We start from the raw sequence: 115,343 nt of genomic DNA on the forward strand, positions 1-115,343 counted from the left end.
TCCGCTAAAATTTAGATTATTCAGATTGTTTGCTTCGCCAATATCAGTTGTAAAATCATTTGTACTAACAAATACATCATTATTATTTAATATTAATGAGCTAAACCCTGCAACTACATGAACACCAAACTTGCCATTGGTTATACGATATTTGACCTCTAAAGGGATTTCTACATAACCGAATTCTTGATTTAAATCTCCCGTAGCACCTAATGATTTCGAGGTTTCTGCAAATGAAGAAGCAATTTCTGGTCGTGAATTTACATTCAATAAGGCAGCTTCATTGTTGTAAGAAACATTGCTCAAAATAGATGAGGTGACCCCAGAAGTTTGTACAACAACATCTTGTACACTATATCCTACATTTAATATTGAAACCCCGGATTGTATACTCCATTTATTATTTAAAGCAAAATTAACTTTAACTCCATAGCTAACGGTAGAGCTTCCGTTTTTGGCATTGCTTTCAAATTGATTGTCAATAGGTGATCCTGCATTATTGAATGAATCGAAAAATATTGGTGCAATAACAGGTGCAACAGACCATCCTCTTTGAGAGGGATTAACTTCGGTAATTAGGTCTAATTCTTTTTCTTCTTCGGTTGTTGATGCAACTAAAACAATAGTTTCTTTTGTTGTATCTGATTTAATAGAATTATCCTCTAGTTCATTTAAGGAGTTAGTTGTTCTAGGTTGTGTTTTAGATTCAATTGAATTTTCTATTTTTACCTTATTGGCTGATTTTGCAATGGTAGTTTCATATTTTTTGTCATCAGTCGAGAATTTGTCATTAGATTTTGAGCCGTTATTGTTTGATTTGTTTATTTGAGCAATAATAGTAGATGTTGTTTCATCATCGGTATTTGAATTATTTAATGATGTTGAAACAATGACAGTAGAATCTAACTCTTTTTTATAAATGGTGATAGATTCCGGATTAGTTTCAGGACTCGTTTCATTCGATTTAATTGTTTTACTATCTGTTAATACTGGTCCCTGCGGAATTTCGGTTTGATTAGATTTAAGATAATTTATACTCAATAACCCTAGAAGCCCAATAATAACTGCTGCACCCGTTAACTGTAACCAAATAGGGATGAATCTTCGCTTTTTCTTATGTAAACGAGCTTCAATATTTTGCCAAGCGTCTGCAGGTGGCTGAACTTCATGTCCTTTTAATTTTTCCTTAAAAAGCCCATCAATATTTTTAATTGGTTTCTTCATGATTGTGCTTTAGAATTGGTTAGGTGTTTTTTTTCTTCAATCTTTGTTTTCAATATATCTCTTGCCCTGGATAAATTAGACTTAGAGGTTCCAATACTAATAGTTAATATTTCAGCAATTTCTTTATGAGTATATCCGTCTAATACGTAGAGATTAAATACCAAACGATATCTTTCTGGTAAATCTTGAATGAGACACAACAATTCGTCAATACTCCATTCATTTTCTTCAAAATTAATAGCAATTTCAGGAGCTTGCTGCACTTCATGCACCAAACTAAGCATTGGCTTATTTCGATATTTTTGAAGTGCGGTATTAATTATAATACGCTTAAGCCAACCTTCAAAAGATCCTTTATTTTTATACAAATGTATTTTTTGAAAGGCGGTTACAAAACCGTCTTGAAGGTTGTCTTGAGCTTCTTGATAATTTTTTGAGTATTTAAGGCATAGCGCAAATAATTTACTAGCAAATAACTGGTAAATTTCTGCTTGTGCATCTCTGTTGTTTTCTGCACATTTTTTAATGAGTTTTTCTAAACCCATGCCTTAGTCTTCTGTAAAAGTTTAAATCACAGGCACTTCAATTTCTAAATAAATTGGTTCTCCTTGATCATCTTCACCTTGCCAAAATTTAAATAAATAATTTTCAGATTGAAGAGCTTCTACACGCACTGTAAAAGTGCCTTCTGTAGTTATCTCTGCACAACCATCAACACTGTCATCTACAATAGCAATTGGAGCAATAATTCTTGAAGTGCCTTCGTATATATAATCATATGAATATATATCATAACAAGCATTAGGCAATTCATAAGTTACTATTAACTCATAAAGTCTTCCGAATTCAAATTCATCAGGCACCTCGGCTTCTAATACTGGCACATACTCAAAGTGATATGCAACATCATCATCATCATCACAACTTACAAAAAACACAACTGCCAACAAGGCCAATAAAAATTGTTTCATTTTAATTAAATTTAAGGGTTTTACCGTTTTCTTTAAGATGTTTGCGAAGTTAAAAGGTTGCGTAAAATTATAGTATTTTTGTGGGGTAGCATGTTAGAAGAACGAATATTTAACATATCAAACTCCAACGATTTTAGCAGAATAGCACTTGAAGTGTTTGAATATCAATCTGTTAACTGTTCGGTTTATGCAGAATTTTTGCGGTATTTAGAGTGTAATATTTCTAAAATAAATTCTGTAGAAAAAATACCATTCTTACCTATTCAATTTTTTAAATCGCATAAGGTATTGAGTAGTTCAAGTGAGATTGAGCAGGTTTTTTTAAGTAGTGGAACTGGTGGTGTGCAAAGTCAACATTTTGTTTCAAATCTAGAATTGTATAGAAAGAGTTTTACAAAGGGATTTGAATTCTTTTACGGTCCTATTGAAGACTATTTAGTTTTGGCGCTCCTACCTGGCTATCTTGAAAGAGAAGGGTCTTCTTTAATTTATATGGCACGAGACTTTATTAACAAAAGTTATTATGACCAAAGCGGATTTTTTTTGAATAACACCCATGAATTGTTCGAAATTTTAGAAAAGCATCAAGACAAGAAAGTAGTGTTACTCGGTGTTTCTTATGCACTGCTAGATTTTGCTGAGAAATATGTAGTTAATATTCCCAACTTAATAGTAATGGAAACTGGAGGTATGAAAGGTAGAAGAAAGGAAATGATTCGGCTAGAATTGCACGATCATTTGAAAAGAGGATTTGGTACTTCGAAAATTCATTCAGAATACGGCATGACTGAATTATTGAGTCAAGCATATTCCGCAGGTGAAGGTTTTTTTAAATGCCCACCATGGATGCAAATTAGAATCAGAGACACAGAAGATGCGTTGAGTTTATTGCCTAGTCAAAAATCTGGAGGCGTAAATATTATTGATTTAGCGAATTTAAATTCATGCTCATTTATTGCAACACAAGATCTAGGAAAATCTTATGACGATGGATCTTTTGAAATTTTAGGCCGTTTTGATAATTCAGATATAAGGGGGTGCAACTTGCTTATCAGCTAAGTTTCTTTGAAATTTATACCCATATCACCCTCAACAAGTCTAGTTTTTACTATTTTTGAACCCATAATACCCTAAAATAGAACTATATTTTCTCGTATCGCGTAAAATTTGAGTCTATATTTACCACTAACAAAAACTAATGAACGGGTCTAATATAAAGGCGTTTTTTTCAACATTTTTTATTTGTTTAGTTGCAATTGTAAATGCTCAAATCAGTGGTAAAATAACAGATGATCAAAACCATCCACTAGAGTTTGTTGCAGTTGCAGCTATTCACCCAACGGATTCTACACTCATAAGCTATTCTAGTACTAATAAAGAAGGGTTTTTCAAATTAACTCAAATTCCAGAACAGCAAGTAATTTTTCAGGTACACCTTATAGGTTTTACCACATACCAACAACTCATAGATTATCATGATAAGTCGGTTGATATTGGTGTTATTGCTTTAACTCCTGATAATATGTTGGACGAGGTAGTTGTACAATCTGTTGCTCCTATTTCTATTAAAAAAGACACCGTAGCCTACAATGCAAGTTCTTTTAATGTGCGCGTAGATGATAATGTTGAAGACCTTATTAAAAAATTACCAGGTCTAGAGGTAGATGCCAATGGAAAAGTTGAGGCTCAAGGAGAACAGGTAACTAAAATTTATGTAGATGGGAAAGAATTTTTTAGTAGAGACCCTGCCGTTGTTATAAAGAATTTATCTGCAGACGCTATTAAGAGTATAGAGGTAATTGATGAAGGTAGTGAGCAAGCTCGAATAACCGGAGTAAATAATGCACAACGCACAAAAGTGTTAAATCTGACTCTTAAAGAAGATAGAAAAGAAAATGATTTTGGAACTTTTCAAGGAGGTTACGGAACCAATAATCGCTTTTTAAATAGTGGAAATTTCAATCGATTCGGACCGAAGTTTCAAGCAACAGTAATTGGTAAATACAATAATGTAAATAGTGCGGGGTCGGATATCTCAGAATTATTGACTTTTAATACTGATGGTAGTTCAAATGGTAATTCTTGGCGAGGTAACAATGCATATGACAACAATAGCGTAGGATATTTAACTACGGGTGTTTTAGGAACGAATTTGGGGTATGACTTTGAGAAAAATCATTATTTGAATGTAGATTACTTTTTTAATCATACTGATAAAACTTCTGGTGATATTTTAACTACTAGAATTGAATATGTAGATAATGGCCAAATTACAACCGAATCTAAAAGTGAAAACAGACAGATAGTTAACAACCACAAAGCCAACTTTATTTATAGAGATCGTTCTAAAAAAGGTCGAAGTTTATCTATTACAGGTTCCATTAATTCAAATAGCAGAAATAGAGATAACGATTTTGGTTCTGAACGATTTAATGTAAACGATGAATTGTTCTTTAGAAATAGAGGGTTTTCTGTTAACGAAAGCGATACAAGAAGCGGAAATGTCAATTTGAGTGTCGTTAAAAGACTAAAAGATTCATCAAGAAGAAGTATAAATTTTAGAGTTAATACAAATTTTTCTAGAAATGAAGATTTAAACTACCAAGAGCAATTATCGAGTTTTAGATTGAATCGCCCAAATAGTTTTGATCGATTTCAAGAAACAACGAAAGAGCAATGGAATGATTATGTTAGATTGGGATATTTTTTTAGATATACCGAGAGTTTAGGTGGCCCTAATATTTTATACTTAGAAACTGAAGGAAGTTTTTCAACTAGAGATATTAAGGTAGATCAAACAAAATATATTGATAGTGAATTGCAAAACCCATTACAATATAATTTAGATTATAACCTAAATAATGGCAGCGGAAATATCTTCTATAAATACGACACCAACACTTTTGTGTTAACTGCTGGAGGTAAGTTAGTATTGCAGGATTTACGATTTGGATTGACTGGAAACCCTCAAGAGCAATACCAAACGAAATACAGCTACTTTAATCCTGAAATTAGAATGCGCTATAGGCCTGAAAGAGGGAAACAAATCTTTTTTACAGCCAGAAGAGATGTTACATTACCCAATTCTAGTCAAGTAAACCCAGCGATTAATGACTTTAACTCATTGCATATTCGAGTAGGTAATCCAGACTTAACACCGATTGAAAAATACCGCTTGATAACCGTTTTCAATCGCTATAACTTTTCTTCTGGTTTTGGTTTTACTGGCCGCCTAACATATGATTATGCAACCAACAATATTATTAGAAATGAGTTGCTGACGGATTTGGGAGTAAAGTTTTATAGCTATGAGAATTATGGCGATAGTAATAAACTAGCGGCTAGACTTTCTTTTGGTAGCCGTATTAAATCTTTAAACCTGCGTTATCAATTTATTACGAGTGGAGGGTTGAACAATTATGCATCTCGAATTAACGATGAGATAAACGAGACAGATACCAAAAACTTTGTTGCTGGATTTTCACTACAAAACAATAAAAAGAAAAGAATTGATGCTACCGTAGGGATGAACTTTAGTAGAAACTTTACAACCTTTTCAAACCAAGATGTTGAACGCATTTTTACCACACAGTCTTATTACGCAAAGGCAGATTGGAATATAACCGATAGATTTAATGTAAACAGCCAGTTCAAGTATGAAATTTATGAAGATAGCAGTTTTGGCGAAGGTTCTCAAGGTGTGCCAGTTTTGAATGCGTCTGTTTCTTATTTCTTATTAAACTCTAAAACACTTAATATTAAATTAAGCGCTTTAGATATTCTAGATAAAAATATTGGTTTGATTAGAACCAGTAACGGCAATTCTTTTCAAGAGGTAAATCGTGAAGTTTTAGGCCAATATTTTATGTTTAGTTTGACCTACACTATGAATGGTCAAAACGCTCCAAAGAAAAAAAGAAGAGGTTAAATAGCTAATATTCAGCTACATAAATTATTCTACCCTGTTTTTTTTATTATTTGTACTCAATGGTTGATTTTGTTTAATTTTAACAAACAGAAATTGCTATATGAAATCAAATCCTTTTTTAAATGTATTTGTTGTTGTTGTTTTTTTAATATTAAGTACAAATATTAATTCACAAACAGAGATTGATTCGCTTGATTTACAATCTATTGTTTACAAGGCAATTGTAAATAGTAATACTCTTAAGAATGTAAATCTAGAAATTGAAAAATCGAAAGAAACCAAAAAAAGTATTCTAAACACCTATATACCTACTTTAGAAATCGGAGGAAAGTATGCCTATACGAAAGGAGAATTAAATTTAGAGACAAATCCAATTCCAATTAATGTTCCAGGATTTACTGCTCCACCAATAATTCCTGGTTTTCCTCCAATTCAAGTACCAAGTACAGGTATTGAAATTCCATCTATAGATCAGAGTATAGATTTTGATGGTAACTTTTGGATGGGAGGATTGACCGCTAAGTGGACTTTATTTACTGGTTTAAAAGCACCCTACCTATCGAAGGCTATGGACCATAAAATTAAAGCGCAGGAACTGCAGTACAGTTTAGAGGAAGCAGAATTAATTACAGAAGTTTCACAATTATATGATAAAATAGCCTTACTGGAACAGACTAAATTAGTTTTGTACATTCAGCAAGAGAGACTCACAAAAGAAACGTTGGTTGCTAAAAAAGCTTTTGAACAGGGACTTATTACCAAACACGAACTTCAAAAAACGGAGATTTTTCAATTAGAAATAGATTCGAAACAATTAGAATTCGATGGTTCCAAAGAATTACTATTGCTAAAACTTCAGCAGTTAACCGGAATCCCGATGGAAGAATTAGCAACCATAAAAGTCGATCTTGCACCCAGGTTGAACAATTCAGTTGATAAAACATTTCTCGATAGAGCAGAGTTATCAGCCTTAGATGAATCCATTCAAGCAACAGAATACAAATACAAATCTGAAGCGAGTGGATACCTGCCTAAAGTTCAGGCTTTTTATTCGTATCAATATTTAGGTATTACAAATGGAGAGCTGGGTGTTTTAGGTTTTGAAGAAATAAGTGCCTACCCATTAAACGCATTAGGAGTTGGAATGAAATGGGAAATATTTGATGGATTTCATTCGAGAGGCGAACGGTTAAAGGTAAAAATAGAATTAGAACAATTAAGAAATAAAAAATCAGAAGCGCAAGAGCTTTTAGAATTGAATTACAAGAATTGTGTGTCGCGCTATAGAACTTTAACTGCTCAAGTTGCATTAAAACAAAAACAAAAAGAATCTGCAGAAAAGTCATTATTGATAAGTCATAAAGAATATCAAAATGGGTTGATTAAACTATCTGAATATCTTGAAGCTCAAGCAGATTTAACAACTACAATTTTAAACTACTATTCAACAGTTTGCGATCAGAGAGATAGTGCTTTAAATTTATTAAAAGCTACGGGTAGTTTAGACATTCAAAAATTATAAAGACATGAAAAGATTAACATATACAATACTCGTTTTAATAGGTGCAATAGCTATTGGATGTTCTAAGTCAGAAATCTCTAATGGTTTAAAAGGCAAGGTTAAAAGAGAAGTATTAACCTTGTCAAGTAAGTATCCGGGTAAGGTTTTAGAACAATATGTAGAAGAAGGAGATGTGGTGACAATGGGAGATACGTTAATGGAACTTGATTTTCCTGAGGTTGAAGCAAAACTAGCGCAAGCACAAGGAGCTGTGAGCGCAGCTAAAGCGCAATATGAAATGGCACTAAAAGGAGCTACTTCTGATGAATTAGCACAAGTATCAGCAAAACTAGATGCCGTAACTGAGCAATATAAATTTGCTGAAAAATCATTTAACAGAATAGATGCAATGCATAAAGATAGTTTGGTGTCTGACCAACAGTATGATGAGGTTTTTGTAAAATATCAAGGAGCAAAATCGCAGTACGAAGGTGTATTAGCCAAATACAACCAAGTTAAAACAGGTGTTCGTAATGAGAAGATTAGAATGGCCTTAGGTACTTATGAGCAAGCAAAGGGTGCTCTTCAAGAGGCCAATGTTGCCTATGATGCGAGGTTTATTGTTGCTCCTCAGAAAATGACTATAGAAACAATGACATTAAAAGAAGGGGAGTTAGCTCTACCTGGTTATGGTTTGTTTACGGGGTACGATATGAATAGCACTTATTTTAGATTTACGGTATCAGAAAAAGACATTAGTTCTTATAAGAAAGGAAACACCTACTCTATTTCCTCGCCATTTACAAATGCATCATATGAGGGCACATTGGTGGCAATAAAACAGCTATCACATTATGCAGATGTTACAACAGCTTTTCCTGAGTACGAGCTGGGTGAGGCTATTTACGAATTGAAATTGATTCCAAATGATGTTCAAAAGTCGAACGAATTGTATGCAAACCTATCTGTAATTTTAGAGTAACGAAATGAAGAATTGGCTTGGTCTTTTAAAAAGGGAGTTTTTACTTTTTTCGAGTAACTCGGTAATCTTAGCTATATTTATTGGCGCCCCATTGCTCTATGGATTGTTATTAGGTGCGGTTTACAAGAAAGGAAAGGTAAATCACCTACCCGTTTTAGTGATTGATTTAGATGATTCACCTATGAGTCAAACAGTCATAGAAATGATTGAAGACAACGAAGTAATTGATGGCATTATTTTACATTCACAAGAAGGCTTAAAATCTCAAATAATGCATAATGATATTAGTGCAATTGTTACAATTCCAGAGCGGTTTGAAGCCAATATATTACAAAAGAGACATCCTGAAATTCAAGTAGAAATAAATACAGCAAATATTCTTACGGCAAACTACGCTGCAAAGGCTTTACAAATTGTATTAGGAACCTTAAATGCAGGAATGGAAATAGAAGGGATTAAAAAACAAGGAATCCCAGAGGCTACAGCTAAAGAGCAATATGAAATGTTTGGTGTTAATTATGCTAGGTTCTATAATTCCTCGGCAAACTACATGACTTTTTTATGGCCCGGTGTTTTAGGAACTATTATCCAGCAAGTTTTTATGTTAGCCTTAGCGCTGAGTTTTGCTCGCGAATTTGAGGAGAAAACATTTTATTCAGAATTTATGCCTAGAGCCAAAAATGTTTGGAACGCAATGTTGTTAAAATCGCTTCCATTTTGGATTATGGGCGTTGGTATTGTTTCTTTATTAGGATTAATGTTTCCAATGCTTAGAGTCCCTCTTGAGGTAGATGCACCTACAATGTTAGTGTTGTTGACTGTATTCATAGTATCAGTCACATTTTTAGGTATAGTATTTAGCATCGCAATACCCAGCCAATTAAAAGCTACAGAGTTTTTGATGGTTGTAGCTACCCCTAGTTTTATATTGAGTGGTTTTACTTGGCCATTAAGTCAAATGCCATCGTTTATAGTGGTTCTTTCAGATATTATTCCGCTTACACATTTTTTAGAAGCGCTGAGAAAAGTAATGTTGTACCAAGCAGAACTAGGTGACATTCAAGAGGAAATAAGAGCACTTGTAATACTCTCGTTAGCATTCATTTTATTGAGTTTTATACTCTTAAAAATTAAAGGCTACAAACATCGAAAAAGAATTAGTAATGCAGCTTCTTAAACAAATCCCATAAAACAACGCCAGCACTAACAGAGATATTCAAAGAATGTTTCGTGCCAAATTGTGGAATTTCTATGCAATAGTCAGAAGCACTTACAACACTTTGTTGCACTCCTTTAACTTCGTTACCAAATACAATAGCATAGGTTTGATTTGAAGTTGTTTGAAAGTCTTGTAACATAGTTGAGTTATCAGCTTGTTCAATACTTGCAACTTTTACACCTTCAGATTGCAACTTTTTTACGAGTTCTACGGTGTCTTCCACATACTCCCAATTCACACTTTCTGTTGCTCCCAAGGCCGTTTTGTGAATTTCTTTATGCGGAGGTTGCGCAGTAATTCCACACAAATAAATTTTTTCAATAACAAACGCATCAGAGGTTCTAAAGACGGATCCTATATTATTTAAACTTCTGATATTATCTAAAATTACAATCAACGAAGTCTTTTCCGTCTGTTTAAAACCTTCGATATCTAATCTGTTGAGTTCGCTATTTTTAAGTTTGCGCATTGCTCTAATTTAGTTGGGGCAAAAATACATTTTTTAGCGGTTCTTTATGCAGTGTTTTCTTTTTATAAACCGTGAAAAACTTCCTTATTATTCCTTAAAAATAAACCGTAAATTCGTCGTTCATTCTTAAACACAAAATACCTTGGCAAAAGCTAAAAAAGTCACACCATTAATGAAACAATACAATAGTATTAAGGTTAAATATCCTGATGCTATGTTGCTTTTTAGAGTGGGCGATTTTTATGAGACTTTTGGTGAAGATGCTATTAAAGCATCTAAAATATTAGGCATTGTTCTTACTAAAAGAGGTAATGGAAGTGAAAGCGAAACGGCCTTAGCTGGATTTCCGCACCACTCACTAAATACCTACTTACCAAAACTGGTTAAAGCAGGCTGCAGAGTGGCTATTTGCGATCAATTAGAAGATCCAAAAAAAACTAAGACAATTGTAAAAAGAGGGGTGACAGAATTGGTAACACCAGGGGTTGCGTTAAATGATGAAGTACTCAATGCTAAAACCAATAATTTCTTAGCAGCAGTTCATATAACAAAAAAAGATTGGGGCGTTTCATTTTTAGATGTTTCTACGGGTGAGTTTTTAACTGCTCAAGGTCCCGCTTCTTATATAGATAAGTTGTTACAGAATTTCTTGCCAAGTGAAGTATTGGTGGAGAAAAAACACAAGACTAACTTTATTGAAACTTTTGGTGAACAATACAACCAATTTTATCTAGATGATTGGGTGTTTCAATACGATTATGCAATTGAGAGTTTGACCAATCACTTTAAGGTAAGCACCTTAAAAGGTTTTGGTGTAGATGAATTAAATCAAGGCGTCATTGCCTCGGGAGCGGTATTATTTTATTTATCAGAAACACAGCATCACAAATTAGAACATATAAATACCATACATAGAATTGCTACAGATGCGTATATCTGGATGGATCGTTTTACTGTTCGTAACCTGGAGTTATATCAGCGTAATTCTCCCGATGCCGTAACTTTATTAGATATTATTGATGCCACTATTTCTCCAATGGGAGGGCGTTTGCTTAAACGTTGGTTGGCGTTGCCTTTAAAGGATAAAACAAATATTGAAGAGCGACAAGAAGTCGTTAAAGAGTTAATTAATCAAGATGTCACTTTTGATTTAGTAACAGAACAAATCAAACAAGTTAGCGACATTGAACGACTGATTTCCAAAGTTGCTACAGGTAAGATAAGTCCGAAGGAAGTGGTGCTTCTTAAAAACTCTTTAAAAGCCATTTTACCAATTAAGGCAGAAGCCTTAAAAAGTAAAAATGCTTCATTGGTGAGTTTAGGGCAACGTTTACACGACTGCAAAGATGTTATTGAAAAAATAGAAAGTAGTTTATTTGAGGATGCTCCAGTAGCTATCTCCAAAGGAAATGCAATATCCCAAGGAGTTTCTGAAGAATTGGATGAATTGCGCATGTTGGCTAGTTCTGGAAAATCGTATCTAGATGAAATGCTTTCAAGAGAGACTGAGCGCACCGGTATCACGTCTTTAAAAATTGCCTTTAACAATGTATTTGGGTATTATATAGAAGTTAGAAATACACATAAAGACAAAGTTCCTGAAACATGGATTCGCAAACAAACACTGGTTAGTGCAGAGCGGTATATAACAGAAGAACTAAAAGAATACGAAGCAAAGATTCTTAGTGCTGAGGAAAAAATTGTTCAATTAGAACTGCAGTTGTTTCAAGATGTAATTGAGTATTTGATAGCGTATATAACACCAATTCAAAACAATGCTCAATTAATAGCTCAATTAGATTGTTTGTGTTCTTTTACCACCATCGCAAAGAGAAATAATTATGTATGTCCGACTATTACTGAAGATACAGATATCCGTATTAAAAATGGAAGACACCCTGTTATAGAAAAGCAATTACCAATAGGCGAAGAGTATATTGCAAATGATGTTGTGCTCAACAGAAATCAGCAACAAATAATCATGATTACTGGGCCAAATATGAGTGGTAAATCGGCTATATTACGCCAAACAGCATTAATAGTGTTGTTAGCACAAATGGGGAGTTATGTTCCAGCTCAAAATGCAACAATTGGTATTGTAGATAAGATCTTTACAAGAGTTGGTGCAAGTGATAACATTTCTATGGGTGAGTCAACTTTTATGGTTGAGATGAACGAAACCTCAAGTATTTTGAACAACCTCTCTGAACGTAGTTTAATTCTTTTAGATGAAATTGGCCGAGGTACTAGTACGTATGATGGTATTTCAATTGCATGGGCCATTGCAGAGTATTTACACGAACACCCAACAAAAGCCAAAACACTTTTTGCAACACATTACCATGAGCTAAATGATATGACTGAAACATTTGAACGCATTAAGAATTTTAATGTCTCAGTTAAAGAGTTAAAAGACAAAGTAATATTCTTAAGAAAGTTGGTTGCCGGAGGAAGCGAGCATAGCTTTGGTATTCATGTAGCTAAATTAGCTGGTATGCCAACACCTGTGATACATAGAGCAAATAAAATGCTAAAGAAATTAGAGCAGAGCCACCAGAGTGATGAAATTAAAGCGAAGCTTAATGACGCACAAAGGGAAGAAGAAATGCAATTGAGCTTTTTTAAGTTAGACGATCCACTTTTAGATGATATAAAAGACGAAATCCTCTCTACCAATATAGATACGCTTACACCAATTGAGGCTCTTATGAAACTCAATGAAATAAAACGGATGCTAACAAAAAAATAAAGATGTCTACAGTAAACAATTTAGAGCAAGGCTTTTTTGGAATAGGGATTCAAAACGGTAAGACACCTGAAAATTTAGGAGTGTTATGGCGCTCTGCCCAAAACATGGGTGCTAGTTTTATTTTCACTATAGGCAATCGATATGCAAAACAAGCATGTGATACGCATAAAGCCACAGGCGCAATGCCCTATTTTCATTACGATACCTTTGATGAATTTTATAATAACCTACCTAAAGGGGCTATGCTAGTTGGAGTTGAGTTAGATGATAGAGCAGAGCTCTTAGAAACATTTAAACATCCGAGAAGATGTGTGTATTTATTAGGAGCAGAAGATCATGGAATGTCTAAAGCAGCTAAAGAAAAATCACACTATTTGGTAAAATTTAAATCTACATTAAGTTTAAATGTGGCCGTTGCAGGTAGTATTGTGATGTACGATAGACAGTCTAAATTGATTTAATTGTTTTATATTTGTTACCTAAGTTTTACCTATGTTTTTATTCATTAGCGGTCCCGAAATTTTTGTCATACTCATATTGGTTGTGATGTTATTTGGCGCAGATAAAATTCCTGAAATTGCAAGAGGTTTAGGAAAAACGATGCGACAAGTAAAAGACGCCACAAATGATATTAAGCGTGAAATTAATGAGAGCGCCAAAGATCAAGGTATAGATACTGAATTTACGCGTGATATTCAACAAGGGATTAAAAATGTTAAGGATGATATTGACGACTTAACAGGGCCAATTAAAAGAATGTAGATTCTTTTCTAATCTATTACATACATTTATTTAACTCTACTTATTGTTAAACCATCTCGAATAGGTAGCAATACTGTTTCTAATCTGGCATCCTCTTTCAACAACTTATTGTAAACCAACAAGACTTCTGTGCTTACATCGTTTTTTTGAAGCTTTTCAATTACCTTGCCACTCCATAGCACATTGTCAGACAAAATAACTCCACCAGGTTGCATTTTATCGATAATTGTATGGAAGTAGTTTACATAATTTGGTTTATCTGCATCAATAAAAACTAAATCAAAGGTGGTGTCTATTTCAGGAATGATTTCTAGTGCATTGCCTACGTATTGTTTGATTTGAGATCCAAAACCAGATTTATCAAAATACTTACGCTGTAAATCAAATAACTCTTCGTTAATATCAATGGTGTGAATTGTTCCATTCTTCTGCAACCCTTCAGCAATTGAAAGAGCAGAATAACCAGTGTAGGTGCCAATTTCCAGTACAGACTTAGGTTGCAGTATCTTAGAAAGAATAGATAAAACCCTACCCTGAAAATGACCACTCAGCATTCGCGGATTTAGTACTTTTTGCCAAGTTTCTCGAGTTAATTCTCGTAGGATTTGAGGCTCGTCTTCAGAGTGTGAAACAACGTAATCTTCTAGTTTTTCAGGTAGAAAGTCCATAATTAAAAGTAAAATGCAAAAATAAAAAACGGAGTTTAATTTAAACTCCGTTTTATCTAACTCATTTTTTCTCTTAAAGCTTGCTCTAAAGCCAGCTTGTCATGATCTGACAACCCTTTCAGAGATGTTTTTTGATTATGACTAATTTTTTCATAAATCTTAGACATAACCAAATTCTGTTTCGTGTAACATCTGCAATCACCACAAAATATGGTATGCAATGTTAATTTTAACTTGTCTGCGACCTTAGCTTCACCGTATTGATTTTTGTCACAAATCATGGTAGCTTGATCACAGCTGATCAAAAAATTTTTCATCCTCTATCTAATTATTGAACCAATTGTCTTCCATACACCGCCTTAATTGTGTACGAGCTCTATGGATTATTACCCATAAATTTGACGCCGTTATATTTAACTCCTTACAAATTTCTTCAGTTTCAAAGTTTTGTATGGTTTTCATTCTAAAGACCATACCGTATTTTTCAGGTAACTTATCAATACATTTTTCTAATGTAGATTTTAGCTCATCATTTTCAATATGCTTGTCTGCATCGCTAGCCCAAGTATTTGGAGCTCTTTCTTCAATCCATTCACCTTCATTATCGCCATCTTTATAAAAGTTCATGCGCACTTCGGCTTTTCCTTTTTTAGAATTAATTTTTCGATAATGATCAATTATTTTTCTTTTTAGAATAGAAACCAACCATGTGCGTTCACTTGCTTTACCCTGAAAATTCTTCATTGATTTTAACCCAGAAAAGAACGTTTCTTGCACCAAATCTTTGGCCACATTTTCATTGTTAACACGTGTAATAGTGTAATTGAAGAGGTAATCAGAGTACTCTGTGACCCATTTATTTGGATTGAGTGTATGCTTGGTTGATTTTGACATGTATGAAAGCTACGCTTTTAGGAGTACGAATATATGAAAATTAGTTTGAACTTGATTTTTGGATTTCGTTGGTGCCATTCCTTGTTTACAATGTTGAACATTGTTTTAGTAGGCTTTCTCCAGTGAAAATTTGATTATTTTTGTACTGTAAAAAAGAGAACAATGTCAGCAATCAAAAAAGAATATAAAAGAGTTACGGTAAAGTCTTTGGTAGATATGAAATCTAATAATGAAAAGATTTCTATGCTAACTGCTTACGATTTCACCATGGCTAAAATTGTAGATAGTGCGGGAGTAGATGTGATATTAGTTGGAGACTCAGCATCCAACGTTATGGCAGGTCATGAAACTACAGTGCCAATCACATTAGATCAAATGATATATCATGCCAGCAGTGTTGTTAGAGCTGCTCATAGAAGTTTGGTTGTAGTTGATTTACCTTTTGGTAGTTATCAATCAGACCCAAAAGAAGCTTTGAGATCTGCTATTAGAATAATGAAAGAAAGCGGAGGCCATTCTGTTAAACTTGAGGGAGGTAAAGAGGTAAAGGAATCAATTAAAAAAATTCTAAATGCAGGTATTCCTGTAATGGGGCACTTAGGATTGACCCCTCAATCTATATATAAATTTGGTACGTATACTGTTAGGGCTAAAGAAGAAGAAGAGGCAAATAAACTAAAGTCAGATGCTAAATTATTGGAAAGGTTAGGCTGTTTCGCTATAGTTTTAGAGAAGGTGCCAGCTGCTTTAGCCAAAGAAGTTGCTGAAAGTTTGACTATACCGGTAATTGGAATTGGAGCGGGTAACGGTGTAGATGGGCAAGTGCTTGTAACGCATGATATGGTTGGTATGACTCATGAGTTTCATCCAAGATTTTTACGTCGCTATTTAAATCTATTTGATGAAATGACGGGAGCATTTAAACAATATGTTACTGATGTAAAGTCTGTGGACTTCCCTAATGACAAGGAACAGTACTAAATGAAAATTATACATTTAGATACCAATCACGAACTTCTTTGGAATCAATTAGAAGCTGCAGGTCATGAAAACACTTCAGATTATACTTCGTCAAAAGAAGTAATTCTATCTAAAATTCACCTTTTTGAAGGAATCGTTATCCGCAGCCGATTTAAAATTGATCGTGAATTTATAGATGCTGCAACCAATCTAAAATTTATAGCGCGGGTTGGAGCAGGATTAGAAAGTATAGATTGCGATTACGCAGAGCATAAAGGGGTTACATTAATTGCAGCCCCAGAGGGGAATAGAAACGCCGTTGGAGAGCATGCCCTTGGTTTGTTACTTTCTTTGTTTAACAAATTAAATAAGGCAGATAGAGAAATTCGAAAAGGAAAGTGGTTGCGCGAAGCCAATAGAGGAATTGAATTAGATGGTTTAACCGTTGGTTTGATTGGGTATGGTAATATGGGGAAATCTTTTGCTAAAAAGTTAAGAGGTTTTGACGTTGAGGTTATTTGTTACGATATAAAAAATGGTGTTGGAGATACCAATTGTAAGCAAGTTTCGCTTCAAGAGCTACAAAAAAAGGCCGATGTGTTGAGTTTACATACGCCACATAATAAGCAATCTTACCATATGGTAAATAACCAACTGATAGAAGGTTTTAACAAGCCGTTTTGGTTAATAAATACCGCAAGAGGAACTGCTGTAAAAACTGAAGACTTAGTGGAGGCTTTAAAATCAAAAAAAATTCTTGGTGCAGGATTAGATGTCTTAGAATATGAGAAAACATCTTTTGAAAATCTATTTGAAAATAAAACGCTCCCTCCAGCATTTGAATATTTAATATCAACTGAAAATGTGCTTTTGTCTCCACACGTCGCAGGTTGGACTGTGGAATCTAAAATTAAATTAGCTCAAACTATAGTAGATAAAATACTTCAAAAATTTTCGTAAATTTAAAGAGTGAAGTCACTTGTTACTTTTTATTGTTGCACTGCTTTTAATGATACTTTTCTTTATCAGTAAAGGAAATCAACTAGTTTCTTTTATGTCTAATGAAGTATTGGTGACCATCTTCGCAGCAGTATTATTGCTGAGCACATTATTTCTGAAAAATAAAAAACGATAGATATGAAAAGGGTTACTGGAATTGGGGGATTATTTTTTAAAACAGAAGACCCAAAAGCAACTAAAGTTTGGCACAAAAAACATTTAGGGTTTAATACAGACGATTGGGGTTGTACTTTTTGGTGGAAAGATAAAGACGGGAAAGACGCTTCTACTCAATGGAGTCCTTTTGCTGCTAATACCGATTATTTTAAACCTTCAGAAAAACCTTTTATGTTTAATTACAGGTTGCTGATCTAGAGGGACTTTTAAAGGAGTTGGAGAAAAAGGGGTAACTGTAGTTGGTGAATTGCAAACTTATGATTACGGAAAGTTCGATGGATTTTAGATAATGAAAGAAATAAAATTGAATTGTGGGAGCCTATAGACGCTGCCTTTAAATAAAAGAAATAACAATGGAAGTAATAGACGAAAAAGGAAATTCTAAAAGATATTATAGCGCTGATGAAAGTAAGCGAATAATAAGTGGAGTATTAGGGATTTTATTTGGATCTTTAGGAATACATAAATTTGTATTAGGCTATACCAAACAAGGCCTACTTATGTTAATACTTTCAGTGGTTAGTTTTGGAATTCTTGCTGGATTAACAGGTTTAATTGGGTTGATTGAAGGTATTATATACTTGACCAAATCAGATCAAGAATTTGTTGATATTTATCAGAACAACAGAAAGAATTGGTTTTAATATATTGTTAAACTTTTCAAAAAACTGGCAATTTATTTTTTCAGGTAATTTTAATATCGTAATATTGCGATGTTAAAATCAATCATGGGAGTTACTAAAAATCAAATATTTACAGCAACGCAAAACGAAATTGCACTATATGCGAAGGTGTTAGGCCATCCTGCTAGAATTTCAATTTTAGAGCATATTGGTAAAATAGATGGCTGTATTTGCAATGATTTGGTAGACGAAATTGGTTTGGCGCAAGCAACCATTTCGCAGCATTTAAAAGAATTAAAAAATGTTGGTATCATTAAAGGCTCAATTAGTGGTAAAAAAGTATGCTATTGTCTAGATGAAACCCAGTTAGCTTCTATAAAGAATCAGTTAAATCAATTTTTTTCAAAATTAGACGCTTGTTGTAATACGAGCTGCTAAAAAAATTTAAATATTAACATCGTAAAATTACGATTATAAAAATAGTATAAGATGAAAACAGCAGAATTTTTAAACATTTTAGAGAGTAACTTAGATAAGAGTTTATTATTCGAATTTCAACCAGGTAAATATGTTGGAGCAAACTATCATATTACTGAAGTAAAACACATATCTGTAGATTCGGTAGACTGTGGAGCAGGAACAGATGCTTGGAAAGAAACCGTTGTTCAATTATGGGAGAGTCCTTCGGAGATTGGTAAACGAGAGTTTATGACTGTTTATAAAGCACTATCCATATTAAAAAAAGTTGGTAGAATGAAGGCATACAATATGGATGCTGAACTGAAAATTGAATATAGTAATGCTACATTTCATACTGCTCAATTATTTGTTGCAGATATAGTACCTAAAGAGAATCAACTGGTTGTTAAGTTATCTGTAGAAAATACAAAATGTAAGGCTCCAGGCACATGTGGAGTTCCAGAACCTGCAATGGCAGAAGAAGCTGCATGTTGCGACCCTAGTGGCGGATGTTGTTAAAAATACAAAGGAGAGCAATGCTCTCCTTTTTTATTCGTCTCTTCCTTCCAATTCCGCTTGAAATTCTTCCATAACTGGTTTTACGGTACTTTCTGGTAGGTCAGAAATACGCATATAAATCAAACCATCTATCGCATTGTTAAATTTTGGATCTACATTAAATGCCACCAATTTTGCATTTTGCTTGATGTACTTTTTAATAAGTACGGGTAATCTTAAATTACCTGGTTCTAATTCATCAATAACCTTATCAAATTTATTTAAGTCTGCTTGAGTGGCATCAAAAACAAAATCTCTATCAGCATCTTTTAGTTTCACCTTATATTCTTTCTTAGGGTGAATGTATTGGGCGATATATGGATCGTAGTAATGCGATTTCATAAACTCAATCATCAAAGATTTAGAGAAGTTTGAAAATTGATTGGAAATACTAACACCTCCAGTTAAATATTTATGATCTGGATACCTCAATGTAACATGAACGATTCCTTTCCATAAAAAGAACAACGGCATTGGCTTTTGTTGGTATTCTTTCACAATAAATGCTCTACCTATATCTATGGTTTCCCGCATCATTGCATTCATTTCTGGTTCAAACTTAAATAAGGTTTGCACGTAAAAACCAGCCATTCCGAATTTTTCGAAGATTTCAATACCTAAGCCCATTCTATAGGCCCCAACTAATTTCTTTTCTTTGTTATCCCATAAGAATAAATGGTGATAATGATTGTCAAATTCATCTAAATCAATAGCGTTATTAGTACCTTCTCCAACTTCTCTAAAGGTAATTTCTCTTAACCTACCAATTTCATACAATAAGTTTGGTATTTGATCTGCAGCAGCAAAAAACACTTCATAACTTCTACTTTCCATCATTCGGGCCCCTGAATCTCTAAGATTTGTTACCTCTTTTATAATTTCTGCTACATTGCGTTGAGATACAACTTCTTTTGGACCAGATGAAAATTTTAAAGTAGGAGTAGGAATTGTTATGGGTTGCTTTTCAAACGGATTGGCAAGCATGTAGGTTTTTTTACGAATGAATTCGTAAAACTCATTGTGATTTGTGTACTGATCTTGGTCTTTTACAGATATAGGTTTACCAATTCTAACTTTAATAACACGCTGTTTTTGAGACAATAACTCTGAGGGTAATTTGGCTGTTCTTAGAGTATCACTAATCTTAGAAAGCATATAGAATAACCTACTATTTTTTGCGTGAAAATAAATAGGAATTACAGGTACACCAGCTTTTTTAATTAAGCGAACAGCGCCTTCTTCCCAAGGTTTATCAACCATTAATTTTCCATCTTTATAGGTAGAAACTTCACCAGCTGGAAAAATTCCTAAAGGCCTATTTTCTCTTAGATGCATTAAAGCTTCTTTTACCCCTGCAACGCTAGACCTCACATCTTTTCTGTCTTCAAAAGGATTTACAGGCATGATGTACGGTTTCATAGGAGCAATTCTGTGAAGCAAGAAATTTGCAATAATGCGGTAATCAGGTCTTTTATCAACTAATAGTTTTAGTAGTAAAATACCATCAATTCCTCCTAAAGGGTGATTAGAAATTGTAATAAAAGCCCCATCTTTTGGTATACGCTTTAAATCTTCTTCGGGTATTTCAAATTGAATTTGGAGATCATCTAGAAGCGCATCAAAAAATTCGCTATCAGACAAATGCTTATGCCTGTTGTAAATTTTGTTGAGAGTAGAGATACGAAGCACCTTCATTAAAACCCATCCAAAAAAAGTGCCAACAAATCCGTATTTGTCTATGTGTATTGCTTGAGCAACTTCTTTGGCGGTAACAAGACTCATGGGCTAGATAAATTAAGGCGAAAGCAAATATAAAAATTATTCAATTACAATTTGAACAGTCTCTCTGCTTGCTTGTTTTAAAAGAACTGTGCCTTTTTGTTCTATTTCTGCAATCGCTTCTTTGGTATAATGACGAATGGTGTACAAAGTTGTGTCAGTATTGTAGTATACTTTATAGTCTTTTTTTACACTTTCAAAAAACGCCTGAAAATTGCCAAATTTATCTTCAATACAAACAGAAAAACTCAAGGCAGAGTTTTGCACTAGATTTACCTTTAATCTATTTTCATGTAATTTATTAAATACATCACTTAAATGATGCTCTACCATAAATGAAAAATCAGCAGTAGAAATTGAGACCAGAATTTGATTTTGCTTCAATATAAAACATGGAACTTTAGGAATTACATCTTCTCCTTTGCTCACCAATGTCCCTTGGTTTTCCAAATTATAAAAAGAACGAACTCTTAAAGGGATTAACTTATTTTCTAATGGTTTGAGCGTTTTAGGGTGGATTACAGAAGCTCCGTAATAAGCCATTTCTATAGCCTCCTTGTATGAAATGTTTTCAAGTAAAGTGGTATCATCAAAATGTTTTGGATGTGCGTTTAAAACGCCATTTACATCTTTCCAGATTGTTACAGTATCAGCGTCTAAACAATAGGCAAATATGCCAGCAGTAAAATCAGAACCTTCTCTACCAAGTGTAGTTGTATCGGAGCCACAGCCACCTAAAAACCCCTGCGTAATGGTTAGGTTTTCAAATGAGTGTTGTTCAATATTTTTAAGAGTTGTATCCCAATTTACCTTAGCATCTCTATAAGAATCGTCTGTTTTTATAAGGGTTCTAACATCTATCCAATTATTTAGGCATCCTATAGATTCTAAATAGGCACTAACAATAGAGGTTGATATGAGCTCGCCATAACCAACAATTTGGTCGTACACATAATTGTAATCTTCAATGCTATTATCGTTTAAAAACACTTGAAGTTGATCAATAAAATTAGTGGCAATCTCCGTTTTAGTTGTGTCTTTAAAAAGCTCTTGTATAATGTCTAAATGAAAATTATAGACATAATCAATCGTATCTTTTAACGTTTCGGTTTGATTAAAATAGGCATGCACAATGTTTTCGAAAGCATTGGTCATTTTACCCATAGCAGAAATTACAACCACGGTTTTTCCATTTGCCTCCTTGCTTAAAACATTGGCAACATTTTTAACGCTTTCTGCATCTTTTACTGAGGCACCACCAAACTTAAATACTTTCATAGCAACATAATTTATTTAAGTTTAGAAATAAATGTTTTTAGTCCTTCCTCATCCATTTGAACTGTTTCCCAACCTTGTAATATTTGAGCGCCAGAAGCAATATAGAAATCACGTGCAGGCGTGTTCCAATCTAAGACCACCCATTCTACTCGTCTAACACCCTCTTTGTGGGCTTGTTGCATAACAGCTTCATATAAAGCCCTGCCAATTCCTTTTTTGCGCATTTCAGCACGAACGATTAAATCTTCAAGGTGAATCGTTTTTCCTTTCCAAGTCGAATATCTATAATAGTATAAGGCCATACCAACAACAGCTCCATCAACTTCTGCAATAAAAACTTTGTATAACGGATTTTCTCCAAAACCATCTTGAAGCAACTCTTCTTCTGTTACCTCTACCGCATTAGGTTCGTTTTCAAAATCTGCTAGGTGTTGAATCAATCCTAGTATGTCTGAAACATCTTGATTGGTTCCTTTTCGAATGATTAAATTCATGATTTATTTATAGGGCTGGGTCAAAAATAATTCGATATTTGTGTCAAAATAAAAATAAAAAGAAATGTCGCAAAAACACCAAACCTTAGGAGAGTTTATTCTCGATAACCAAAAGCATTTCCAATACTCTACTGGAGAGTTGTCTCGACTCATCAATTCTATTCGACTCGCAGCAAAAGTAGTAAATCATGAGGTAAATAAAGCCGGATTGGTTGATATTTTAGGAAATGTTGGCGACACGAATATTCAGGGAGAAGATCAACAAAAGTTAGATGTTTATGCCAATACCATTTTTATGGAAACACTTTCCAACCGTCATATTGTTTGCGGGGTTGCAAGTGAAGAGGAAGATGATTTTGTAGCGATTAAAAGCAATGGAGGTGAAAATAATAAATACGTTGTTCTAATTGACCCTCTTGATGGTTCTTCTAATATAGATGTGAATGTATCAGTAGGAACGATATTTTCAATTTATCACAGAGTAACACCGGTTGGCACACCAGTTCAATTGGAAGACTTCTTACAACCCGGTCACAAACAAGTTGCGGCAGGTTATATAGTGTATGGTACTTCTACAATGTTGGTTTATACAACGGGTCATGGAGTAAACGGATTTACATTAAATCCTGCCATTGGAACTTTTTATTTATCACACCCCAAAATGTCGTACCCTATTAATGGAAAAATATACTCTATAAACGAAGGTAATTATGTCCATTTTCCTCAAGGTGTAAAAGACTATTTAAAATTTTGTCAAGAAGAAGTAGAAGACAGACCATATACTTCTAGATATATTGGTTCATTAGTTTCTGATTTTCATAGAAATATGATTAAAGGAGGTATTTATATGTACCCAACAAGCTCGAAGGCTCCAAAGGGAAAATTACGTTTGCTCTACGAATGTAACCCTATGGCATTTTTAGCAGAACAAGCTAATGGCGAAGCTTCTGATGGGTATAAACGTATTTTGGATATTCAGCCAACAGAATTGCACCAACGCGTTCCTTTCTTTTGTGGTAGCAAAAAAATGATGAAAGAAGCTGAAGGTTTTATGGGTAAATTTCCCGAAGGGGCTAATTATTAATTAGATAACTTTTAACAAGAAATAACTCTTTTTACCGCGTTGTAATAGTACATATTTATTGGCTACTAAGTCTTGAGTAGTGATAATATAATCGTCTTTTACTTTTGTTTTATTTACAGAAATAGAGTTTTCTTTTAAAGCTCTTCGTACCTCGCCATTTGATTTTAAGAAACCAGTATCAGCAAATGCTGGAACGATTTCAAAACCATTTTCAATTTGATCTCTAGTTACTTCTGCTTGAGGGACTCCACTAAATACATCTAAAAAGGTTTGTTCGTCTAAACTTTTTAAGTCATCTGCAGTAGATTTACCAAACAAAATGTTTGAAGCCTTAATAGCATTTTCGTAAGCTGCTTCGCCATGGGTCATAATTGTTACTTCTTTACCAATAGTTTTTTGCAACAAACGCATGTGTGGCGCTTCTTTATGATTCTCAATTAATTTTTCTATGGTTTCTTTATCTAAGAACGTGAAGATTTTAATGAATTTCTCAGCATCCTCATCAGAACAGTTTAACCAGTATTGGTAAAACTTATAAGGCGATGTTCTTCCGGCATCTAACCAAACGTTACCCCCTTCAGTTTTCCCAAATTTAGTTCCGTCAGCCTTTGTAACTAAAGGAACAGTAATAGCATACGCTTTTCCTTGAGCTTTACGACGAATCAATTCCGTACCAGTAGTGATATTACCCCACTGATCTGAACCACCCATTTGCAGTTTACAGTTTTTCTCTTTGTATAAATGATAGAAATCGTATCCTTGAAATAATTGGTACGTAAATTCTGTAAAACTCATTCCCTCCGCAAACTCCCCGTTAATACGTTTTTTTACAGAGTCTTTAGCCATCATATAATTTACGGTAATATGCTTGCCAGTATCTCTTACAAAATCGATTAATGAAATGTCCTTCATCCAATCGTAATTGTTTACTAGTTCAGCGCCATTCTCACTATCAGAAAAATCGATATAACGTTCTAATTGAGATTTTACACCTGCAATGTTTTTAGCCAATGTTTCTTCATCTAATAAATTACGTTCAGCAGATTTACCAGAAGGATCTCCTACCATACCTGTTGCTCCACCAACCAATGCAATTGGTTTGTGCCCACATAATTGAAAGTGCTTTAGAATAAAAATTTGTACCAAGCTTCCAATGTGCAATGAATCAGCAGTTGGATCAAAACCTATGTAGGCTGAAGTCTTCTCTTTCTCAAGCTGCTCTTCTGTCCCGGGCATCATGTCGTTTAACAAACCTCTCCAACGTAACTCTTCTACAAAATTCTTCATACTTTCAATTAATAATGAGTGCCTTTAGTACAGGCATTAAAATAAATTTTGGCAAAGATAAATAATCGGTAAGAAGTTAAAAGTGAAAAACAGAAAGTTTTAGGTATTTTATTGAATTCGAAGTTAGCGCTTGTTGAGAGGATTTTAATTATTTTCGTTGAATGATTTTAGTTACAGGAGGAACAGGATTGGTAGGTGCACATTTATTGGCAAAATTGGTTGTTGATAATGATCTTGTTAGAGCGATTAAAAGAGCAAGCAGTAATCTTGATGCGATTAAAAACGTATTTTCTTATTACCATAAGGATGTGGATTCTTTTTTTAATAAAATTGAATGGATAGATGCAGATGTAGTTGATGTTCCTAGTTTAGTACCTGTTTTTGTTGATGTTACGTATGTTTATCATTGTGCTGCGGTTATATCTTTCAACCCAAAGGCATACAGAAAAATGCGAAAGGTAAACATTGAAGGAACTGCGAATATTGTGAATTTAAGTTTAGAACAAGGGGTTAAAAAATTCTGTTTTGTTAGTTCTATTGCTGCTGTTGGAAGATCGATGACCGGTAAACCTATTAAAGAAGAGAGCGAATGGCAGATTGAAAATAGTAATTATGGATATGCTATAACTAAGTATGGAGCTGAATTAGAAGTATGGCGGGGTACGCAAGAAGGGTTAGACGCTGTAATTGTGAATCCAGGAATAATTTTAGGAGCTGGATTTTGGGATAGCGGTTCTGGAAGTTTATTTGAAAAAGCTTCAAAAGGAATCCCGTTTTATACAGAAGGAGTAACAGGGTATGTTGGAGTAGAAGATGTAATACAGTGTATGTTGCAATTGATGGATAGCAATGTAGTTAATGAGCGTTTTATTTTAGTTGCTGAGAATAGATCTTATAAACAAATATTTTTTGAATTAGCGGATGCATTAAATGCTAAAACACCAACTTTTAAACTCAAAAAATGGCAAACGGAGATATTTTGGAGATTTTCTTTAATTGTTGCAGCTATCTCGAGGACTAAGCCTATATTGACCAAGCATAGTGCTGCCTCTATACATAAACGAAACAATTTTGATTCTAGTAAAATTAGAAGAACTCTAAATTACAAATTTGAAGATATTGAAGACACGATTAAAAGGGTCTCTAAATTTTATTTAGAAGAATGCTAATTTTTTGTGTTAGCTTTTTCTAAGGATTTGTTCTTGATTTTATTGAAGTTTAGAGGCATTTTTCTAATTGAATCACGATTTCCAATTTTTCTACTATTTGATGGGTCTGCTTTCGCGTCTCTTATAGAATCTAATTCACGAACTTGGTCTTCTATTTCTCTTTCTTTAATTTCAAGTCGCTCTTTAACGTTGCGCATAAGTTTGCTATACAAGTCTGGTCTCGTAGAATAATAAAAGCTTGAACTTGCAAATCGCGCTGAATCAATTTGGTATTTTTCATACACTAGAGGCATATAATTTACCCCGTAATCTCCATTTATGTTTCTTGAAGACTTTGCCCCAAATGCAATTTGAATGTCATATAATAAATCAACCATCTCATTCTGAGGAATTAAATCATCTGGCTTTTCATAGATTGTATTACTTGTACAAGAGACAATTAAAACAACAATAAGTAAAGTTTGAAAAAGAGTTTTCATTATCTATTAAACGTTATTCTTTTACCCTTAATTGTATCATTAAAAGAGCCATTATTATAAATTAAATGACCATTTACAAAAGTATGTGTAATTGTTGAATTGAACGTGGTTCCTTCAAAAGGAGACCAACCACATTTGTAAAGCACGTTGTTCTTTTCAACTTTCCAAGACTTGTTGGTGTCTACTAAAACCAAATCAGCATAGTAGCCTTCTTTTATATAACCACGTTTTTCAATCTCAAATAATATTGCTGGGTTATGACTCATTTTTTCAACCGCTTTTTCAATGCTTAAAACACCCTCTGAAACTTTTTGAAGAATCGCAACCAAAGCATGTTGTACAAGGGGACCACCACTAGGAGCTTTTGTATAAGGATTGTTTTTTTCTTCTATAGTGTGAGGTGCATGATCTGTAGCAATAACGTCAATTCGGTCATCTAGCAAAGCTTCCCATAAACCTGCTCTATCTGCCGCTTTTTTAACAGCAGGATTCCACTTAATCAGTGTTCCCTTTTCTTTGTAATCATTACTTTCAAACCAAAGGTGATGCACGCATACCTCAGCAGTAATTTTTTTATCTTTTAAAGGAATAGAATTATCAAAAAGAGCGGTTTCTTTGGCTGTAGATAAATGAAAAACATGCAATCTAGCTCCTGTTTGTTTCGCTAATGCGATTGCTTTTGAAGACGATAGATAGCAGGCATCTTCACTTCTAATATGTGGGTGTAATTCAATAGGAATATCGTCGCCATATTTTTCTTTTGCTTTAGACATATTGGCTTTAATCGTACTTTCATCTTCACAATGCACAGATATTATCATGTCTGTAGAAGAGAATATTTTCTTTAAGACCTCTTCATTGTCAACCAACATGTTGCCAGTAGACGAACCTAGAAATAATTTGATGCCTGCTACTTTTTTTGGATCAGTCTTTAATAATTCTTCCAAATTATCATTCGTGCCGCCAAACATAAAAGAGTAGTTGGCATAAGAAAACTTGGAAGCTGTTTCGAATTTTTGTTCTAATAATTCTTGAGTTGTAGCTTGAGGAACCGTGTTTGGCATTTCGATAAAAGTGGTAATTCCACCTGCTACTGCGGCTCTGCTTTCAGTTTCAATAGTTGCTTTATGCGTAAGACCAGGCTCTCTAAAATGAACTTGATCATCGATTACTCCTGGCAATAAGAATTTGCCTTTTGCATCTATGGTTACATCTGAGGTGTAGTTTATATTTGAGCCTATTTTTTTAATGAATTCACCTTCAATTAAAACATCAGTTTCAATCACCGAGTCTTCATTTACAACCTTAGCATTTTTAATTAATGTAGTATTCATATAAATCTATTTAGATGCGTTTATTCGCATTTTTAAAACCCCAAAAATAGCTTCAGAAATAATAGAGCCATTCATCTTGGATTTACCTCTAATCCTGTCGGTAAAAATAATAGAAACCTCTTTTATATTGAACCCTTTTTTCCATGCTTTAAATTTTAATTCAATTTGAAAAGCATATCCTGTAAATTGAATTTCATCAAGGTTTATCTTTTCTAGAACTTTTCGTTTATAACAAACAAAACCGGCAGTAGTATCTTTTAAAGGAATTCCCGTTAAAATGCGAACATATTTTGAAGCAAAATAGGATAAGAGAATACGCTTTATATCCCAGTTTACAACGTTGATCTGGCCTTTTAAATAGCGAGATCCAACAGACATATCTGCATTGTTGTTCGCACATTCAGCATAGAGTTTCATTAAATCATCTGGATTATGAGAGAAATCGGCATCCATCTCAATAATAAATTGATAATTGTGATTTAAAGCCCATTTAAACCCGTGTATATAGGCCGCGCCTAAACCATCTTTTTTATCACGTACTTCTAAGTGGAGTTTTCCTGAGTACTTATGTATTAAATCTCTTACAATAATAGCGGTGCCATCAGGTGAATTATCATCAACAACCAATATATGAAAATCTTTTGGTTGATTAAAAACGGCTTCAATAATAAGGGCTATGTTTTCCTTTTCGTTATAGGTAGGAATAATAACTAAGGTGTCGGACATAAAAAACGCTTAATAGCACAAAGGTACAGTTTTTTATTGCTAATTTTGTGTTAACTTTTATTTCTAAGAGTTTCCTGCTAAATGAATGAATTACTTACTATTCCTATGCTTGCTCCTGATTGGGTGGTAGCTGTTTTTATAGCTATTTTGATTTTATTAGTTATTGTAAAACTTCTGTTTCAAGAGCGTCTAATTGGGCTGATGTTGTTGCCTTTTTCTAGAAGTTATATGATGAAGTTTAGTAAGGAGTCTTCAATGCTATTCAATGGATTTAATGCGCTAACTTTTTTGATAGCATCCTTAATTTTTGGATTGATACTTCATGCCGCGGCAGTGTTTTATTTGCCGGAGCTTGAAGATTTAGGAAGTTTGTTGTTGTTTTTTGAATTTTGCTTGGTTCTTCCGGTTTATCTCTTTTTAAGATTTACTCTTGGTGTATTATTGGCCATGCTATTTGATGTAAAAACACAGCAAATGTTTTTAGCTTTTGTCAAAACATCGTACTTATTTGCTTCATTATTGGCAATGGCACCATTTTTATTGTTGACATATTTATTAAGAAACAACAATATTATTGTATTTAATTTATTGGTGTTGCTTTTTGGTGGATTATTAATTGTGAGATATGTGAATGTTGTAAATTACAATAAAAATGCGCTTGATAATCAATGGTCTAATTTTTTTTTATATCTTTGCGCCCTAGAAATAGCGCCGATATTGCTGTTTCTTAAAACTATTTTGTAATGTGGGATTTTGGAAACGAAAAATAGTTTTTAAGCCCTTAAAAAATTCAAAAAAGCTACCATATGAAAGTGAAAACAATTCTGGTTTCTCAACCAGCCCCTAAATCAGAAAGTTCACCTTACTTCGAATTAGCAGATAAGCAAAAAGTAAAGATTGATTTTAGGCCTTTTATACATGTAGAAGGAGCAACAGCTAAAGAAGTTAGAGGTCAAAAAATTGACTTAAAAGGCTACACTGCGATTATTTTTACAAGTAGAAACGCAGTTGATCATTTCTTTAGAATTGCTGAAGAAATGCGTTACAAGGTGCCAGATGATTTAAAGTATTTTTGCGAATCTGAGGCCATTGCGTATTATTTACAGAAGTATGTTGTGTATAGAAAACGTAAGATTTATGTTGGTCAAAAGACTTTTCCTGAATTAGTGAAAGTGATTAAAAAACATAAAGATGAGAAGTTTTTATTGCCATGTTCAGATAAATTGAAGCCATTGATTCCTCAGGAATTAAATGCATTAAAAGTAGATTGGACAAAAGCAGTGTTTTATAAGACTGTAGTAAGTGATTTGTCGGACTTAGAGAATGTATTTTATGACATTTTAGTTTTCTTTAGTCCTTCAGGTATTGATTCATTATTTAAGAATTTCCCTGAATTTAAGCAAAACAAAACACGTATTGCAGTATTTGGAAATTCAACTGTAAGAGCTGCTGAAAAAGCTGGATTAAACTGTAATATTAAAGTGCCTACTCCAGAAACACCATCTATGACAATGGCATTAGAAAAATATATAGTAGATGTAAATAAAAGGTAACTCTTTTTGTAAGAATAATAAAATGGTAAGCCGGTTGATTTTCAATCGGCTTTTTATATGATAAATAGGGTATGAAAAACTTGCTCGATCTTAGAAACAAGTAATACTTTAATGGAGTATTTATCTGGATTAATTTTGTTAAATTTAGAAACATAAATTTTCTTATACCCTAACTTTTCTGCTTCAAGAATACGCTGTTCAATTCTACTTACGGGTCGCACTTCTCCTGATAATCCTATCTCTGCAGCAAAACAAACATCTTGCGCAATCGCTAAATCTTGGTTGGAAGATAAAATTGCAGCAATTACGCTTAGGTCTATTGCTGGGTCATCAACCTGTATTCCTCCAGTAATGTTTAAAAAGACGTCTTTTGCTCCTAGTTTAAATCCTGCTCTTTTTTCTAATACGGCCAATAACATATTCAGACGTTTAATATTATAACCTGTAGAAGAGCGCTGAGGAGTGCCATAAACAGCCGAACTCACCAATGCTTGTACTTCAATCATAAGGGGTCTTACACCTTCTAATGTGACCACTAAAGCAGTGCCACTTAATGCTTCATCTTTTTGAGAAATAAGAATTTCTGATGGATTGCTAACTTCACGCAAACCATTATTTAGCATTTCGTAAATGCCTAATTCTGCTGTAGAACCAAATCGGTTTTTTTGTGCTCTTAAAATACGGTATGTATGGTTTCTATCACCTTCAAATTGCAGAACAACATCTACCATATGTTCCAGAATTTTTGGCCCCGCAATCTGACCTTCTTTGGTTATATGACCAATTAATATTACAGGCGTGCCGGTCTCTTTGGCAAAATTAATAAGCTCTGCAGTGGTTTCTCTAATTTGAGAAATACTACCCGGAGAAGCATCAATAGAATTAGAGTGTAAAGTTTGTATCGAATCAATAACAACAACTTCTGGCAGGATTTCCGGAAGTTGTTGAAATATTTGTTGCGTATTTGTTTCGGTTAAAATAAAACAATGTTCATTACTTTCAGAAATTCGTTCTGCTCTCATTTTAAGCTGATGAGCACTTTCTTCACCTGAAACATAAAGTACCTTTTTGTTTAGCGCAAGCGCCATTTGAAGAGACAGTGTTGATTTTCCAATTCCCGGTTCGCCTCCTAACAAAATAACGGACCCTCCAACAAGTCCGCCACCTAAAACTCTGTTTAATTCTTGATTTTCTGTATTTATTCGATTTTCTCGAGCAATAGCAATATCAGAGATTTTTACAATTTTGGCAGAACTTTTTGATGTAGATTTTGGAGTCCAACTTCGAGGCTTTTCTTTTTGAATGACTTCTTCTACTATAGTGTTCCATTCATTACAAGCCGTGCATTTACCAACCCATTTGGCATATTGTGTTCCGCAGTTTTGACAAAAAAATGATATTCTGGTTTTGGTCATAGCACAAAGAAAAGAAATTATTTTTCTTTGTTGTAAAGCGGTAGAAATAAAAATGAAAGTCCCCCAAAAGTAAGCACCATTAAGGTTTGTGCAGTCCACATAATCCATCCAAATGCATTCGCTGCATTTTCATCAATATTATATAGAACTAATGCTCCAGCTACCGCAACAGGATACGCTCCTAACCCTCCGTTTGTTATAGCCATACTAATTCCACCCACCACAAATCCAACTATTATGGCTCCAAATGGTAAATATGTCGTTTCTGGTAATGCAAATGTAACAGCATAAAACATTAACATATACATAGCCCAAATAAATAAAGTATGAAAGATAAAAGCCCATTTACGCTTCATTGTAAATATGCTCTTGGCGCCATCAATAAGTCCAATAATAAAATCTTTAATCTTTTTGGCAATTGGGTGCTGGGACTTTATGACAAATAAAAGGCTTATTAAACCAAAAACAGCAAGACCAACTAAAATGTAAATCCCATGATCACTTGCCTCATCTTTATTAAAAAGATAGCTTGTAATCAGGGGTCCTTGGAACAGAAAGGCAATCGACAAAATAATGGCTAACATAATAGCGTCGGCAATACGTTCTGCAACAATAGTTCCGAACGCTTTTTCGAAGGGTACTTTCTCATATTTTGTTAGTGCAGTAGCTCTTGCGACCTCTCCAGCTCTCGGAATACCTAAGTTAACGATATAAGTAAGCAAAACGCTCATGATTAAATTGGGGAATTTAGGTACATAGCCTAAAGGTTCTAACATAAACTTCCATCTATACGCTCTTGATAAATGGCTCAAGGATCCAAAAAGCAATGATAGACCTACCCACCAATAGTTGGCATTTTTGAATGAAGAAACAATTTCCTTTTTATCCTCAAAAGATAATTCTTTAAGAAATAGCCATATAATAAAAATACCCAAACCAACAGGAAGGGCAGTAAAAAGTAGTTTTTTAAGCGATTTATTCAAGATTAATCTAATCTATTTGTAGCTTCATTAGGGAATACCAAAGCAGGTTTAAAAGATTTAGCTGCTTCAAAATCCATCATAGCATAAGCTATAAGAATTAGTACATCTCCCACAGCAACTTTTCTAGCTGCAGCGCCATTTAAGGTAATTTCACCACTATTTCTTTGGCCTGGGATTACATATGTTTCAAGGCGTTCGCCATTATTGTTATTTACAATTTGCACTTTCTCTCCTTCAATTATATTGGCAGCATCCATTAGATCTTCATCTATGGTTATACTTCCAATGTAATTTAAATCTGCACCTGTTACTTTAACTCGGTGAATTTTAGATTTTACTACTGTTACTTGCATGCGGCAAAATTAGTTAAAATATTAAATTTTTAAGGCTATAATTGAATATTGTCTATTAGACGTATATCTCCTGCAAATACAGCAATAAATGCTCTTAAGTTATCTTGTGGAGTTATTGATTTTGCTGGTAATAGTGTGCTTTCTTTGGCTATTTCGAAATATTCTAATTTTAGAAGATTATGTGTTTCGAATTTATTTTTAACAAATTGTTGTGATTTAGCAACACCCAATTCAGTAAAATTAGATTGAATTTCTTTTAAAACGTGATAAATAAAAGGTGCAGCTAAACGATGTTTTTTAGAAAGCAAAGCATTTCTTGAACTCATTGCTAAACCATCTGATTCTCTGTAAATATTACATGGCACAATTTGAACTTTCAGTTTTTGTTTTTCAACCATTTTTCGAATGATTTGCAATTGCTGAAAATCTTTCTCTCCAAAATAAGCTCTCGTCGGTTTTATAATTTGAAAAAATCGTTTTACAATGGTCCCAACTCCGTCAAAATGACCCAATCTAAACGCACCCTCCATGGGAAGTTCTAATCCGTCAAAATCAAACTTTTCAGAAGTTAAATTATCCTTATACATTTCCGCAGCAGTTGGTATAAAAACAATGTCGCACCCTACCTCTTTTAATAAAGCAAGGTCATTGCTAATTGTTCTAGGATAATTCTTTAAATCATTACTGTTATTAAACTGAGTTGGATTAACGAAAATACTAGCAACTGTATAATCATTATGTGAGATTGAAGTATTTATTAAAGAAAGGTGCCCTTTGTGCAATGCGCCCATAGTTGGCACAAAACCAATGCTTTTTTTTTGACAATAGCCAGCTAAATGAGATTGCAAAGATTTTATATCTTCAAAAACTAGCATTTCTTTCTGTTAATTACTGTTAAATGGGGTGCAAACTTACTCTTTTACATCTAAAAACTGTATAAAATTTCGTAATTTTGCGCAAATTAATCATCAAGAGAATATATGAAAGATAAGCGAGTGTTGTGCGTGTCGTCAGAAGTGGTTCCATATTTACCGGAAAATGAAATGTCTAAAACCGCTTTTGATGCCGCAAGAATGGTGCATGGTAAAGGAGGGCAAACGAGAATATTTATGCCAAGATTTGGTGTAATTAACGAAAGAAGACACCAACTACACGAAGTAATTCGATTGAGTGGAATGAACTTGATTATCAATGATATTGATATGCCTTTAATTATTAAAGTAGCTTCAATACCAAAAGAGCGTATGCAAGTTTATTTTATTGATAATGATGAATACTTTAAAAGAAAGGCAACAATAACTGATGCTGATGGAGAATTATTTGATGACAATGATGAACGGATGATTTTCTTTGTTAAGGGTGTTGTTGAAACGGTAAAGAAATTAAATTGGGCTCCAGATATAATTCATGTTCATGGATGGATGGCTGCATTATTACCGATATACTTAAAAGAATATTATAAAGACGATGCACTATTTGAGAATAGTAAAATCGTTACTTCTCTATATAATAACGGATTTTCTGGTTCGTTGAATAATGGATTAAAAGAAAAGGTTGCATTTGACAATGTTGAGAATATTAACACTATTGATGATGCTACACATGATAATCTATTAAAAATTGCAATAGAAAACTCTGATGCGATTATTGCAGGCAGTGTAGATCTGAATGAAGAATTGATTGCTTATGCAGAATCGTTAAATCTTCCGGTGTTACCTTATTATCCAGAAGAAGAATTTGCTGAGGCATACACAGAGTTTTACGAAACAAAAGTTTTATAATAAATAACCCTGAAGAATGAACACAAAATTGGCGAGTGTTTTAAAACAAGGAGGAATCTCCTTGTTGTTAGTTTTAGCACTATATGCTTGTGAAGGTAGTATAGAAGATGTAGGAGTTAATATTGTTGATACTGATTTATTTGATACAAATGGGTATGATTCTGAAGTTATTTCGTACAACGAAAATATAGAAAGAAGACAATCCAATGCTCAATCTCAATATTTATTAGGCGCTTATTCTAATCAAGACTTTGGCAAGATAGATGCTTCTATAGTTTCGCAGTTGTCATATATTGGAGATATTGACTTTGGTCTTGATCCGGCTATTGACACTATAATTGTAGACTTACCATTATATGTTTCAAATCAAGAGACTAATGATGATGGACTTGTAGAGTTTGAGTTAGACTCTGTATTTGGCAACTCAGAGGTTCCATTTAAAATCACAGTTTCTGAACTTCAAACATATCTGAACACACTAGATCCTGAAGACCCAACAATGACGAAGGAGTATTTTTCTGATGATGTCTACGATTTTAATCCAATTCCTTTTTACAGTGATACTATAAGTGCAAAGGCAAATGATACTATTCTTTTGGTGAAAAGACCTGAAATTATTGAAATTCCGGAAGAAGGAATATACAATGTAGATACTATCAGAGGATTAAATAATGGTCCAAGTATTAAAATTCCACTGGAAGAAGATTTCTTTACAAATAATTTCTTAGATAATTCATCTATTTTTGAATCACAAGCTGCATTTTTAGAATTCTTTAATGGTCTTTATTTATTCGCAGAGGTAGACCCTATGGCGATTGGAGATTCTCATATTATAACTTTGCCTCTTAATCAAGGGTCAATGGTAATTTATTACACAAATTCAATATTAACAGACGAAACGATTACAACCACAGATTCTGATGGCAATACCACTGTAGTTTCAGAAACAGACTTAAATGGTGACGGTGATTTTGATGATGTAGATATACCCGTTAGAACCAAGCAATCTGCAAGATTTGCTTTGAGTGGTGTTTCAAACAATAAGTACATTAGAGACTATTCTGGATCAAATGCGGAAAATCCAATAAACAATCCAGATGTAATTAATGGAGATGAATTACTGTATGTTCAAGGTGCTGCTGGATCAATTGGAGTGGTTGAGCTTTTTGTGAATGAGGATTTAGATGATTTGCGTAGTCAGAATTTATTAGTAAACAATGCAGAGTTAATTATTTATGTGGACGAGAATGCTAATATGGATATTATACCTGACAGGTTATTTTTATATAATTACGAAACCGACGAACAAATTATAGATTACTTTACAGAAGGTTTTATTTCTGTTGGAGGCACTCCTAATTTAGATGAAGATGGAAATGCGACTAGTTATTCCTTAAATATTACAGACTATGTATCACGAGTATTGGCAAACGAGGATTATATAGAACCTAGTAAATTAGGATTAAAAGTATTAAACCCTTCAGATGTTCCTTCGGATGCTTCAATTGTGGATATACCAAATTACAGTTGGAACCCTAAAGGAATAATTTTATATGGTAATCAGGCGATGGATTCTGAGAAACGTATGAAATTAAATATTACTTTTACACAGTTAAACCAATAATAATCAAATAAATACTACTTACTTTAAATTATGTGTGGAATTGCTGGCTATATTGGGTTTAGGGATGCCTACCCAATTGTAATAAAAGGTCTGCAAAGACTTGAGTACCGTGGATACGATAGTGCAGGAATGTTGCTGTACAATGAGAACATCCATGTGTCAAAAACAAAAGGTAAAGTATCAGATTTAGAAGAAATTATGGAAACCAGCAACAAGGCTGGTTTTCTTGGCTTTGGGCACACACGTTGGGCAACTCATGGAGTGCCTAGCGATGTAAATTCACATCCACACACCTCTAATTCTGGTAACTTGGTGATCATTCATAATGGAATTATTGAGAATTATGATTCTATTAAAAAGGAGTTAATCCAAAGAGGATATACCTTTTCAAGCGAAACCGATACGGAAGTTTTGGTTAACTTAATTGAAGAGGTTCAAAAATCTAACAAATGCAAATTAGGAAAAGCGGTTCAATTGGCTTTAAATAATGTTGTAGGCGCCTATGCCATTGCTGTTTTTGACAAGAAAAAGCCAAATGAAATTGTTGTTGCTAAACTAGGGAGTCCAATTGCTATAGGAATTGGTGAAAACAATTCGGAATTTTTTGTTGCCTCAGACGCTTCTCCATTTGTAGAATACACTAAAGATGTAGTGTATTTAGAAGACGAAGAAATGGCAATTCTTAGAAAGGGAAAAGAAATTAAAATCAGAAAGATTGCTGATGACTCTTTAATTACACCAGAGGTTCAAGAATTACAACTGAATCTTGAGCAAATTGAAAAAGGGGGATATGACCATTTCATGCTGAAAGAGATTCATGAACAACCTCACGCAATTACGGATACTTATCGAGGTCGTTTATTGCCAAATGAAGGTATCATTCGCATGGCAGGAGTTGATGATCATTTAGAGAAGTTTACCAATGCTAACAGAATTATTATTGTTGCTTGCGGTACTTCTTGGCATGCAGGTTTGGTGGCAGAATACTTATTTGAAGATTTAGCGAGAATCCCTGTTGAGGTTGAATATGCCTCAGAATTTAGATACAGAAACCCTATTATAAACGATAAAGATGTTGTGATTGCGATTTCTCAATCTGGAGAAACAGCGGATACCTTAGCAGCTATAAAATTAGCAAAAGCTAATGGTGCATTTGTTTTTGGTGTTTGTAACGTTGTAGGCTCTTCGATAGCAAGAGAAACACATGCCGGTGCATATACGCATGCTGGACCAGAAATTGGTGTTGCTTCAACTAAAGCATTTACCACTCAAATTACATTGCTAGCGCTAATTGCCTTAAAGCTTGGTAAAGAAAAAGGGAACATTTCAAATAGTAATTACCACTCTTATTTACACGAATTACAGTTGGTGCCAAATAAGGTAAAGGAGCTATTAAAAACAGACACTTTAGTTCAAGAGATTGCAGCTATTTATAAGGATAGCCCAAATTGTTTGTATTTAGGAAGAGGGTATAATTTCCCTGTGGCCTTAGAAGGAGCTTTAAAATTAAAAGAGATTTCATATATCCATGCTGAAGGTTACCCTGCAGCAGAAATGAAGCACGGGCCAATCGCTCTGATTGATGAAAATATGCCAGTAGTTGTTATTGCAACTAATAAAGGTCATTACGAAAAAGTTGTTAGTAACATTCAAGAAATTAAATCTCGAAAAGGTCAAATTATTGCAATTGTGACTGAAGGTGATATTCAAGTAAAAGAAATTGCGAATCATGTTATAGAAATTCCTCAAACAGAGGAGGCCTTCACTCCTCTGATTACAACAATTCCTTTACAATTATTGTCTTATCATATTGCAGTTATGCGAGATTGTAATGTAGATCAGCCAAGAAATCTAGCAAAATCTGTTACTGTGGAGTAATCTTATCGTGAATCTTTACAGGTTTACCATTATTCCATTCAGCTAATATATCCATTGCAACGGTGGCTCCGCTTCCTGTTGCAATGGCAAATTGGCTTCTTAATCCTGCTAGTACTCCTGCCACATAAATATGTTCTGTTACTTTGTGATTTTCATTTTTCAATTGAGTACGTTGTTTCGCTGGATCAATTTTGGAATGTAATTCCATATAATCTTCCATCCCACGAATACTAAAATTTTTAGGCCCAATCGCTAGAACTACATTTTTGCACGCATAAGAATTACCTTTATTGGTTATTACTTCAACGCTATTATTTAACTGTTTAATTTCTACAACCTTTTCACCTTTTATCAATTTAACATGCGGATAGTGATTTTTAAGTTGCTCAACTCCTTGAGTTAAAATGTCACTACCGAGAGTACCTGCATTTAAGCCTAACACATTGTAAAATTTTGCATTTTGTAAAGAAGAACTCCTTTGATTCGCAATTATGCCTATAGATTTCCCTAGAACATATGGTTCATTTTTAGCGCTTCCTAAAAGTAGTGCACAACTTAAACCAGCTGCTCCTCCACCTATAACTAAAACATCAAAATTCATTTAAAATAGTTGTTGAATATTGGCTGCAAATAATTTAACAGCAATCGCTAAAAGAATTACACCAAATATTTTTCGAATAATTTTAATTCCGTTGGGCCCTATTAATCGCTCAATTCTAGCAGATGTTTTTAATACTACATAAATAAGAAGTACATTTAGTAAAACGGCAATTATAATATTTTCTACAGCAAATTCAGCCCTTAGAGATAAAAGAGTAGTTAAACTACCAGGTCCCGCAATTAATGGAAATGCCAGTGGAAATACAGATGCTGTAATTGCATCTCCATCATCGTCTTTGTAAAGTGTAATTCCCAAGATCATTTCAAGGGCAATAAAGAACAAAATAAAAGCACCGGCAACAGCAAAAGAATTAACATCTACACCAATTAATGATAGTAAGCTCTTTCCTAAAAACAAAAACAAAATCATAATTGCTCCAGCAATAATTGAAGCTTTTTCAGATTGGATGTGTCCTGCCTTTTTTCGTAAGTCTATAATAATAGGAATATTCCCAATAATATCAATTACGGCAAATAATACCATAAATGCGGTAAAGATTTCTTTAAAGTTAAAGTTCATGCTGTTAAAATTTTAATGCAAAATTAGCAAACTAATACGAGGCTTTGACTGCTAGGGTGCAAAAAGTTGTATTTTTGCCACATGATTCAAATTGGCAAAACAATCGTTTCAGAAGATATTATAGACAAAGAGTTTGTTTGTAATTTAAGTGCATGTAAAGGTGCTTGTTGTGTAGATGGTGATGCGGGCGCTCCCTTGGAAGAAGATGAATTGAAAACGTTAATGGATGTTTATCCAAAAGTAAAGCCTTATATGCGTCAAGAAGGAATTGATGCTATTGAGGACCAAGGATTGTTTATTAGCAAAGACGGAGAATACGAAACAACATTAATCAATAATGCTGATTGCGCCTTTGTAATTTTTGATAAAAAAAACACAGCACTTTGTGCAATAGAGGAGGCCTATAACCAAGGAGATATAACTTGGAAAAAGCCAATTTCTTGCCATCTATATCCAGTTCGCGTGCAGCAGTATAGTCAGTTTGCAGCAGTTAACTATCACAAATGGCAAATTTGTGACGATGCATGTTCTTTAGGAAAAGAACTGCAAGTACCGGTGTATAAATTTGTAAAACAAGCGTTGATAAGAAAGTTTGGAGAAGACTGGTACAAAGAACTTGAATTAACAGCTACAGAATATAAGAAGCAGTTTTAGGTTATTCTTTATACTTTAACCCATTTTCTAAGTCAATTAAAGTACTATCGTATACATCATAGTTTGTTTGAAGAAACTTTTTGTTTAAAATGCCTTCATCAAAATAATCAAAAATTAGAGTGTCATTCCTTTTAATGAAACTACCTTCATAACTATTAGTTAAAATCCCTTTTTGACCATAAATGTCTTCTTGAAAAAGATTGTTAGTTAATGTGATTTGAAGCATACCATTTTCTTTATGATGAAAGAAAGATTTTACAGTCTCTCCGTTAAAATCATTATAAACCCCAATTAATTTTGTTTTATTTGGGTTGTTTAATTTGTATTTAATTAAAACTCGATTGCCTTTAAATTGGTAGCCGAAATTATTTCCAATTTTTTTAGAATCAGAATACCTCACTCCATCAACATAATAGAAATATGTGATTTTCTGAAGTAGTCTTGAGGAGCCATTACCCGGGACCATTTTAGTATCAACTATTGTTGCATTAATTTCTTTAGTTTTTGTAAATGGAGAAAAAGGTATTTCAAAATCATTCCAAATTAAATAGAAGGCTACAAAAAAGAATATTATTGCAAATGCTGAGGGGTTAAAGTTTTTCATAATTCGATAGAATATTGACCTTTATTTAAAGGTATAAAATAGTTAGTTATTGTAAACCGCTTAAATCCAATTGCGTTGTATGTTTTCCTTTTTTTATGGCGATATAACTATGGACATTTCCTAATTCTGAAATTAATGAAAGTTTTGTTTGAACAAAACGCTCATAGGCCTCCATATCTTCTAAAACTATTTTTAGCAAATAATCAAAGTTTCCTGAAACTTGATAGCATTCTAATACTTCAGGAAATTCATTCACTTGTTTTAAAAACTTCTCTAGGTAACTGCGTGTATGTCCTTTTAATGTTACCCCGATAAAAATGGTTTGTTTCAGCCCTATTTTTCGTTCGTTTAATAAAGCTACATAATTGTTAATGTATCCTTCGCTTTCCAGTTTTTTTACCCGTTCAAAAACTGGAGTTGTTGATAGGTTTAATTTTTCAGCTAAATTTTTGGTGGTAATCCTGCAATTTTCTTGAAGCAATTCTAAGATTTTAAAGTCAGTTTTATCAAGCTTATATCCCATAGTATAAATTTTGTTAAATACCTTATAAATGATAAATATAAAGAATAAAAAGCATCGACAGATAAATAATATAGAATTATATTCTAAAATAAGGTTATTAGTTAGGCTATTTTAATTGGGTTGATTTTAGAAAAATTAACTTTAGGCTATGAGTATGATACAGCAAATATTTAAAAAATATATAGGAAAAAATGCCTATGATGGAGGCATTACTAGAGGTGAATTAGAAAGCCAAGTACAAGTAGATGAATTGTTTAAATTGTCTTCTAACGAGAATATATTAGGGCCGTCTCCTATGGCTACTAAAGCTATGGTTGAGAGTATGCACCAGCTGCATGAATATAGTTTTCGCGATGATTTTCCGATTTTACAGGCAATTTCAACATCTGATTCAAGACTTAAAACTAACATGCTTTTTGCGGCAAATGGTGGCAGCGAGGTAATTCAAATGATCTGTAAGGCTTTTCTAAACCCTAATGATGAGTGTATCATTAGCACACCTACTTTTATTGCCTATAAGAATTATATAAAAAATGAAGGGGCTTTGGTAAAGGATGTTCCTTTAGATACTTCTAATTATACAATCGATATCAAAGCTATTTTGGGTGCAATTACTCCAGCTACTCGATTAATTTTTGTGACTAACCCTAACAATCCAACTGGTACCTACACAAATAAAGAACAGATTGATTATTTAGTTGATAATTTGCCTGAACACGTAATTATGGTCTATGATGAGGTATACTATCATTTTTCTGAGGCGCATGATTTTCCTCGAGCTATCGACTACATATTAGAGGGGAAAAATGTTATTGGAATCCATAGTTTCTCCAAATCATATGGTCTCGCCGGAATTAGATTGGGCTATGGTTTTTCTACCCCAGAAATTTCGGAGTATATCGCGAATTTTAAAAGGCCATTTGTTTTAAATACCTTAACAATGCTTGCTGGTATAGCCGCTCTAAAAGACGAGCAACACCTAACAGACACTATTAATTTAGTGATTCAGGGTAGAAATTGGTTGTACGAAGAGTTTGAAAAGATCGGAATTAATTATTGGAAAAGTCAAACCAATTTTGTCTATATAGAACCAGCGATGAATAGTAAAGAGCTTACTGCAGCTTTACTTAAAAAAGGTGTTATGGTAAGACCTTGTGATGCTTTTGGATCAAAAAACGGAGTTCGAATTACAGTAGGAGACGCTAAAGCAAATGCAGCTTTAATTAATGCATTAAACACCATACTAAAAATAACAGAACATGCCTAGATATCATACCTTAGGAAAGATTCCGCCAAAGCGCCATACCATTTTTAAAAAAGAGAATGGCGATTTTTATTACGAAGAGCTCTTTGGTACTATTGGATTTGATGGAATGTCGTCATTAATGTATCATACGCAACGACCTACTCAAGTAAAGGAAGTTTTAAAATCATATGATGTTACTCCAAAAATTGCTGTTGCTAAAAACATGAAATCCTTAAGTTTAAAAGGGTTTAATGTAGTGCCTACTGAAGATTATTTAGAAAGTAGGGTGCCGGTTTTAGTAAACAATGATTGTCAAATAGTTTTGGCGGCCCCAACTAAATCTTTGCGATCTTATTTTTATAAAAATACGGATGCAGATGAGGTGTTGTTTATACACAAAGGCACGGGAGTATTACGAACGTTTTTAGGAAATATACCTTTTGAATATGGAGACTATTTGGTGATTCCGAGAGGAGTAATCTATCAAATAGATTTTGATACAGAAGACAATAGATTATTTATAGTTGAGTCTAAACATCCAATTTATACGCCAAAACGTTATAGAAATTGGTTTGGTCAACATTTAGAGCATGCTCCATATTGCGAGCGAGATATGCACCCTCCTAGTAGTCTAGAAACCTATGATGAATCTGGGGATTTTACAATTAAAGTAAAAAAGCAAGACACGATTCATGAATATATTTATGCAGCACATCCATTTAGTGTTGTTGGGTGGGATGGTTACAACTATCCGTATAAATTTTCAATTCATGATTTCGAACCTATAACTGGTAGAGTGCATCAACCGCCTCCAGTACATCAAACTTTCGAAACTTCAGCATTTGTTATTTGTTCATTCGTACCACGTTTGTATGATTATCATCCTAAAGCTATTCCTGCACCATACAACCATAGTAATATAGATTCTGACGAGGTGCTTTATTATGTAGATGGTGATTTTATGAGTAGAAAAAATGTGGATCAAGGTCAGATTACCTTGCATCCGGCCGGTATACCTCATGGTCCGCATCCTGGAACTATGGAAAAGAGTATAGGGCAAAAAGAAACACTTGAATTGGCGGTTATGGTTGATACATTTAAACCATTAATGGTTACGGAAGCCGCTTTAAAAATTGCAGATGAAAATTATTATCAATCTTGGTTAGAAAATTAAAATTATGGAAGCTATTAAAAACTTAAAAGACTTACAAAATACAGAATACGGATTAAAGAAAATGTTTGATGATGCAGATGATTTCTTGCCATTGTTGGGAACGGATTATGTAGAGCTCTATGTGGGTAACGCTAAACAAAGCGCGCATTTTTATAAAACAGCTTTTGGCTTTCAATCTGAGGCATATGCAGGTTTAGAAACAGGAATGCAAAACAAAGTATCGTATGTATTAAAACAAGATAAAATCAGATTGGTTTTAACAACTTCGTTGGAAGAGGGAGGGCTAATAAATGAACATATTGATAAACATGGTGATGGTGTAAAAGTTGTTGCTCTATGGGTAGACGATGCTACAAAATCTTTTGAAGAAACTACAAAGAGGGGTGCGGAACCATTTATGGAACCTACAAAAGAAGAAGATGAAAACGGATATGTAGTTCGTTCTGGAATTCACACGTATGGAGATACTGTACATATTTTTGTAGAGCGCAAAAACTATAACGGCGTGTTTTTACCAGGGTATAAAAAATGGGAATCTCATTATAACCCATCGCCTGTTGGTTTAAAATTTATTGATCATATGGTGGGCAATGTAGGTTGGAATGAAATGAATACATGGTGTAAATTCTATGCTGAGGTTATGGGATTTGCGCAGATTATATCGTTTGACGACAACGATATCTCTACGGATTATACTGCGCTAATGAGTAAGGTTATGAGTAATGGCAATGGTAGAGTTAAATTCCCAATTAACGAGCCTGCAGAAGGTAAAAAACGTTCTCAAATTGAAGAGTACTTAGATTTTTATAATGGTGCAGGTGTACAACATATTGCGGTTGCTACCGATGACATTGTTCATACAGTTTCTCAAATGAGAGATAGAGGTGTTGAATTCTTATATGTTCCAGATAATTATTACGATGATTTGCTAGAACGTGTTGGAGCTATAGATGAAGATGTTGAAGTGTTAAAAAAACATGGAATTTTGATTGATAGAGATGATGAGGGGTATTTGTTGCAATTGTTTACGAAGCCAGTTGTAGATAGACCAACAATGTTTTTTGAAATAATTCAACGTAAAGGAGCAAAATCATTTGGAAAAGGTAACTTTAAGGCTTTATTTGAGGCTATAGAACGAGAACAAGAAAACAGAGGTACGCTTTAAGTAAAGCAGATTGCATGAACCAAGAAAAACAAATATTACCAGAATTTAATAGTGTTACTAAAAAGTTGCCAAAGCATTTGCACAAGTTTATTGCGAGACAACCTTATGAGCAATACACAGCTCAAAATCAGGCTGTATGGCGCTATGTAATGCGATTGAATTTAGATTATCTTAAAAAGACGGCACATCCTTACTATGTGAGAGGTCTAGAAGAAACAGGGATTTCTATAGATCAGATACCGCATATGGAAGGAATGAATCGAATCCTTAAGAAAATAGGATGGGCTGCTGTTGCAGTAGATGGGTTTATTCCACCAAATGCTTTTATGGAGTTTCAGGCGTATAATGTACTTGTTATAGCTTCTGATATTAGAACGTTAGAGCATATAGAGTATACACCAGCCCCAGATATTATTCACGAGGCTGCAGGTCACGCTCCTATTATCGCAAATCCAGAATATGCAGAATATTTAAGACGTTTTGGAGAGATAGGCAGTAAGGCTATTTCGTCATCCAAGGATTTTGAAATGTATGAAGCGGTTAGACACTTATCTATTTTAAAAGAAGATCCAAATACTGAACAAGAGGCAATAGATAAGGCCACGGCAATTGTAAATATGCTTCAAGAATCACAAGGTGAACTATCTGAAATGGCTCAAATTAGAAATTTACATTGGTGGACTGTTGAATATGGTCTAATTGGCGATTTAGAAGCCCCAAAAATTTACGGTGCCGGATTGTTATCTTCAATAGGAGAAAGCGAGGATTGTTTGAAGTCGCATATTGAAAAAATACCATATTCAATTGAAGCGGCTAAAGTGAATTTTGATATTACAAAACCACAACCTCAGTTGTTTGTGACTCCTAATTTTGCTCATTTGAGCTATGTTTTAGAAAAATTTGCCAATAAAATGGCGCTTAGAAAAGGAGGCCTAAAAGGGTTAGAGAAATTAATTGATTCTAAGAATTTAGGTACAGTTGAGTTGAGTACGGGCCTTCAAATTTCGGGAGTGTTTACAAATGTGATTAGTTTTGAAAACAAGCCAATTTATATGCAGACAACCGGAAAATCTGCGTTAGCTTCAAGAGATAAAGAATTAATTGGTCACGGCACCAATTATCATGCAGATGGATTTGGAAGCCCAATTGGTAAATTAGAAGGAATTAACTTAGCTATAGAAGATATGTCTCCAAGAGACCTTCAAGTATACGGCATATTTGAAGGAGAAAAAACTACCTTGCAATTTGAAGGAGGTGTAAAAGTTGAAGGAACAATTATTACTGGTATACGTGATTTAAAAGGAAAGATTCTGTTAATTTCTTTCAAAGATTGTAAGGTTACGTATCAAGATCAAATACTTTTTGACCCATCTTGGGGCATCTATGATATGGCAGTAGGGAAGGAAGTTACATTTGCATATGCAGGTCCTGCCGCCCCAGAATCGTTTGATAATGTATTTGAGTTGCCAAAAGAAAAGACACATAAGATTTCTTATTCTAAAGAAGATTTAATCTTACACGGGTATTATGATGAAGTAAGAAAAATGAGAAGTTCAAAGGATGTTTCAATAGAGCGATTATCGGAAATTGAAAGCCATTTGCACTCAAATTACTCGAATGAGTGGTTGCTATTTTTAGAGATGTATGAATTGTTGTATGAAAGCAATTCTGAACTCAGAGAAAAGTTGTTGATACATTTAAACAGCCTAAAAACGAATACAACATTTAACAAACTAATTAATGATGGCTTGCGATTACTTGATGAGCAGCCATTAACAGTATAAAAATATGATTATGAATACTTGGGTTCAAATTCCAGAAAACTCAGATTTTACAATATATAATATTCCTTTCGGAATTTTTTCAACAGAAACAAAATCTCCTAAAATTGGCATAGCTATAGGTAAACACGTTTTAGACTTAGTTGAAGCTAACAAATATGGGATATTTGATCAAATTGATTTTGACACCTCTGTTCTAGAGAAAGACACCTTGAATGATTTTATCAATCTTGGTAAAGAGATTACTAATAAGATTCGAATTAAAATACAATCAGAGCTTTGCAATGAACAGTCTGTTTTAAAAGAGCACAACGAGGCTTTTCATTTACAATCAGATGTTAGAATGCATATGCCAGTGGCTGTTGGTGATTATACAGATTTCTATTCGAGCATAGAACATGCAACCAATGTCGGTTCTATGTTTAGAGATCCGGATAAGGCTTTGTTGCCAAACTGGAAACATCTGCCTGTTGGATATCACGGTAGGGCGTCTTCTATAGTTATTAGTGGCACCCCGCTCCATAGGCCGAAAGGACAAACCATGCCGCCTCATGCGACAGCTCCTGATTTTCAACCTTCAAAAAGAGTAGACTTTGAGCTTGAAATGGCGTTTGTAATTGGAAAGAATTCTGAGTTAGGAGATTCTGTTAGCACTGCTCATGCTGAAGATTATATTTTTGGTAAAGTATTGTTTAATGACTGGTCTGCAAGAGACATTCAAAAATGGGAATATGTGCCATTAGGACCTTTTTTAGCGAAGAATTTTGGATCTTCTATTTCGCCTTGGATAGTCACGATGGAGGCATTAGCGCCATTTAAAGTTGATGGCCCTGAACAATCACCCAAAGTATTACCTTATTTAAGCTACGAAGGTCAGAAAAACTATGATATAAACTTAGAGGTGGCCATAAAACCAAAAGACCAAGAAGAAACTTCGGTTTGCTTCTCTAATTTTAAATATATGTATTGGAATATGAGTCAGCAGTTGGCGCATCATACTGTAAATGGTTGTAATATTAAAGTAGGAGACATGATGGCTTCTGGAACTATAAGTGGTAAAGAGAAAAACTCTTTTGGTTCTATGTTAGAACTTTCTTGGGGAGGTAAGCATCCCATTGCATTAAAGAATGGTGAGACCAGAAGTTTTATCGAAGATTACGATACCGTTATTATGCGTGGATATGCGGAGAAAGATGGAATTAGAGTTGGATTTGGAGAAGCGTCTTCGCAAATATTACCTGCAAAATAATGGCTGTAAAAACCTATACCCCGGCTGATTTATCTACCGCTGAGTTGCATCAATTAATGTTAACTGCAGTGGCTCCTAGACCAATAGCCTTTGCTAGTACAATTAGTAAAGATGGTTTGGTAAACCTTAGTCCGTTTAGCTTTTTTAATGTGTTTAGTTCGAACCCTCCTATAATGATATTTTCTCCAGCAAGAAGGGTTCGTGATAATACTACAAAGCACACTTTAGAGAATGTTCATGAAGTGCCAGAAGTGGTGATTAATATTGTGAATTACCAAATGGTAGAACAAATGTCTTTGGCAAGTACGGAATATGCAAAAGGGGTAAATGAATTTGAAAAAGCGGGGTTTACCCAAGTTGAATCGATTAATATAAAACCGCCAAGAGTAGGTGAAGCTCCAGTCGCTTTTGAATGTAAAGTAAATGAAGTAATTGCTCTTGGTAGTCAAGGAGGAGCAGGCAATTTAGTTATTTCTGAGGTGGTGGCGGTTCATGTAAATAAAGATTATATTAATGAAATCGGTAAGTTGGATACTCAGAAACTTGATTTGGTAGCAAGACTGGGAGGAAGTTGGTATGCACGAATTATTGATGATGCTCTTTTTGAAATTCCGAAGCCAATAGCAACAAAAGGGATTGGAGTAAATAAATTACCTGATCATGCTTTAAAAAGTAATATTTTGACTAAAAATAATTTAGGTAGACTTGGTAATTTTGAAAGCGTCCCTTCTCAAAAAGAAATTGAACAATTTATTAACAATGAAAATTTAACTTCATTGAAAGCCGAAAATAATCCCCAAATACGCATTAAAAGGCAGCATCAAATCGCAAAGAAATTCCTTGAAAATGGGGATGTTCAGAGTGCTATTTACACCCTGTTTTTTACCGGGTAGTTTTCAAAAATTTCATGTGAAACAAATTGTATAAATGTATCAAATACACTTAAAAAAATGATTTAAACAATTGAAAAACAACTATTAAACAAGTTATTTTAAAGTGTATTTAAGTTTTATTGGATTTTACTACGGTGTTAAAATTTGTTAAAAACTAAGTTGCTTTGTGAATAAGTAAAGCTTTTATTTTTAAGGATTATTTTAAATATTTGTTTCGTCTTACTCCTAAGGCAAGAAAAATTTGTTACATCCTAATACAGTCCAGCTAAAATGTCTCAGATAGAACCTATCTTACAAGAAAATAAAGATCGATTTGTAATCTTTCCAATCCAGCACCACGATATTTGGGAGTGGTATAAAAAACAAGAAGCAAGTATTTGGACTGCCGAGGAAATTGACTTGCATCAAGATGTTCACGATTGGGAAAATAAACTTACAGATGACGAACGTTATTTTATAAAACACATTTTGGCTTTCTTTGCAGCATCAGATGGTATTGTAAACGAAAATTTAGCTGAGAATTTTGTAAGCGAGGTACAATATACTGAGGCAAAGTTCTTCTATGGCTTCCAAATTATGATGGAAAATATCCATTCTGAGGTATACTCTTTGTTGATTGACACATACGTAAAGAATGATGCTGAGAAAATTGATTTATTCAAAGCAATTGAAGTTTTCCCAGCGATTAAGAAAAAAGCAGAGTGGGCATTAAATTGGGTAGATAGCGATAGTTTTGCAGAAAGACTGATTGCGTTCGCTGGAGTTGAAGGAATTTTCTTTTCAGGAAGTTTTTGCTCTATCTTCTGGTTAAAAAAGCGCGGTTTATTGCCTGGATTAACATTCTCTAATGAATTAATTTCAAGAGATGAAGGTATGCACTGTGACTTTGCTGTTCACTTGCACAACAACCACATAGTTAATAAAGTTCCAAAAGATCGAATCACAAAAATTCTTACAGACGCTTTAGACATAGAACGCGAGTTTATTACGGAGTCCTTACCTGTAAGTTTAATTGGTATGAATGCCAAATTAATGACGCAATATCTAGAGTTTGTAACAGATAGATTGTTAGTTGAATTTGGCTGTGAAAAGGTATATAATGCTACCAATCCTTTTGATTTTATGGAAATGATCTCTTTAGAAGGAAAAACGAATTTCTTTGAGAAAAGAGTGTCAGAATATCAAAAAGCAGGTGTAAAATCTGGTAGCACAGGGTCTATCAGTTTCGATGCCGATTTCTAATTGAAATAAATCAATCCCCCACCTCTTTATTTTAAGAGGCATATTATTCGTTTTCAACTTAACTTGAAAACAAACCCCGTTCAACCAAGTTTGATTGAACATTTAAAAAATATTTGCCCATTTAAAAGCACTTGCTTTTGAATGATAAACTAATTTAAATCGTGAAAAAAAATGTTTGTAGTTAAAAGAGACGGCAGGAAGGAACCTGTAATGTTCGACAAAATCACGGCGCGAGTGAGAAAACTGTGCTATGGTTTAAATAAAATTGTTGAACCTACCAAAGTGGCAATGCGAGTAATTGAAGGGTTATATGACGGAGTTACCACTTCTGAATTGGATAATTTAGCAGCAGAGATTGCAGCTACAATGACTGTGCAACATCCTGATTACGCAAAACTAGCTGCTAGGATTGCTGTTTCTAATTTACATAAAAATACTAAAAAGTTATTCTCTGAGGTTGTTGATGATTTATTTAACTATGTAAATCCAAGAACAGGAAAAAATGCACCTTTGATTTCTGAGGAAACATATAAAGTTGTTCAAGACAATGCGGCAAAACTTGATTCTACAATCATTTATAACCGTGATTTTAACTACGATTATTTTGGATTTAAGACATTAGAGCGCTCATATTTACTAAAACTAAATGGGGTAATTGCGGAGCGTCCACAGCACATGCTGATGCGGGTAGCTATTGGTATTCATCAAGAAGATATTGATGAGGCAATTGCAACATATGAGTTAATGAGTAAAAAGTTTTTTACGCATGCCACACCAACATTATTTAATGCTGGTACACCTAAACCACAAATGTCTTCATGCTTCTTATTGCAAATGCAGGATGACAGTATTGATGGAATTTACGATACTTTAAAGCAAACAGCTAAGATTTCTCAATCTGCCGGAGGTATCGGGCTTTCTATTCACAACGTAAGAGCTACAGGATCTTATATTAGAGGCACAAATGGCACATCAAATGGTATTGTTCCGATGCTTAAAGTATATAATGACACAGCGCGTTATGTAGATCAAGGTGGAGGCAAACGTAAGGGTTCTTTTGCAATGTATTTAGAGCCATGGCATGCTGATGTTATGGATTTTTTAGACTTAAGAAAGAATACAGGTAAAGAAGAAATGCGTGCACGTGATTTGTTCTATGCCATGTGGATTCCAGATTTATTTATGAAGCGTGTTCAAGAAGATGGTGATTGGACTCTAATGTGTCCAAATGAATGTCCTCACTTATTTGATACGTATGGTGATGAATTCGAAAAATTATACGAAGGATACGAAAAAGTTGGAAAGGGTAGAAAAACTATTAAGGCTCGCGAACTTTGGGAGAAAATATTAGAAGCACAAATTGAAACTGGTACTCCTTACATGTTGTATAAAGACGCAGCAAATCGTAAGTCTAACCAAAAGAACTTAGGTACCATTCGTTCTTCTAACTTGTGTACTGAGATTATGGAGTACACGGCTAAAGATGAGGTGGCCGTGTGTAACTTAGCATCTATTGCTGTTTCTATGTTTATTAGTGAAGATAAAGACGGCAAAAAGTACTTTAACCATAAGAAATTATACGATGTAACAAGAAAGGTTACACGAAACTTAGATACAGTTATTGATCGTAACTACTACCCAGTAAAAGAGGCAGAAAACTCTAACATGCGTCACCGCCCTGTAGGATTGGGTATTCAAGGGTTAGCAGATGCGTTTATTATGTTGCGTTTACCATTTACGTCAGATGAAGCTAAGCAATTGAATCAAGAAATTTTTGAAACAATTTACTTTGCAGCGGTAACATCTTCTATGGAGATGGCTAAAAAGAAAGGAGCATATTCTACCTTTAAAGGATCACCAATGAGTGAAGGTGAATTCCAGTTTAATATGTGGGGAGTTTCTGAAGACGATTTAAGCGGACGTTGGGACTGGAAAAAGCTACGCACACAAGTGAAGAAACACGGTGTTCGTAACTCTTTATTAGTAGCTCCAATGCCAACTGCATCTACATCGCAAATATTAGGTAATAACGAAGCGTTTGAACCTTACACTTCAAATATCTATACACGTAGAGTATTGAGTGGCGAGTTTATAGTTGTAAACAAGCACTTATTAGAAGACTTAGTGGAATTAGGTTTATGGAATAACGACATGAAAGAAGATATTATGCGTGCAAATGGTTCTATACAGCATATTGATGTAATTCCTCAAGAATTGAAAGACCTATACAAAACTGTTTGGGAGTTAAGTATGAAAGACATTATTGATATGGCTCGCCAAAGAGGATACTTTATCGATCAATCTCAATCGATGAACTTGTTTATGCAAGATCCGGATTACAGTAAACTTACATCAATGCATTTCTATGCTTGGAAATCTGGATTGAAAACAGGGATGTATTACTTAAGAACTAAATCTGCTGTAAATGCTATTAAGTTTACAGTTTCCAATAACAAGAAAGAAAAAGTAGAGGATGAGCCTTTAACTCCGGAAGAATTGAAAGCAATGCTTATTGCATCTCAAAACAATCCTGATGATTGTGAGATGTGTGGTTCTTAATTGCTTTATCACTCTCCAGAGATTTAAAAACCTCCATACTAATGTATGGAGGTTTTTAATATATACTAACCAATTTTAAAATTTATAGCCAAAACAAGTGAATGTTCTTGCAACAATAATAACCCCTAAGTAAAAGTGCTTTTTAAATAGTGACCCTATTATTGAATTTCTAAATATATATAGTTGATATGAAGAAATTCAAAGATCTAAAAAAGTTGAAATCTTAATTAGAGGATTTGGCTAGAAACACAAACTAAAACTAAAAAGGGAGCAATTAGCTCCCTTTTTAGTTTTTTACTTATTTTTTCTCAGCATACAGCTCTAGAAGACTCATTGTAGCTTTAATAAGATCCTCAGTCTCTAATAATATACTAAAGTATAATGTTGTGTTTTTCGGACTAGATTCTGTGCTTCTAGTTCGTTCTACTTGCATTTGAGTATAATCAATTACATTTTCAAGTAACGCTTGTTTCTGATCGAGTAAAGACTGTAATTGATCAAAATCTCTTTCTGCAAAAACTTTACTTGTTTGGTGCAATAAAGCATCTAAATCAGTATCGATAACTTTTAATTCTTTAGATTGATTTTTCTTTAATGCTTTGTGATTGTTATTAATGTGCTTATGCGAAACTTTAGATATAAATCCAACAGATTGTGCCATATCCTGCAAATCACCAATTACATCCATATAAAACTTACTTGCGCTTACAGAAGTATCATCGAGGTTTTTAATAAAATAGAAAATATTATTCTGTAAATCTTCAATTTCACCTTCTAGTTTGGCTACAGTTTTTCTTGTTTTCTTAAGTGCAACTAAATCTTGAGTAATTAACCCATTAATAGAGTTTCTATTAATTTTTGCTACACGATTCATTACTTTGGCAATATTATCTGCACTTTCTTCAATAACGCCATCTACAGACCTACTTTCAGATCTACTTAAGCTATCTTCTGCTTGATCTTCTTTCTTTTTCTTTATATGCTTAATCGAATTTCTTACCAGTAAGATAATTGCCAATAGTAAAAGTACAGGAACCATTACTTGCTTATTCCAATTAATTAAATAGGCAATTGTACCTGATGCAATAAAAGCAATAATAGCAGTTCCAAACCAACCACCGATTACATTCAGAACACCTGCAACGCGATATACAGCACTTTCGCTACCCCAAGCTCTATCTGCTAATGAGGTACCCATTGCCACCATAAATGTTACATATGTTGTAGATAATGGTAATTTGTAAGATGTAGCAATAGAAATTAAGATACCTGCCACCATTAAGTTAACTGCAGCTCTCACCATATCAAATGCTGGTAATTCGTGTGTCCTACCTTGCGGTAATTCTATGACAGGTTTTTTAAATTGTTGTTCTATTTTGTTTTGAATAGAATTTGGAATAATAAATTGCAAATACTTAGAGGCAGTCATTGAACTTCTTACCAAGCCTCTGGATAAAAAATTTGGTTGAAAACGCTCTTTTGTTTCGCCTTGACTCGATAAATCAATAGATGTTTTAACAACTTCTTTAGCTTTGCTGGAGAACCATAAAGTTAATACCATGATTACACCGGCAACAAACAGTAAGGCCGTTGGTGTTGGTACTTTAGCATCCAAAATATCCATTTCAAAATTCATTGCTGATACTCCTGAAGAAACCCATGCCTCATAAGATTGCCACGCAGCGATAGGTACTCCAATAAAATTTACCAAATCATTACCAGCAAAAGCCAAGGCTAATGCAAAAGTTCCTACAGCAATAATTAATTTATAGATGTTAATTTTAAAAACGTTAATGAACAAATATGAAAGAATTGACCAAATAGTAAAACTCACAATGACTATTTGTAATACATTGTTCTCTAAATAATCTTTAATTGTAACGCCACCTATCGCATCAAATTTAACCTTTGCCACATCAGCTCCTTTTATACCTTTCATTAAGATAAAATACACCATAGCAGTTAAAGCAACGCCACCAAAAAGAGCACCTACCCATTTGGCTTTCTTTTCAAAATCAAAAGACAATAATACTCTTGAAATGTATTGAACTATTGCACCTACACTAAAAGCAACTACAACAGAAAGTAAAATGCCGAGAATAATTTGTGTGGCTTTTTCTGTATTAATATACTCAGTAACCATAGCCATCTCTTGACCCGTTGTGGCAACCTTAATAATTGCCATTGCTACAGCTGCACCTAACAATTCAAATACAATAGATACTGTTGTAGAGGTTGGCATACCAAGGGTATTAAAAAAGTCTAATAGGAGTATATCTGTAATCATTACAGCCATAAATATGACCATGATATTGTCAAAAACAAACATGTCTGGATTAAAGATACCTTTTCTTGCGACCTCCATCATACCACTTGAAAATATGGCGCCACAAGCAATACCAATACTTGCAACAATCATGATTGTTTTAAAAGAAATTGCTTTAGAACCAATAGCTGAGTTTAAGAAGTTAACGGCGTCGTTACTTACGCCAACCACTAAATCTGCAATAGCTAAAGCAGCTAAGGCAATAATCATAAAAAGATAAATATTATCCATTGGTTAAATTTAAAACATTCTGCAAAAATAAATTTAATATAATTTTCTAATGTTAGCTTAAAGTTATGGTTTCTGCTAAAAATGTAGCTCAAACTGAAGTCTAAACATAACGTCTTCACTAACACCTCCAAGGGTTAGATAACTCAAATCTGACTGAACTTTTAGTTTATGACCATAAATATATTTGGATGCACCCAGTGTATATTGATTACTAATAGCTTTTTCTTTTAAATCGATTCTAGAATAGCGACCTGTTATTTCCCAATTTTTAGGAAATAAATAGCCACTGTGCATATTAAAACCATTTCCTTCTTTAACAGCTACACCAGTTTCTGACCCATCAGAATTTCTAACAACAGGATCTTTTGCATCTCTATAGGCATATTCTACCATCGTAGAAAACCCTTTGTATTTATACATGGCATCAACAAATATGGTAGTAATGTCGGTTTCATGTAGACCGTAATCAGTCTCCATATATATGCCTCGATTACTTAAATTTCTTACTGCACCTTTATTGTAATCATAAGATACACCAACAGCCAATTTAGGGGTTTGCTCTCTTTGTAAAGAACTACCAACATAGTCTCCTTTTTTAGCAAAGGTGCCAAATGGTAAAAATTCAAGTCTTCCTGTATATTGATGCCCCCCTAAATTACCGGTTACTACATTTCTTCCTTCACCTTGCGCTAAAGAGAAGATTTCTCTTACAACAAACTTTTCAGACAACTTAAAATGATGTCTCACTTGAAAACCTATATCACGATCAATGTTAAAATTATCATTAAGAAGCGAACGATCTACTAGCTGCATGTCACCTGAAGAAATAACACGCTCTCTGTTACCTGGTAGTTTTGTTTGACCAACCCAAAGTTCAAAATTTTTATAAAAATTCCAAATGATAACCGCGTCTAAAATAAATCTAGCAGTGTTGGCAGAATATTTTGTGATTCCAGCCATATCTCTTTTAGAGATACCAAATTCAAACTTGTAAAGGAGTTTAGGAGAAAAAGCGTAGCCATCAAATTTTAAACGAGCTCTTCTAATAAGAAAACTTGTGTTAGAGGCATTGTCATTCCCTTCTTCTAAATCCCAATTGGATGTGGCTAAAAATTGAATTCTCGGAGCAAATTTTATAAGAAAGGTGCTGTCTCTAGCAACAAAATTAACCAGACCTTTTCCAAATGTAGATTTACCTTTTTCTTGTGCAGATATGAAAGAAAAACAACTCAAAGATAAAACGAGAGTTAGAAAGTATTTTATCATTGTAGATCTGAGATTTTGGTAACGGTAAAGAATACACATCAATGTTAAGCAAATGTTAACTAGAGGTTAAAAATACAACAAAAAGGAAGGGCTATCAAAGAGACAGCCTTTCATACTTCTAATCAAGTCGACAAAAACTAATGATTCTAAAAGGATATTTTAATAGTTATAACCTCAAGGATGAACACAAAACTCATGTAATTGTGTTTTATAATGGTAACCATAAGTTTGTTTAATTATTAATTATTACGCTAGAAGAACCCTAGAGTTTGTTATTGTTAAAAATTTTAAATAGCTGATAAACAAATGAATAAGATTCCAATGTAAAATTAATGTTAATAAAATGTTGCTAGAAAGTAAAAATGTTTCTATATTGCACTTGAAATTAAAAATAGTCGATTTATGAAAGGAGCAGTATTATTAATGTTTGTGTTTTGTTCAAGTTTGGCTTTTGCGCAGAATTCTACTGTTGAATCAACATATGAGAAAGATGGAGGATTGGTAGCTGTGACTACGTATCATGAAGATGGAAGTGTTAAGGAAACAGGTTTCTATAAAAACAAGAAGTTACACGGAGAATGGGTAAAATTTAATCTAGAAGGTGTAAAAGTTGCGCGTGCTTATTATTCAAATGGTAAGAAAACGGGTAAATGGATGTTTTTAAACAATGGTGTTTTAACAGAAGTAGATTACGATAATAACAAAATTACGAACGTTTACGAATGGAATAACAACGATAATGTTGTTATTAACTAAAACAATAAACGGTTTAGATTAAATTAAAAAGCGGCTTATCAAATTTGATAAGCCGCTTTTTTTCAAAATTACATAAATGATTTGAGGATAAATCCTCTTTTTTAATTACTCTACTGTCCAACCGGCTCCCCAAGTAGCATAGTCAGTTGCTGTACCATTACCGTCTCCTGAAATTACATCAGTATCCGTAAAAGTCTCACCAGTATCATTTTTTAATTTAAGGTTTACATCTGTAAAAGTTATGTCTGTAATACTTGTGATATCAGATGTTACACCTACACCAGTTTCCATATCATCCATATCGATTCCTTCGTTAAACCCTTCGATCCACACATTATTCATGATTACTCTAGTTCCAGCTCTTAAACGAATAGCTTCGTTACCTGTACCTGAACCTAAACCATAAATTGCAAGGTTATTTACTGTAGGAGTAGACCAAAATACTGGATTTGAGTTGTTACCGATATCAGTATTGTATCCATCTGCCTCAATACCTTTATCGTGATCAGCACCGTGCATAACATACGCATGGTTAATTGTACCAGAATATCCTTCAGTCCAGTCTATAGAATCATCTTGAGCATCAACAACAGATAAGTAACTAACATTAACTGATCCGCCAAAGAATTCAAAGCCATCATCTAAACCTTCGTACATTTGAACGTACTCAACAGTTGTAGAATTTCCAACTCCATAAAAAGAGAAACCGTTGTTTTCTGATTGACCATCAGCTTTACCTCCAGAATATTCAACACGAACATAACGTAAGATACCAGAATCATCATCTGCCACATTTCCACCATAAGGTAAAGACCCAATTTCAGAAGTAGCCGTTTCTGTACCACCTGTTACAGAATTAATAGGTGCTTTTCCTAATAAAATTAAGCCACCCCAATCTCCTGCAGCAGGATTGTTTGAATTAGAAGTAAAAACGATTGGTTCTTGTGCAGTACCTTCTGCCATAATTTTAGCGCCTTGTGAAATGGCAACATAAACATCAGAACCAGAAGATAATGCTTCAATTGTCATACCTGCAGGAATAGTTAAAGTTGTTCCTTCGGCCATTACTAACGGTCCATTAACTAAATAACTATTATTGCTATTTAATGTTAAATCTTGTGTGTAAGTACCAGATATATTTATCACATCATTAGATGGAGGGTTTGATCCGCCTCCATTATTTGTTGTACTGTTGTCATATATTATAATGTCAGCAGTATCGTCATTTCCACATGACATAAGCATTAGCGAAGCAGCTAATAGGGTAAGTAAGGATTTCACAGTCGTTTTCATTTTTTTAAGGATTTAATTATTCGTTTAATATTTTAGAATTTGTATTTAAAAGACACACCCATATCAACTCCTCTTTTGTAGCTACTCAATAGAATAGTTTCTCCTTGAGTACTTTCTCTGGTAATTTGAATATTAGGGTTTAATAAATTTTTGGCACTTAGATTTATTTCGAAATTTTGATCTTCTCCCAAAGTGTTTCTCCAAACAAAATCAAGTGATGCAAAACCTTGCTCTACCATGTTTGCTAATTGTCCTGATCCTAAGGCAAAGATTCTATCATCAAAATAGTTAGCAATTAGATTGAAGTTTGAATTAATGTTTTCTCCAAAGGTTGTTTTAAAGTTTACATCGGCATTTAAAATAAACGGAGAAGCTCCTTGTAATTCTTCTTTAGATTTAGAAAAACTTGTACTATAAGAACCACTAATAGTACTATATAAATCTTGCTCGGTATGCATATACGTAGCATTTAAACCACCAGTTAGCATAGGCATTTCTTCTGAATTGTAAAGAATGTGTTTTCTAGCTTCTAACTCTACACCAAATACCATTGCTTTTTCTCCAGTTCTAAAGTAACGTTGCGTACCAGTTGCGTCGTTAGCAACAACTAGATTTACAGGATCTTTTATTTGCTTTGCAAAACCGGCAAGCGAAAACATTTGCCCTTGCCCCATAAACCACTCATATTTAACATCAAAGTTTAAAATATCTGAAAAAGAAACATCTTTAACATTGGTATAATTAAGCCCATCTTGATGTCCTAATAAATCAGGGTTACCACCTACTCGTTGTGTTACACCTTCGTACACATATGGAGCCATTTCTTTAAACTCTGGCGTAGATACTGTTCTACTTCCAGAGAAACGTAAATTAGAATCTTCTGTTAGAGAATATCTAATATTTAAGCTTGGTAAGTAAAATGCTTCAGTAACTTTAAGAGATGCTGGGTTGTTTACTAAGTTAATTACGTCGTATGAGATTTCTTGTTGAAAAGACTCAGCTCTAAATCCAGGAACAATCAACCATTTTTCGTTTGGTGTGTATTCAAATGATACAAACCCACCATGAGCATCTAAATTACCTGTGTAGGTATTTTCTGGCAATCCTGGTCTATTTGTAGAGCCACTTCCATTACCTGGTGCGATCGGACGGAAAACATCTGTTTGGATTAAACTGTCTAAAATGTTTTGCGTGTTGAATATAGAATTTAAATTATCTGGATTTACAATTAAACTTTCGTCAATATTCTTGTAACCGTAACGAATATTTTCAAATTCTCTTTCTTTAGTACGACCATTATATCCAACTAACATTTTCATGTTTTCAGAGAATTCATAGTTGATTTGTGCTCTACTATTAAATTCTTGATCTTCCATTTCTTGAAAATAACGTTGATTATCGAATGAGATATTTGTAAACAATACAGGGTGTGTATTTGGGTCGTTATCTAAATGATAGAAATAATCTTCTATAGAAATACGTTTTCTATCTGGTTCATGAGAATACAAGTTGTTGTAACCCATTGCCCAGTCTAATTCTATTTTATCGTTTAAACTATGTTCTCCAATTAATTGGTTAACAAATACCAATTCTTGATTGAACTGAACATTCATTTGGTAGAAACCTCTCTCTGTATCAACTAAAGAACGCGACTCACGATTGTAACCATCACCTTTAGTACCGTAATAACCAACCTCATCGCCTGAGCTGTTAATAAACATTGAGTTGTACTTTAACTTGTGGTTTTCATTGAATCGATAGATTGCAGCACCAAGTAAAGTTGTATTTGTACTAAACTTATAGCGATCTACATTTGGAAAGCTTTTGTTAATGGTTGTTCCAAAATCAATCTCACTTCCTTCATAAAATTCATATTCTGTTCCAAAAGAGCCAGAAATAAATAAACTTAATCTAGAGTCGTTTTCAAAGTTAAAAGACGTTCCTGCAGAACCAGCTATTGAATACCCAATTGGTAGTCCTGCACTTGCTGGGTCAACTCCATGAGTTACAACAACTGCAAATGGGTTGTGATCGTAACGATTATAGTAACCCCAACTACCAGTACCTTCACTTTTTACAAAGTCTTTTCCAGCAGCATTTGAGTTTACACTTGTACCTACATTTAGGTCGAAAAACCCATCTCCGGTGTATTCTTTTGAGCTGATATTTACATTACCCGCTGAGAAATCTCCATAAAACTTTGGAGAGTATGATTTACTAATAGAAATGTTTTCAATGATATCTGTTGTAAATAAATTTAGGTCGATATTCTTTTTATCAATACTATTTGAAGGAAGTGTTAATCCATTAAAAGTAGTATTAAGGTATCGATCACCTAAACCGCGTACATAAACATTGTTAGAGCCTTCTTCTTGAGAAACACCTGCAACTTTAGAAACGGCACCTGCAGCATCGCTCACACTTTTTTGTGCTAATTCGTCTGCACCAATAGATGTAGTTACCTCTGTTGCGTTTTTTTGTTCTGTTAAAAGTGCTTGTACAGACTGTTTTTTAGTTGTTGCAACAATCTCTACTTCATCAAGAGCAACTCCTTCACTAGCTCCTAAAGTTGTATCTGGTACTTCGGTAGTTTCATCTGATGTTACAACAATTCCTTCAATTTCAACCGTTTCGTATCCAATAAAACTAAATACCAAAGTATATGTACCGGGAGCCACACTAAACGTATAAACTCCATCAAAATCTGTGGTGTTACCTATTTGCGTGTCTTTAATAAACACATTGGCAAAAGGCAAAGTTTGGTTATTCATTTCGGCATCCAATACCTTACCTGTAATAATTCCTTTTTCTTGAGAAAATGCTGTTCCGCATACCAGCACAAAAAATAGAATAAAAAGCGAATGTAATTTCATTAATATTTGTCTTTGATTTTCTTGTGCAAAGAACATTTACATGTGTAAAGTGAATGTTAACCATGAATTAAAATAATGTCATTAGTATGTTTCTTTTATGTTAACAGATTTCACTCCTAATTTCTATCCAAAAAATGTATCTTGCGTTGACCTTAAAATTCATATTTATGCGTTGGGAACAACTTCTCTCATTAAGCCGTAAAGGCGATAAAATCAAGCGATTAAGAAAAGATCAAGACGAAACAAGATTAGGATTTGAGGTAGATTTTGACCGCATTATTTTTTCTGATTCTTTTAGATCGTTACAAGATAAAACCCAAGTTGTACCACTTTCGCAGACCGATTTTGTTCATACACGCTTAACACACAGTTTAGAAGTTAGTGTCGTAGCTCGCTCTTTAGGAAGAAAAGTTGGTGTTAAAATTTTAGAAAAATACCCAGATTTGGTTGCTCAAGGATATCGTGCAAATGATTTTGGAGCTATAGTTGCAACGGCAGCTTTGGCACACGATATTGGAAATCCTCCTTTTGGACATTCAGGAGAGAAATCGATAGGTGAGTTTTTTAAGTCTGGAAAGGGCCAAATGTACAAAGACCAGTTAACCCCAAAAGAATGGCAAGATCTTATAGATTTTGAAGGAAATGCCAACGGATTCCATTTGTTGACACAATCGAGAAAAGGAATTGATGGAGGCTTGCGCTTGAGTTATGCAACTCTTGGTTCATTTATTAAATATCCTAAAGAATCATTGCCCAAAAAGCCAACAAAGCACATTGTAGATAAAAAGTATGGTGTTTTTCAAGCTGATATGCCAGCATTTTTAGCGCTTGCAGAAGATTTGGGGTTAATATCAAAAAGCACTACAGATATTTCTTATTTCAGACATCCACTTGCGTATTTGGTGGAAGCTGCAGATGATATTTGTTATACCATAATTGATTTTGAAGATGGTATTAATCTCGGATTAATTGACGAAGAATATGCTTTAGAATACCTCATCAATTTGGTGCGAAATACCATTGATAATAAGAAATATTACGCTTTAGAAACCACAAAAGACAGGGTAAGTTATCTAAGAGCTTTGGCTATAGGCAATTTAATTGAAGAAGCTGTTTCAATATTTATTCAAAATGAGGTAGCTATTTTTAAAGGTCACTTTGATCATGGATTACTAGATAAATGCAAGTATGAAGCTCAAATTAATGATATCATTAAAATAAGTGTAGATCGCATTTACAAGAGTAGAGAAGTCGTAGAAAAAGAGATTTCTGGCTACCGAATAATTGCTGAATTGTTAGAAGTGTTTTCAGAAGCCGTATTAGCAACCAATAAGGGAGATGCTAACAATTATCACAAATTGGTTACTCGATTATTCCCTCAAGAGTTTATGCAGCAAGCACAAGGTAGTATCTACCTACAATTATTGGCAGTTTCAAGTTTTGTAGCTTCATTATCTGATAGCGCTGCCATTAATTTACACAGTAAAATTTCAGGGACCAATTTAGGCTAACATCTTTTTAATTGTAGCTATAATGTTTTGAGAATCTATTTGAGCTATTTCATGCAATTGCTCCACAGTTCCATGCGTTACAAAGGTATCTGGAATACCTAGTAACTGAACAGTATTTTTATAATTATGGTCTGAAGCAAATTCTAAAACAGCACTTCCAAAACCACCTTTTATTACACCATCTTCAAGTGTCAATATGCGATCGTAAGAATTAAAAATAGAATGCAATAATTGGATATCTAAAGGTTTTACAAAACGCATGTTAAAGTGAGCAATAGTATTAGGCTCAAATACTTTTGTTATAGCATTCATTTTTTCACCAACAGTGCCTATAGTTAAAACAGCAATTTTTGCTCCTTGAGTTAATTGAATTCCTTTGCCAATTTCAACCGGCTCGAATGGAACTTTCCACTGTTTTAAATTCCCTCTTCCTCTAGGATATCTAATCGCTACAGGACGGTCTAAGCCTAATTGAGCTGTATATAAAAGTTGGCGTAATTCTATTGCATCCATAGGTGCTGCTAAAATCATATTAGGTATGATTCTTAAATAAGCTATATCAAATACGCCATGGTGTGTTGGTCCGTCCTCTCCAACTATTCCGGCCCTATCCAAACAAAAGATAACTGGTAATCTTTGTAATGCTACATCATGAATTATTTGATCATAAGCACGCTGTAAAAAAGTAGAATAAATGTTACATACTGGTATCAATCCTTCACATGCCAATCCTGCGGCAAATGTAACCGCATGTTGTTCTGCGATACCGACATCAAATGCTCTTTCAGGAAATTCTTTTAACATGTATTTTAAAGAACTTCCAGTTGGCATAGCTGGAGTAATACCAACAATTTTTTCATTTGCAGTAGCTAACTCCACTAAGGTGTGACCAAATACATCTTGAAATTTTGGTGGAAGATGGTCTTGGTTTTTAGGTAATATCTCTCCCGTTTGTGCATTGAATTTTCCTGGTGCATGGTATGTTATCTGATCTTTTTCAGCCTTGGCTAAACCTTTACCTTTGGTAGTAATAACATGTAAAAACTTGGGACCTTTAATATTTTTTAAATGATTTAAAGTGTGTAACAAGGCATCCATATCATGACCATCTATAGGCCCATAATATTGAATACCTAAAGCTTTGATGATGTTGTTTTTTCGAACAGATTTACCTTCTTTTACATTGGTTAAATACTCCTTTAAGGCACCTACGCTGGGGTCTATGCCCATGGCGTTATCATTTAAGATTATTAGCAAATTTGCATCGGAAACTCCTGTATGATTTAGCGCTTCAAATGCCATGCCTGAGGCAATAGAGGCGTCTCCAATAACGGCAATATGATGTTTGTTTTCTCCTTTTAAAGTGGCAGCAATGGCCATACCTAAAATGGCAGATAAAGAAGTAGAACTGTGCCCTACACCAAAAGCATCAAATTCGCTTTCGCTTCTTTTAGGAAAACCAGCGACTCCACCAAGTTGCCTATTGGTATGAAAAGCGTCTTTTCTACCAGTAATTATTTTGTGGCCATATGCTTGATGACCAACATCCCAAATCAGATTATCATTTGGTGTATTGAATAAATAATGCAGTGCGATTGTTAATTCTACAACACCTAAGCTTGCCCCTAAATGCCCTTCTTTAGTAGCAACTATATTGATAATAAAATCTCTTAACTCTTGAGCTAATTGTGGTAATTCTTCTGGATTTAATTGTCTTAAATCTTCAGGATTGTTGATATGTTGCAGCAAATTTTTTTCCACTTAGCAAAACTACGACTATCTTTGTTGGATGCAAAATCCGTTTGACGACAACTACTTTATGAAACGCGCTTTACAAGAAGCAGAAAGAGCTTATGATTTAGGCGAAGTTCCAATTGGAGCAGTGATTGTTTGTAATAATCAAATAATAGCAAGAGCGCATAATTTAACCGAAACTTTGAATGATGTTACAGCACATGCAGAAATGCAAGCTTTTACCGCTGCAGCAGATTTTATTGGAGGAAAGTATTTAAAGGATTGTATTTTGTATGTTACCGTAGAACCTTGTCAAATGTGCGCAGGAGCTAGTTACTGGACACAAATTGGTAAGATTGTTTTTGGATCGAGAGATATACAGAGAGGTTGTATTGCAATGAGTACTACATTGCATCCAAAAACAAAAATGATTGGTGGTGTTTTAGAAGAGGAATGTGGAAAATTAATGAAGCGATTTTTCGTTGAAAAGCGAAACCTAAATTAACGTCGTTTTTCGTTTTCTCTCATTTTCTTGAGATTTTCGTTGTTGATAATGTAATCTTCCATTTTCTTGTCTTTCCATCTATAATATGAGAATAGTGGAATAGCAACTAAAAACAAACCAGCCACACCAAATCCTATAAATTTTTGAGAATAGGCAGTAGTAACCAAATAACCATAAGCTATTGATCCAAACGCTGCTAAAAATAGGATGGCAATAATATACTTTATCATAAGGCAAAAGTACTACTTAACTCGTAACTTCAACTAATTTGCTACGATAAACAGATAACAATTTTGATTTAGAAATGAATCCGTGGTATTTGTTGTCTTTAATTACAGGCAAATTCCAAGCGCCGCTGGATTTAAACTTTTTCATAATCACAAATATCGAATCTTGCTCGTAGTATATAATCTCAGGTGCATTGTGCATTAAATCTTTTACAATCACAGATTCATAGAGCTCTGTATCAAACATAATACTTCTAATATCATCTAAAAGAATGACACCTAAGAAATCATTTTCTTCACTAATTACGGGAAACAAATTACGAGATGATTTTGCAACGGCTTTTTTTGCTATTTCCCCTAGAGACATTTCTGGATATAGCTTGACAAAATTACGTTCTATAATTGGGTCTATTTTAAGCATCATTAGCACATTCTTATCTCGGTCATGCGTAATGAGCTGTCCTTTTTTTGCCAATTCTGAAGTGTAGATAGAGTTACTTACAAAATACTTAGTCATAGCAAATGAAGTAGCGGCCACAATCATTAGCGGTACAAAAAGTTCATATCCACCTGTAATTTCTGCAATTAGAAAGATGGCCGTTAATGGAGCATGCAGAACTCCTGCCATTAACCCCGTCATACCTACAAGGGTAAAACTAGATTCGTTTACACTAAACCCAAGACCAATATTGTTAATCACTTTCGCTACAATATTGCCAATGGTACTGCCCATAAATAAGGTTGGAATAATAATACCTCCAACACCTCCAGCAGCAAAAGTGGTTGTCATGGCAATTGCTTTAAAAATGGTAATCCCTATGAGTAGCGCCATAACAATCCAAATATTTGATAAATCTGCTTCAAAAGGTGTTAGGTTTAAAGCACGAATAGAATCTCCAAGTAATAGATCATTCATTAATTCAAAGCCCTCACCGTATAATGGAGGAATAAAAAAGAGTATAGTCCCTATAGCAATACCCCCAATCATAAGTCTTTGAAGCGGAGTTCTTATTTTTTTAAATAAGTTCATGATATAGAAATACATCTTATTGAAATAAACGGATGCCAAACCGGTACCTAAACCGAGAATAATGTAGAATATCAAGTCTTTAATTTCGAAATTAACTTGTAAGTCAAATCCGAAGAATCTATTGGTGCCAAGAAATAAATAAGATGTTATAATGGCAGAACTAGAGGCTAGCAAAAGGGGGATTAGCGAAGCAAAAGCTAAATCCAAACTAAAAATCTCAATAGCGAAAATTATGGCGGCAATTGGTGCTTTAAACATGGAAGACATAGCCCCAGCTGTGGCACAGCTAATCAGTAGCAATCGAATTTTTGGATTGATGCGAAAGAGTTGCGCAAGATTTGACCCTATGGCAGATGCTATACTAACCGAGGGTCCTTGCAATCCTACAGAACCACCAAACCCAACAGTTATTGGAGCAGCAATAAGGTTTTCAAAAATTTTAATGGGTCTAATAATTCCGTTACGCTTCGAAATCGCATAAAGTGTGGAGGTAATACCGTGGCTGATTTTCTTATTTAATACGTAACGCTCGAACAAAAAGACCAGCATTAACCCAAGAATTGGGAAAATAAAAAAAAGGGCAGTTTGATAATCTTTTATGAGTTGCCCTTTCAGTAATAATTGAATGTAATGCGTTAAGTTTTTTAAGGTAACAGTGCCTAAACCAGCGAGAAGACCAACTAAGACACTTAAAAAGTAAACAAAGGTTCTGTCAGAAATATTCTTGTATTTCCAAATAAGAAATTGGCGAAGTAATGGTTGTATTCGATTTAACATTATTCGGTTTGAAGTCCGATTAATGCTGCTGATTGATTAAGCTAGATTAAGCGGACATTTTTTACATTGACGCTTTCCTTTCTTTTTATACTTCTTACAACACTTTTTCTTTTTTCCTCCACAATCTAAAGGGAAACTTTCAACACAAGCCCAAGAACAACTTAGTTCTAAAGGTTTCTCAACATTCAATTTCTGCATCTATTTTAAATAAATCTAAATAAATGCAAAGGTATAAGAACTTTTGAAATTAGCCCTATACTTCAGTGTTTTTAACATCTAAATTTTCTATATCTCTATCAAATAAGTATAAGCCTCCTTTATCGTTGCCAATAATTTTAAACTTATCTAATATAGTGCGTGCTAATGCTTCTTCTTCTATTTGTTCTGCAACATACCATTGCATGAAATTGTGTACGGTATAGTCTTTCATTTCCAAGCAAAGGAAAACGACTTTATTTACATGGTCCGTAACTTTTTCTTCGCTCTCTAAAAATTTTGAAAATAAATCTTGTAACGATCCAAATTCAGCTTGAGCTTCTTCTAATGCGGGTATTACAGCCTTGCCACCACGTTCGTTGATAAATTTTATCAATTTTAACATGTGCATACGCTCTTCTTCAGATTGGTTATAGAAAAATCCTGCAACTCCATTAAAACCATTTATTTCTGCCCACGAGGCCATGGCCAAATATTGCATAGATGCAAATCCCTCTAACTTCACTTGGTCATTTAATGCTGCTTCTACTTTATCTGATATCATTTTGTCTTTCTTTTAGAGTTTATTTTCTCAAAGTTAGGTATCAACTGTCGTATAAACAAGTTGAACGATTCTAAATAAAAATCCAGCTAATGCGGGATTTTTATTTAGCTTTTAGATTGAGTTTTAAACTCAATTCTGATAATTGTTCGTCATCTATTGGTGCAGGTGCATCAATCATAACATCTCTTCCTGAATTATTTTTTGGGAACGCAATAAAATCTCTAATAGTTTCTTGTCCTCCCAAAATTGCCACCAATCTATCCAATCCAAATGCAAGTCCACCATGTGGAGGCGCTCCGTATTCAAAGGCATCCATTAAGAAACCAAATTGGGCTTTGGCTTCTTCTGGGGTGAATCCTAAATAGTCAAACATTAAAGATTGAGTAGCTTTATCGTGTATTCTTATTGAACCACCACCGATTTCATTACCGTTTAATACCAAATCGTAAGCATTTGCTTTCACAGCTCCAGGATCTGTTTTTAATAACTCAATCTGACCAGGTTTTGGTGAGGTAAATGGATGGTGCATTGCATGGTAACGCTCTGTATCTTCGTCCCATTCTAACAATGGGAAATCGATAACCCATAATGGTGTAAATTCATCTGATTTTCTTAAACCTAAACGTTCAGCCAATTCCATACGTAAGGCACTTAATTGTGCTCTTACTTTGTTTGTTGCACCCGATAATACACAGATCAAATCACCTGGTTTAGCTCCTGTAACTTCGGCCCATTTTGCTAAATCTTCTTGATCGTAGAATTTGTCTACAGAAGATTTAAATGAACCATCTTCATTACACTTTACATATACCATACCTAAAGCACCAACCTGTGGGCGCTTCACCCAATCAATTAATTTATCAATTTCTTTTCTGGTATATAAAGCTCCACCAGGTACAGCAATACCTACTACTAATTCAGCTGAATTAAATACTTTAAAGTCTTTATGTTGTGCCACTTCATTCAATTCGCCAAACTCCATCCCAAAACGAATGTCTGGTTTGTCATTTCCGTATTTTCGCATGGCCTCGTCAAATGTCATTCTAGGGAAATCACCAACCTCAACACCATTTAATTCTTTTAATAAATGTCGTGTTAAACCTTCGAATGCATTTAAAATATCTTCTTGCTCAATAAACGCCATCTCACAGTCAATTTGTGTAAATTCTGGTTGTCTATCAGCACGTAAATCTTCATCTCTAAAACACTTTACAATTTGAAAGTATTTATCCATACCACCAACCATTAGCAATTGCTTGAATGTTTGAGGTGATTGTGGCAACGCATAAAACTGTCCCTCATTCATTCTACTTGGCACGACAAAATCTCGAGCACCTTCAGGAGTAGATTTAATTAAATATGGAGTTTCTACTTCTACAAATCCATCGCTAGATAAATAGTTACGAACTTCTTGAGTTACTTTATGACGGAAGATCAAACTATCTTTTACCGGATTTCTTCTAATATCTAGGTAACGGTATTGCATGCGCAATTCCTCTCCACCATCGGTTTCATCTTCAATAGTAAAAGGAGGTGTTTTTGCTTGATTTAAAACAGTTAACTCAGATACTAATAATTCAATTTCTCCTGTTGGAATATTTGGGTTTTTAGATTGACGCTCAATTACAGTACCCTTTACTTGAATTACAAATTCACGTCCTAAAGTTTTGGCAGTTTCTAAAACAGCAGCATCTGTTCTTTCTGTATCAAACATCAATTGGGTAATGCCGTAACGGTCTCTTAAATCTACCCAAACCATAAAACCTTTGTCACGTACTTTTTGTACCCAACCTGCTAAGGTAACCTCTTCATTTACATTTGCTAAACGCAATGCGCCATTGGTATGACTTCTATACATATCTATTCCTAAAAATTAGGTTGCAAATTTAATTAAAAGCCTTTAATAAACACGGGCAAACACTTACTATTTCTTTGTAAATTTGTACTGTATGGGTATTGTAAATATCAAACAAAAATTGCAGCTCTTCTCAGAGCAATGGTCACCTAAACGCATAGGAACCCTAAACGGACAGCAAGTGTTGGTTGCAAAACTGCAAGGAGAATTTGTTTGGCACTCCCATGAAAATGAGGACGAATTCTTTTTAGTGATTAAAGGTCAGTTAATAATTGAACTTAGAAATGAGCAAATCGTGTTGAATGAGGGTGAGTTTTATATTGTGCCAAAAGGAGTAGAACATAAACCAATTGCTAAGAATGAAGTACATGTACTACTTTTTGAACCGCTTAGTATTAAACATACCGGAGCAGTAATGACCGATTTAACTGTAACAAACTACGAATCTATTTAATATGTCAAAATTATATCTTGTACCGACGCCAATTGGCAATTTAGACGACATGACTTTTAGGGCTATTAAGGTATTGCAAGAAGTAGATACCATTTTGGCAGAAGATACTCGAACGTCAGGTAAATTATTAAAGCATTTTGATATTCAAACACCTATGCAAAGCCATCATATGCATAATGAGCATAAAATGGTTGATCGTTTGATTGAGAGATTGCAAAGCGGAGAAAGTATTGCCCTTATTAGTGATGCAGGTACTCCTGCTATTTCTGACCCAGGATTTTTATTAACTAGAGCCTGTGTAGAACAGGGTATTGAAGTTGAGTGTTTACCAGGAGCTACAGCTTTTGTTCCTGCCTTAGTGAATAGTGGACTTCCTAACGACAAATTTGTATTTGAAGGATTTTTACCGGTTAAAAAAGGTAGACAAACACGATTGAAATTATTAGCTGGAGAACCTCGAACGATGATTTTTTATGAATCTCCTCACAAATTGATAAAAACCTTAGGGAATTTTGTAGAATACTTTGGTGCAGATAGACCTGTATCGGTATCTAGAGAGTTGACAAAAATGTTTGAAGAAACTATAAGGGGAACAGCACAAGAAGTACTCGAATATTATTCTTCTAAGCCACCGAAAGGTGAAATTGTGGTTATAGTAGGAGGTAAAAAGTAAAGCCATGGAAAAGAAAAAGACTGTATTTATTGCAACAAGTTTAGATGGTTTTGTCGCTGATAAAAATGGAGAGATTGATTGGTTGCAGACTGTGCCTAACCCAGATAATGTAGATATGGGTTTTGTGGAATTGTTTAATTGATTAGACGCCATGGAAATAGGTAGAACTACCTTTGAAAAAGTTTTGAGTTTTAATGTGCCTTGGCCTTACCCTTGTCCGGTATATGTATTGAGTAACTCTTTAAAGGAAGTACCTAAAGGGTATGAAGATAAAATAATTCTTACACAGGGTTCGGCTGATGAGGTGTTGAATGAAGCGTATTCCAAAGGTTTTGGTAGATTGTATATCGATGGTGGTAGAACCATACAAAGCTTTCTTAAAGCTGCTAAAATAGACGAACTTATTGTATCTAAAATTCCGATAGTTTTAGGAGGTGGTTTTCCGTTGTATGCGGCATTAGAAAACCAATTAAGTTTTAAACATATTAAAACTGAGGTGTTTTTGGATCAAATTGTACAAAGTACATACATAATAAAGAAGAGCACGTAGTGCCTTTAAAAATTGATTTTGAATATTAGTTCAGACTATCTTTTTGTAAACAAATTAGATGAGAGTGAATTTCTTGAAATGCGTCTAATTTTCTATCGTAAATTTTCCCAATAAACTTTACAGGTTGCGAGGCCATTTGATTTAATGAATGCTGTAATTCAGAAATTTTTTTGTTGAGATAATAAGAAAGTATGGTAAACTCTTTATAAGAATTATTCCAAAATAGTCGGGTGTTCTCTTTTTCTAAAACTATAGCTTTGTAGCATTTATCTAGACCAGAAATATCTGAAAGGTATTGTTGACCCAAGGCGTCTTTAAATACTTGATTATCATTGGCTAGAATAAAGAATATTTTCTCAATACTATTTTTTTCTATTATGGTTAAAATGTCTTTATAATTTAAAGCAAAAGAATTACCTAAAGAAGTATAAAAATAATTCTCTTGCTCAAAGAATTCATTAATTACAGGTTCTAAACCATCAGTTGGGCATAAAAAAAATAAATATTTATGCATGATAAAGTTTAAGGATTGTATGGGAAAGAAGAATGGTGTACATCAATTTTTAAAGCACCGTCTACTAACTTGTAACCAAAAGTATATTCTACTTTTGCTTCATTTCCATCAAGATCCGTAAAGAAATAGTTGCCCATTGCAATAGCTCTATTTTCTTCTAATATAATATTGTGATTTTCAAACCTAACGTTAGTCCAAGGTTGAATTGCAAATCCTTTATCTTCTTGACAAGCTCTATCATCTCCTGCAATAAAATAAGAAAGTGCATGAGCTTTTTCTGGCCTAAATTGTTCAATAGCGCATTTTGTTGGTTTAAACAATACAGCGCCTAATTCAAATGCATATAACTCATCAAGAAAACTACTTGTATAAGCTTCGCATTCTGCTCTGTTTTCTTTTAAAGATCCAATTTTTACTACACCGGCTCCCCAAGTGTTTTGAGCCTTTAATACTTGTTCTTTAGTAATCATTTATTATAGTTTAAATTATTAAAAGTTTTATAAAAATCTATTAGTCTGTAACCTTATTATTAATACAAAGTGCTAATTGGCACAGCAGGAATCGGTTTTACACTGACAATAGTTTAGATTGTATAAATGCAAACCAGCAAGAGTAAATGCTGGTATATAAATAAAATATTCTGATAATGCTATCCACTCTATTTTTTCATTCAATACAAAAAGAGTTAGTAGTATGAATGAAGTCCATAAAGCAGGTTTCATAAAGTCTTTGGAGGTATTCTTTGTTGCATGTCGAACAGCAAAAAATGAAACTCCCAAGAAAAGAAAATCTAAACTTCTCCACCATGCAGGTGTAGATGCACAACCGTGCATAGAACATGAACTTGCAACAAACAAAAATGGTGTAATTAAACAATGTATCATACAAAGGGTACTTGCTAAGGCACCAAAAATATCTGGGTTATTGAGGGCTATTTTAAAATTCATAAACGTTAATGCAACTGAGTTGCAAATATAAATATTAATTTGTTATTGCAACATAGTTGTAATAATTTTGTGGTATGGGAGTAATTAGAAAAACAAAATCTATCAATGTGCTTTTAGCAGAGTTTGAAAATCAGTCTGGAGCTATATCAGCTATTGATTTGATTCAACGTCTTAAACCAACTTTAAATAAAACCACAGTTTATAGAGTACTTGATAGGTTAGAAGATGATGGGATTTTGCATTCTTTTTTGGGGAAAAATGGTATTAAATGGTACGCCATGTGTAATGGTTGCAATGCAAAAGAACATATAGATATACACCCACATTTTCAATGTATTTCTTGCGGAAAAGTAGATTGCCTTGAAATTGAAATTACAATACCCCATATCAAAAACAGAGAATTGATTTCTTCTCAAATCTTATTGCAAGGCAAATGTGAAGCTTGCAGCCTGAATTGAAATTTTGAGTTCAAGGAAACGAAGGTTTAGACTACTGAAAGGTTTCAGAGTATGGTTGATTATTGTTTTTATGATTTTATAAACTCAATTGGATTTAAATAAAACATTTTTTTCCAACCTTGTTTGTCTCGATCAATTTGCCATATATAAGGAATAATGGTCATGATAGAGTAATGTAAATGAGCAGGTTTTCCTCTTGCATTTCCACTCGTACCTACGGTTCCAATTTTAGTATTCTGGCTTACAAATGAAAACTTAGAAGCGTTCAATTCATCAAGATGTGCGTAATAATGTAATCTCCATTTAGGGCCAAGAACAACTACTATTTTCCCTCCAACTCTTATTTCTCCAGAGAAAAGGACAATACCATTAGTTGAAGAGTTAATATCTGTTCCTTTTTTAGCGAAAATATCAACACCTTTATGGGTGACGGATTTACCCCAAGGATAAAACCAAAATGATTTTGGGTTGTAGTCAGATTTAGTCGCACCTTTTACGGGTATTTTAAGATTTTGAGGGATTAGAAATCCAATAATTAAAATGGTCAATAATCCATAAAGAACTTTTTTCCTTTTTTTCATCTGTTTACCTATTCAGTTTTATAAACTCAAATTTCTTACCGCTAAACAATCCTAAATCAGAGAGTTTTAAATCTGGTATCACTAAAAGCGCCATAAACGAAAGGGTCATAAAAGGTGCTCTTAATTCGGAGCCCAATGTTTTAGCCATGGCATCAATTTCTTCATAGAGTTTACCTGTGGTCCAACCATCTAAATCACTCATAATACCAGCCACGGGTAAAGGCAATACTTTTTTATTTTCTCCATCTACAGCGCAAACCCCTCCTTTATTCCTTATGAGAAGGTTTACTGCTTTGCAAAGCTCAATGTCATCAGTACCAACTGCAACTATATTATGACAATCATGTGCAACAGAGCTTGCAATAGCACCTCTTTTAAGGCCGATATTTTTTATAAACGCCTTTGCAATAGGGGTGTCTTTATAACGATTAACAACCACCATTTTTAATACATCATTAGCTACATCAGCTACCAATTTGTTATTTTTTATCAAAGCTTTTGCTTCAATCTCATTGGTAATCAATTCGCCATCCAAGGCTTCGATAACTCTTATGGTATTTGAAGTTGCATCAATTTCAAAATCTTTAATAGACTTCTCTGAAATATCGAATTTATTGGGAGTTTCAAATGGAACTGATTCTATATTAGATTTACCATTTTTTGCAACTAGATCACCATTAATATAGGTCTGTAACACTTCAAAATGTTCTAGATTTTCTACAAGAATAAAATCAGCAGGATCTCCTACTTTTAACAACCCAATATTCATTTTGTAATGCTTTACAGGATTTATGCATGCAGCTTGTAATACTTTAAATACATCTATTCCTTTGGTTACCGCTCTCGCACATAATTGATTGATGTGCCCAATAATTAAATCATCTGGATGTTTATCGTCTGAGCAGAACATCATGTTTTCATAATGCTTCGGTAGTAAGTCTATTAGAGCTTCAAAATTTTTGGCAGCACTACCTTCTCGTATAAGAATTTTCATTCCATAGTCAAGCTTTTCTTTCGCCTCGCTATATGAAAAACATTCGTGATCGGTAGAAATACCGGCGCCAATATATGTTTTTGCATCATCACCCCTTAACCCTGGAGCATGACCATCCACAGGTTTATTATAATGTTTTGCCCACGCAATTTTTTTCAACACCTCTGGATCTTGAAATAAGACACCTGGATAGTTCATCATTTCTGCCAAATAATTAATTTCTGGATGCGCTAATAGGTCTTTGATATCATCAGAATTTATAACGGCACCTGCAGTTTCAAAATTGGTTGCAGGAACGCAAGAAGGCGCACCAAAATGAAATTTAAAGGGCACTTTGTTTCCGTTTTCTATCATATAATAAACTCCCTCCTTACCGAGAACATTCGCAATTTCATGAGGATCAGAAATGGAACCAACCGTACCATGTAACACAGCAAGTTTTGCAAATTCAGAAGGCACTAGCATTGAACTTTCTATATGAATGTGGGCATCGACAAAGCCAGGGAGAATAAAATGCGGGTTGGCTTTTTTTACTTCAACTATTTTTGAAATTAGGCCATTTTCAATAGTTATTTCTGCAGGAAAAATGCGTTGTTCTTTGATTGCTACTAGTTGCCCAGAAACCTTTTTCATAATTGAAGTTCTTTTGTAAACAATGTTACAAAAAAACCAAGAATAAAGTGGTAAATTTGAATTCTTAAAAATTTAAATTATGGCAAAGATAGCCTTAACTTGGAAAGACGGAAATGCGTTTGAATCAGAACACGAAGATGGCGTAGTACAAATTGACAACCCTGTAGAAGGGCAAGCAACTAGAGGTATGCGACCAAAAGCTCTTATGTTGTCTTCTTTAGCAGGTTGTTCTGCTTTGGACATTGTTTCCTTACTGAAAAAAATGAGAGCAGAAGTTGATGATTTTAAAATTGATGTAACCGCGGAATTAACAGATGAGCATCCGAGAATTTATAAAGATGTAGTAGTAACATATAAGTTCTATGGTTCAGATTTTAAGAAAGACAAGATTCAAAAAGCCATTGATTTGTCAGTAGAGAGATACTGTGGAGTAATGGAGATGTTCCGTGGATTTACTGATGTAGCTATTGAAATAGAGTACCACGAGCAATAATAAAAACACATACCTAAAAGGGTATTTTTAACTTAGAACCCTGAATTTTTGTTACCTTTTCGGTTTAAAATTCGGGGTTTATATTTTTATACTATGCGTTGGACCTTAGCACAGCAACCTTTAAAAGAAGATGTTCAAAATTTGGCGAGTCAATTGAATGGCGATCGTTTGATTGCATCTTTGTTATTGCAAAGAGGTATCAATAGTTTTGATGAGGCCAAAGCCTTTTTTAGACCCTCACTTTCTGATCTGCACAATCCTTTTTTAATGAAAGATATGGCAACAGCCGTAGCTAGAATTGAAGAAGCGATTTACAACGATGAAAAGATACTGGTTTATGGTGATTACGATGTTGATGGAACTACTGCAGTTTCTTTAGTTTACTCTTACTTAATATCTCACTACCCATTGGTTTCTACCTACATCCCAGATCGTTATAAGGAAGGGTATGGAGTTTCTCTTCAGGGAATTGATTATGCTCATGACAATGATTTTTCTTTAATCATTGCTTTAGATTGTGGTGTAAAGGCCATTGAACAAGTTAAATATGCAAATGAAAGAGATATAGATTTTATTATTTGCGACCATCATAGACCTGGAAAAGAATTACCGAATGCCATTGCTGTTTTAGATCCAAAAAGAGAGGATTGCCAGTACCCATATGACGAGTTGTGCGGATGCGGAGTTGGTTTTAAGCTAATACAAGCTTTGGGTAAAAATAGAAAAGAAACCATAGATGATTTCCTTCCATATTTAGATTTAGTTGCCACGGCCATAGCAGCAGACATTGTGCCGATGACTGGAGAGAATAGAGTGTTGGCCTATTATGGATTGAAAGTAATTAATAGCAATCCAAGAATTGGGATAAAGGCTATGACGCATCAGCTCAACAAAAGTGAATTAACGATTACCGATGTTGTTTTTGTAATCGCTCCAAGAATTAATGCTGCAGGAAGAATGAAACATGGGCAACATGCCGTTACTTTGTTAACAGAAACAGATTTTAATAAGGCTGCCTCCTATGCATTAGAAATAGATGTTTTTAATCAAGACAGAAAAGAATTAGATAAAACAATTACGTATGAAGCACTGGAACAAATTAGAGAAAATAATGAAGAGCAAAACGTTTCGACTGTTGTTTATAGCGAAACTTGGCATAAAGGTGTTATTGGTATTGTGGCTTCTCGATTAATCGAGACCTATTATAGACCAACTTTAGTTTTTACTAAAAGTGGTGAAAAACTTGCCGCTTCTGCAAGATCTGTTAAGGGTTTTGATGTTTACAATGCTATTGAGCAATGTACCGAGTTTGTTGAACAATTTGGAGGACATAAATACGCAGCAGGATTAACCTTATTACCCGAAAATTACCAAGGCTTTAAAGATAAGTTTGAAGAGGTGGTAAAAAATACCTTGCCCAAAGAATTAAAAACTCCGGAATTGCAAATTAATTCTGAGGTTGAGCTGGAACAGCTCACGCCGAAATTTTATAAAATTCTCAAACAATTTGCTCCTTTCGGTCCAAGTAATATGCGACCTGTTTTTGCTGCAAGTGGTTTGCGAGACAATGGGTATGGTAAATGCGTTGGAGCAGATAAAACACATTTAAAATTGGGTATTATTAATGGGGCCGATCAAAAAACTTATAACGCCATAGGCTTTGGATTAGGAGAAAAACAAGAATTGACATCTAATGGTAAATCCTTTAAAGCGGCTTTTGTTTTAGACGAGAATCATTGGAATGGTATTACTTCACTCCAACTACAATTAAAAGATATCGCTCAAGATTAATCTAGCTCTTTCAGTAAATAGATATAAACCGGATAATGGTCGCTATAACCATTGGTAAATTGATTGTTTGTGCCCCAACTTCTAAAAGGATATCCTTTATAGCGGCCTTTCTTGTTAATTAAAAATGAAGGATTGTATATTCCAGCCTCATAGAAACCGAACGTTTCGAAATTTTTATTTTCTAAACTAGATGACATAAGAATCTGGTCATACAGATGAAGGTTATCTCGAAAACCAATACTTCCATACCCCTTTTTATACAATTTTATAAATGGATTTATCAACTCGGTTTCTTTTGTATTCTTATTTGAATCTACGGATAAAATCTCGTTAAAATAATCGGTATGAGGGTCGAGATTAAAATCACCCATTATAACAATCTTTTGATTTGGTATTTCGCTTTGAATTTCTTGAATAATCTTTTTGGTTAATTCAGCAGCTGCTATTCTGAGATGTTTTGTTTTTTCTGTTCCACTGCGTTGTGATGGCCAATGCACAATAATAAAACTAATCGATTCATCTTGTAAATAGCCATCTACTCGTAGGATATTTCTAGTTTTTACCCGATACCCTTCATAACTAAAAACCCAAAGCCTGTGCGCTTTGTAATTTGTAGGTTGAAAATGCTGAGGATTGTAAAGTAAAGCTACGTCGCTACCTCTCCAATCTTCAGATTCAATGTGAACATAATCATAAATGAGATCTTTGAAAGGTTTGGTTGTAAGTAAATCATCTATAACACGGGATGTTTCAACTTCACTAACTCCAATCACACTTGGTGCCTGATTATTTTTATTTGAACCTATTTGTGTTAGAACACTGGCTAAATTATTTAGTTTATTCCAGTAAACTTCAGATTTAGATTGTTTGGTTTGAAGAATTGGGCTATACTCATCATAAGTATGAGGGTCGTTTATTGTGTCAAAAGCATTTTCAAGATTGTAAAACGCAATTGTACATATTTTATATTGCTTTTTTTCTTGACCAAAGAAGTTAAAACACAATAAAACAAGTAGATATGTTAGAACACAATGTTTCATCCAAACTAAGTTAATAGTCTGAGGTTCACATTTTTGGGCTACATGTGGTATTTGGTAAAGATACGGGTTTTTAGTTGATTTCTTTTATCAAGTAAATATAAGAAGGAAAGTGATCGCTATATCCTCCTGTATAGTTTCCATACGAAAAGCTACGGAATGGATACCCTTTATAGCGTCCTTTTTTGTTAATCAGTTTTTTTGGATTGTAAATATTGGCAGTATATAATTTATAGCTAGAGTAATCGTCGGTAGTGGTTACTAATTGAGAAGAGACTAATAGTTGATCAAACAAATTAATATTGTCTCTATATCCTGCAGTGTTAAACCCTTTCTTAAACATGCCTTCATACGGATTGTACAAATCATTCTCAGCAACATCTTCTTTTTTAGATTTCGTTTTCAAAATATTCTTAAAGCTAGATTCAATAGGGTCGTCATTAAAATCACCCATTGTGATAATCTTGGCATTAGGATATGTTTGACGTACTTCTTCCATAATTTTTAAGTTAAGAGCAGCTGCTTTTTCGCGGTAAGGTATACTGCGCGTTCCACCTCTTTTTGATGGCCAGTGATTTACTATAACATGAATGAGTTCATCATCTAAATAGCCGCTAACTAGTAATTGGTCTCTGGTGTAAATGCGTTTACCGTCGTTATCAAAAATCTTTAATTCATACGATTTATGGTGAATAGGTTTAAAATAGCGTCCTTGATATAACAAGCCCACATCAATACCACGTTTATCAGGAGAATCGTAATGAATAAAACTATAGCGTTTGTCTTTTAAATATTTACCAGCTACCAAATCTTTCAATACCGTGTCGTTTTCAATTTCCACAACACCAATCAGTACTGGGCTGTTTTTTGATTTTTCTGCTCCAATATCAACCAAAACAGAACCTAGTTTGTCAATTTTATCCCAATAAACTTTTGATTTATTTCCCTTTAACTCCATCATTGGACTAGCCTCATCGTTTTTGGCAGGATTATTTATAGTGTCAAACAGATTTTCAAGATTGTAAAACGCAACGGTTCTAATCTTATATTGTTTATTAGAATTTGTTTGACAAAAAGCTGATTGTAAATTAAATAGGGCCAATAATACAAGGGTTACTCTGGTCATTTGAAGCAATTAATTTATTTAATGATTTTGCAAAAATAGAAACATTCTATTACACAAAGTAATTATTACGTTAAATTAATTTATGAGTTGTATAAAAAAGATTATTTTTGCAGGCGATAAATTGCAAAAAACAACGTATTAATTATTAAAATCAAACATGAAGAAAACTAGCATTACAATGCTTTGTATTTTGGCGACCACTTTAGTTACGGTTGCACAATCACTAGGTGTTGTTCAAGGTCGTGTTTCCAATAGCTTTGATGGAGCTCCATTGAGAGGCGTATCAATTAAACTAATTGGAACCACCACAGAAACGCTTACAGATGGAGATGGAGTCTTTGAGATTACCAACATTGCGATTGGAAATCAGCTTTTAGAAGTAAGCTATGAAGGCTATGAAACTCAAAATTTTCCTTTTGTAATGTCTGAAGGTGGCACCGTTGATTTAGGTCAAATTCTATTGTATGAGGTCGCGTTAGACCAAGCAGATTTAAGTGTAATTTCATTAACAGCAGACGAACTTAGTGCGGATGAAGGGGGAGCAGATAATACTGCTGGACTTTTACAGTCATCTAGAGATGTGTTCTTAAACGCCGCTGCATTTGATTTTAGTGCTACTTTTTTTAGAGCTAGAGGTTACAACTCAGAAAATGGAAAAGTTCTTATCAATGGTGTAGAAATGAACAAAATGTTTAATGGTCGCCCACAGTGGAGTAACTGGGGAGGGTTAAACGATGTTATGCGTAACCAAGAGTTAGCTAATGGTTTAGCACCTTCTGAATATGCTTTTGGTGGCATTGCAGGTTCTAACAATATTGTTATGCGTGCATCAGAATACAGTGCCGGAGGTAGAGTTACTTACTCTTCATCGAACAGAAGTTATACCGGAAGAGTAATGGCAAGTTATGCATCGGGATTAAACGATAAAGGTTGGGCTTATGCCTTTTTAGCAGCACGTAGATATGGTAACGAAGGTTACAACGATGCTACATTATATGATGCAAATTCATTTTTTGCATCTATAGAGAAAGTATTTAATGATAAGCACAGTTTAAATTTGACGGCGTTTTATACGCCCAATAGAAGAGGTAGATCATCTCCAAATACCCAGGAAGCCTACGATTTAAAGAGCACACGTTATAATGCCTATTGGGGGTATCAAGATGGTAATAAGCGTAACTCTAGAGAACGTGATATAGAAGAGCCAGTTTTCATGTTAAACCATTATTGGAATATTGATGAGAAAACATCTTTAAATACCAATGTAGCTTACCAATTTGGTAAGATAGGTAATAGCCGTTTAGATTTTGGAGGTGGTACACTTGCAACAGATGGTAATGGAGATCAATTTATTTTAGGAGGAGGTTCAAACCCAGACCCTACATACTACCAAAAATTACCTAGTTACTTTTTAAGAGATCAAGATAACCCAGATTATGAGGGAGCTTACTTAGCAGAACAAGCTTTTATTGAAGATGGTCAAGTAGATTGGCACGCTATGTATCAAGCTAACTTATCAAGTGCAGCACAAGGTGGGAATTCTATTTATATTTTATATGATGATAGAAACGATGACAACCAATTTACAGCCAACACCATTTTTAGAAGAGAGTTAAATGACAATGTAAATTTAAATGCTGCATTAACTTACAGAAATTTAAAGTCTGAAAATTACGGACATATTTTAGATTTATTAGGAGGTACGGGTTACCTAAATGTTGACAATTTCTCAGAGACTTTAGACGAGGCTCAAAACGATTTGAGAAATCCGAATAGAATTGCACAAGAAGGAGATCGTTTTAGATATAATTTTGAAATGAACGCTAGTGTTTTTGATGCTTTTGCTCAAGCACAATTTTCATATGACAAATTAGATTTTCACGTGAGTGGTCAGTTCGCCACTACTAGTTACCAACGTAATGGATTATATGAGAATGGACGTTTTCCTGGAGAACGCTCTTTTGGTGAAAGTGAAAAATTAAACTTTTCAAATTTTGGTGTAAAAGCAGGTGCTACATATAAAATCTCTGGACGTCATTTAATCAATGCGAATGCTAGTTACAGAACACAAGCACCAACTATTAGAAACTCATTTTCTAATTCAAGAGAAAATAATGATGTAGTAATTGGTTTAACAGACGAAAAAATTACCTCGTTTGATGCCAGTTATATTTTTAGAACACCAGTTATTCAAGGTAGAGTTACAGGATACTATACACAATTTCAAGACGCAACAGAAATTTCTTTTTATTATGCAGATGGTTTAGCAATTTTAGCACCTGATGGACCAGTAGAAAGCAATGCTTTTGTTCAAGAAGTATTAACAGGTATCGATAGAAGAAACATTGGATTAGAAGTAGGTTTATCTGCTCAAGTAACTTCTACTATTAAACTAAAAGCTGCAGCAGCACTAGGAGATTATGTATATAGTGATAATGCCGATTTATATGTAACTTCAGATGATTTTGATGATGTCCTAGATTTTGGCGAAGCGCATCTTAAAAATTACCATGTTGCTGGTGGTCCACAAAGAGCGTTGTCTTTTGGCTTTGAATACCGTGACCCAGAATATTGGTGGATTGGAGCTACAGCCAATAGATTTTCGAATGGGTATTTAGATATTAGCCCAATTGCAAGAACAAGTAATTTTGTTACAGACCCAGAGGATGGGCAACCATTTAACGATTACGATCCAGAAATTGCGAGAGAGTTACTAAGACAAGAAAAATTTAACGATTATTACTTAGTGAATCTTGTAGGTGGTAAATCTTGGAGGATAGACGATTACTATGTTGGATTCTTTGCAACCATTAATAATGTGTTAAATGAAAAGTATAAAACGGGAGGTTTTGAGCAATCAAGAAATGCAAACTACCGCGTTTTAAAAGAAGATAAAGAACGCGACAAACCAGTTTTCGGACCGAAATATTGGTATGGCTTTGGTACAACATATTTCTTAAATGTGTACTTCAGATTTTAATAAATAAAATAAAAATTAACGATATATTACAAAAATGAAAACAATTAAATTATTCAAGTTACTATCCTTTATCGCTTTTACCGCATTAGCTGTGGGATGTGTAGATGATGATGAATATGATGTACCACCTATTAGTGGTGTAGAGCCAGATATCAATGTAAATTCTAGTATTGAAGCAGCAAGATCCGCATTCGATCAAAATTTCATTGATAATGATGAGTCTGTTTATACTTTCGAAGCGACAAATGATGGTTTATATTTCGAAGGTTACGTTGTGTCAAGTGACTACGGTGGGAACTTTTACAAAACCTTAATTATTCAAGATAAACCAGTAGATCCTGAATTTGGAATAGAAGTTTTAGTAGATAAAACTTCGTTATTCGAAAGCTTCGAATTTGGTAGAAAAATTTATGTGAAATTAGACGGTTTGTCAATTACTTATGACGATGGTGATGATGATGATCCAACAGATGGAACACCAGGTAGATATAGATTAGGTTCTTTAATTGATGGAGAAGTAGATGATATTTCTGCATTTACATATGATGATCATTTAATTCGTTCTTTAATTACAGAAACTATTGTACCAAAGACAATAGCAGCTGGAGAGTATACGGCAGAGAATATCAACTTAATGGTACAAGTTCCTAACATGCAGTTTGCATTGAGTGAATTAGGAAAAACATATGCAGGAGAGGCTAATGATGAGTTTGATGGAAACAGGTTTTTAATGAGTTGTGATGACGAGTCTATGGCAACCCTACAAACGAGTACATTCTCAGATTTTAAATCGTATACAATATCAGAAGGAAAAGGTAATTTAAACGCCATTTTATCAAAAGACTTTTTTGGAGAGAACTTTGTGTTTATTATCAATAATCCAACCAACCTAGAGTTTACTGATGAAAACCGTTGCGACCCAGTAATTTTAGATTGTGGGAACAACTCAGTAGGTGGAGCACAAGTGCTTTTGGATGAGTCTTTCGAAGGCACTTCTGAGGCACAGTTAATGACAGATGGTTGGTCTTGGACAAATGTAAATGGAGGTAGCGAAAACTTTGAATTGAGAAGTTTTGGAGGTAATAGTTATATGCAAGCTTCTGCATTTAGAAGTGGTGAAGAACCTATGGAAGCTTGGTTGATTACACCAATAATTAATTTAGATGGAACTACTGATGAAGAATTAACTTTTGAAACTAAGGTAGGTTTCCATAATGGAGACGCGTTAACGGTGTTTGTGTCTACTGATTACTCAGGAGATATAGACACAGCAACATGGGCTTTAGTAGATGCGGATTTAGCTGATAGTCCGTCAAGTGGCTATGGGAGTTCGTTTACACCTTCAGGTTCAATTAATATTTCTTGTTTAGAGGGAGATGTGGTAGTTGCTTTCAGATATTTAGGATCAGATAGTGGTATCACAACTACTTTTCAAGTAGAGAACGTAAAAGTTACAGGAAATTAAGAAATAAGTAATTTATTGTTTAACAAGCCGAAGGGATTCCTTCGGCTTGTTGTTTTTTGTACCTTTGCATAGTGATACAAGACTTATGATAGAAGAGAAAAAAGTAACTTCAGAAAAAGCAATTTTGATTGCGGTTATTACCCAATATCAAGACGAAGAAAAAACCAATGAATATTTAGATGAATTGGCTTTTTTAACATTGACTGCTGGAGGGAAGGCTATAAAGCGATTTACTCAAAAGATGGAGAAACCAAACTCCAAAACCTATATTGGTGGGGGTAAATTAGAGGAAATTAAAGCCTATATAGAAATGAACGATATAGGCACCGCAATTTTTGATGATGAATTGTCTCCTGCTCAGTTGAGAAATATAGAAAGAGCGCTTGATTGCAAGATTTTAGATAGAACCAATTTGATTCTGGACATATTTGCGCAACGTGCCCAAACATCGTATGCGCGAACTCAGGTAGAGTTAGCTCAAAGTCAATATTTGTTACCTCGTTTAACGAGACTTTGGACACACTTAAGTCGTCAAAAAGGGGGTATCGGTATGCGTGGTCCTGGTGAAACAGAAATTGAAACAGATAGACGTATTGTTCGCGATAAAATCGCTTTGCTAAAAAAGAAATTGATTACTATAGATAAGCAAATGGCTGTGCAGCGCAAGAACAGAGGTAAAATGGTACGTGTGGCATTAGTAGGATATACCAATGTAGGTAAATCTACTTTAATGAATATAGTAAGTAAGAGCGATGTATTTGCAGAGAATAAGCTTTTTGCCACTTTAGATACTACTGTAAGAAAGGTTGTGATTAAGAATATACCTTTCTTATTAACAGATACTGTGGGGTTTATTAGAAAATTACCTACGCAGCTTGTAGAATCTTTTAAATCAACTCTTGATGAGGTTCGAGAAGCAGATTTATTATTACATGTAGTAGATATTTCACACCCTAATTTTGAAGACCATATCGCTTCGGTAAATAAAATTTTAGGTGAGATAGAGAGTGCAGATAAACCTACACTTTTGGTTTTTAATAAGATAGATGCATATACGCATCAAACTATTGATGAAGATGATTTAGTAACGCAACCAACAAAAGCGCACTATACGTTAGAAGATTGGAAACGTACTTGGATGTCCGAAGGCGATAATTGTCTCTTTATTTCTGCAATAAATAAAGAGAATATGGATGAATTTAGAAACAAAGTATTTGAAGAAGTAAAGAAAATTCACATTCAACGTTTTCCGTATAACGATTTTCTATATTACGAGTACAATCAGGATGGTGAAAACATTTCATAAAAAAAGCCCGCATAAGCGGGCTTTAATTCTTTTTGTAAGTGTCAATTCAAATTGAAGTTAAACCCTAAACCAAATACTTCTCTTAACTGAAACCCTTCAAACGCATTATCATCATAAATTGTTTGAAAAGTAAAGTCAGTAGATAGCCAATCGTTAATTGTCATTTCAATATCTAAAGTATAATCGATATCTACATTTTGAGGATCTTGTAAATAGTTAGAGTATAACATTAATAAATTCTCAACTTTAATATTCTTTGCCAAGGTGAAGGTGTATCCTGCTCTTATATTCATACCCATTTCGTAAAATAACGAATCACCTGGATCTACACCAAAGGTTTCTACATCGTTACTTGACTCATAAAACACATTACCTGGATCGTCATCATTATAGGTCCATATTTCTCCTGTTAAAAAAGTAAGTTTAGATGTTATTGGTGCAAGGTTAACATAGAATTCATCAGATTTTTTCCACAAGAAACCCGGACCAAATTGCCAATATGCTGGTTTAAAAAATCCAGAAGTAGGATAATTTTCGCTATCTTCTCCAGGATTTTGATCAGTAAAATCGTCTTCGTAATCATACCCATTCGTATATTGAGTTTTAAAATTCATAAAGAATGAAAAGCTCCAATATTTCTTTTTCATTTTTCTACTTAAAATAGAGTTCAGTTCTATACGATCATCTGATTTTCGCGTACCATCATCTTCGGTATTGGTAATACCATAACTAGTCATGAATTTATTGTCTAAACTCCAAACACCCTTGGTATAATTAAAATTGTAGTTTACTTTTAGATTAGCAGCCAAATTATTATCACCTCCCGCTTGCCAGTTTGAAAAGGCAGCTTGGTTAATTAGTAACGAAATTTTACCAAAGGTTCTCCAACCATCAGGAATGGTATCAGTTTCTTCTTCTTGGGCAAAACTTGAACTATAAATAACTATAAAAGCTAATATAAGCAGTGTTTTTTTCATAATAGTAGATTTAATTTTCCTGAAGCAAAAATAAGAAAATGTATACTATAAATAATAGACTATTTATTAGATTTAAAAAGTGGTACGGTTGAGCAGGCTTCACCAAACATAACGCTTTTTGCAATTGGAAGCAATTTAGAAACTATACTAGTATAAGCAGTGTCAGGTATCGGTTTGTTAGAACACCCTTTAATAATAACTGATTTGCCCTCAAACTTTTCAGAGTTTAATTTAGCTATAACATCTTCAAAAATTAATGTCTCTAATTGCATTAAATCACCCACAACAATTTTGTTAGCTGCAGGGGCTAAATAGGTGGCTATTAGCAAATATGCCCAAGACGGAATAATGGCATCCGAACTACAAGAAATAGCAACATAAGCATTTTTATATTGAGACCAATTGTGCTCTTTTAATAAAGATCGAAACTCTTGTTCCCTTAAAATCAAGCCTTCAAAGAGCCATTGTTTAATATCTAATATCAAGCGTTGCCCTTGCGGATAATAATCCTCAAGATCTATAGTTACAAGTTTACTTTCTGCTACTCTATTTCTTATTTCGTCCATTCAATAGAAATTATAGGAATCCTAATTCTAATTTGGCTTCTTCGCTCATCATATCTTGAGTCCATGTAGGGTCGAATGTAATTTCAACTTCACAGTTTTTTACATCTTCTAAGGTTTTTACTTTCTCTTCAACTTCTACAGGTAATGTCTCAGCTACAGGACAATTTGGTGATGTTAGTGTCATTAATATTTTAATATCGTTTTCATCGCTTACCATAACATCATAAATTAATCCAAGTTCATAAATATCAACTGGAATTTCAGGATCAAATATGGTTTTTAAAACCTCAACTATTTTATCCCCTAACGCTTGTGCATCATCTTGAGTCATACCTCTAATTTTTTACAAAATTAATTCAATTTAGCTTGATACGCTAATGCGTACAATTTGATTTGTTTTACCATAGAAACCAATCCATTTGCTCGAGTTGGAGACAAATGTTCTTTCAATCCGATCTCATTTATAAACTCTGTATCAGCTTCTACAATGTCTTGAGGCTGTTGGTCGCTAAAAACACGTAATAATAACGCCACAATTCCTTTGGTTAAAATGGCGTCAGAATCAGCTGTAAAAACTACTTTTTCACCATCTAAATAACCATCTATCCATACTTTAGACTGACACCCTTTAATCAAGTTCGCATCAACCTTTTTTGAAGGGTCGATTAAAGGTAAAGATTTTCCTAATTCTATGATATATTCATAGCGTTGCATCCAATCTTCAAACATATCGAACTCCTCAATAATTTCCTCTTGTATTTCTTTGATAGTCATTTTTTAAACTTATTTTTGCAAAGGTATTACATCAGCACGATTTACAAGTATTTTTAAGGAATATTTAGCGTTGCAGATGTCAATTTTAAAAGCATATATGAGTAAATTATTGATAGTAGGCACAGTGGCTTTTGATGCTATTGAAACGCCTTTTGGAAAAACAGATAAGATTTTAGGTGGCGCTGCCACGTTCATCGGGCTTTCTGCTGCAACTTTTGGGGTAAAATCTAGTATTGTTTCTGTTGTTGGAGATGATATGCCACATACGCATTTAGATATGTTAAACCAACGTGATGTGAACACTGATGGTGTGGAAATTGTAAAAGGAGGAAAAACTTTTTTCTGGAGTGGGCGCTATCATAACGATTTAAATACTCGCGATACTTTAGTGACAGAGCTAAATACCTTAGCTGATTTTAATCCAGTTGTACCTGAAGATTTTAAAGATGCAGAATTTTTAATGTTGGGTAATTTGCATCCAGATATTCAAATGTCTGTAATCAATCAAATGACTGAAAAACCAAAATTGGTGGTGTTAGATACGATGAATTTTTGGATGGATAATACCTTGCCAGAATTGTTAAATGTTATTGAACATATAGATGTTATAACTATTAACGATGAAGAAGCGAGACAATTGACAGGAGAATATTCTTTAGTTAGAGCTGCCAAGAAGATTTTTGAAATGGGCCCTAAATATGTGGTGATTAAAAAAGGCGAGCACGGAGCATTGTTGTTTCATGAAAACGAAGTGTTCTTTGCACCTGCGCTACCATTAGAAGAAGTATTTGACCCTACTGGTGCTGGAGATACGTTTGCTGGGGGCTTTATAGGTTATTTGGCAAAAACAAGAGATATTTCTTTTGAAAATATGAAAAGAGCTGTAATAAGCGGATCTAATTTAGCATCGTTCTGTGTAGAAAAGTTTGGAACTGAGCGCATGCAAGTCTTAACAGAAGACGAAGTGGCTGTGCGCTTGCAACAGTTTAAAGACCTTACACAATTTGAAATAACCACTTAAATAAATTCCGCGCTCGCGCGGAATTTTTATTTTTGAAAAATAAACACAACAGATAACACAACCCAACAAAAATGAGTGATTCAATTAAACACGAATGTGGAATTGCACTTTTAAGACTCTTAAAACCATTAGAGTATTATAAAGAAAAATACGGTACTTCTTTCTATGGCATTAACAAGATGTACTTGTTAATGGAGAAACAACATAACAGAGGTCAAGACGGAGCAGGTTTTGCAAGTTTAAAATTTGATATGGAACCTGGTCAGCGTTATATTAGTAGAATTCGTTCTAATAAAACCCAACCAATTCAGGATGTATTTAGTCAAATAAATGAGCGATTGAATGGCGTGATGCAATCTTCAGAAATGCAAGATGATATCAATTGGCAAAAGCAAAATATGCCTTATTTGGGTGAGTTATATCTTGGACATGTTCGCTATGGTACCTTTGGTAAAAACAGTATTGAGAGTGTACACCCGTTTTTGCGTCAGAATAACTGGAAACACAAAAACCTAATTGTTGCCGGTAACTTTAACTTGACCAACTCCAATCAAATTTTACAAGAGTTAATAGAGTTAGGTCAGCACCCCAAAGAGAATACCGATACTGTTACAGTTATGGAAAAAATTGGGCACTTTTTGGATGATGAGGTTGAAAATATTTATCAAGATCTAAAAAATCAAGGTGTCAACAAAAAGGATGCATCACCAATGATTGCGTCTGAATTACAAGTAGATAATGTTTTAAAAAGAGCTGCAAGAAGTTGGGATGGTGGTTACGCTATGGCTGGTTTAATTGGACATGGAGATGCTTTTGTACTGCGCGATCCTGCAGGTATTAGACCATGCTTTTACTATAAAGACGACGAAGTTGTTGTGGTTGCATCTGAAAGACCTGTTATTCAAACAGTATTTAATGTTGAGTTAGAAAATATTAAAGAATTAGATAGAGGTCATGCATTGGTGGTGAAAAGAAGTGGAGAAACAAGTGTGAAGCCGGTTTTAGAACAGTTACCAAAAAAATCATGTTCGTTTGAACGAATCTATTTCTCGAGAGGTAGTGATGCAGATATATACAATGAAAGAAAAGCTTTAGGCAAGAATGTATTTCCTCAGATTTTAAAATCGATTGATGAGGATATTGAAAATTCTGTGTTCTCTTTCATACCTAATACGGCAGAGACATCATTTTTTGGAATGTTTGAAGCTGCCGAAGATTTTTTAAATAAACAAAAGACAGATGTTTTATTAAAAGGAAATCATGGCCTATCAGCTCAAAGAGTTAAAGAAATTTTATCGGTTCGTCCGCGCATGGAGAAAATAGCAGTAAAAGATGTAAAATTACGTACGTTTATTGCAGATGACAATTCAAGAGACGATTTAGTAGCGCATGTTTACGATGTTACATATGGTGTTGTAAAACCAACAGACAATCTTGTAATTATTGATGATAGTATTGTTAGAGGAACCACATTAAAAAAGAGTATTATTCGAATTTTAAATAGGTTGAGTCCTAAGAAAATTGTGATTGTGTCTTCTGCTCCTCAAATTAGATATCCAGATTGTTATGGTATTGATATGGCGAAGATTGGTGATTTTATTGCATTTAAGGCTGCTATTGAATTACTAAAAGAATCAGGTCAAGAAGAAGTTATTGATGAGGTTTATCAAAAATGTAAACAACAAAAAGGGCTGTCTGATAACGAGATTCAGAATTTTGTAAAAGATATTTATACACCTTTTACTGATGAACAGATTTCTAATAAGATTGCTCAAATGCTTAAAACGAATGAGATTGATTGTGATGTTGAAGTAATTTATCAAACGGTAGGTAATTTGCATAAAGCTTGTCCTGATCATACAGGAGATTGGTATTTTACAGGAGATTATCCAACACCTGGAGGTAACCGTGTAGTAAACTCTGCCTTTATTAATTATTATGAAGGGTCTGATGCAAGAGCATATTAATTGAGAATTAATAATAAGAATATTTAACAACCCGAGTTTATGGCTTGGGTTTTTTGTGTCTCATTTCAATTGAAGGCCTCAATTTTACACTTCATCATAGCCGTTTAACAATCTGTACATATTCGTATTCTTGATTGAGATGAATCAGTTATCTTTGAAGGTAACTAATACAAAAAATTATTATGAGTTCAACGATTATAATTATAGCAGTAATAGCCGTAGTGTTATTAATGCTTGTTTCATTTTACAATAAGCTAGTAAAGTTGCGTAACAATCGCGAAAATGCTTTTGCAGATATAGATGTGCAACTAAAACAACGTCATGATTTAATACCGCAATTAGTAGAAACTGTTAAAGGTTATATGAATCATGAAGAAAAAGTTTTAACCAATGTTACTGCGGCAAGAGCAGGTGCCTTAAATGCCTCAAGTATTAACGAAAAAATTGCAGCAGAGAATCAATTATCAGCTGCTTTGGGCGGATTAAATGTTGCTATTGAAGCTTATCCAGACCTAAAGGCAAGTACTAATTTTATGCAATTACAAGAGGAAATTTCTGATATTGAGAACAAGCTTTCTGCTGTAAGAAGATTCTTTAATTCTGCCACTAAAGAGTATAACAATGCGGTTCAAACGTTTCCATCTAATATTATTGCGGGTATGTTCTCATTTAATAAAGAGAGTATGTTTGACGTAGGTGCAGCCGAAAGAGCTGTACTTGATAAAGCACCTAAAGTGAGCTTTTAAGAAATAGATGAAGTACGTAGGATTACAATCTCAAATAAGCAGTAACAATAGGAAATCTGTAATGCTGCTTATTGCATTTCCAGCATTGCTTTTGGGCTTGGTTTGGTTGTTTTATGCCATTTTTGGAATGTATACAGCTTCAGAAGAGCAAGCATTTCAAGTAGACAATGTAAACAACCAATTTATCATGACGGCACCTTTTGTTACCATTGCAGTTGGCATTTGGTTTCTTATTGCTTGGTTAGGTCATGCATCCATGATTCGTGCTGCAACAGGTTCTCGACCATTAGAACGTAAAAGCAATAAACGTGTATATAATTTAGTGGAGAATTTATGTATCTCTAGAGGAATGAAAATGCCGAAGGTGTATGTAATTGAAGACGATTCTCTCAATGCGTTTGCCAGTGGAATTTCTGAAAACTCATATGCCGTTTCTTTGTCTAGAGGTATCATAAATAAACTTGATGATGACGAGCTGGAGGCGGTTATTGCGCACGAGTTGACTCATATTATTAATAAAGATGTACGTCTGTTAATTATTTCAATCATTTTCGTTGGCATTTTTGCTTTTGTTTCTGAAATAGCCTTTAGATCTATTTTATATGGAGGCGGTAGAAGTAATAATGGTAAAGATAAAGGTGGAGCCATTTTTATTATTCTTGCTTTGGGGCTCGTTGGTCTAGTGCTTTCCTCTTTCTTTAGATTCGCCTTATCTCGAAAAAGAGAGTATTTGGCCGATGCTGGTGCTGCAGAAATGACAAAGAATCCTTTAGCGCTTGCTAGTGCCTTACGTAAAGTGTCGCAAGACCCTTGGATTGAGGCCGTAAAACGCGAAGATGTTGCACAGATGTTTATTGACCATCCTACAAAAAAGCATAAGAGTAAGTCTTTTATCAATCATTTTAATAGCATGTTTGCAACACATCCACCAATAGAAAAGCGAATTCAAATATTAGAACAGTTTTAAGATAAATACACTGTATAAAAAAAGCCAAATACTAATGTATCTGGCTTTTATTTTATGATCGAAAATCTCAATTATTTTCCTGCTGCATAGTTTGCAGATACCTTGTCCCAATCGATTACATTAAAGAATGCCTCAATATAATCTGGTCTACGGTTTTGGTAGTTTAAGTAATACGCGTGTTCCCAAACATCCAATCCTAAAATTGGTTGATTGCCACAAGAAACACCTGGCATTAATGGATTGTCTTGATTCGGAGTAGAGCAAACGTTTACCGCTCCACCTTTAGCAACACATAACCAAGCCCAACCTGATCCGAATTGCGTAGCAGCAGCTTTAGAAAAAGCATCTTTAAACGCTTCAAAAGAACCAAACGCAGTATTAATTGCGTCTGCTAATTCTCCTGTTGGTTCACCACCACCGTTTGGAGACATTACTTCCCAAAATAATCTGTGGTTATAGAAACCTCCACCGTTATTTCTAACAGCACCGTTACTCATATCAAGGTTTGCTAAAATAGCCTCAATTGATTGATCAGCTAAGTCAGTTCCTTCAATTGCAGTATTTAATTTGCTTGTGTAACCAGCATGGTGTTTACCATGGTGGATTTCCATTGTTTTTGCATCTATATGTGGTTCTAAAGCATCGTATGCATAACCTAATTGTGGTAATTCAAAAGCCATAATATTTTTGTTTTAGTTGTTGTACAAAATTTCTATGTCAAAGGTACGTAACAAATGTCAATCACGAAAATTGATTGTTTTTATATAAATATTGAGGATTCTTATTGATTATTATGCTAGGACTAAAAGAATGGTCAAAACAAAAAGAATAGTTAGGTTCAGCAAACAACCCCCTTTTGAGGCTCGTTTCAATTTTTGTTTGCGCCCGCTTTTTGTTAATGGTACTCCAGTCTTTTTGGAAATCTTCCTTTTGGCATTTGAAATGCCTGAAATTTGGTTAAATGATTTTTTTCTCATGTTTGATTAGTTTATCTAAAAATAGTTATTTTTTAGATAATGTTCAACCGATTCATAATCAAAATAACCAGAGGTAAGCACCTGTAGGCTATCATTTTGTTTTATTAAAAGTGTTGGAAAGCCTTGAGCAAATTCTCGTGCCTTTAAAAATTCTATTTCTGTTGCTTTAAGATTATTTTCAGACATCCAATTTTCTTTAAAAACAGAAACTTCTATTTCCAATGCCTTTAGAATTGATTCGTATGTTTCTAAACTATCTAATCTTTTACCCTGAGCAAATTGTGCTTTTTGAACCTCTTTAGCAAATAACATTCCTTTTTCTGGTACTAATTGTTTTATAAGTACAATGACGGCTGAAGCAGGTAAACTACTAAAAGTATACGAAGAATCTAATGCTAGTTCATAAAAGGAATCACTCAAGGGCATTTGCGTTCTGGCTTCCATTTGCGGCCCATTTGATTGTAAAAAAACAGAGAGTTCTTCACCGCCTATTGGAGCATTGTCTCCAAGCCACATACCCCCAACTAACAATTCAAAGTCAAAACGATCTTTAAATTCATTTGCTATAGCATTGATGTTATTGCTATTGCCATAACACCAACCACATTACGGATCCATAACATATATTAATCTATTTTTTGCCATAATGGCAAAGATAGTTTTGGTATAGCGTTTTACTCAGAAATTATAAGTGAATCAACCCATAAGAGGACTCTACCATGAAATAAACAAACTGAACTTAAGAACTTCTTAATTCTTTAGCACGTTCTTTAGCAGCTTCGTTTCGGTCGATTTTATGCTCCGGACGCGTCCATTTTGGTTTTTCACCTAATGGTTGAAATTGAGAATCTGTAGCTTCTACAGTTTCTGGCTTTTTCATCACATTAATAAATGGCTTACTAGGTGTTAAACCTAATTTATCAAATAACTTTATGTCTTCGTTTACATCAGGATTTGGCGTAGTTAACAGCTTGTTACCTGCAAAAATAGAATTGGCACCAGCAAAGAAACACATGGCTTGACCTTCTTGACTCATTTCAGTTCTACCTGCACTTAAGCGAACTTGTGTTTTTGGCATTACAATACGTGTAGTGGCAACCATACGAATCATTTCCCAAATTTCAACTGTTTGCTGCTCTTCTAAAGGAGTACCTTCAACCGCCACCAAAGCATTAATTGGCACACTCTCTGGATGTGGATTAAATGTTGCTAAAGAAACAAGCATACCAGCTCTATCTTCTAAAGATTCTCCCATACCAATAATTCCACCAGAACACACTGTAACGTTCGTTTTACGTACGTTTTCAATGGTCTTAATTCGGTCTTCGTAACCACGAGTAGAAATAATTTCTTTGTAGTATTCTTCAGATGTATCTAAGTTGTGATTATATGCATATAAACCAGCTTCTGCTAAACGTTGCGCTTGATTTTCGGTAAGCATACCTAATGTACAGCATACCTCCATATCTAATTTATTTATAGTACGCACCATCTCTAACACCTGCTCAAATTCAGGTCCGTCTTTTACATTACGCCAAGATGCTCCCATGCATACACGAGAAGATCCGCTAGATTTGGCGTTTAATGCTTGCGCTTTAACTTGAGAAACAGTCATCAAATCATTCCCTTCAATATCGGTGTGGTATCTCGCTGCTTGAGGGCAGTAACCGCAATCTTCTGGGCAACCTCCTGTTTTAATGGATAACAACGTAGAAACCTGTACTTGATTTGGATCGTGGTTTTCACGGTGAATAGTTGCTGCTTTATATAATAATTCCATCATTGGTAGATTGTAAATCTCCATGATTTCTTCTTTTGTCCAGTTATGCTTGATTTCGCTCATATGCTGTTTTTTATTAGTTCAAAAATAGGGAAATTAATTTGGTTTTGTAAGTAAAATACTTACTGCATTACCACCAAATCCTACAGCATTTACAAGTATTTTATTGAATTGACTTGGTGCTTTTTGAGGTGTGATAAATGGAATGTGAATAAAAGTTTGGTTTTGTATCATCAGAATCGCCAACTCTAAGTTCAATGCTCCTGAAGCTCCAAATGTATGTCCTATTTTCCATTTGTTTGAAGTGAGTGCAGGTACATTTTTACCAAATACTTTTTGTATTGCCTTGTATTCAGAAGAATCTCCTTTCATAGTACCTGGAGCATGCATAACAATAGCGTCAATTTCATCTGGATTGGTTTCACTTAATGCCATTTTCATTGATACTTGAAAACAATCTGCGTTATTAGAAATAGAGATGTTGTGTTCTAAAACTTCTGTTGCATAACCAATACCTGTAATTATAGCCAAAGCATTTTTTGATTGTCCTTTTTCAAGAGCAGCAATGCAGGCTCCTTCACCCAAAACCATGGTATTTTTCTTTTTAGAAAAATCTAATGTTTTACAAGGGTAATTCTCATTAGCCTTAGCATTACTGTAAATTTTGAGTGCTTGCATTTGAGCAATGGTAAACGGTGTTAGTGGTGCTTCACTTCCACCAGCTAAAAATTGAGTGCTCATACCAGCATTAATCCATGCAACACCATTTAAGATGGCATGCAAAGCTGTTGAACAAGTGATGGAATGACTGATAGTTGGCCCCTTTGATTGCAAATCATTTGCAACCCAAGTAGAGATGTTTCCTAAGGTTGTGGTAGGAGAAGCTAAAGTATCTGTTTGTTTTGATTCAAGATATTGTTGGTGGTATTGCTCAAACAAGCTTGTTGCTCCTCTAGATGAGCCAATATTGATACCAAAATCATTAGTGTTCCAACCACTTTTTTTAAAGGCAGATCTGGCTGTAATAATCGCCATTAAAACAGACTTGTCTATATCTTTATAGTGTTTGTTGGCTGTTTTTAGTTGTGATATTTTAAACTCGATATCTTTTGAAATTGCACCAGCGAATACGCTAGTGTTCTCAAACTTTTTAAACGATAGCTTATGAGATGCATGCTTGTATTCTTCCCAAATATCTTGATGATTATCTCCTAAAGCAGATATTGAACTTATAGCGGTAATAGAAATGGGATTTATCATAAGCATTCAATCAACATCTTTCGTTCATAGCATTTTCAAGATGCAAAACTACACTATTTCCAATGCTTGTTCAATGCTTTTGTACACTTTTTCTAGCGCTTCTTGTGTTGTTACATAAGGTGCTAAAATATAGATGGTATTGCCAAGAGGCCTTAAGAAAACTCCTTGACTCATAAAATGGTTAAATAGTTTGTCTCTAAGATTTCCGTAACGTTCCATTTTAATGTCTAAGTCTATGGCATAAATAATTCCTTTTTGACGTGTAGATTTTACTTTTGAATGTTTTTGAATACGCACATCAAAAGCCTTATGCGAGTTTGTAATTCGCGCAATATTTTTTTGAATTTCTTCCGTTTGCAATAATTTGATGCTTGCTAATGCCGCTGTACATGTTAGGGGATTGGCAGAATACGTATGTCCGTGAAAGAACCCTTTACCAATATCATCAGCATAAAAAGCATCGTATATTTTTTGAGTGCAGGTTGTTAAGGCCATTGGAGCAATACCTCCTGTAAGTGATTTGGATAAACAGATAATATCTGGAAAGTTATTTAAATATTCTGATGCAAAGTTTTTACCAGTTTTACCAAATCCAGTCATCACTTCATCAGCAATAGTAACCACTCCTGCCTTATGAGCAATGTCAATTAATTCATCTAAAGAAGTGGCTTCATACATGAACATAGCAGAGGCACCTTGCACTAGAGGTTCAAATATAAAGGCGGCTACATTTTCAGTCTGAATAAGAGTTTTAAATTCCTTTTTTACCTGTTCTATATTGTCTTTATTCGGCACTGGTATACGTGCAACATCTATAAAAAAATCTTCAAAAGGCCCGTTATAAACTGAGAGTCCAGAAACAGACATGGCTCCAAAGGTATCTCCGTGAAAACCTCCTTCTAGAGCGATTATTTTACCTCGTTTTTCGCCTTGATTAAAATGATATTGCAAGGCCATTTTAATGGCTACATCCACAGAAGTTGATCCATTGTCAGAAAAGAAAATTTTCTGCTGATTTTCCGGTAGTATTTGAATTAGAGCTTCAGATAGTTCTACAGCAGGTTTATGCGTAAATCCGCTAAAAACAACATGGTCAAGATGATTGAGTTGTTCTTTTACTGCATTTACTATTGCTGGGTGTGAATGCCCATACATGCAGGTATACCAGGATGCAATTCCGTCTATATATTCCTTGCCGTTTTCATCGTACAAATATGCTCCTTTAGCACTTGCTATAGCTAAGTGATTTGGGTGTAGTTTATGCTGTGTTAATGGATGCCAAAGGTGTTTTTTGTCTCTTTCTTGTAGATTCATAGTCATTAAAGCTTTTCTAAGTTTTCTTTAAACAAGGAAGCATAACGAGCTATCGTTTCAGAATCAAAATTTTGTTCCTCATTAATTCGGCCTATAACTGTTACACCAGTCATTTTTTGGATAATGCTTTCCGTAGTTGGATGTTCATCACCGCTAAAAATAACACCTATTTGAAATCCTTTTTCCTTTAATGCATTTATAGTTAATAACGAGTGATTAATGCTGCCTAAATAATGTCTAGATACCACAATAACTTTGTCTGTTGGCTGAATTAAATCAAGAATGGTGTTTTGATCGTTTAGTGGTACAAGTAAACCACCAGCACCTTCAATAACCAATGTGTTTTCGGTATTAGGTCGACTTATTTTATCTAGTGTTATAGCAACGTTGTCAATTTCAGCTGCAGCATGAGGACTCATAGGTGTTTGCAATGCAAATGCATTAGGGTGAAATTTAGATGTTGAATTTGAGACCAATTGTTCAACTTTTTTTGTGTCGCAATTGTCTAATTCACCTGCTTGAACTGGTTTCCAATAATCTGCATTTAGAGCCTCTACAACTATTGCAGAAGCCACTGTTTTACCGACTTCAGTTGAGATACCAGTAATAAAATAATGTTGCATTAAAAAACGGTTTTACAATCGTTGCAAATATCCTTCGATTTTTCAAAAAAGGGAAACAACATAAAGAAAATGTTTTTGCGTTGTGAAGGCGCTACTAGAATTTTGGTTGAGTTACAATTCGGGCAATGTATTTCGTTTCCTAATTCATCTTTTTTATAAGGTCGAATATCGTTGTAAATAGCTGCGGCTTTTTCTAAGTCTTTTGAAAGTACTTGAAGCTTCACACCACCGATAGCCTGTGAAATCAAAGGATCTGCATCTACTGTAGATTCATCTTGAAGAATAGTAGGGATATTTTCTGCATCAAGTTTTGATTTTAGAACATGTGCTTCTGTAGAATATTCAAATACCGCTAAGGTGGTAAAAGTATCAGTCATAATCTATGGTTTTTAAGATAGTCGTAAGAAGTTCTAAAACATGATTAATTTCTTCAATTGAATTAAAACTATGCAGACAAATGCGCAAACGTTCTTGACCTTCTTGAACAGTTGGAGACAAAATAGGTTTGATGTCGTATCCTTTTTTTTGTAAAAATTCAGCGACCTGTTTTACATTGGTATTACCAGGAATTATGCAACTATGTATGGCTGAATTACTTTGTACAAACTTAAGATGATTATATTTTGAGTCAAGTTGCTCATTAAAGTGAATTATTAACTCATTCAGTTTTTTTATGTTATTTGTTTGTGATAATAATTCAATACTGGCTTTTATGGTTGCAACAGTATGTAAAGGCATCGCGGTAGTATAAATAAAGCTTCGAGCATAATTGATTAAATAGTTTTGCAATTGCTTTGAACCAAGTATAACTGCACCATGGCACCCTAAGGCTTTACCGAAAGTGTGAACTCTTGCAAACACCTTGTTTTGGAGATTTAGAGCTTGTAAAAGCCCTTCGCCTTTATTTCCAAAAACGCCAGTGGCATGTGCTTCATCAATTATTAAATGAATGCGGTATTTAGTACATAACTGAATCAGTGCTTTTAGATGAGGAGAATCACCATCCATAGAGAAAACAGATTCTGTTATTAAATAAGATTCAGAGTTTGTAGATTTTGAAACTAGTTGGGAATGACGCTGTAATTTAGTCTCTAAATCATTAAGATTATTGTGCTGAAATTTTACAGATTTTGCAGGACTCATTTGAATACCGTCGCGAATAGAGGCATGTACTAATTCATCATAAAAAATAATATCGCCTCTTTGAAGAATAGCACTTAATAATCCGATGTTTGCATCATATCCTGAATTAAAGAGTAAGGCAGCATCTGAGTGAAAGTATTTGGCCAATTGCAATTCTACTTCTTCGTGAAATTCTGAGTTACCAGATAATAATCGAGATCCGGTTGCTCCATTAATAGCAATTCCTCCCTTGTCATATGCCAATGCTTTTTCATAAATCTCCGTAGACTGTGCAAAACCCAAATAGTCATTTGATGAGAAATCAATGAAATCATTTGAATGCGATAAATTTCTCAATGCATCTGACGCAATTCGATTTTCTAATTTTGTTGATAGTCTTTTAGGGAAAGTCATACTTTTGGAATATTTACAGGTTCACCTAAAAATTTTGGTTGTACTTTAAATATCAAATCAACGCTTAATTTAGTACGAGCTAAAAATTCTCTCATTTTTACTTTTAATCCACTTTGTCCTCCCACATTTTTGGCATTATATCCAATAGTGTTTATATCGTTGTGTAATCCAAGGGTAATTGCTCGTTCATTGTGAAATTGTTGGGAAATGACTGTTACTGCATTTTGTCCGAAAATTTCTTTACATCGAACCATAGAATCTAAGGTTCTAAATCCCGCGTAGTCCAAATAAATAGCAGATTCAGGAACTCCCATAGCTACCAGATCGTCTTTAAAAGTTGTAGGTTCGTCGTAATACTTACTGCCATTGTCTCCACTTATTATAAGATATTTAATCTTGTTTGATTTAAAAAGTTCGAAGGCAGCATTTATTCTGTATTGATAAAACAAATTTATTTGACCATTTCTCAAATATTTAGAAGTACCTAACACCAAGCCAACGGTGTTTTGCGGAATATTGTTAACACTGTTATAGATTCTATTTTTAGCAATCTTTTCTACATAGAGATTTGATGCTATTGCAAATCCAGCAATTAAAGCAATTGATATGATTATGATTTTTACCCACTTCTTCATACTCAAAGGTAACCAATTAAAGCTTGAAAATTTTGTTAATTATTCCCTTTAAAATAGCGATAATTGACTTGTATTTTGATCTTTGTCTATTGGGTGTGCAATGAGCTCTTCTTGGTAAGGAAATGCGTACTTTTTATAGTCTTCACCTTGCAGCCAATACTTTTCATCTTGAGGTTTTAGAATCACTGGCATTCGTTGTTTAGTATTGTGAATTTCACTCATTAGGTCGTTGGCTTGTGTGGTAATAATGGTATATGTTCTTTTTAGTTGGCCATCAAAATCGAACCATTCACTGAAAAGACCCGCAAAAGCAAACAACTTTTCTTGGGATAAAGTAATTTCAAATTTTTGCTTGTTAGATTTAGATAAATGTTGCCATTCATAAAACCCATCTGCAATAATCAAACATCTATTTTGAATCACATTTTTGAATGAAGGCTTTTCACTTAATGTTTCAATTCGGGCATTTAGGGTGTAGTTTTTTATACTATCGTCTTGAGCCCATTCAGGTATTAAGCCCCATTGAGCAAGTTCAATCTTTTCCTCATTTTGATTTGTGATAATAGGAGTCTTTGGAAACTCAAACGCTTTATTAAGTTGAAAGTCTTCAATACTCATAAGGTCGTCTAAATCTGCTTGAAATCTACTCTTGATTTCCTCTTTCTTTTTCTGAAGTCGTGTTTGGTAACACATTTTAGAAGCCTAACATTAATTTGGCAATAAAAAAGAAAAGAAAGATTCCGAATATATCGTTACTTGTAGTGATAAAAGGCCCAGTTGCAATTGCTGGGTCTATGCCTTTTTTGTCTAAAATAATTGGAACAAATGTGCCTATTAATGCCGCTACAATAATTACGCATATCATAGATAATGATATGGTTAAGCTAAAAGTAAAGTCTACACTCATCAATGGAGAAACAGCAATGATAATGATTCCTAAAACAAATCCATTAATCAAACTTAAACCAACCTCTTTTAATAATCTGCTAAACAAACTTCCTTTAACAACATCGTTCGCCAAACCTTGCACAATAATAGCACTTGACTGCACTCCTACATTACCTGCCATTGCGGCAATAAGTGGTGTAAAAAAGAATAGTTCTTTGTATTTAGCTAAGGCGTCTTCAAAACCTTCCATAATAAATACGGCTCCTAATCCACCAAACAATCCTAAAATAAGCCAAGGCAATCGGGCTTTAACTAATTCTAAAATACTGTCATCTGCTTCAACATCTTGCGAAATACCCGCAGCTAATTGGTAGTCTTTTTCAGCTTCTTCTTTAATTAAATCTACAATATCATCAATGGTAATTCTGCCCAAAAGGACCATGTTATCATTTACAACAGGTATGGCTTCTAGGTCGTATTTTTGCATCACTTTAGCTACTTCTTCAGCATCTTCGTATACATTAACACTGTCAACTTTTGGTCTAACAATTTTAGAAATATTACCCCTTGCAGGAGCCATTAATAAATCTTTTAGAGAAAGTCTCCCAATAAGTTGTTCTTCATCATTAACAACATAAATAGAATGAACACGCTGTACCTCTTCTGCTTGCGCTCGCATTTCTTTTACACATCTTGGTACTGTCCAATTTTCATTCACCTTTACGAGCTCTTTTGCCATTAATCCACCTGCAGAATCCTCGTCATAGGTTAAAAGCTCTTTAATATCTGCTTTGTGTTCTTCGTCTTCAATCTGCTGAATTACTTTTTCCTGACGTTCTTCAGGTAATTCCGCAATCATATCTGCAGCATCATCGGTATCTAGCTCCTCAACCTCTTCAGCGATTTCTTTGGCAGATAAATTCTTTAAGATCTTTTCACGAACGTCTTCATCTAACTCCATTAAGATGTCAGATGTCTTTTCGCTATCTAAAAGTTTAATGATATAAATGGCATCGTCAAACGATAATTCGTCTAACATCTCAGCAATATCGGCGTAGTGTTCTTCTGAAAAAAGTTCTTGTATGGCAGCATCAGATTTCTCCAAAACCATACCTTGAACTCGCTCGATAAATACTTCGTTAATTTCTAATGCCATCTTGCTCTATTTTGGCAGTAAGTTCTATAAATTGGTTTACAGAAAGCTGCTCTGGACGCATAGCAAATATAGCATCTTCTCTTAATTTATCAGATAATTTGAGCGATTTTAAACTACTACGTAACATTTTACGTCTTTGATTAAACCCCGTTTTAACAACTTTAAAAAATAAGGCTTCGTCTACAGGTAATGAATAGTTGCTTTTTCTAATAAGTCTGATTACTCCAGAATCTACTTTTGGTGGAGGATTAAAAACGGTAGGTGGTACCGTAAATAAGTACTCAGCATCATAGAATGCTTGTGTTAAAACCGATAAAATCCCATAGGTTTTACTTCCTTCTTTTTCTGCAATTCGTTGCGCTACTTCTTTTTGAAACATACCAGAAAATTCTGTTACAAGATGTCTGTTTTCTATTGCCTTAAATACAATTTGAGAAGAAATATTGTAAGGGAAGTTACCTATTACAGCAATCGGTTCATTGTTAAATTCTTTTGCTAGATCTAGTTTTAAAAAATCTGCTTCTAAGATGTCAAATTTTAAACTTTGAACTTTTTTCGCAGTTTCTAAATAAGCTACAGACTCAGTGTCAATTTCAACTACAGTAACATCAACTGATTTAGGTAAGATGTATTTTGTGAGTACCCCCATACCCGGACCAATCTCTACAACCTTTTTGTAATTTTCTAAGGTTAAAGTATCGGCTATTTTCTTAGCGATATTTTCATCGGTTAAGAAATGTTGTCCTAGGTGTTTTTTGGCTTTAACTGACAATAGGTGCTTATTTTGAAATTTCTGAAATGACTTTTAAATCTGTCGTAAAGGTTCCGAACTTTCCGTTAAATAAGCGCATTTCTTCTTCTTTAAACTTATAAGCATCTTCTGCCAAATAGCTTTGAATGTCTTCTTTGGTTTTGGCTGTGTATTGAATGGCATAAGTTATACCTCCCATATCTTCTTGAACCAATACATGACACACTTTTATACTAAGAATTTTACCTGTTTCCATTACTGCAGGTATGTTCTTATCATGCATCCAATTTAACCATTCTTCATTAATACTTTCGTCTACATTAATTGTTACATTGTGTATAAACATATGCTATATTTTTTTATTGAATATCGTCTCCTCTTAGTTTTCTATACTGCCTTCTTGCAGGCACTAAATAAATACTAGAAGGAAATTCAAAAATAATCTTTTGGAAGTATTCTTTTGCTTTTTCAGTATTATTTAATTGCAGGTATATTTCACCTAGTTGAAAGTAGGCATCATCAACTAAAATATCTGTTTTATCTAATTCTGTAACTGTTAAAAAATGTTGAATTGCTAAGTTATAGTTTTCCAATTTAATATTGAGCAATCCGAGTTGATAATGAGCTTCGTCTTCTATAGCATGCCCTTTCTGATTTACTACTAATTCTTTTAAAATTGCAATGGCTTCTTCATTTTTTGATTGGTACGATAGTAAATCAGCTTTTGCATACGATTTCAAAGCTAATTTTAAAGAATCTTTTACAGTGTTATCGTCAATAATTAAACTCAAATCTAAGGCATCATTAGCGATTAATTGAGAGGTCGCACTTTTGAGTACTTTTAATTGCGTTTGAGCCCAATCAAAATCGCCTTTATAAAAGCTGGTTTGTGCAACCTTATAGCGAGCTTCTTGAGCTAACTGATGATTTTTTAGTTGCGTTTGAACTTGAGAATAATAAATCAAGGCCTCATTAAACTTGCCCTGAAAAACCAAAACATCTCCTATTTTTAGTTTTGTTTGTCCTTTTTGAAATTTGTTCAATGGCAAATTTAATGCACGTTCTAAAACATTAAAGGCATCAATGGGATTATCAATTTTAAAAGTTAAAAAATCCGCATATGCCAATTGAATCTGCAGTGTATTGGGAGTAACACCAAACTGCGTTAACAATGCGTCAAACTTATTAGAAACTTCTTCGCGATTTTTGTTTAAGGCGATGTCTATTTGCAAGAGAATTAAATTAGCATCTACCTTTTCAGTTGGATTCGTTGTATTTTCCAAAATGAAATCAGCACATTTAGCGGCAGTTTCGTAATCTTGACTATCAAAAGCTATATTGCATAAATTCGAAATTCCAGAAAGCATTTCGGGATTTCTTTGATACACTGCTTTTATTTGAACAAAGGCTTTATCAAAATCTTTCTGTTGCATATACAACCACGCCAAAAGCTCATTCCAAGCAACATTTGGTGACTGTTGTAATCTTTTTAAAACAGCAATCCTAAATTGCTTGTTATATATGCTTTGAGCATCCTCTGTTATATAATTTGATAGATAGCGTAAAATAGTTTTACCATACCGCTCATTTTTTTCAACTAAATCTAAATAGGTGTTAAACATTTTTTCGGTATTACCTTTTTCACCATAAATAGGTGCTATTTGCAATTCGTAGTTGGCGTTCGGGTTAATTTGTGTGGCTAACTCATATGTTTTTAAAGCGTAATCTAACTGATGATTATTTTTAAAAGATCGTCCAACTGAGTAAGTGTAATTTAGATTGTTTGGTAATAATGATAATGCTTTTTCGTATTCTACTTTGGCTTCTTCATGAAGATATTGTAATTCATAATTGTAACCTAATTCAACATAAAAATGAATTTGATTAGGAAAAGCTTCTAAATGTAATTCAATAGATTTTTGCGCCTCGTCAAAGTTTTCTAATTGTTGTTGACAGAGCACATAACGTTGTAAATAATTTGAATTGAAATTATTTTGACGATAAAGAGATTTAAAAATAGAGGCTGCTTTGTCATATTCACCTTTTCGATAATAATCAAATGCCAATTGTTGATCTTGAGCATATAGGCTAAGGTTTAACAAGCAGAATATGAGTAAGATAAGCTTTTTCATAAGGTGAAATTCTATTATCAAAGATAACGAACTAACTGTTAAATATTTCGTAAAATCTTTTTATTGATTCACTGTAGTGTAACATTTTGGCACAAATATTGTCTTAATAATACAAAACGATTCAAAACTTACAATTATGAAAGACTTAATCAAACAATACGAAACAGCTAAGGCTAAATCTAAAGAATTTATGAAATCGGGTCAATTAAGTGCATATTTTGATGCATTAATAGAAATGAACCGATACAAAAAATTAATGGTTGCCGTAGCAGCAAACTAATCAATTATATCAAAACCACAATACGGAATTAAAACATCCGGAATTTTAATTCCCTTAGGGGTTTGATAGTTTTCTAATATACCTGCCAAAACACGTGGTAACGCCAAAGAACTACCATTAAGCGTATGTGCTAATTGGCTTTTTCCTTCACTATTTTTAAAACGTAGTTTTAAGCGATTTGCTTGAAATGTCTCAAAGTTAGAAACAGAGCTTATTTCTAACCAACGTTCTTGTGCTGTAGAATATACTTCAAAGTCAAAAGTTAAAGCAGCGGTAAAACCAATGTCTCCACCACATAATCTTAAAATTCTGTAAGGTAATTTTAGTTCTTTTAAAATACCTTTTACATGTTCCACCATTCCGTCTAAGGCTTGGTATGAATTATTAGGATGTTCAACTCGAACAATTTCTACCTTATCAAATTGGTGCAGTCTATTTAAGCCTCTAACATGTGCTCCATAACTACCAGCCTCTCTTCTAAAACAAGGCGTATAACCGGTATGAGTTAAAGGAAAATCGGCTTCTTTTAATAAAACATCTCTATAAATATTAGTTACTGGAACTTCAGCAGTAGGTATCAAATAAAGATTGTCTAATCCAACATGGTACATTTGGCCTTCTTTATCTGGTAATTGACCTGTACCACGACCTGAATCTTCATTAACTAGATGAGGTACTTGAATTTCACTATATCCTGCAGCTGTATTTTTATCTAAAAAGTAGTTAATTAAAGCGCGTTGTAATCTAGCTCCTTTACCTTTGTATACAGGAAATCCTGCACCAGTGACTTTGTTTCCTAATTCAAAATCAATGATATCGTATTTTTTAGCCAGTTCCCAATGAGGCAAAGCACCTTCATTTAAAGTTGGGATTTCTCCAGCTTCAAAAACAGTTTCATTATCATCTTCTGTGTTCCCTGCAGGAACACTTGGATGCGGAATATTCGGAATTTGATACAACAATTCTTGTAGCTCTTCAGCTAAGGCGTTTAGATCTTCACCTAATTGCTTAGAACTTTCTTTCAATTGCCCTGTTTTTTCCTTTAGAACATTGGCTTTTTGAGGTTCTCCACTTTTAAAAAGCATGCCAATTTCTTTAGAAAGTTTGTTTGATTCTGCCAAAACTGAATCTAGTTCAGCTTGTGTAGCACGTCTTTTCTCATCTGTTTTTAAAACAGATTCAATGATACTTTCAGCATTTTCAAAATTTCTTTTAGCTAAGCCACTTAAAACAGTGTCTTTATGCTCTCTAATAAAGGCTACTTGTAACATAGTTCCTACGCATTTTTAACAAAGCGCAAATTTAGGAAATAGATGTTAGATTATGGATAATGTCTTGAGAAATACTTTGGTCTTTTTGTAATTGAAGTTTTAGCTCATCTAAAGACTCAAATTTTATTTCTTCTCTTAAGAATTGAATCAATTTAACCGTAATAGTTTGATCATATAAATTACCTTTAAAATTCAGAAAATTAACTTCAATGGTTTGGCTTTTCCCATCAATTGTTGGGCGATTTCCAATATTCATCATGCCAAAAATCTCTTTTTCTTTGATATTACTTTTAACAACGTATACACCATTTTTAGGTATCAGTTTATATGGTTCTTCAACACTAATATTAGCTGTGGGATAACCTAATTTACTTCCAATATTATTACCTTTTGTCACTGTTCCTGTTATAGAGAATTCATACCCTAGGTAATTATTGGCAGTTTGAATTTGTCCATTTAATAGCGCATTTCTAATTTTAGTAGAGCTTACAGTTACATCGTTTAAATATTGGGCAGGTATTTCTTCGAGTTCAAAACCAAACATATTTCCGTATTCTTGTAGCTGCTCAAAATTACCTTCACGATTTTTTCCGAAATGATGATCATACCCAATGATTAGTTTTGAAATGTTCAGTTTGTTTACCAAGACTTCTCTTACAAATTCAAAAGCTGTCATCCTCGAAAATTCTTTGTTAAACGGATGAACAATTAAATGGTCTAGGCCCATTTGCTCAAGCAACAAAGACTTTTCTTGAAGTGTATTAATAAGCTTAATTTCAAAATCTTTTTGAAGTACCATTCTAGGATGTGGAAAAAAAGTAAGAATTACTGATTGCTCATTACTAGCTTTAGAATTTGATAATAATTGTTCTATTATCTTTTGATGCCCAACATGCACACCATCAAAAGTACCAATGGTTAATATGGTCTTTTTTGTAGAAGAAAAATTTGAAAAATCTGATGTAATTTTCAAGAGGCTTGAACTAATAAATTCGCTTACAAAGTTAGAATTTTCTTAATGAGAATTCGTTTAAATCGTTGCTATTTTTAATAAAGGAATCTAAATTTATGACTTTGGTCTAGTAAATAATGTTACTGCTTCAGTTTTAACAATAAACACCATAACTAACTATGAAGGCATGAGAAATACTTGAATGGTAGTGCTTTTTAATTTTAGAATCCAAGCATACTTTGAGATGGCAATCAAAATTCTTAATGTTTAGAAGCTTTAAATTAGACAATTTACTTAGTTGAAAACCTGAGTATTCTTGAATTTAATTTTAAAAGTTTTAAATTGTACCCCAATCCATCAAATGGAGATTTGACTGTCTCTTTTGAAACTGATACAAATCATGATATAGAATATCGGTATTTGATGTGCTTGAAAAAGAATTATATAAAACAGAAAGTTCAACCTTAACAAATACATTTACGATGCAATTACCCTTTACAAACTTCTCAGACGGTATTTATATACTTAATGTAAAACAGCAAAATCATGTAATCTCACGACAATCTATTATTAACAAAGAAACAATCAAATTAGCTTTATGAAAATGAAATTCCCAAATTTCGTTTTTGGTTTATTTATGTTGTTATCAATCACAACGAATGCTCAGTCCAATGATGGATTGTGGACAAAAATGAGTGATACAGATAAACAGCAAATTCAGAACCAAAAAGATTTAGACCAAAAGAAGTACTATCAATTAAATTTTGAATCACTTAGAACCACATTAGAGAATGCTCCAAAAAGAGGAGAAGTTTCAGGTCGTTCAAGTATAGTAGTACAGTTTCCAGATGATAAAGGAGTTATGCAATCATTTAGTGTTGTAGAGGCTCCTGTGTTTTCACCAGAATTGCAGGCGAGATATCCTGAGATAAGATCCTATGCTGGTCAAGGTATTGATAATCCAACCGCAACAATTAGGTTTAGTATATCGCCTCAAAAAGGATTGAGCAGTACTGTATTGTCTAATGGGAAAACAGTATTTATTGAGCGTTTAACTAAAGATTCTGAAAACTATTTGGTTTATACAAGGTCGGCTAACAGCGAAGCTGCTGATTTTGTTTGTGAAACCGAGTATATGAAATCAAACACCAATTTTGATATGGCTGCTGCAAGAAATGCTGATGACGGAAAGCTTAGAACCTTTCGTTTAGCATTAGCTTGTACTGGTGAGTATGCTACTTTTCATGGCGGTACCGAAGCAGGAGTTTTAGCAGCAATGAACGCAACTATGACTAGAGTAAATGGAGTTTTTGAAAGAGATGTAGCATTAACGATGGTGATGGTAGATAATACAAGTATTATATTTTATGACGCTGATACAGATCCATATACTAATAGTAATGGAGGCGCAATGTTAGGTCAAAATCAAACAACTTGTGATAATAATATTGGAACTGCAAATTACGACATTGGCCATGTATTTAGTACAGGTGGCGGTGGAGTTGCTTATTTAAACTCACCTTGTAATGGTAATAAAGCAGGGGGTGTTACTGGTTCATCTTCTCCGCAAGGAGATACCTTCGATATTGATTATGTTGCTCATGAAATGGGACATCAATACGGAGGAAACCATACTCAAAATAATCCTTGTAATGCTTCGGCCGTTTCTGTAGAACCGGGTAGTGCTTCTACAATTATGGGTTATGCAGGTATTTGTGCTCCAAATGTTCAGAATAACAGCGATGACTATTTTCATGGAGAGAGTATTAAGGAAATGTGGGCAAATATATCTACAGGTGCTAGTCAATGTGCAGCACAGTCAGACACTTACAATGCAGCACCAGTAGCAAATGCAGGAGCAGATTTTACGATTCCTGCTTCAACTCCATTTGTATTAAATGGAGCAGCTACAGATGCAGATACGGGCGATGCTTTAACTTATTGTTGGGAACAAATAGATGCCCAATTTGCAACAATGCCACCAGTATCAACCTCAACGGGTGGACCAGCATTTAGATCATTATTACCAAATACTTCACCTGACAGGTATATGCCAGATTTCTCTACAGTATTAGGAGGATCAACGGCATCAACTTGGGAAGTAGTTCCATCAGTAAGTAGAACAATGAACTTTTCGTTAACAGTTAGAGATAATGTAGCAGGTGGTGCAGGTTCAGGATCAGATGAAATGATAGTTACAGTAGATGATGCAGCAGGACCGTTTGCTGTTACATCGCAAACAGCTGCAGTTACGTGGGATGCGGGTACTACTCAAACTATTACTTGGGATGTTGCAGGTACTGATAGTGGTGCAGTAAACACACCAAATGTAGATATTTATATTACTCCAGATAATGGTGCAACATTTGTTCAGGTAGCTAACGATGTTCCTAATAATGGGTCAGCAGATATTACGGTTCCTTTAGGAGCTATAACTTCAAACGGTAGAGTAATGGTTCGAGGTGCAGGTAATATTTTTTATGCCATTAACAGTGCCAATATTACAATTCAAGAATCTGAATTTGTGATGGCTTTTGCCAATACAACTCAAGATATTTGTGCTCCTGGGAGTATTGATTACAATTTTACGTATAATACTTTTTTAGGATTTACAGAAACTACAACATTTTCTGCTGCGGGAAATCCAGCAGGAACAACAGTTAGTTTTTCGCCAACATCTGCCTCTGTAGATGCCACAGCTGTTACTTTAACTGTTAGTGGAATTACAGATGCGATGGCGGGTAATCATACAATTACAATAACAGGAACATCTGCATCGGTTACAAAATCTGTAGATGTTTCTTTAAATGTTTATAGTGCCTCGTTTAATGCATTAGTTCCGTATGCTCCAGCAGATGGAGCAGTTGGAGTGTTACCTCCTGCAGTTTTAGAATGGAATATAGATAGCAATGCTACTACTTATTTTGTAGAGGTGGCATCAGATAGTGGTTTTACTACTATTGCAGAAAGCGCAACGGTATCTGGACCATCATATGAAACGACAACGTTAGATGTGGATACTATGTACTATTGGAGAGTAACACCTTCAAACGATTGTGGTTCTGGCACTGCTTCTGCAGTAAGTAGTTTTACAACAGCAAATATTGTTTGTGATAGCTTTGCTTCGACTGATGTGCCAGTGTCTATTTCTTCAAGTGGAACGCCACAAATAACTTCAACCCTACTTATTACTGAAGGAGTGTCAATCTCTGATTTAGATGTTCAAATAGATGTTACACATACCTGGATAAGTGATTTAACTGTAAGTTTGACAAGTCCTGAAGGTACTACCATTATTCTTTCAGGGCAAAATGGAAGTAATGGAGATGATTATTCAAACACTTATTTTGATGACGAAGCAACTACAGCTATTACGGGAGGAACACCACCTTATGCAGGATCTTTTATTCCTGAAGAAGCTCTTAGTACTTTTGATGGAGAAGCGAGTGTTGGTACTTGGACACTAACAATTTCTGATGCCTTTAATATGGATGGAGGAAGTTTAAATAGTTGGACTGTTTTTACATGTGGAGAGCCAATTTCTGATGCCGATGCTGATGGCGTTGAAGATGATGTAGATAATTGTCCTACAGTAGCTAATGCTGATCAAGCAGATTTAGATGGCGATGATATTGGAGATGTTTGTGATGACGATGATGATAACGATGGGATATTAGATACAGTGGATAATTGCCCAACATCTCCAAATACAGATCAATCAGATATTGATGGAGACGGAATAGGTGATACTTGTGATGACGATATTGATGGAGATAGTATTTTAAATGGAGATGATAATTGTCCTTTGGTAGCAAATTCAGACCAATCGGATATTGATGGCGATGGTTTTGGAGATGCATGCGATGACGATATGGATGGAGACGGAATTATGAATGCTGATGATAATTGTCCGATGACTCCAAATCCAGATCAATCTGATAACGATTCAGATGGCATTGGGGATATTTGTGATGACGATGATGATAATGATTTGGTTTTAGATATTGATGACAACTGTCCGATGACACCGAATGCAGACCAATCCGATGTAAATTTTGATGGAATTGGAGATGTATGTGAAGATTGTGATGGAGATGGTATAATTAATTATTACGATGAAGATAGTTGTGAAATGATAGTAAATGAAGGTTTCTCTCCAAATAATGATGGAAATAACGATACTTGGATAATAGAGAATATTGAGCTGTATCCAAACAATAAAGTTCAGGTATTTAATCGTTGGGGAACTTTAGTATATGAAAAAGTTGGATATGAGAATACTTGGGATGGAGTTGCAACCAAAGGTAGCTCAAACGGAGATAAGCTACCTGTAGGATCTTATTTCTATACCCTAGAATCCAACGAACTCGGTGTTCCGAATGTTCAAGGTTGGCTCTATATTAACTATTAATCACTAATGAAAATCAAATAATAAAATGAAACAATTTAGATATATAATGGTTTTCGCAGTGTTAATGATAAGCGGAACCTTATTTGCACAGCAAGAACCAACATTTACCATGTACAAATACAATATGAATATTTTTAATCCAGGGTATGTTGGTGCAAGCGGATATACGGAGTTAAATATGAATATTCGAAGTCAATGGAGTAATGTAGATGGTGCCCCTCAAACACAAAGCCTATCTTTTATTAGACCAATGAACGATAAGGTTGCTCTCGGTATTTCTATTCTGAATGATAAAGTAGATGTCATAAAGGAAACGGATGTAGCAGTTGATTTTTCATATCGTGTAATGCTTGATGAGAACGCAGATTTATACCTTGGTGTAAAAGGTGGTTTTTATTCTTTCAAGGCTGATTTAACAGAAAAGGGAATTCAAGGCGATCCATTGTTTGACCAAAATATCAGTAGAATCAATGGTATTTTTGGTGCTGGAGCATACTTGAAAATGCAAAGGTTCTATGCAACTTTATCCGTACCTAACTTTTTGGGTGGGCAACGTGTAGAAGATGACGATTTGGGAACAGGTAATTATACAGAAGCAAGAGATAAATTGCACGTTTATACGGGAGCAGGTTATTCATTTGATTTATCTGAAAATCTTAAATTGGAACCATCGGTTTTAGCACGTATTGTTCAAGGTGCACCAGCAAGTTTTGACTTGAATGCCATGGCAGTAATTAACGATAAATTTGAATTTGGAGGCTCTTATAGAATAGACGATTCTTTTAGCGCAATAGCTATGTTGCAGTTAACGGATTGGATGGAGTTAGGCTACGCCTATGAATTTACAACTTCAGAAATTAATAATTATAGTAATGGTTCTCACGAGTTTATGTTGCGCTTTAATTTAAGTGGTTCTTCAGAGTAAATCATTTTAATTCAGAATATTACAAGAGGTGAATTTTTACATTTGCCTCTTTTTTTGATCTAAAAAATGAGATTCTTCTCAATATTTATCCTATTTTTTATGATTTTTAGAAAAAAACTGTATTTTGCACTAGTATAATTAACAAGACTAATATTATGAAAAAATTACTGTGTGCTCTTACAGTACTATTTAGTATCAGTATTTTAGGACAAACTACAGTTACGGGAAAAGTAACTGACCAAGCTTCAGGACAACCAATACCTGGTGCAAATGTGAAAGTAGAAGGTAAATCTTTAGGAACTTCTGCTGATTTTGAAGGCAACTTCACTCTAGATGTATCAGAGACCCCGCCATTTTTTATTGAAGTCTCTATAATAGGTTACAGTACTCAGCGTATTGAGATTACTCAAACTAACCAAGAAGTAACTGTTGCATTAGAAGAAACAACAACATCATTAGATGAAGTAGTAGTTTCGGCTTCTAGAACTCCAGAGCGCATCATGGAATCTCCAGTTACTATAGAGCGCATGGATATCCGCGATATTAGAAATACATCTTCACCTTCTTTTTACGATGGATTAAATAATTTAAAAGGAGTAGATATTAATACGAACTCATTAACGAATAAGAGTGTTAATACACGTGGTTTTGCAACGTTTGCCAATACGAGGTTTTTACAATTAGTAGATGGCATGGATAACTCGTCTCCAGCATTGAATTTTGCTCTTGGTAATTTGCTTGGTATGAGTGATCTTGATGTGGCTACGGTTGAAATTTTGCCAGGGGCAGCTTCTGCTTTATATGGTGCTAATGCATTTAACGGAGTACTATTTATGAACAGTAAGAATCCTTTTGAAAGTCAAGGATTTAGTGCATATGCAAAAACAGGTTTAACATCTTCAAGCAATGCTGGAGATAATAACTACATAGATTTTGGATGGAGAGGAGCTTTTGCTTTTAGTGATAAATTTGCGGCGAAGGTATCTTTCTCATTTTTAAAAGGTACAGAGTGGTACGCAACGGACTATAACCAGTATATAGATCAAGGTGCTGGGAATCCAGACCTTATTGCTCCAGTGGATCCTACTGCAACTCAGTTTAACAGATTAAACGTTTATGGTGATGAGGTTGCATTAACTTTAGATTACGATGCTATTGCCGGCACGCCTGCAGGCACATTTGGTACTTCAACAGTTTCTAGAACAGGATATAATGAGGTTGATTTAACAGACTACGATGCTCGCAGTGCAAAAGCAGATATCTCTTTAAACTATCGTCCTAACGGAGATGATTTAGAAATTATTTATAACGCTAAGTTTGGTCATGGAAACACCATTTATCAAGGTGCAAACAGATATAATATTAAAAACTTCTTTATGCAACAGCATAAATTAGAAATAAGAAACAACAACTTTTTCTTGAGAGGTTATTTAACAAGTGAAGATGCTGGAGACTCATATGATATGTTATTTACTGGTGTAAATATGAATATTGAAACTTCTCCGCAATGGTATGCTACTTATGCTCAAACATATTTAGGAGCAATTACAGGTGCAATACCAGGTGTTCCTGCAGGAGATCCAGATGTTGCGAATACAGTTGCAAGACAACAATCTGATGCTGTGGCTACACCTCAGCCTGGAACACCTGAATTTCAA

General features: G+C 34.1%; 110 protein-coding genes and 1 pseudogene (2 of these 111 running past the window's edge). 52 read left to right on the forward strand and 59 right to left on the reverse strand.

The annotated features are described in order from the left end of the window. The 3 genes in view from ACYQ5R_RS05110 to ACYQ5R_RS05120 are tightly spaced (at most 21 nt apart) and all read right to left on the reverse strand, a layout consistent with a single transcriptional unit that may run on beyond the window. Positions 1-1,224, reverse strand: partial view of an outer membrane beta-barrel protein gene (locus ACYQ5R_RS05110; protein ID WP_460189844.1) — the 5' portion only. 153 nt of this gene lie to the left of the window's left edge; only the first 1,224 of its 1,377 coding nucleotides appear in the window; the start codon lies at positions 1,222-1,224; the stop codon falls past the left edge of the window. Continuing rightward, a complete protein-coding gene (locus ACYQ5R_RS05115) occupies positions 1,221-1,769 on the reverse strand; it encodes an RNA polymerase sigma factor (protein ID WP_460189845.1) in 549 nt (182 codons plus the stop codon). The genes ACYQ5R_RS05110 and ACYQ5R_RS05115 overlap by 4 nt, the downstream gene beginning before the upstream one ends. Positions 1,770-1,790: 21 nt before the next feature. Then, positions 1,791-2,195, reverse strand: coding sequence for a hypothetical protein (locus tag ACYQ5R_RS05120; protein ID WP_460189846.1), 405 nt, complete (start codon positions 2,193-2,195; stop codon positions 1,791-1,793). A gap of 90 nt (positions 2,196-2,285) precedes the next feature. On the opposite strand from ACYQ5R_RS05120, the gene ACYQ5R_RS05125 reads away from it, so the two are divergent. From ACYQ5R_RS05125 to ACYQ5R_RS05145, 5 genes are all read left to right on the forward strand, one after another. Continuing rightward, positions 2,286-3,254, forward strand: coding sequence for a LuxE/PaaK family acyltransferase (locus ACYQ5R_RS05125; RefSeq protein ID WP_460190494.1), 969 nt, complete (start codon positions 2,286-2,288; stop codon positions 3,252-3,254). A gap of 139 nt (positions 3,255-3,393) precedes the next feature. Next, positions 3,394-6,123 carry an outer membrane beta-barrel protein gene (locus ACYQ5R_RS05130; RefSeq protein WP_460189847.1) on the forward strand — a complete coding sequence of 910 codons (2,730 nt, stop codon included), beginning with the start codon at positions 3,394-3,396 and terminating at the stop codon, positions 6,121-6,123. Positions 6,124-6,223: 100 nt separating this feature from the next. Continuing rightward, complete coding sequence (locus ACYQ5R_RS05135; RefSeq protein ID WP_460189848.1) at positions 6,224-7,645, forward strand: TolC family protein; 1,422 nt, start codon at positions 6,224-6,226, stop codon at positions 7,643-7,645. A 4-nt stretch (positions 7,646-7,649) separates the two neighbouring features. Continuing rightward, positions 7,650-8,606, forward strand: a complete 957-nt coding sequence (locus tag ACYQ5R_RS05140) for an HlyD family secretion protein (protein ID WP_460189849.1) — start codon at positions 7,650-7,652, stop codon at positions 8,604-8,606. Positions 8,607-8,610: 4 nt separating this feature from the next. Further along, the gene (locus tag ACYQ5R_RS05145) at positions 8,611-9,783 is read left to right on the forward strand and encodes an ABC transporter permease (protein WP_460189850.1); all 1,173 of its coding nucleotides are present in this window, start codon (positions 8,611-8,613) and stop codon (positions 9,781-9,783) included. Here the strand turns inward: ACYQ5R_RS05145 and ACYQ5R_RS05150 are convergent. Beyond that, on the reverse strand, positions 9,764-10,294 hold the full coding sequence (locus tag ACYQ5R_RS05150; protein ID WP_460189851.1) for an RNA methyltransferase: 531 nt from the start codon (positions 10,292-10,294) through the stop codon (positions 9,764-9,766). The genes ACYQ5R_RS05145 and ACYQ5R_RS05150 overlap by 20 nt on opposite strands. A 172-nt stretch (positions 10,295-10,466) precedes the next feature. On the opposite strand from ACYQ5R_RS05150, the gene mutS reads away from it, so the two are divergent. From mutS to ACYQ5R_RS05165, 3 genes are read left to right on the forward strand one after another with little or no spacing between them, the layout of a single operon-like run. Continuing rightward, positions 10,467-13,043 (forward strand): DNA mismatch repair protein MutS, encoded by a 2,577-nt coding sequence (mutS, locus tag ACYQ5R_RS05155; protein ID WP_460190495.1) that lies wholly within the window; start codon positions 10,467-10,469, stop codon positions 13,041-13,043. Positions 13,044-13,045: 2 nt separating this feature from the next. Next, positions 13,046-13,504 (forward strand): RNA methyltransferase, encoded by a 459-nt coding sequence (locus ACYQ5R_RS05160; protein WP_460189852.1) that lies wholly within the window; start codon positions 13,046-13,048, stop codon positions 13,502-13,504. A 31-nt stretch (positions 13,505-13,535) separates the two neighbouring features. Continuing rightward, positions 13,536-13,805: a Sec-independent protein translocase subunit TatA/TatB gene (locus ACYQ5R_RS05165; protein ID WP_460189853.1), complete on the forward strand. Its 270-nt coding sequence runs from the start codon at positions 13,536-13,538 to the stop codon at positions 13,803-13,805. 26 nt (positions 13,806-13,831) lie between these two features. Here ACYQ5R_RS05165 and ACYQ5R_RS05170 read toward each other — a convergent pair whose 3' ends face one another. The 3 genes from ACYQ5R_RS05170 to ACYQ5R_RS05180 are packed head-to-tail and all read right to left on the reverse strand — an operon-like array spanning position 13,832 to position 15,367. Further along, positions 13,832-14,473, reverse strand: coding sequence for an O-methyltransferase (locus ACYQ5R_RS05170; protein ID WP_460189854.1), 642 nt, complete (start codon positions 14,471-14,473; stop codon positions 13,832-13,834). A gap of 56 nt (positions 14,474-14,529) precedes the next feature. Further along, entirely contained in the window at positions 14,530-14,754 is a 225-nt protein-coding gene (locus tag ACYQ5R_RS05175; RefSeq protein WP_460189855.1) for a hypothetical protein, read from the reverse strand. Positions 14,755-14,797: 43 nt separating this feature from the next. Continuing rightward, positions 14,798-15,367, reverse strand: coding sequence for a sigma-70 family RNA polymerase sigma factor (locus ACYQ5R_RS05180; protein WP_460189856.1), 570 nt, complete (start codon positions 15,365-15,367; stop codon positions 14,798-14,800). 162 nt (positions 15,368-15,529) lie between these two features. Here ACYQ5R_RS05180 and panB point away from each other — a divergent pair, with 162 nt between their 5' ends. The 6 genes and pseudogenes from panB to ACYQ5R_RS05210 all read left to right on the forward strand — a co-directional run bounded on the left by panB (position 15,530) and on the right by ACYQ5R_RS05210 (position 19,104). After that, the gene (gene panB / locus ACYQ5R_RS05185; RefSeq protein WP_460189857.1) at positions 15,530-16,348 is read left to right on the forward strand and encodes a 3-methyl-2-oxobutanoate hydroxymethyltransferase; all 819 of its coding nucleotides are present in this window, start codon (positions 15,530-15,532) and stop codon (positions 16,346-16,348) included. Next, positions 16,349-17,287, forward strand: coding sequence for a 2-hydroxyacid dehydrogenase (locus ACYQ5R_RS05190; protein WP_460189858.1), 939 nt, complete (start codon positions 16,349-16,351; stop codon positions 17,285-17,287). A gap of 177 nt (positions 17,288-17,464) precedes the next feature. Beyond that, a pseudogene (locus ACYQ5R_RS05195) lies at positions 17,465-17,845 on the forward strand (VOC family protein). A gap of 11 nt (positions 17,846-17,856) precedes the next feature. Then, positions 17,857-18,147 carry a TM2 domain-containing protein gene (locus ACYQ5R_RS05200; protein WP_460189859.1) on the forward strand — a complete coding sequence of 97 codons (291 nt, stop codon included), beginning with the start codon at positions 17,857-17,859 and terminating at the stop codon, positions 18,145-18,147. A gap of 84 nt (positions 18,148-18,231) precedes the next feature. Beyond that, a complete protein-coding gene (locus ACYQ5R_RS05205) occupies positions 18,232-18,564 on the forward strand; it encodes an ArsR/SmtB family transcription factor (RefSeq protein ID WP_460190496.1) in 333 nt (110 codons plus the stop codon). Between the two features lie 51 nt (positions 18,565-18,615). Continuing rightward, positions 18,616-19,104 (forward strand): DUF6428 family protein, encoded by a 489-nt coding sequence (locus tag ACYQ5R_RS05210; RefSeq protein WP_460189860.1) that lies wholly within the window; start codon positions 18,616-18,618, stop codon positions 19,102-19,104. 30 nt (positions 19,105-19,134) lie between these two features. Here ACYQ5R_RS05210 and ACYQ5R_RS05215 read toward each other — a convergent pair whose 3' ends face one another. Genes ACYQ5R_RS05215 through ACYQ5R_RS05225 form a run of 3 tightly spaced genes read right to left on the reverse strand, consistent with a single transcriptional unit; the run spans position 19,135 to position 22,694 of the window. Further along, on the reverse strand, positions 19,135-20,925 hold the full coding sequence (locus ACYQ5R_RS05215) for a GNAT family N-acyltransferase (protein WP_460189861.1): 1,791 nt from the start codon (positions 20,923-20,925) through the stop codon (positions 19,135-19,137). 36 nt (positions 20,926-20,961) lie between these two features. Continuing rightward, the gene (locus ACYQ5R_RS05220; protein ID WP_460189862.1) at positions 20,962-22,200 is read right to left on the reverse strand and encodes an aspartate kinase; all 1,239 of its coding nucleotides are present in this window, start codon (positions 22,198-22,200) and stop codon (positions 20,962-20,964) included. Between the two features lie 11 nt (positions 22,201-22,211). Beyond that, positions 22,212-22,694, reverse strand: coding sequence for an N-acetyltransferase family protein (locus tag ACYQ5R_RS05225; RefSeq protein WP_460189863.1), 483 nt, complete (start codon positions 22,692-22,694; stop codon positions 22,212-22,214). A gap of 64 nt (positions 22,695-22,758) precedes the next feature. On the opposite strand from ACYQ5R_RS05225, the gene fbp reads away from it, so the two are divergent. Beyond that, positions 22,759-23,778 (forward strand): class 1 fructose-bisphosphatase, encoded by a 1,020-nt coding sequence (gene fbp, locus ACYQ5R_RS05230; RefSeq protein ID WP_460189864.1) that lies wholly within the window; start codon positions 22,759-22,761, stop codon positions 23,776-23,778. On the opposite strand, the gene tyrS is transcribed toward fbp, so the two are convergent. Then, the gene (gene tyrS, locus ACYQ5R_RS05235) at positions 23,779-25,065 is read right to left on the reverse strand and encodes a tyrosine--tRNA ligase (protein ID WP_460189865.1); all 1,287 of its coding nucleotides are present in this window, start codon (positions 25,063-25,065) and stop codon (positions 23,779-23,781) included. It abuts the gene before it with no gap. 161 nt (positions 25,066-25,226) lie between these two features. Between tyrS and ACYQ5R_RS05240 the strand changes: the two genes are divergently transcribed. Beyond that, positions 25,227-26,234 carry an NAD-dependent epimerase/dehydratase family protein gene (locus tag ACYQ5R_RS05240; protein WP_460189866.1) on the forward strand — a complete coding sequence of 336 codons (1,008 nt, stop codon included), beginning with the start codon at positions 25,227-25,229 and terminating at the stop codon, positions 26,232-26,234. Here the strand turns inward: ACYQ5R_RS05240 and ACYQ5R_RS05245 are convergent. Genes ACYQ5R_RS05245 through ACYQ5R_RS05255 form a run of 3 tightly spaced genes read right to left on the reverse strand, consistent with a single transcriptional unit; the run spans position 26,231 to position 28,773 of the window. Continuing rightward, positions 26,231-26,713 (reverse strand): DUF4296 domain-containing protein, encoded by a 483-nt coding sequence (locus ACYQ5R_RS05245; protein WP_460189867.1) that lies wholly within the window; start codon positions 26,711-26,713, stop codon positions 26,231-26,233. The two genes, ACYQ5R_RS05240 and ACYQ5R_RS05245, sit on opposite strands and share 4 nt — an antisense overlap. Continuing rightward, on the reverse strand, positions 26,713-28,047 hold the full coding sequence (locus ACYQ5R_RS05250; RefSeq protein ID WP_460189868.1) for a dihydroorotase: 1,335 nt from the start codon (positions 28,045-28,047) through the stop codon (positions 26,713-26,715). Before ACYQ5R_RS05250 ends, ACYQ5R_RS05245 begins: the two co-directional genes overlap by 1 nt. Before the next feature lie 6 nt (positions 28,048-28,053). Continuing rightward, complete coding sequence (locus ACYQ5R_RS05255; RefSeq protein ID WP_460189869.1) at positions 28,054-28,773, reverse strand: polyprenol monophosphomannose synthase; 720 nt, start codon at positions 28,771-28,773, stop codon at positions 28,054-28,056. A gap of 81 nt (positions 28,774-28,854) precedes the next feature. Between ACYQ5R_RS05255 and ACYQ5R_RS05260 the strand changes: the two genes are divergently transcribed. Further along, positions 28,855-29,517: a DUF4271 domain-containing protein gene (locus ACYQ5R_RS05260; protein WP_460189870.1), complete on the forward strand. Its 663-nt coding sequence runs from the start codon at positions 28,855-28,857 to the stop codon at positions 29,515-29,517. A gap of 62 nt (positions 29,518-29,579) precedes the next feature. Continuing rightward, a complete protein-coding gene (locus ACYQ5R_RS05265) occupies positions 29,580-30,326 on the forward strand; it encodes a uroporphyrinogen-III synthase (RefSeq protein ID WP_460189871.1) in 747 nt (248 codons plus the stop codon). A 53-nt stretch (positions 30,327-30,379) separates the two neighbouring features. Here ACYQ5R_RS05265 and radA read toward each other — a convergent pair whose 3' ends face one another. Genes radA through panC form a run of 4 tightly spaced genes read right to left on the reverse strand, consistent with a single transcriptional unit; the run spans position 30,380 to position 33,952 of the window. Further along, positions 30,380-31,741, reverse strand: a complete 1,362-nt coding sequence (radA, locus tag ACYQ5R_RS05270; protein WP_460189872.1) for a DNA repair protein RadA — start codon at positions 31,739-31,741, stop codon at positions 30,380-30,382. 17 nt (positions 31,742-31,758) lie between these two features. Beyond that, the gene (locus ACYQ5R_RS05275; RefSeq protein ID WP_460189873.1) at positions 31,759-32,724 is read right to left on the reverse strand and encodes a lysylphosphatidylglycerol synthase transmembrane domain-containing protein; all 966 of its coding nucleotides are present in this window, start codon (positions 32,722-32,724) and stop codon (positions 31,759-31,761) included. 2 nt (positions 32,725-32,726) lie between these two features. Then, on the reverse strand, positions 32,727-33,077 hold the full coding sequence (panD, locus tag ACYQ5R_RS05280) for an aspartate 1-decarboxylase (RefSeq protein ID WP_460189874.1): 351 nt from the start codon (positions 33,075-33,077) through the stop codon (positions 32,727-32,729). Between the two features lie 35 nt (positions 33,078-33,112). Continuing rightward, positions 33,113-33,952: a pantoate--beta-alanine ligase gene (panC, locus tag ACYQ5R_RS05285; RefSeq protein WP_460189875.1), complete on the reverse strand. Its 840-nt coding sequence runs from the start codon at positions 33,950-33,952 to the stop codon at positions 33,113-33,115. A gap of 105 nt (positions 33,953-34,057) precedes the next feature. Between panC and ACYQ5R_RS05290 the strand changes: the two genes are divergently transcribed. Genes ACYQ5R_RS05290 through glmS form a run of 3 tightly spaced genes read left to right on the forward strand, consistent with a single transcriptional unit; the run spans position 34,058 to position 38,360 of the window. Next, complete coding sequence (locus ACYQ5R_RS05290) at positions 34,058-34,858, forward strand: glycogen/starch synthase (protein ID WP_460189876.1); 801 nt, start codon at positions 34,058-34,060, stop codon at positions 34,856-34,858. A gap of 16 nt (positions 34,859-34,874) precedes the next feature. Then, a complete protein-coding gene (locus ACYQ5R_RS05295) occupies positions 34,875-36,482 on the forward strand; it encodes a DUF4270 family protein (RefSeq protein ID WP_460189877.1) in 1,608 nt (535 codons plus the stop codon). A 30-nt stretch (positions 36,483-36,512) separates the two neighbouring features. Next, positions 36,513-38,360, forward strand: a complete 1,848-nt coding sequence (gene glmS / locus ACYQ5R_RS05300) for a glutamine--fructose-6-phosphate transaminase (isomerizing) (protein WP_460189878.1) — start codon at positions 36,513-36,515, stop codon at positions 38,358-38,360. Here the strand turns inward: glmS and ACYQ5R_RS05305 are convergent. Continuing rightward, positions 38,347-38,961, reverse strand: coding sequence for an FAD-dependent oxidoreductase (locus ACYQ5R_RS05305; protein ID WP_460189879.1), 615 nt, complete (start codon positions 38,959-38,961; stop codon positions 38,347-38,349). The genes glmS and ACYQ5R_RS05305 overlap by 14 nt on opposite strands. Next, positions 38,962-39,540, reverse strand: a complete 579-nt coding sequence (locus ACYQ5R_RS05310; RefSeq protein ID WP_460189880.1) for a MarC family protein — start codon at positions 39,538-39,540, stop codon at positions 38,962-38,964. It abuts the gene before it with no gap. Positions 39,541-39,621: 81 nt separating this feature from the next. On the opposite strand from ACYQ5R_RS05310, the gene ACYQ5R_RS05315 reads away from it, so the two are divergent. Continuing rightward, positions 39,622-40,194 (forward strand): DUF3109 family protein, encoded by a 573-nt coding sequence (locus ACYQ5R_RS05315; protein WP_460189881.1) that lies wholly within the window; start codon positions 39,622-39,624, stop codon positions 40,192-40,194. Between the two features lies 1 nt (position 40,195). On the opposite strand, the gene ACYQ5R_RS05320 is transcribed toward ACYQ5R_RS05315, so the two are convergent. Both ACYQ5R_RS05320 and ACYQ5R_RS05325 read right to left on the reverse strand, forming a co-directional pair. Next, positions 40,196-40,798, reverse strand: a complete 603-nt coding sequence (locus ACYQ5R_RS05320) for a hypothetical protein (RefSeq protein ID WP_460189882.1) — start codon at positions 40,796-40,798, stop codon at positions 40,196-40,198. 46 nt (positions 40,799-40,844) lie between these two features. After that, the gene (locus ACYQ5R_RS05325; RefSeq protein WP_460189883.1) at positions 40,845-41,321 is read right to left on the reverse strand and encodes an Lrp/AsnC family transcriptional regulator; all 477 of its coding nucleotides are present in this window, start codon (positions 41,319-41,321) and stop codon (positions 40,845-40,847) included. Positions 41,322-41,469: 148 nt separating this feature from the next. On the opposite strand from ACYQ5R_RS05325, the gene ACYQ5R_RS05330 reads away from it, so the two are divergent. The 8 genes from ACYQ5R_RS05330 to ACYQ5R_RS05365 all read left to right on the forward strand — a co-directional run bounded on the left by ACYQ5R_RS05330 (position 41,470) and on the right by ACYQ5R_RS05365 (position 52,630). Beyond that, the gene (locus ACYQ5R_RS05330) at positions 41,470-42,588 is read left to right on the forward strand and encodes a pyridoxal phosphate-dependent aminotransferase (RefSeq protein WP_460189884.1); all 1,119 of its coding nucleotides are present in this window, start codon (positions 41,470-41,472) and stop codon (positions 42,586-42,588) included. Further along, on the forward strand, positions 42,581-43,741 hold the full coding sequence (locus ACYQ5R_RS05335; protein WP_460189885.1) for a homogentisate 1,2-dioxygenase: 1,161 nt from the start codon (positions 42,581-42,583) through the stop codon (positions 43,739-43,741). Before ACYQ5R_RS05330 ends, ACYQ5R_RS05335 begins: the two co-directional genes overlap by 8 nt. 1 nt (position 43,742) lies before the next feature. Beyond that, entirely contained in the window at positions 43,743-44,906 is a 1,164-nt protein-coding gene (hppD, locus tag ACYQ5R_RS05340; RefSeq protein ID WP_460190497.1) for a 4-hydroxyphenylpyruvate dioxygenase, read from the forward strand. 14 nt (positions 44,907-44,920) lie between these two features. Continuing rightward, entirely contained in the window at positions 44,921-46,690 is a 1,770-nt protein-coding gene (locus ACYQ5R_RS05345; protein ID WP_460189886.1) for an aromatic amino acid hydroxylase, read from the forward strand. 10 nt (positions 46,691-46,700) lie between these two features. After that, positions 46,701-47,936, forward strand: coding sequence for a fumarylacetoacetase (gene fahA, locus ACYQ5R_RS05350; RefSeq protein ID WP_460189887.1), 1,236 nt, complete (start codon positions 46,701-46,703; stop codon positions 47,934-47,936). Next, complete coding sequence (locus ACYQ5R_RS05355; protein ID WP_460189888.1) at positions 47,936-48,829, forward strand: flavin reductase family protein; 894 nt, start codon at positions 47,936-47,938, stop codon at positions 48,827-48,829. The genes fahA and ACYQ5R_RS05355 overlap by 1 nt, the downstream gene beginning before the upstream one ends. Positions 48,830-49,099: 270 nt before the next feature. After that, positions 49,100-50,071, forward strand: a complete 972-nt coding sequence (locus ACYQ5R_RS05360) for a ribonucleotide-diphosphate reductase subunit beta (RefSeq protein ID WP_460189889.1) — start codon at positions 49,100-49,102, stop codon at positions 50,069-50,071. 171 nt (positions 50,072-50,242) lie between these two features. After that, complete coding sequence (locus ACYQ5R_RS05365) at positions 50,243-52,630, forward strand: ribonucleoside-diphosphate reductase subunit alpha (protein ID WP_460189890.1); 2,388 nt, start codon at positions 50,243-50,245, stop codon at positions 52,628-52,630. Positions 52,631-52,928: 298 nt separating this feature from the next. Here the strand turns inward: ACYQ5R_RS05365 and ACYQ5R_RS05370 are convergent, their stop codons facing one another. After that, positions 52,929-55,187, reverse strand: coding sequence for an inorganic phosphate transporter (locus tag ACYQ5R_RS05370; protein ID WP_460189891.1), 2,259 nt, complete (start codon positions 55,185-55,187; stop codon positions 52,929-52,931). 75 nt (positions 55,188-55,262) lie between these two features. Next, positions 55,263-56,453: a porin gene (locus tag ACYQ5R_RS05375; RefSeq protein WP_460189892.1), complete on the reverse strand. Its 1,191-nt coding sequence runs from the start codon at positions 56,451-56,453 to the stop codon at positions 55,263-55,265. A 402-nt stretch (positions 56,454-56,855) separates the two neighbouring features. Between ACYQ5R_RS05375 and ACYQ5R_RS05380 the strand changes: the two genes are divergently transcribed. Further along, positions 56,856-57,209 carry a toxin-antitoxin system YwqK family antitoxin gene (locus ACYQ5R_RS05380; protein WP_460189893.1) on the forward strand — a complete coding sequence of 118 codons (354 nt, stop codon included), beginning with the start codon at positions 56,856-56,858 and terminating at the stop codon, positions 57,207-57,209. 105 nt (positions 57,210-57,314) lie between these two features. Here ACYQ5R_RS05380 and ACYQ5R_RS05385 read toward each other — a convergent pair whose 3' ends face one another. After that, a complete protein-coding gene (locus tag ACYQ5R_RS05385) occupies positions 57,315-58,502 on the reverse strand; it encodes a multidrug transporter (protein ID WP_460189894.1) in 1,188 nt (395 codons plus the stop codon). Between the two features lie 32 nt (positions 58,503-58,534). After that, positions 58,535-61,375, reverse strand: a complete 2,841-nt coding sequence (locus ACYQ5R_RS05390) for a TonB-dependent receptor (protein WP_460189895.1) — start codon at positions 61,373-61,375, stop codon at positions 58,535-58,537. A gap of 167 nt (positions 61,376-61,542) precedes the next feature. On the opposite strand from ACYQ5R_RS05390, the gene dgt reads away from it, so the two are divergent. Further along, positions 61,543-62,886: a dGTP triphosphohydrolase gene (dgt, locus tag ACYQ5R_RS05395; RefSeq protein ID WP_460189896.1), complete on the forward strand. Its 1,344-nt coding sequence runs from the start codon at positions 61,543-61,545 to the stop codon at positions 62,884-62,886. On the opposite strand, the gene dxs is transcribed toward dgt, so the two are convergent. Beyond that, the gene (gene dxs, locus ACYQ5R_RS05400) at positions 62,878-64,647 is read right to left on the reverse strand and encodes a 1-deoxy-D-xylulose-5-phosphate synthase (RefSeq protein WP_460189897.1); all 1,770 of its coding nucleotides are present in this window, start codon (positions 64,645-64,647) and stop codon (positions 62,878-62,880) included. The two genes, dgt and dxs, sit on opposite strands and share 9 nt — an antisense overlap. Positions 64,648-64,675: 28 nt before the next feature. On the opposite strand from dxs, the gene ACYQ5R_RS05405 reads away from it, so the two are divergent. Further along, positions 64,676-65,125 carry a nucleoside deaminase gene (locus ACYQ5R_RS05405; protein WP_460189898.1) on the forward strand — a complete coding sequence of 150 codons (450 nt, stop codon included), beginning with the start codon at positions 64,676-64,678 and terminating at the stop codon, positions 65,123-65,125. Here ACYQ5R_RS05405 and ACYQ5R_RS05410 read toward each other — a convergent pair. From ACYQ5R_RS05410 to aspS, 4 genes are all read right to left on the reverse strand, one after another. Next, a complete protein-coding gene (locus tag ACYQ5R_RS05410; protein WP_460189899.1) occupies positions 65,122-65,355 on the reverse strand; it encodes a hypothetical protein in 234 nt (77 codons plus the stop codon). The genes ACYQ5R_RS05405 and ACYQ5R_RS05410 overlap by 4 nt on opposite strands. A 16-nt stretch (positions 65,356-65,371) precedes the next feature. After that, positions 65,372-67,159, reverse strand: coding sequence for a chloride channel protein (locus tag ACYQ5R_RS05415; RefSeq protein ID WP_460189900.1), 1,788 nt, complete (start codon positions 67,157-67,159; stop codon positions 65,372-65,374). Positions 67,160-67,412: 253 nt separating this feature from the next. Next, positions 67,413-67,919: a ferritin gene (locus ACYQ5R_RS05420; protein ID WP_460189901.1), complete on the reverse strand. Its 507-nt coding sequence runs from the start codon at positions 67,917-67,919 to the stop codon at positions 67,413-67,415. 100 nt (positions 67,920-68,019) lie between these two features. Next, positions 68,020-69,777 (reverse strand): aspartate--tRNA ligase, encoded by a 1,758-nt coding sequence (gene aspS, locus ACYQ5R_RS05425; RefSeq protein ID WP_460189902.1) that lies wholly within the window; start codon positions 69,775-69,777, stop codon positions 68,020-68,022. 91 nt (positions 69,778-69,868) lie between these two features. Here aspS and ACYQ5R_RS05430 point away from each other — a divergent pair, with 91 nt between their 5' ends. From ACYQ5R_RS05430 to ACYQ5R_RS05445, 4 genes are read left to right on the forward strand one after another with little or no spacing between them, the layout of a single operon-like run. Continuing rightward, entirely contained in the window at positions 69,869-70,228 is a 360-nt protein-coding gene (locus tag ACYQ5R_RS05430) for a cupin domain-containing protein (protein WP_460189903.1), read from the forward strand. Between the two features lies 1 nt (position 70,229). Next, a complete protein-coding gene (gene rsmI / locus ACYQ5R_RS05435) occupies positions 70,230-70,901 on the forward strand; it encodes a 16S rRNA (cytidine(1402)-2'-O)-methyltransferase (protein WP_460189904.1) in 672 nt (223 codons plus the stop codon). 4 nt (positions 70,902-70,905) lie between these two features. Then, positions 70,906-71,043 carry a hypothetical protein gene (locus ACYQ5R_RS05440; RefSeq protein ID WP_460189905.1) on the forward strand — a complete coding sequence of 46 codons (138 nt, stop codon included), beginning with the start codon at positions 70,906-70,908 and terminating at the stop codon, positions 71,041-71,043. A gap of 9 nt (positions 71,044-71,052) precedes the next feature. Beyond that, positions 71,053-71,451 (forward strand): dihydrofolate reductase family protein, encoded by a 399-nt coding sequence (locus ACYQ5R_RS05445; RefSeq protein ID WP_460189906.1) that lies wholly within the window; start codon positions 71,053-71,055, stop codon positions 71,449-71,451. Positions 71,452-71,476: 25 nt separating this feature from the next. Here ACYQ5R_RS05445 and ACYQ5R_RS05450 read toward each other — a convergent pair whose 3' ends face one another. The 3 genes from ACYQ5R_RS05450 to ACYQ5R_RS05460 all read right to left on the reverse strand — a co-directional run bounded on the left by ACYQ5R_RS05450 (position 71,477) and on the right by ACYQ5R_RS05460 (position 72,912). Then, positions 71,477-71,965 (reverse strand): hypothetical protein, encoded by a 489-nt coding sequence (locus tag ACYQ5R_RS05450; RefSeq protein WP_460189907.1) that lies wholly within the window; start codon positions 71,963-71,965, stop codon positions 71,477-71,479. An 8-nt stretch (positions 71,966-71,973) separates the two neighbouring features. Beyond that, a complete protein-coding gene (locus ACYQ5R_RS05455) occupies positions 71,974-72,435 on the reverse strand; it encodes a hypothetical protein (RefSeq protein ID WP_460189908.1) in 462 nt (153 codons plus the stop codon). A 72-nt stretch (positions 72,436-72,507) separates the two neighbouring features. Next, the gene (locus ACYQ5R_RS05460; protein WP_460189909.1) at positions 72,508-72,912 is read right to left on the reverse strand and encodes a MerC domain-containing protein; all 405 of its coding nucleotides are present in this window, start codon (positions 72,910-72,912) and stop codon (positions 72,508-72,510) included. A 74-nt stretch (positions 72,913-72,986) separates the two neighbouring features. Here ACYQ5R_RS05460 and ACYQ5R_RS05465 point away from each other — a divergent pair, with 74 nt between their 5' ends. Next, positions 72,987-73,370, forward strand: coding sequence for a Fur family transcriptional regulator (locus ACYQ5R_RS05465; protein ID WP_460189910.1), 384 nt, complete (start codon positions 72,987-72,989; stop codon positions 73,368-73,370). Between the two features lie 68 nt (positions 73,371-73,438). Here the strand turns inward: ACYQ5R_RS05465 and ACYQ5R_RS05470 are convergent, their stop codons facing one another. Both ACYQ5R_RS05470 and ade read right to left on the reverse strand, forming a co-directional pair. Then, complete coding sequence (locus ACYQ5R_RS05470) at positions 73,439-73,951, reverse strand: M23 family metallopeptidase (RefSeq protein WP_460189911.1); 513 nt, start codon at positions 73,949-73,951, stop codon at positions 73,439-73,441. 4 nt (positions 73,952-73,955) lie between these two features. Beyond that, the gene (gene ade, locus ACYQ5R_RS05475) at positions 73,956-75,578 is read right to left on the reverse strand and encodes an adenine deaminase (protein WP_460189912.1); all 1,623 of its coding nucleotides are present in this window, start codon (positions 75,576-75,578) and stop codon (positions 73,956-73,958) included. A 79-nt stretch (positions 75,579-75,657) separates the two neighbouring features. Between ade and ACYQ5R_RS05480 the strand changes: the two genes are divergently transcribed. After that, positions 75,658-76,071 (forward strand): OsmC family protein, encoded by a 414-nt coding sequence (locus ACYQ5R_RS05480; protein WP_460189913.1) that lies wholly within the window; start codon positions 75,658-75,660, stop codon positions 76,069-76,071. Between the two features lie 93 nt (positions 76,072-76,164). Further along, the gene (gene recJ, locus ACYQ5R_RS05485) at positions 76,165-77,862 is read left to right on the forward strand and encodes a single-stranded-DNA-specific exonuclease RecJ (RefSeq protein ID WP_460189914.1); all 1,698 of its coding nucleotides are present in this window, start codon (positions 76,165-76,167) and stop codon (positions 77,860-77,862) included. Here recJ and ACYQ5R_RS05490 read toward each other — a convergent pair. After that, positions 77,859-78,902, reverse strand: coding sequence for an endonuclease/exonuclease/phosphatase family protein (locus ACYQ5R_RS05490; RefSeq protein WP_460189915.1), 1,044 nt, complete (start codon positions 78,900-78,902; stop codon positions 77,859-77,861). The two genes, recJ and ACYQ5R_RS05490, sit on opposite strands and share 4 nt — an antisense overlap. Positions 78,903-78,972: 70 nt before the next feature. Further along, on the reverse strand, positions 78,973-80,025 hold the full coding sequence (locus ACYQ5R_RS05495) for an endonuclease/exonuclease/phosphatase family protein (RefSeq protein WP_460189916.1): 1,053 nt from the start codon (positions 80,023-80,025) through the stop codon (positions 78,973-78,975). 157 nt (positions 80,026-80,182) lie between these two features. Between ACYQ5R_RS05495 and ACYQ5R_RS05500 the strand changes: the two genes are divergently transcribed. The 3 genes from ACYQ5R_RS05500 to hflX all read left to right on the forward strand — a co-directional run bounded on the left by ACYQ5R_RS05500 (position 80,183) and on the right by hflX (position 85,776). Further along, a complete protein-coding gene (locus ACYQ5R_RS05500) occupies positions 80,183-83,005 on the forward strand; it encodes a carboxypeptidase regulatory-like domain-containing protein (RefSeq protein ID WP_460189917.1) in 2,823 nt (940 codons plus the stop codon). Between the two features lie 34 nt (positions 83,006-83,039). Further along, the gene (locus ACYQ5R_RS05505; protein ID WP_460189918.1) at positions 83,040-84,470 is read left to right on the forward strand and encodes a DUF5689 domain-containing protein; all 1,431 of its coding nucleotides are present in this window, start codon (positions 83,040-83,042) and stop codon (positions 84,468-84,470) included. Between the two features lie 85 nt (positions 84,471-84,555). After that, a complete protein-coding gene (gene hflX, locus ACYQ5R_RS05510) occupies positions 84,556-85,776 on the forward strand; it encodes a GTPase HflX (RefSeq protein WP_460189919.1) in 1,221 nt (406 codons plus the stop codon). Between the two features lie 41 nt (positions 85,777-85,817). Here hflX and ACYQ5R_RS05515 read toward each other — a convergent pair whose 3' ends face one another. From ACYQ5R_RS05515 to ACYQ5R_RS05530, 4 genes are read right to left on the reverse strand one after another with little or no spacing between them, the layout of a single operon-like run. Further along, positions 85,818-86,753: a DUF3078 domain-containing protein gene (locus tag ACYQ5R_RS05515; protein ID WP_460189920.1), complete on the reverse strand. Its 936-nt coding sequence runs from the start codon at positions 86,751-86,753 to the stop codon at positions 85,818-85,820. Positions 86,754-86,812: 59 nt separating this feature from the next. Beyond that, positions 86,813-87,319, reverse strand: coding sequence for a DUF2480 family protein (locus ACYQ5R_RS05520; protein ID WP_460189921.1), 507 nt, complete (start codon positions 87,317-87,319; stop codon positions 86,813-86,815). A gap of 10 nt (positions 87,320-87,329) precedes the next feature. After that, positions 87,330-87,650 carry an SUF system Fe-S cluster assembly protein gene (locus ACYQ5R_RS05525; RefSeq protein ID WP_460189922.1) on the reverse strand — a complete coding sequence of 107 codons (321 nt, stop codon included), beginning with the start codon at positions 87,648-87,650 and terminating at the stop codon, positions 87,330-87,332. A gap of 20 nt (positions 87,651-87,670) precedes the next feature. Further along, positions 87,671-88,093, reverse strand: a complete 423-nt coding sequence (locus ACYQ5R_RS05530; RefSeq protein ID WP_460189923.1) for a SufE family protein — start codon at positions 88,091-88,093, stop codon at positions 87,671-87,673. Positions 88,094-88,190: 97 nt separating this feature from the next. Between ACYQ5R_RS05530 and ACYQ5R_RS05535 the strand changes: the two genes are divergently transcribed. The 4 genes from ACYQ5R_RS05535 (at position 88,191) to ACYQ5R_RS05550 (ending at position 92,794) form a co-directional block, all read left to right on the forward strand. Further along, complete coding sequence (locus ACYQ5R_RS05535; protein WP_460189924.1) at positions 88,191-89,114, forward strand: PfkB family carbohydrate kinase; 924 nt, start codon at positions 88,191-88,193, stop codon at positions 89,112-89,114. A 71-nt stretch (positions 89,115-89,185) separates the two neighbouring features. Then, positions 89,186-91,081, forward strand: coding sequence for an amidophosphoribosyltransferase (locus ACYQ5R_RS05540; RefSeq protein WP_460189925.1), 1,896 nt, complete (start codon positions 89,186-89,188; stop codon positions 91,079-91,081). Positions 91,082-91,263: 182 nt separating this feature from the next. Then, complete coding sequence (locus ACYQ5R_RS05545) at positions 91,264-91,827, forward strand: LemA family protein (protein ID WP_460189926.1); 564 nt, start codon at positions 91,264-91,266, stop codon at positions 91,825-91,827. A gap of 7 nt (positions 91,828-91,834) precedes the next feature. Next, positions 91,835-92,794 (forward strand): M48 family metallopeptidase, encoded by a 960-nt coding sequence (locus ACYQ5R_RS05550; RefSeq protein ID WP_460189927.1) that lies wholly within the window; start codon positions 91,835-91,837, stop codon positions 92,792-92,794. 71 nt (positions 92,795-92,865) lie between these two features. Here ACYQ5R_RS05550 and ACYQ5R_RS05555 read toward each other — a convergent pair whose 3' ends face one another. The 15 genes from ACYQ5R_RS05555 to ACYQ5R_RS05625 all read right to left on the reverse strand — a co-directional run bounded on the left by ACYQ5R_RS05555 (position 92,866) and on the right by ACYQ5R_RS05625 (position 105,846). Continuing rightward, the gene (locus ACYQ5R_RS05555) at positions 92,866-93,474 is read right to left on the reverse strand and encodes a superoxide dismutase (RefSeq protein ID WP_460189928.1); all 609 of its coding nucleotides are present in this window, start codon (positions 93,472-93,474) and stop codon (positions 92,866-92,868) included. A gap of 111 nt (positions 93,475-93,585) precedes the next feature. After that, on the reverse strand, positions 93,586-93,771 hold the full coding sequence (locus ACYQ5R_RS05560; RefSeq protein ID WP_460189929.1) for a hypothetical protein: 186 nt from the start codon (positions 93,769-93,771) through the stop codon (positions 93,586-93,588). Positions 93,772-93,786: 15 nt separating this feature from the next. Then, the gene (locus ACYQ5R_RS05565; protein WP_460189930.1) at positions 93,787-94,287 is read right to left on the reverse strand and encodes a hypothetical protein; all 501 of its coding nucleotides are present in this window, start codon (positions 94,285-94,287) and stop codon (positions 93,787-93,789) included. 223 nt (positions 94,288-94,510) lie between these two features. Further along, positions 94,511-95,614: a biotin synthase BioB gene (gene bioB, locus ACYQ5R_RS05570; RefSeq protein WP_460189931.1), complete on the reverse strand. Its 1,104-nt coding sequence runs from the start codon at positions 95,612-95,614 to the stop codon at positions 94,511-94,513. Between the two features lie 33 nt (positions 95,615-95,647). Then, entirely contained in the window at positions 95,648-96,811 is a 1,164-nt protein-coding gene (locus ACYQ5R_RS05575) for a beta-ketoacyl synthase N-terminal-like domain-containing protein (RefSeq protein ID WP_460189932.1), read from the reverse strand. A gap of 48 nt (positions 96,812-96,859) precedes the next feature. Then, entirely contained in the window at positions 96,860-98,125 is a 1,266-nt protein-coding gene (gene bioA, locus ACYQ5R_RS05580) for an adenosylmethionine--8-amino-7-oxononanoate transaminase (RefSeq protein ID WP_460189933.1), read from the reverse strand. Between the two features lie 5 nt (positions 98,126-98,130). Then, positions 98,131-98,748 carry a dethiobiotin synthase gene (bioD, locus tag ACYQ5R_RS05585; protein ID WP_460189934.1) on the reverse strand — a complete coding sequence of 206 codons (618 nt, stop codon included), beginning with the start codon at positions 98,746-98,748 and terminating at the stop codon, positions 98,131-98,133. Beyond that, positions 98,748-99,125, reverse strand: a complete 378-nt coding sequence (locus ACYQ5R_RS05590) for a putative signal transducing protein (protein WP_460189935.1) — start codon at positions 99,123-99,125, stop codon at positions 98,748-98,750. Before ACYQ5R_RS05590 ends, bioD begins: the two co-directional genes overlap by 1 nt. Beyond that, the gene (locus ACYQ5R_RS05595; protein ID WP_460189936.1) at positions 99,118-100,284 is read right to left on the reverse strand and encodes an aminotransferase class I/II-fold pyridoxal phosphate-dependent enzyme; all 1,167 of its coding nucleotides are present in this window, start codon (positions 100,282-100,284) and stop codon (positions 99,118-99,120) included. The genes ACYQ5R_RS05590 and ACYQ5R_RS05595 overlap by 8 nt, the downstream gene beginning before the upstream one ends. Further along, positions 100,281-100,919, reverse strand: coding sequence for a SanA/YdcF family protein (locus tag ACYQ5R_RS05600; RefSeq protein WP_460189937.1), 639 nt, complete (start codon positions 100,917-100,919; stop codon positions 100,281-100,283). Before ACYQ5R_RS05600 ends, ACYQ5R_RS05595 begins: the two co-directional genes overlap by 4 nt. Positions 100,920-100,967: 48 nt before the next feature. After that, complete coding sequence (locus tag ACYQ5R_RS05605; RefSeq protein ID WP_460189938.1) at positions 100,968-101,612, reverse strand: SOS response-associated peptidase; 645 nt, start codon at positions 101,610-101,612, stop codon at positions 100,968-100,970. Position 101,613: 1 nt separating this feature from the next. Beyond that, positions 101,614-102,963 (reverse strand): magnesium transporter, encoded by a 1,350-nt coding sequence (gene mgtE / locus ACYQ5R_RS05610; protein ID WP_460189939.1) that lies wholly within the window; start codon positions 102,961-102,963, stop codon positions 101,614-101,616. After that, positions 102,947-103,735 (reverse strand): 16S rRNA (adenine(1518)-N(6)/adenine(1519)-N(6))-dimethyltransferase RsmA, encoded by a 789-nt coding sequence (rsmA, locus tag ACYQ5R_RS05615; RefSeq protein ID WP_460189940.1) that lies wholly within the window; start codon positions 103,733-103,735, stop codon positions 102,947-102,949. Before rsmA ends, mgtE begins: the two co-directional genes overlap by 17 nt. A 7-nt stretch (positions 103,736-103,742) precedes the next feature. Beyond that, the gene (locus tag ACYQ5R_RS05620; protein WP_460189941.1) at positions 103,743-104,060 is read right to left on the reverse strand and encodes a DUF4286 family protein; all 318 of its coding nucleotides are present in this window, start codon (positions 104,058-104,060) and stop codon (positions 103,743-103,745) included. Between the two features lie 13 nt (positions 104,061-104,073). Further along, positions 104,074-105,846 (reverse strand): tetratricopeptide repeat protein, encoded by a 1,773-nt coding sequence (locus tag ACYQ5R_RS05625; RefSeq protein WP_460189942.1) that lies wholly within the window; start codon positions 105,844-105,846, stop codon positions 104,074-104,076. 136 nt (positions 105,847-105,982) lie between these two features. Here ACYQ5R_RS05625 and ACYQ5R_RS05630 point away from each other — a divergent pair, with 136 nt between their 5' ends. Then, the gene (locus ACYQ5R_RS05630; protein ID WP_460189943.1) at positions 105,983-106,126 is read left to right on the forward strand and encodes a hypothetical protein; all 144 of its coding nucleotides are present in this window, start codon (positions 105,983-105,985) and stop codon (positions 106,124-106,126) included. On the opposite strand, the gene serS is transcribed toward ACYQ5R_RS05630, so the two are convergent. Both serS and ACYQ5R_RS05640 read right to left on the reverse strand, forming a co-directional pair. Further along, on the reverse strand, positions 106,123-107,397 hold the full coding sequence (gene serS, locus ACYQ5R_RS05635) for a serine--tRNA ligase (protein ID WP_460189944.1): 1,275 nt from the start codon (positions 107,395-107,397) through the stop codon (positions 106,123-106,125). The two genes, ACYQ5R_RS05630 and serS, sit on opposite strands and share 4 nt — an antisense overlap. A 31-nt stretch (positions 107,398-107,428) precedes the next feature. Continuing rightward, a complete protein-coding gene (locus ACYQ5R_RS05640; protein WP_460189945.1) occupies positions 107,429-108,370 on the reverse strand; it encodes a bifunctional riboflavin kinase/FAD synthetase in 942 nt (313 codons plus the stop codon). Between the two features lie 389 nt (positions 108,371-108,759). On the opposite strand from ACYQ5R_RS05640, the gene ACYQ5R_RS05645 reads away from it, so the two are divergent. The 4 genes from ACYQ5R_RS05645 to ACYQ5R_RS05660 form a co-directional block, all read left to right on the forward strand. After that, on the forward strand, positions 108,760-108,951 hold the full coding sequence (locus ACYQ5R_RS05645; protein ID WP_460190498.1) for a T9SS type A sorting domain-containing protein: 192 nt from the start codon (positions 108,760-108,762) through the stop codon (positions 108,949-108,951). Beyond that, complete coding sequence (locus ACYQ5R_RS05650) at positions 108,948-112,760, forward strand: thrombospondin type 3 repeat-containing protein (protein ID WP_460189946.1); 3,813 nt, start codon at positions 108,948-108,950, stop codon at positions 112,758-112,760. Before ACYQ5R_RS05645 ends, ACYQ5R_RS05650 begins: the two co-directional genes overlap by 4 nt. Before the next feature lie 25 nt (positions 112,761-112,785). Next, complete coding sequence (locus tag ACYQ5R_RS05655) at positions 112,786-113,685, forward strand: PorP/SprF family type IX secretion system membrane protein (RefSeq protein WP_460189947.1); 900 nt, start codon at positions 112,786-112,788, stop codon at positions 113,683-113,685. 155 nt (positions 113,686-113,840) lie between these two features. Continuing rightward, positions 113,841-115,343, forward strand: the 5' portion of a protein-coding gene (locus ACYQ5R_RS05660; protein ID WP_460189948.1) for a TonB-dependent receptor. It continues 1,314 nt past the right edge of the window; only the first 1,503 of its 2,817 coding nucleotides appear in the window; the start codon lies at positions 113,841-113,843; its stop codon lies beyond the right edge, outside the window.

The sequence above is a fragment of the Urechidicola sp. KH5 genome (assembly GCF_054661455.1).

Bases quoted from the DNA above. Each gene is read 5' to 3' on its own strand.
- ACYQ5R_RS05115 (WP_460189845.1), bottom strand. From the start codon at position 1,769: ATGGGTTTAGAAAAACTCATTAAAAAATGTGCAGAAAACAACAGAGAT.
- ACYQ5R_RS05120 (WP_460189846.1), bottom strand. From the start codon at position 2,195: ATGAAACAATTTTTATTGGCCTTGTTGGCAGTTGTGTTTTTTGTAAGT.
- ACYQ5R_RS05125 (WP_460190494.1), top strand. From the start codon at position 2,286: ATGTTAGAAGAACGAATATTTAACATATCAAACTCCAACGATTTTAGC.
- ACYQ5R_RS05130 (WP_460189847.1), top strand. From the start codon at position 3,394: ATGAACGGGTCTAATATAAAGGCGTTTTTTTCAACATTTTTTATTTGT.
- ACYQ5R_RS05135 (WP_460189848.1), top strand. From the start codon at position 6,224: ATGAAATCAAATCCTTTTTTAAATGTATTTGTTGTTGTTGTTTTTTTA.
- ACYQ5R_RS05140 (WP_460189849.1), top strand. From the start codon at position 7,650: ATGAAAAGATTAACATATACAATACTCGTTTTAATAGGTGCAATAGCT.
- ACYQ5R_RS05145 (WP_460189850.1), top strand. From the start codon at position 8,611: ATGAAGAATTGGCTTGGTCTTTTAAAAAGGGAGTTTTTACTTTTTTCG.
- ACYQ5R_RS05150 (WP_460189851.1), bottom strand. From the start codon at position 10,294: ATGCGCAAACTTAAAAATAGCGAACTCAACAGATTAGATATCGAAGGT.
- mutS (WP_460190495.1), top strand. From the start codon at position 10,467: ATGAAACAATACAATAGTATTAAGGTTAAATATCCTGATGCTATGTTG.
- ACYQ5R_RS05160 (WP_460189852.1), top strand. From the start codon at position 13,046: ATGTCTACAGTAAACAATTTAGAGCAAGGCTTTTTTGGAATAGGGATT.
- ACYQ5R_RS05165 (WP_460189853.1), top strand. From the start codon at position 13,536: ATGTTTTTATTCATTAGCGGTCCCGAAATTTTTGTCATACTCATATTG.
- ACYQ5R_RS05170 (WP_460189854.1), bottom strand. From the start codon at position 14,473: ATGGACTTTCTACCTGAAAAACTAGAAGATTACGTTGTTTCACACTCT.
- ACYQ5R_RS05175 (WP_460189855.1), bottom strand. From the start codon at position 14,754: ATGATTTGTGACAAAAATCAATACGGTGAAGCTAAGGTCGCAGACAAG.
- ACYQ5R_RS05180 (WP_460189856.1), bottom strand. From the start codon at position 15,367: ATGTCAAAATCAACCAAGCATACACTCAATCCAAATAAATGGGTCACA.
- panB (WP_460189857.1), top strand. From the start codon at position 15,530: ATGTCAGCAATCAAAAAAGAATATAAAAGAGTTACGGTAAAGTCTTTG.
- ACYQ5R_RS05190 (WP_460189858.1), top strand. From the start codon at position 16,349: ATGAAAATTATACATTTAGATACCAATCACGAACTTCTTTGGAATCAA.
- ACYQ5R_RS05200 (WP_460189859.1), top strand. From the start codon at position 17,857: ATGGAAGTAATAGACGAAAAAGGAAATTCTAAAAGATATTATAGCGCT.
- ACYQ5R_RS05205 (WP_460190496.1), top strand. From the start codon at position 18,232: ATGGGAGTTACTAAAAATCAAATATTTACAGCAACGCAAAACGAAATT.
- ACYQ5R_RS05210 (WP_460189860.1), top strand. From the start codon at position 18,616: ATGAAAACAGCAGAATTTTTAAACATTTTAGAGAGTAACTTAGATAAG.
- ACYQ5R_RS05215 (WP_460189861.1), bottom strand. From the start codon at position 20,925: ATGAGTCTTGTTACCGCCAAAGAAGTTGCTCAAGCAATACACATAGAC.
- ACYQ5R_RS05220 (WP_460189862.1), bottom strand. From the start codon at position 22,200: ATGAAAGTATTTAAGTTTGGTGGTGCCTCAGTAAAAGATGCAGAAAGC.
- ACYQ5R_RS05225 (WP_460189863.1), bottom strand. From the start codon at position 22,694: ATGAATTTAATCATTCGAAAAGGAACCAATCAAGATGTTTCAGACATA.
- fbp (WP_460189864.1), top strand. From the start codon at position 22,759: ATGTCGCAAAAACACCAAACCTTAGGAGAGTTTATTCTCGATAACCAA.
- tyrS (WP_460189865.1), bottom strand. From the start codon at position 25,065: ATGAAGAATTTTGTAGAAGAGTTACGTTGGAGAGGTTTGTTAAACGAC.
- ACYQ5R_RS05240 (WP_460189866.1), top strand. From the start codon at position 25,227: ATGATTTTAGTTACAGGAGGAACAGGATTGGTAGGTGCACATTTATTG.
- ACYQ5R_RS05245 (WP_460189867.1), bottom strand. From the start codon at position 26,713: ATGAAAACTCTTTTTCAAACTTTACTTATTGTTGTTTTAATTGTCTCT.
- ACYQ5R_RS05250 (WP_460189868.1), bottom strand. From the start codon at position 28,047: ATGAATACTACATTAATTAAAAATGCTAAGGTTGTAAATGAAGACTCG.
- ACYQ5R_RS05255 (WP_460189869.1), bottom strand. From the start codon at position 28,773: ATGTCCGACACCTTAGTTATTATTCCTACCTATAACGAAAAGGAAAAC.
- ACYQ5R_RS05260 (WP_460189870.1), top strand. From the start codon at position 28,855: ATGAATGAATTACTTACTATTCCTATGCTTGCTCCTGATTGGGTGGTA.
- ACYQ5R_RS05265 (WP_460189871.1), top strand. From the start codon at position 29,580: ATGAAAGTGAAAACAATTCTGGTTTCTCAACCAGCCCCTAAATCAGAA.
- radA (WP_460189872.1), bottom strand. From the start codon at position 31,741: ATGACCAAAACCAGAATATCATTTTTTTGTCAAAACTGCGGAACACAA.
- panD (WP_460189874.1), bottom strand. From the start codon at position 33,077: ATGCAAGTAACAGTAGTAAAATCTAAAATTCACCGAGTTAAAGTAACA.
- panC (WP_460189875.1), bottom strand. From the start codon at position 33,952: ATGCTAGTTTTTGAAGATATAAAATCTTTGCAATCTCATTTAGCTGGC.
- ACYQ5R_RS05290 (WP_460189876.1), top strand. From the start codon at position 34,058: ATGAAAGATAAGCGAGTGTTGTGCGTGTCGTCAGAAGTGGTTCCATAT.
- ACYQ5R_RS05295 (WP_460189877.1), top strand. From the start codon at position 34,875: ATGAACACAAAATTGGCGAGTGTTTTAAAACAAGGAGGAATCTCCTTG.
- glmS (WP_460189878.1), top strand. From the start codon at position 36,513: ATGTGTGGAATTGCTGGCTATATTGGGTTTAGGGATGCCTACCCAATT.
- ACYQ5R_RS05305 (WP_460189879.1), bottom strand. From the start codon at position 38,961: ATGAATTTTGATGTTTTAGTTATAGGTGGAGGAGCAGCTGGTTTAAGT.
- ACYQ5R_RS05310 (WP_460189880.1), bottom strand. From the start codon at position 39,540: ATGAACTTTAACTTTAAAGAAATCTTTACCGCATTTATGGTATTATTT.
- ACYQ5R_RS05315 (WP_460189881.1), top strand. From the start codon at position 39,622: ATGATTCAAATTGGCAAAACAATCGTTTCAGAAGATATTATAGACAAA.
- ACYQ5R_RS05320 (WP_460189882.1), bottom strand. From the start codon at position 40,798: ATGAAAAACTTTAACCCCTCAGCATTTGCAATAATATTCTTTTTTGTA.
- ACYQ5R_RS05325 (WP_460189883.1), bottom strand. From the start codon at position 41,321: ATGGGATATAAGCTTGATAAAACTGACTTTAAAATCTTAGAATTGCTT.
- ACYQ5R_RS05330 (WP_460189884.1), top strand. From the start codon at position 41,470: ATGAGTATGATACAGCAAATATTTAAAAAATATATAGGAAAAAATGCC.
- ACYQ5R_RS05335 (WP_460189885.1), top strand. From the start codon at position 42,581: ATGCCTAGATATCATACCTTAGGAAAGATTCCGCCAAAGCGCCATACC.
- ACYQ5R_RS05345 (WP_460189886.1), top strand. From the start codon at position 44,921: ATGAACCAAGAAAAACAAATATTACCAGAATTTAATAGTGTTACTAAA.
- fahA (WP_460189887.1), top strand. From the start codon at position 46,701: ATGAATACTTGGGTTCAAATTCCAGAAAACTCAGATTTTACAATATAT.
- ACYQ5R_RS05355 (WP_460189888.1), top strand. From the start codon at position 47,936: ATGGCTGTAAAAACCTATACCCCGGCTGATTTATCTACCGCTGAGTTG.
- ACYQ5R_RS05360 (WP_460189889.1), top strand. From the start codon at position 49,100: ATGTCTCAGATAGAACCTATCTTACAAGAAAATAAAGATCGATTTGTA.
- ACYQ5R_RS05365 (WP_460189890.1), top strand. From the start codon at position 50,243: ATGTTTGTAGTTAAAAGAGACGGCAGGAAGGAACCTGTAATGTTCGAC.
- ACYQ5R_RS05370 (WP_460189891.1), bottom strand. From the start codon at position 55,187: ATGGATAATATTTATCTTTTTATGATTATTGCCTTAGCTGCTTTAGCT.
- ACYQ5R_RS05375 (WP_460189892.1), bottom strand. From the start codon at position 56,453: ATGATAAAATACTTTCTAACTCTCGTTTTATCTTTGAGTTGTTTTTCT.
- ACYQ5R_RS05380 (WP_460189893.1), top strand. From the start codon at position 56,856: ATGAAAGGAGCAGTATTATTAATGTTTGTGTTTTGTTCAAGTTTGGCT.
- ACYQ5R_RS05385 (WP_460189894.1), bottom strand. From the start codon at position 58,502: ATGAAAACGACTGTGAAATCCTTACTTACCCTATTAGCTGCTTCGCTA.
- ACYQ5R_RS05390 (WP_460189895.1), bottom strand. From the start codon at position 61,375: ATGAAATTACATTCGCTTTTTATTCTATTTTTTGTGCTGGTATGCGGA.
- dgt (WP_460189896.1), top strand. From the start codon at position 61,543: ATGCGTTGGGAACAACTTCTCTCATTAAGCCGTAAAGGCGATAAAATC.
- ACYQ5R_RS05405 (WP_460189898.1), top strand. From the start codon at position 64,676: ATGCAAAATCCGTTTGACGACAACTACTTTATGAAACGCGCTTTACAA.
- ACYQ5R_RS05410 (WP_460189899.1), bottom strand. From the start codon at position 65,355: ATGATAAAGTATATTATTGCCATCCTATTTTTAGCAGCGTTTGGATCA.
- ACYQ5R_RS05415 (WP_460189900.1), bottom strand. From the start codon at position 67,159: ATGTTAAATCGAATACAACCATTACTTCGCCAATTTCTTATTTGGAAA.
- ACYQ5R_RS05420 (WP_460189901.1), bottom strand. From the start codon at position 67,919: ATGATATCAGATAAAGTAGAAGCAGCATTAAATGACCAAGTGAAGTTA.
- aspS (WP_460189902.1), bottom strand. From the start codon at position 69,777: ATGTATAGAAGTCATACCAATGGCGCATTGCGTTTAGCAAATGTAAAT.
- ACYQ5R_RS05430 (WP_460189903.1), top strand. From the start codon at position 69,869: ATGGGTATTGTAAATATCAAACAAAAATTGCAGCTCTTCTCAGAGCAA.
- rsmI (WP_460189904.1), top strand. From the start codon at position 70,230: ATGTCAAAATTATATCTTGTACCGACGCCAATTGGCAATTTAGACGAC.
- ACYQ5R_RS05440 (WP_460189905.1), top strand. From the start codon at position 70,906: ATGGAAAAGAAAAAGACTGTATTTATTGCAACAAGTTTAGATGGTTTT.
- ACYQ5R_RS05445 (WP_460189906.1), top strand. From the start codon at position 71,053: ATGGAAATAGGTAGAACTACCTTTGAAAAAGTTTTGAGTTTTAATGTG.
- ACYQ5R_RS05450 (WP_460189907.1), bottom strand. From the start codon at position 71,965: ATGCATAAATATTTATTTTTTTTATGCCCAACTGATGGTTTAGAACCT.
- ACYQ5R_RS05455 (WP_460189908.1), bottom strand. From the start codon at position 72,435: ATGATTACTAAAGAACAAGTATTAAAGGCTCAAAACACTTGGGGAGCC.
- ACYQ5R_RS05460 (WP_460189909.1), bottom strand. From the start codon at position 72,912: ATGAATTTTAAAATAGCCCTCAATAACCCAGATATTTTTGGTGCCTTA.
- ACYQ5R_RS05465 (WP_460189910.1), top strand. From the start codon at position 72,987: ATGGGAGTAATTAGAAAAACAAAATCTATCAATGTGCTTTTAGCAGAG.
- ACYQ5R_RS05470 (WP_460189911.1), bottom strand. From the start codon at position 73,951: ATGAAAAAAAGGAAAAAAGTTCTTTATGGATTATTGACCATTTTAATT.
- ade (WP_460189912.1), bottom strand. From the start codon at position 75,578: ATGAAAAAGGTTTCTGGGCAACTAGTAGCAATCAAAGAACAACGCATT.
- ACYQ5R_RS05480 (WP_460189913.1), top strand. From the start codon at position 75,658: ATGGCAAAGATAGCCTTAACTTGGAAAGACGGAAATGCGTTTGAATCA.
- recJ (WP_460189914.1), top strand. From the start codon at position 76,165: ATGCGTTGGACCTTAGCACAGCAACCTTTAAAAGAAGATGTTCAAAAT.
- ACYQ5R_RS05490 (WP_460189915.1), bottom strand. From the start codon at position 78,902: ATGAAACATTGTGTTCTAACATATCTACTTGTTTTATTGTGTTTTAAC.
- ACYQ5R_RS05495 (WP_460189916.1), bottom strand. From the start codon at position 80,025: ATGACCAGAGTAACCCTTGTATTATTGGCCCTATTTAATTTACAATCA.
- ACYQ5R_RS05500 (WP_460189917.1), top strand. From the start codon at position 80,183: ATGAAGAAAACTAGCATTACAATGCTTTGTATTTTGGCGACCACTTTA.
- ACYQ5R_RS05505 (WP_460189918.1), top strand. From the start codon at position 83,040: ATGAAAACAATTAAATTATTCAAGTTACTATCCTTTATCGCTTTTACC.
- hflX (WP_460189919.1), top strand. From the start codon at position 84,556: ATGATAGAAGAGAAAAAAGTAACTTCAGAAAAAGCAATTTTGATTGCG.
- ACYQ5R_RS05515 (WP_460189920.1), bottom strand. From the start codon at position 86,753: ATGAAAAAAACACTGCTTATATTAGCTTTTATAGTTATTTATAGTTCA.
- ACYQ5R_RS05520 (WP_460189921.1), bottom strand. From the start codon at position 87,319: ATGGACGAAATAAGAAATAGAGTAGCAGAAAGTAAACTTGTAACTATA.
- ACYQ5R_RS05525 (WP_460189922.1), bottom strand. From the start codon at position 87,650: ATGACTCAAGATGATGCACAAGCGTTAGGGGATAAAATAGTTGAGGTT.
- ACYQ5R_RS05530 (WP_460189923.1), bottom strand. From the start codon at position 88,093: ATGACTATCAAAGAAATACAAGAGGAAATTATTGAGGAGTTCGATATG.
- ACYQ5R_RS05535 (WP_460189924.1), top strand. From the start codon at position 88,191: ATGAGTAAATTATTGATAGTAGGCACAGTGGCTTTTGATGCTATTGAA.
- ACYQ5R_RS05540 (WP_460189925.1), top strand. From the start codon at position 89,186: ATGAGTGATTCAATTAAACACGAATGTGGAATTGCACTTTTAAGACTC.
- ACYQ5R_RS05545 (WP_460189926.1), top strand. From the start codon at position 91,264: ATGAGTTCAACGATTATAATTATAGCAGTAATAGCCGTAGTGTTATTA.
- ACYQ5R_RS05550 (WP_460189927.1), top strand. From the start codon at position 91,835: ATGAAGTACGTAGGATTACAATCTCAAATAAGCAGTAACAATAGGAAA.
- ACYQ5R_RS05555 (WP_460189928.1), bottom strand. From the start codon at position 93,474: ATGGCTTTTGAATTACCACAATTAGGTTATGCATACGATGCTTTAGAA.
- ACYQ5R_RS05560 (WP_460189929.1), bottom strand. From the start codon at position 93,771: ATGAGAAAAAAATCATTTAACCAAATTTCAGGCATTTCAAATGCCAAA.
- ACYQ5R_RS05565 (WP_460189930.1), bottom strand. From the start codon at position 94,287: ATGTGGCTTGGAGACAATGCTCCAATAGGCGGTGAAGAACTCTCTGTT.
- bioB (WP_460189931.1), bottom strand. From the start codon at position 95,614: ATGAGCGAAATCAAGCATAACTGGACAAAAGAAGAAATCATGGAGATT.
- ACYQ5R_RS05575 (WP_460189932.1), bottom strand. From the start codon at position 96,811: ATGATAAATCCCATTTCTATTACCGCTATAAGTTCAATATCTGCTTTA.
- bioA (WP_460189933.1), bottom strand. From the start codon at position 98,125: ATGAATCTACAAGAAAGAGACAAAAAACACCTTTGGCATCCATTAACA.
- bioD (WP_460189934.1), bottom strand. From the start codon at position 98,748: ATGCAACATTATTTTATTACTGGTATCTCAACTGAAGTCGGTAAAACA.
- ACYQ5R_RS05590 (WP_460189935.1), bottom strand. From the start codon at position 99,125: ATGACTGATACTTTTACCACCTTAGCGGTATTTGAATATTCTACAGAA.
- ACYQ5R_RS05595 (WP_460189936.1), bottom strand. From the start codon at position 100,284: ATGACTTTCCCTAAAAGACTATCAACAAAATTAGAAAATCGAATTGCG.
- ACYQ5R_RS05600 (WP_460189937.1), bottom strand. From the start codon at position 100,919: ATGAAGAAGTGGGTAAAAATCATAATCATATCAATTGCTTTAATTGCT.
- ACYQ5R_RS05605 (WP_460189938.1), bottom strand. From the start codon at position 101,612: ATGTGTTACCAAACACGACTTCAGAAAAAGAAAGAGGAAATCAAGAGT.
- mgtE (WP_460189939.1), bottom strand. From the start codon at position 102,963: ATGGCATTAGAAATTAACGAAGTATTTATCGAGCGAGTTCAAGGTATG.
- ACYQ5R_RS05620 (WP_460189941.1), bottom strand. From the start codon at position 104,060: ATGTTTATACACAATGTAACAATTAATGTAGACGAAAGTATTAATGAA.
- ACYQ5R_RS05625 (WP_460189942.1), bottom strand. From the start codon at position 105,846: ATGAAAAAGCTTATCTTACTCATATTCTGCTTGTTAAACCTTAGCCTA.
- ACYQ5R_RS05630 (WP_460189943.1), top strand. From the start codon at position 105,983: ATGAAAGACTTAATCAAACAATACGAAACAGCTAAGGCTAAATCTAAA.
- serS (WP_460189944.1), bottom strand. From the start codon at position 107,397: ATGTTACAAGTAGCCTTTATTAGAGAGCATAAAGACACTGTTTTAAGT.
- ACYQ5R_RS05650 (WP_460189946.1), top strand. From the start codon at position 108,948: ATGAAAATGAAATTCCCAAATTTCGTTTTTGGTTTATTTATGTTGTTA.
- ACYQ5R_RS05655 (WP_460189947.1), top strand. From the start codon at position 112,786: ATGAAACAATTTAGATATATAATGGTTTTCGCAGTGTTAATGATAAGC.